This window comes from Pseudidiomarina halophila (assembly GCF_003987215.1).
Taxonomy (GTDB): Bacteria; Pseudomonadota; Gammaproteobacteria; order Enterobacterales; family Alteromonadaceae; genus Pseudidiomarina; species Pseudidiomarina halophila.
Map to the genome: position 1 here is coordinate 859515 of NZ_PIPW01000001.1, position 115343 is coordinate 974857.

The 115343-nt window shown below is 50.7% G+C and carries 117 protein-coding genes and 1 tRNA gene (2 of these 118 cut by a window edge); 53 read left to right on the forward strand and 65 right to left on the reverse strand.

Going from position 1 to position 115343, the window contains the following annotated elements; all coding sequences use genetic code 11:
- From CWI69_RS04085 to CWI69_RS04095, 3 genes are all read left to right on the forward strand, one after another.
- Positions 1-547, forward strand: the 3' portion of a protein-coding gene (locus CWI69_RS04085) for an LON peptidase substrate-binding domain-containing protein (RefSeq protein ID WP_126762120.1). The gene continues 59 nt to the left of window position 1, outside the view; only the last 547 of its 606 coding nucleotides appear in the window; its start codon lies off the left edge, out of view; its stop codon occupies positions 545-547.
- 102 nt (positions 548-649) lie between these two features.
- Positions 650-1231: a sigma-70 family RNA polymerase sigma factor gene (locus CWI69_RS04090; RefSeq protein WP_241971022.1), complete on the forward strand. Its 582-nt coding sequence runs from the start codon at positions 650-652 to the stop codon at positions 1229-1231.
- Positions 1224-1910: a ChrR family anti-sigma-E factor gene (locus CWI69_RS04095; protein WP_126762124.1), complete on the forward strand. Its 687-nt coding sequence runs from the start codon at positions 1224-1226 to the stop codon at positions 1908-1910. Before CWI69_RS04090 ends, CWI69_RS04095 begins: the two co-directional genes overlap by 8 nt.
- An 80-nt stretch (positions 1911-1990) precedes the next feature.
- Here the strand turns inward: CWI69_RS04095 and CWI69_RS04100 are convergent, their stop codons facing one another.
- From CWI69_RS04100 to thrS, 7 genes are all read right to left on the reverse strand, one after another.
- The gene (locus CWI69_RS04100) at positions 1991-2287 is read right to left on the reverse strand and encodes an integration host factor subunit alpha (RefSeq protein ID WP_126762126.1); all 297 of its coding nucleotides are present in this window, start codon (positions 2285-2287) and stop codon (positions 1991-1993) included.
- 3 nt (positions 2288-2290) lie between these two features.
- Positions 2291-4678, reverse strand: a complete 2388-nt coding sequence (gene pheT / locus CWI69_RS04105; protein ID WP_126762128.1) for a phenylalanine--tRNA ligase subunit beta — start codon at positions 4676-4678, stop codon at positions 2291-2293.
- 14 nt (positions 4679-4692) lie between these two features.
- Positions 4693-5673: a phenylalanine--tRNA ligase subunit alpha gene (gene pheS / locus CWI69_RS04110; protein ID WP_126762130.1), complete on the reverse strand. Its 981-nt coding sequence runs from the start codon at positions 5671-5673 to the stop codon at positions 4693-4695.
- A 127-nt stretch (positions 5674-5800) separates the two neighbouring features.
- Entirely contained in the window at positions 5801-6154 is a 354-nt protein-coding gene (gene rplT / locus CWI69_RS04115; RefSeq protein WP_126762132.1) for a 50S ribosomal protein L20, read from the reverse strand.
- A 15-nt stretch (positions 6155-6169) separates the two neighbouring features.
- On the reverse strand, positions 6170-6367 hold the full coding sequence (rpmI, locus tag CWI69_RS04120) for a 50S ribosomal protein L35 (RefSeq protein ID WP_126762134.1): 198 nt from the start codon (positions 6365-6367) through the stop codon (positions 6170-6172).
- Between the two features lie 78 nt (positions 6368-6445).
- The gene (gene infC, locus CWI69_RS04125; RefSeq protein WP_126762136.1) at positions 6446-6988 is read right to left on the reverse strand and encodes a translation initiation factor IF-3; all 543 of its coding nucleotides are present in this window, start codon (positions 6986-6988) and stop codon (positions 6446-6448) included.
- 19 nt (positions 6989-7007) lie between these two features.
- A complete protein-coding gene (thrS, locus tag CWI69_RS04130; RefSeq protein ID WP_126762138.1) occupies positions 7008-8924 on the reverse strand; it encodes a threonine--tRNA ligase in 1917 nt (638 codons plus the stop codon).
- A gap of 137 nt (positions 8925-9061) precedes the next feature.
- Here thrS and CWI69_RS04135 point away from each other — a divergent pair, with 137 nt between their 5' ends.
- The gene (locus CWI69_RS04135) at positions 9062-9952 is read left to right on the forward strand and encodes a DMT family transporter (RefSeq protein ID WP_126762140.1); all 891 of its coding nucleotides are present in this window, start codon (positions 9062-9064) and stop codon (positions 9950-9952) included.
- Positions 9953-10018: 66 nt separating this feature from the next.
- Positions 10019-10228, forward strand: a complete 210-nt coding sequence (locus tag CWI69_RS04140) for a CPXCG motif-containing cysteine-rich protein (protein ID WP_126762142.1) — start codon at positions 10019-10021, stop codon at positions 10226-10228.
- Positions 10229-10327: 99 nt separating this feature from the next.
- Here CWI69_RS04140 and CWI69_RS04145 read toward each other — a convergent pair whose 3' ends face one another.
- Positions 10328-10945, reverse strand: a complete 618-nt coding sequence (locus CWI69_RS04145; RefSeq protein WP_126762144.1) for a riboflavin synthase subunit alpha — start codon at positions 10943-10945, stop codon at positions 10328-10330.
- Here CWI69_RS04145 and CWI69_RS04150 point away from each other — a divergent pair, their 5' ends adjacent.
- From CWI69_RS04150 to CWI69_RS04165, 4 genes are all read left to right on the forward strand, one after another.
- Positions 10946-12034 (forward strand): DUF3080 family protein, encoded by a 1089-nt coding sequence (locus tag CWI69_RS04150; RefSeq protein ID WP_126762146.1) that lies wholly within the window; start codon positions 10946-10948, stop codon positions 12032-12034. It abuts the gene before it with no gap.
- Positions 12035-12143: 109 nt separating this feature from the next.
- Positions 12144-12533: a DUF6746 family protein gene (locus tag CWI69_RS04155; protein WP_126762148.1), complete on the forward strand. Its 390-nt coding sequence runs from the start codon at positions 12144-12146 to the stop codon at positions 12531-12533.
- Between the two features lie 9 nt (positions 12534-12542).
- Positions 12543-13379, forward strand: a complete 837-nt coding sequence (locus tag CWI69_RS04160) for an AAA family ATPase (protein ID WP_126762150.1) — start codon at positions 12543-12545, stop codon at positions 13377-13379.
- Complete coding sequence (locus tag CWI69_RS04165) at positions 13379-14578, forward strand: vWA domain-containing protein (RefSeq protein WP_126762151.1); 1200 nt, start codon at positions 13379-13381, stop codon at positions 14576-14578. Before CWI69_RS04160 ends, CWI69_RS04165 begins: the two co-directional genes overlap by 1 nt.
- On the opposite strand, the gene CWI69_RS04170 is transcribed toward CWI69_RS04165, so the two are convergent.
- Positions 14532-14975, reverse strand: a complete 444-nt coding sequence (locus CWI69_RS04170) for an RrF2 family transcriptional regulator (protein WP_126762153.1) — start codon at positions 14973-14975, stop codon at positions 14532-14534. The genes CWI69_RS04165 and CWI69_RS04170 overlap by 47 nt on opposite strands.
- Positions 14976-15058: 83 nt before the next feature.
- On the opposite strand from CWI69_RS04170, the gene CWI69_RS04175 reads away from it, so the two are divergent.
- From CWI69_RS04175 to CWI69_RS04195, 5 genes are all read left to right on the forward strand, one after another.
- Positions 15059-15280, forward strand: a complete 222-nt coding sequence (locus CWI69_RS04175) for a hypothetical protein (protein WP_126762155.1) — start codon at positions 15059-15061, stop codon at positions 15278-15280.
- 173 nt (positions 15281-15453) lie between these two features.
- Positions 15454-15530, forward strand: a tRNA-Val gene (locus tag CWI69_RS04180).
- Between the two features lie 218 nt (positions 15531-15748).
- Positions 15749-16060 (forward strand): BON domain-containing protein, encoded by a 312-nt coding sequence (locus CWI69_RS04185; protein ID WP_126762157.1) that lies wholly within the window; start codon positions 15749-15751, stop codon positions 16058-16060.
- Between the two features lie 359 nt (positions 16061-16419).
- A complete protein-coding gene (locus CWI69_RS04190) occupies positions 16420-18552 on the forward strand; it encodes a sensor domain-containing protein (RefSeq protein WP_198678879.1) in 2133 nt (710 codons plus the stop codon).
- A 216-nt stretch (positions 18553-18768) separates the two neighbouring features.
- Positions 18769-18978 carry a cold-shock protein gene (locus CWI69_RS04195; protein WP_126762161.1) on the forward strand — a complete coding sequence of 70 codons (210 nt, stop codon included), beginning with the start codon at positions 18769-18771 and terminating at the stop codon, positions 18976-18978.
- 70 nt (positions 18979-19048) lie between these two features.
- Here the strand turns inward: CWI69_RS04195 and CWI69_RS04200 are convergent, their stop codons facing one another.
- Positions 19049-20287, reverse strand: a complete 1239-nt coding sequence (locus tag CWI69_RS04200) for an APC family permease (RefSeq protein ID WP_126762163.1) — start codon at positions 20285-20287, stop codon at positions 19049-19051.
- 227 nt (positions 20288-20514) lie between these two features.
- Between CWI69_RS04200 and CWI69_RS04205 the strand changes: the two genes are divergently transcribed.
- Entirely contained in the window at positions 20515-20724 is a 210-nt protein-coding gene (locus CWI69_RS04205; protein ID WP_126762161.1) for a cold-shock protein, read from the forward strand.
- Between the two features lie 42 nt (positions 20725-20766).
- On the opposite strand, the gene CWI69_RS04210 is transcribed toward CWI69_RS04205, so the two are convergent.
- Genes CWI69_RS04210 through zwf form a run of 5 tightly spaced genes read right to left on the reverse strand, consistent with a single transcriptional unit; the run spans position 20767 to position 26429 of the window.
- Positions 20767-21402, reverse strand: a complete 636-nt coding sequence (locus CWI69_RS04210; protein ID WP_126762165.1) for a bifunctional 4-hydroxy-2-oxoglutarate aldolase/2-dehydro-3-deoxy-phosphogluconate aldolase — start codon at positions 21400-21402, stop codon at positions 20767-20769.
- The gene (glk, locus tag CWI69_RS04215; RefSeq protein ID WP_126762167.1) at positions 21399-22406 is read right to left on the reverse strand and encodes a glucokinase; all 1008 of its coding nucleotides are present in this window, start codon (positions 22404-22406) and stop codon (positions 21399-21401) included. Before glk ends, CWI69_RS04210 begins: the two co-directional genes overlap by 4 nt.
- A gap of 24 nt (positions 22407-22430) precedes the next feature.
- Complete coding sequence (edd, locus tag CWI69_RS04220) at positions 22431-24248, reverse strand: phosphogluconate dehydratase (RefSeq protein WP_126762169.1); 1818 nt, start codon at positions 24246-24248, stop codon at positions 22431-22433.
- A 19-nt stretch (positions 24249-24267) separates the two neighbouring features.
- Complete coding sequence (pgl, locus tag CWI69_RS04225; RefSeq protein ID WP_126762171.1) at positions 24268-24960, reverse strand: 6-phosphogluconolactonase; 693 nt, start codon at positions 24958-24960, stop codon at positions 24268-24270.
- Complete coding sequence (gene zwf, locus CWI69_RS04230; RefSeq protein WP_126762173.1) at positions 24957-26429, reverse strand: glucose-6-phosphate dehydrogenase; 1473 nt, start codon at positions 26427-26429, stop codon at positions 24957-24959. The genes pgl and zwf overlap by 4 nt, the downstream gene beginning before the upstream one ends.
- 115 nt (positions 26430-26544) lie before the next feature.
- On the opposite strand from zwf, the gene hexR reads away from it, so the two are divergent.
- The 4 genes from hexR to CWI69_RS04250 all read left to right on the forward strand — a co-directional run bounded on the left by hexR (position 26545) and on the right by CWI69_RS04250 (position 34381).
- On the forward strand, positions 26545-27396 hold the full coding sequence (gene hexR, locus CWI69_RS04235) for a transcriptional regulator HexR (protein WP_126762175.1): 852 nt from the start codon (positions 26545-26547) through the stop codon (positions 27394-27396).
- A 113-nt stretch (positions 27397-27509) separates the two neighbouring features.
- Positions 27510-28520, forward strand: coding sequence for a type I glyceraldehyde-3-phosphate dehydrogenase (gene gap / locus CWI69_RS04240; protein WP_126762177.1), 1011 nt, complete (start codon positions 27510-27512; stop codon positions 28518-28520).
- Positions 28521-28699: 179 nt separating this feature from the next.
- Positions 28700-31342 carry a glycoside hydrolase family 16 protein gene (locus CWI69_RS04245; protein ID WP_126762179.1) on the forward strand — a complete coding sequence of 881 codons (2643 nt, stop codon included), beginning with the start codon at positions 28700-28702 and terminating at the stop codon, positions 31340-31342.
- Between the two features lie 33 nt (positions 31343-31375).
- On the forward strand, positions 31376-34381 hold the full coding sequence (locus CWI69_RS04250) for a TonB-dependent receptor (RefSeq protein WP_126762180.1): 3006 nt from the start codon (positions 31376-31378) through the stop codon (positions 34379-34381).
- A gap of 122 nt (positions 34382-34503) precedes the next feature.
- On the opposite strand, the gene CWI69_RS04255 is transcribed toward CWI69_RS04250, so the two are convergent.
- Both CWI69_RS04255 and CWI69_RS04260 read right to left on the reverse strand, forming a co-directional pair.
- Positions 34504-37026 (reverse strand): glycoside hydrolase family 3 protein, encoded by a 2523-nt coding sequence (locus CWI69_RS04255; protein ID WP_126762182.1) that lies wholly within the window; start codon positions 37024-37026, stop codon positions 34504-34506.
- Positions 37013-38257, reverse strand: coding sequence for a sugar MFS transporter (locus CWI69_RS04260; protein ID WP_126762184.1), 1245 nt, complete (start codon positions 38255-38257; stop codon positions 37013-37015). Before CWI69_RS04260 ends, CWI69_RS04255 begins: the two co-directional genes overlap by 14 nt.
- Before the next feature lie 137 nt (positions 38258-38394).
- Here CWI69_RS04260 and CWI69_RS04265 point away from each other — a divergent pair, with 137 nt between their 5' ends.
- From CWI69_RS04265 to CWI69_RS04285, 5 genes are read left to right on the forward strand one after another with little or no spacing between them, the layout of a single operon-like run.
- Positions 38395-39756, forward strand: coding sequence for a GH1 family beta-glucosidase (locus CWI69_RS04265; protein WP_126762186.1), 1362 nt, complete (start codon positions 38395-38397; stop codon positions 39754-39756).
- Positions 39753-41078, forward strand: coding sequence for a glycoside-pentoside-hexuronide (GPH):cation symporter (locus tag CWI69_RS04270; RefSeq protein WP_126762188.1), 1326 nt, complete (start codon positions 39753-39755; stop codon positions 41076-41078). The genes CWI69_RS04265 and CWI69_RS04270 overlap by 4 nt, the downstream gene beginning before the upstream one ends.
- Before the next feature lie 33 nt (positions 41079-41111).
- On the forward strand, positions 41112-42110 hold the full coding sequence (locus CWI69_RS04275; RefSeq protein ID WP_126762190.1) for a LacI family DNA-binding transcriptional regulator: 999 nt from the start codon (positions 41112-41114) through the stop codon (positions 42108-42110).
- Between the two features lie 33 nt (positions 42111-42143).
- Entirely contained in the window at positions 42144-42662 is a 519-nt protein-coding gene (locus CWI69_RS04280; RefSeq protein WP_126762192.1) for a DUF2569 domain-containing protein, read from the forward strand.
- Positions 42663-42722: 60 nt separating this feature from the next.
- Positions 42723-42977 carry a YkoF family thiamine/hydroxymethylpyrimidine-binding protein gene (locus CWI69_RS04285; protein WP_126762194.1) on the forward strand — a complete coding sequence of 85 codons (255 nt, stop codon included), beginning with the start codon at positions 42723-42725 and terminating at the stop codon, positions 42975-42977.
- Positions 42978-42985: 8 nt separating this feature from the next.
- Here CWI69_RS04285 and CWI69_RS04290 read toward each other — a convergent pair whose 3' ends face one another.
- Together CWI69_RS04290 and CWI69_RS04295 are read right to left on the reverse strand one after the other, a co-directional pair.
- Positions 42986-43255 carry a hypothetical protein gene (locus CWI69_RS04290; RefSeq protein ID WP_126762196.1) on the reverse strand — a complete coding sequence of 90 codons (270 nt, stop codon included), beginning with the start codon at positions 43253-43255 and terminating at the stop codon, positions 42986-42988.
- Positions 43256-43311: 56 nt separating this feature from the next.
- The gene (locus CWI69_RS04295; protein WP_126762198.1) at positions 43312-44394 is read right to left on the reverse strand and encodes a calcium/sodium antiporter; all 1083 of its coding nucleotides are present in this window, start codon (positions 44392-44394) and stop codon (positions 43312-43314) included.
- Positions 44395-44579: 185 nt separating this feature from the next.
- On the opposite strand from CWI69_RS04295, the gene CWI69_RS04300 reads away from it, so the two are divergent.
- Positions 44580-45596: a tellurite resistance/C4-dicarboxylate transporter family protein gene (locus CWI69_RS04300; protein ID WP_126762200.1), complete on the forward strand. Its 1017-nt coding sequence runs from the start codon at positions 44580-44582 to the stop codon at positions 45594-45596.
- Positions 45597-45679: 83 nt separating this feature from the next.
- On the opposite strand, the gene CWI69_RS04305 is transcribed toward CWI69_RS04300, so the two are convergent.
- The 7 genes from CWI69_RS04305 to CWI69_RS04325 form a co-directional block, all read right to left on the reverse strand.
- On the reverse strand, positions 45680-45910 hold the full coding sequence (locus CWI69_RS04305) for a hypothetical protein (RefSeq protein WP_126762202.1): 231 nt from the start codon (positions 45908-45910) through the stop codon (positions 45680-45682).
- A 192-nt stretch (positions 45911-46102) separates the two neighbouring features.
- The gene (locus tag CWI69_RS12295; protein ID WP_241971023.1) at positions 46103-46345 is read right to left on the reverse strand and encodes a topoisomerase DNA-binding C4 zinc finger domain-containing protein; all 243 of its coding nucleotides are present in this window, start codon (positions 46343-46345) and stop codon (positions 46103-46105) included.
- A gap of 21 nt (positions 46346-46366) precedes the next feature.
- Positions 46367-46900 carry a nuclease-related domain-containing protein gene (locus tag CWI69_RS04310; RefSeq protein ID WP_241971024.1) on the reverse strand — a complete coding sequence of 178 codons (534 nt, stop codon included), beginning with the start codon at positions 46898-46900 and terminating at the stop codon, positions 46367-46369.
- A gap of 29 nt (positions 46901-46929) precedes the next feature.
- Entirely contained in the window at positions 46930-47658 is a 729-nt protein-coding gene (locus CWI69_RS04315; protein WP_126762204.1) for a GOLPH3/VPS74 family protein, read from the reverse strand.
- Positions 47622-47822, reverse strand: coding sequence for a hypothetical protein (locus CWI69_RS12270; RefSeq protein WP_198678880.1), 201 nt, complete (start codon positions 47820-47822; stop codon positions 47622-47624). The genes CWI69_RS04315 and CWI69_RS12270 overlap by 37 nt, the downstream gene beginning before the upstream one ends.
- A 468-nt stretch (positions 47823-48290) precedes the next feature.
- On the reverse strand, positions 48291-48830 hold the full coding sequence (locus CWI69_RS04320; RefSeq protein ID WP_126762205.1) for a DUF924 family protein: 540 nt from the start codon (positions 48828-48830) through the stop codon (positions 48291-48293).
- A 116-nt stretch (positions 48831-48946) separates the two neighbouring features.
- Complete coding sequence (locus tag CWI69_RS04325; RefSeq protein ID WP_157984237.1) at positions 48947-49291, reverse strand: BON domain-containing protein; 345 nt, start codon at positions 49289-49291, stop codon at positions 48947-48949.
- A 168-nt stretch (positions 49292-49459) separates the two neighbouring features.
- On the opposite strand from CWI69_RS04325, the gene CWI69_RS04330 reads away from it, so the two are divergent.
- On the forward strand, positions 49460-50002 hold the full coding sequence (locus CWI69_RS04330) for a hypothetical protein (RefSeq protein WP_126762209.1): 543 nt from the start codon (positions 49460-49462) through the stop codon (positions 50000-50002).
- 16 nt (positions 50003-50018) lie between these two features.
- Here the strand turns inward: CWI69_RS04330 and CWI69_RS04335 are convergent, their stop codons facing one another.
- Entirely contained in the window at positions 50019-51434 is a 1416-nt protein-coding gene (locus CWI69_RS04335; protein ID WP_126762211.1) for a M14 family zinc carboxypeptidase, read from the reverse strand.
- Positions 51435-51567: 133 nt separating this feature from the next.
- Here CWI69_RS04335 and CWI69_RS04340 point away from each other — a divergent pair, with 133 nt between their 5' ends.
- Positions 51568-52638 carry a S66 peptidase family protein gene (locus CWI69_RS04340; RefSeq protein ID WP_126762213.1) on the forward strand — a complete coding sequence of 357 codons (1071 nt, stop codon included), beginning with the start codon at positions 51568-51570 and terminating at the stop codon, positions 52636-52638.
- Here CWI69_RS04340 and CWI69_RS04345 read toward each other — a convergent pair.
- Genes CWI69_RS04345 through CWI69_RS04355 form a run of 3 tightly spaced genes read right to left on the reverse strand, consistent with a single transcriptional unit; the run spans position 52606 to position 57343 of the window.
- Positions 52606-53550: an L-threonylcarbamoyladenylate synthase gene (locus CWI69_RS04345; protein WP_126762214.1), complete on the reverse strand. Its 945-nt coding sequence runs from the start codon at positions 53548-53550 to the stop codon at positions 52606-52608. The two genes, CWI69_RS04340 and CWI69_RS04345, sit on opposite strands and share 33 nt — an antisense overlap.
- Complete coding sequence (locus tag CWI69_RS04350) at positions 53547-55892, reverse strand: putative inorganic carbon transporter subunit DabA (RefSeq protein ID WP_126762215.1); 2346 nt, start codon at positions 55890-55892, stop codon at positions 53547-53549. The genes CWI69_RS04345 and CWI69_RS04350 overlap by 4 nt, the downstream gene beginning before the upstream one ends.
- Positions 55889-57343 (reverse strand): NADH-quinone oxidoreductase subunit L, encoded by a 1455-nt coding sequence (locus CWI69_RS04355; RefSeq protein WP_126762216.1) that lies wholly within the window; start codon positions 57341-57343, stop codon positions 55889-55891. The genes CWI69_RS04350 and CWI69_RS04355 overlap by 4 nt, the downstream gene beginning before the upstream one ends.
- Before the next feature lie 121 nt (positions 57344-57464).
- Here CWI69_RS04355 and CWI69_RS04360 point away from each other — a divergent pair, with 121 nt between their 5' ends.
- Together CWI69_RS04360 and CWI69_RS04365 are read left to right on the forward strand one after the other, a co-directional pair.
- Positions 57465-58349, forward strand: a complete 885-nt coding sequence (locus CWI69_RS04360; RefSeq protein ID WP_198678881.1) for a LysR family transcriptional regulator — start codon at positions 57465-57467, stop codon at positions 58347-58349.
- A 94-nt stretch (positions 58350-58443) separates the two neighbouring features.
- Positions 58444-59904, forward strand: coding sequence for a protein adenylyltransferase SelO (locus CWI69_RS04365; protein ID WP_126762217.1), 1461 nt, complete (start codon positions 58444-58446; stop codon positions 59902-59904).
- 160 nt (positions 59905-60064) lie between these two features.
- Here CWI69_RS04365 and CWI69_RS04370 read toward each other — a convergent pair whose 3' ends face one another.
- Positions 60065-60553 carry a TspO/MBR family protein gene (locus CWI69_RS04370; protein ID WP_126762219.1) on the reverse strand — a complete coding sequence of 163 codons (489 nt, stop codon included), beginning with the start codon at positions 60551-60553 and terminating at the stop codon, positions 60065-60067.
- A gap of 109 nt (positions 60554-60662) precedes the next feature.
- On the opposite strand from CWI69_RS04370, the gene CWI69_RS04375 reads away from it, so the two are divergent.
- A complete protein-coding gene (locus tag CWI69_RS04375; protein WP_126762221.1) occupies positions 60663-62510 on the forward strand; it encodes a long-chain-acyl-CoA synthetase in 1848 nt (615 codons plus the stop codon).
- A gap of 79 nt (positions 62511-62589) precedes the next feature.
- Positions 62590-63840, forward strand: a complete 1251-nt coding sequence (locus CWI69_RS04380; RefSeq protein WP_126762223.1) for a DUF418 domain-containing protein — start codon at positions 62590-62592, stop codon at positions 63838-63840.
- On the opposite strand, the gene CWI69_RS04385 is transcribed toward CWI69_RS04380, so the two are convergent.
- The 7 genes from CWI69_RS04385 to CWI69_RS04415 all read right to left on the reverse strand — a co-directional run bounded on the left by CWI69_RS04385 (position 63813) and on the right by CWI69_RS04415 (position 71573).
- Positions 63813-64208: a YchJ family protein gene (locus CWI69_RS04385; RefSeq protein WP_126762225.1), complete on the reverse strand. Its 396-nt coding sequence runs from the start codon at positions 64206-64208 to the stop codon at positions 63813-63815. The two genes, CWI69_RS04380 and CWI69_RS04385, sit on opposite strands and share 28 nt — an antisense overlap.
- Positions 64208-65410, reverse strand: a complete 1203-nt coding sequence (gene prpF, locus CWI69_RS04390; protein WP_126762227.1) for a 2-methylaconitate cis-trans isomerase PrpF — start codon at positions 65408-65410, stop codon at positions 64208-64210. Before prpF ends, CWI69_RS04385 begins: the two co-directional genes overlap by 1 nt.
- 2 nt (positions 65411-65412) lie before the next feature.
- Positions 65413-68010 (reverse strand): Fe/S-dependent 2-methylisocitrate dehydratase AcnD, encoded by a 2598-nt coding sequence (acnD, locus tag CWI69_RS04395; RefSeq protein ID WP_126762229.1) that lies wholly within the window; start codon positions 68008-68010, stop codon positions 65413-65415.
- Between the two features lie 25 nt (positions 68011-68035).
- A complete protein-coding gene (gene prpC / locus CWI69_RS04400) occupies positions 68036-69160 on the reverse strand; it encodes a bifunctional 2-methylcitrate synthase/citrate synthase (protein WP_126762231.1) in 1125 nt (374 codons plus the stop codon).
- 139 nt (positions 69161-69299) lie between these two features.
- On the reverse strand, positions 69300-70178 hold the full coding sequence (prpB, locus tag CWI69_RS04405; protein WP_126762233.1) for a methylisocitrate lyase: 879 nt from the start codon (positions 70176-70178) through the stop codon (positions 69300-69302).
- 1 nt (position 70179) lies between these two features.
- Positions 70180-70863: a GntR family transcriptional regulator gene (locus tag CWI69_RS04410; protein ID WP_126762235.1), complete on the reverse strand. Its 684-nt coding sequence runs from the start codon at positions 70861-70863 to the stop codon at positions 70180-70182.
- Between the two features lie 200 nt (positions 70864-71063).
- A complete protein-coding gene (locus tag CWI69_RS04415) occupies positions 71064-71573 on the reverse strand; it encodes a fasciclin domain-containing protein (RefSeq protein WP_241971025.1) in 510 nt (169 codons plus the stop codon).
- Positions 71574-71782: 209 nt separating this feature from the next.
- On the opposite strand from CWI69_RS04415, the gene CWI69_RS04420 reads away from it, so the two are divergent.
- From CWI69_RS04420 to CWI69_RS04430, 3 genes are read left to right on the forward strand one after another with little or no spacing between them, the layout of a single operon-like run.
- Positions 71783-72379, forward strand: coding sequence for a YceI family protein (locus CWI69_RS04420; protein ID WP_126762237.1), 597 nt, complete (start codon positions 71783-71785; stop codon positions 72377-72379).
- Positions 72369-72842, forward strand: coding sequence for a GNAT family N-acetyltransferase (locus CWI69_RS04425; RefSeq protein ID WP_157984238.1), 474 nt, complete (start codon positions 72369-72371; stop codon positions 72840-72842). The genes CWI69_RS04420 and CWI69_RS04425 overlap by 11 nt, the downstream gene beginning before the upstream one ends.
- 46 nt (positions 72843-72888) lie before the next feature.
- The gene (locus tag CWI69_RS04430; protein ID WP_126762241.1) at positions 72889-76395 is read left to right on the forward strand and encodes a putative bifunctional diguanylate cyclase/phosphodiesterase; all 3507 of its coding nucleotides are present in this window, start codon (positions 72889-72891) and stop codon (positions 76393-76395) included.
- Here the strand turns inward: CWI69_RS04430 and CWI69_RS04435 are convergent.
- Positions 76376-78457: a BCCT family transporter gene (locus CWI69_RS04435; protein ID WP_126762243.1), complete on the reverse strand. Its 2082-nt coding sequence runs from the start codon at positions 78455-78457 to the stop codon at positions 76376-76378. The genes CWI69_RS04430 and CWI69_RS04435 overlap by 20 nt on opposite strands.
- Positions 78458-78569: 112 nt before the next feature.
- Between CWI69_RS04435 and CWI69_RS04440 the strand changes: the two genes are divergently transcribed.
- On the forward strand, positions 78570-79940 hold the full coding sequence (locus tag CWI69_RS04440) for an SLC13 family permease (RefSeq protein ID WP_126762244.1): 1371 nt from the start codon (positions 78570-78572) through the stop codon (positions 79938-79940).
- 2 nt (positions 79941-79942) lie between these two features.
- Here the strand turns inward: CWI69_RS04440 and CWI69_RS04445 are convergent, their stop codons facing one another.
- The 4 genes from CWI69_RS04445 to CWI69_RS04460 are packed head-to-tail and all read right to left on the reverse strand — an operon-like array spanning position 79943 to position 85009.
- Positions 79943-81298 carry an MBL fold metallo-hydrolase RNA specificity domain-containing protein gene (locus CWI69_RS04445; RefSeq protein WP_126762246.1) on the reverse strand — a complete coding sequence of 452 codons (1356 nt, stop codon included), beginning with the start codon at positions 81296-81298 and terminating at the stop codon, positions 79943-79945.
- A gap of 27 nt (positions 81299-81325) precedes the next feature.
- Positions 81326-82792, reverse strand: a complete 1467-nt coding sequence (locus tag CWI69_RS04450; protein WP_126762248.1) for a phospholipase D family protein — start codon at positions 82790-82792, stop codon at positions 81326-81328.
- Between the two features lie 32 nt (positions 82793-82824).
- The gene (gene hemH, locus CWI69_RS04455) at positions 82825-83925 is read right to left on the reverse strand and encodes a ferrochelatase (RefSeq protein WP_126762249.1); all 1101 of its coding nucleotides are present in this window, start codon (positions 83923-83925) and stop codon (positions 82825-82827) included.
- Positions 83926-83941: 16 nt separating this feature from the next.
- Positions 83942-85009: an alpha/beta hydrolase gene (locus CWI69_RS04460; protein ID WP_126762251.1), complete on the reverse strand. Its 1068-nt coding sequence runs from the start codon at positions 85007-85009 to the stop codon at positions 83942-83944.
- A 166-nt stretch (positions 85010-85175) separates the two neighbouring features.
- Between CWI69_RS04460 and xthA the strand changes: the two genes are divergently transcribed.
- The gene (gene xthA, locus CWI69_RS04465) at positions 85176-85985 is read left to right on the forward strand and encodes an exodeoxyribonuclease III (protein WP_126762253.1); all 810 of its coding nucleotides are present in this window, start codon (positions 85176-85178) and stop codon (positions 85983-85985) included.
- Between the two features lie 10 nt (positions 85986-85995).
- Here the strand turns inward: xthA and yfbV are convergent, their stop codons facing one another.
- The gene (gene yfbV, locus CWI69_RS04470) at positions 85996-86409 is read right to left on the reverse strand and encodes a terminus macrodomain insulation protein YfbV (protein WP_126762255.1); all 414 of its coding nucleotides are present in this window, start codon (positions 86407-86409) and stop codon (positions 85996-85998) included.
- Positions 86410-86619: 210 nt separating this feature from the next.
- Between yfbV and CWI69_RS04475 the strand changes: the two genes are divergently transcribed.
- Genes CWI69_RS04475 through CWI69_RS04490 form a run of 4 tightly spaced genes read left to right on the forward strand, consistent with a single transcriptional unit; the run spans position 86620 to position 88992 of the window.
- Positions 86620-86970, forward strand: coding sequence for an arsenate reductase (locus CWI69_RS04475; protein ID WP_126762257.1), 351 nt, complete (start codon positions 86620-86622; stop codon positions 86968-86970).
- Entirely contained in the window at positions 86967-88112 is a 1146-nt protein-coding gene (gene dapE, locus CWI69_RS04480; RefSeq protein ID WP_126762259.1) for a succinyl-diaminopimelate desuccinylase, read from the forward strand. The genes CWI69_RS04475 and dapE overlap by 4 nt, the downstream gene beginning before the upstream one ends.
- The gene (locus CWI69_RS04485; protein WP_126762261.1) at positions 88106-88828 is read left to right on the forward strand and encodes a M15 family metallopeptidase; all 723 of its coding nucleotides are present in this window, start codon (positions 88106-88108) and stop codon (positions 88826-88828) included. The genes dapE and CWI69_RS04485 overlap by 7 nt, the downstream gene beginning before the upstream one ends.
- Positions 88813-88992, forward strand: a complete 180-nt coding sequence (locus CWI69_RS04490) for a DUF2897 family protein (RefSeq protein WP_126762263.1) — start codon at positions 88813-88815, stop codon at positions 88990-88992. The genes CWI69_RS04485 and CWI69_RS04490 overlap by 16 nt, the downstream gene beginning before the upstream one ends.
- Here CWI69_RS04490 and purC read toward each other — a convergent pair.
- Genes purC through dapA form a run of 3 tightly spaced genes read right to left on the reverse strand, consistent with a single transcriptional unit; the run spans position 88989 to position 91684 of the window.
- Positions 88989-89702 carry a phosphoribosylaminoimidazolesuccinocarboxamide synthase gene (gene purC, locus CWI69_RS04495; RefSeq protein ID WP_126762265.1) on the reverse strand — a complete coding sequence of 238 codons (714 nt, stop codon included), beginning with the start codon at positions 89700-89702 and terminating at the stop codon, positions 88989-88991. The two genes, CWI69_RS04490 and purC, sit on opposite strands and share 4 nt — an antisense overlap.
- A 30-nt stretch (positions 89703-89732) precedes the next feature.
- Positions 89733-90797, reverse strand: a complete 1065-nt coding sequence (gene bamC, locus CWI69_RS04500) for an outer membrane protein assembly factor BamC (protein ID WP_126762267.1) — start codon at positions 90795-90797, stop codon at positions 89733-89735.
- Positions 90794-91684 (reverse strand): 4-hydroxy-tetrahydrodipicolinate synthase, encoded by an 891-nt coding sequence (dapA, locus tag CWI69_RS04505; RefSeq protein ID WP_126762269.1) that lies wholly within the window; start codon positions 91682-91684, stop codon positions 90794-90796. The genes bamC and dapA overlap by 4 nt, the downstream gene beginning before the upstream one ends.
- A 146-nt stretch (positions 91685-91830) precedes the next feature.
- Between dapA and bcp the strand changes: the two genes are divergently transcribed.
- Positions 91831-92301, forward strand: a complete 471-nt coding sequence (bcp, locus tag CWI69_RS04510; protein ID WP_126762271.1) for a thioredoxin-dependent thiol peroxidase — start codon at positions 91831-91833, stop codon at positions 92299-92301.
- Here bcp and CWI69_RS04515 read toward each other — a convergent pair.
- A complete protein-coding gene (locus CWI69_RS04515; protein WP_126762273.1) occupies positions 92298-93395 on the reverse strand; it encodes an AI-2E family transporter in 1098 nt (365 codons plus the stop codon). The genes bcp and CWI69_RS04515 overlap by 4 nt on opposite strands.
- 143 nt (positions 93396-93538) lie before the next feature.
- On the opposite strand from CWI69_RS04515, the gene bepA reads away from it, so the two are divergent.
- A complete protein-coding gene (gene bepA, locus CWI69_RS04520) occupies positions 93539-94993 on the forward strand; it encodes a beta-barrel assembly-enhancing protease (RefSeq protein WP_126762275.1) in 1455 nt (484 codons plus the stop codon).
- 8 nt (positions 94994-95001) lie between these two features.
- Here bepA and CWI69_RS04525 read toward each other — a convergent pair whose 3' ends face one another.
- The gene (locus CWI69_RS04525; protein WP_198678882.1) at positions 95002-95463 is read right to left on the reverse strand and encodes a TlpA family protein disulfide reductase; all 462 of its coding nucleotides are present in this window, start codon (positions 95461-95463) and stop codon (positions 95002-95004) included.
- Between the two features lie 49 nt (positions 95464-95512).
- On the opposite strand from CWI69_RS04525, the gene arsC reads away from it, so the two are divergent.
- From arsC to CWI69_RS04540, 3 genes are read left to right on the forward strand one after another with little or no spacing between them, the layout of a single operon-like run.
- Entirely contained in the window at positions 95513-95863 is a 351-nt protein-coding gene (arsC, locus tag CWI69_RS04530) for an arsenate reductase (glutaredoxin) (RefSeq protein ID WP_126762277.1), read from the forward strand.
- Positions 95864-96445, forward strand: coding sequence for an NAD(P)H:quinone oxidoreductase (gene wrbA, locus CWI69_RS04535; RefSeq protein WP_126762279.1), 582 nt, complete (start codon positions 95864-95866; stop codon positions 96443-96445). It abuts the gene before it with no gap.
- 7 nt (positions 96446-96452) lie between these two features.
- On the forward strand, positions 96453-96839 hold the full coding sequence (locus CWI69_RS04540; protein WP_126762281.1) for a DUF2069 domain-containing protein: 387 nt from the start codon (positions 96453-96455) through the stop codon (positions 96837-96839).
- Here CWI69_RS04540 and hda read toward each other — a convergent pair.
- Both hda and CWI69_RS04550 read right to left on the reverse strand, forming a co-directional pair.
- Entirely contained in the window at positions 96836-97531 is a 696-nt protein-coding gene (hda, locus tag CWI69_RS04545; protein WP_241971026.1) for a DnaA regulatory inactivator Hda, read from the reverse strand. The two genes, CWI69_RS04540 and hda, sit on opposite strands and share 4 nt — an antisense overlap.
- Positions 97513-98562 (reverse strand): DUF2066 domain-containing protein, encoded by a 1050-nt coding sequence (locus CWI69_RS04550; protein ID WP_126762283.1) that lies wholly within the window; start codon positions 98560-98562, stop codon positions 97513-97515. The genes hda and CWI69_RS04550 overlap by 19 nt, the downstream gene beginning before the upstream one ends.
- Before the next feature lie 169 nt (positions 98563-98731).
- Here CWI69_RS04550 and CWI69_RS04555 point away from each other — a divergent pair, with 169 nt between their 5' ends.
- A complete protein-coding gene (locus CWI69_RS04555; RefSeq protein WP_126762285.1) occupies positions 98732-100042 on the forward strand; it encodes an MFS transporter in 1311 nt (436 codons plus the stop codon).
- Here CWI69_RS04555 and pgm read toward each other — a convergent pair.
- Entirely contained in the window at positions 100039-101676 is a 1638-nt protein-coding gene (pgm, locus tag CWI69_RS04560; protein ID WP_126762287.1) for a phosphoglucomutase (alpha-D-glucose-1,6-bisphosphate-dependent), read from the reverse strand. The genes CWI69_RS04555 and pgm overlap by 4 nt on opposite strands.
- The gene (locus CWI69_RS04565) at positions 101676-102188 is read right to left on the reverse strand and encodes a replication initiation regulator SeqA (protein WP_126762289.1); all 513 of its coding nucleotides are present in this window, start codon (positions 102186-102188) and stop codon (positions 101676-101678) included. Before CWI69_RS04565 ends, pgm begins: the two co-directional genes overlap by 1 nt.
- 83 nt (positions 102189-102271) lie before the next feature.
- Here CWI69_RS04565 and CWI69_RS04570 point away from each other — a divergent pair, with 83 nt between their 5' ends.
- The 4 genes from CWI69_RS04570 (at position 102272) to fur (ending at position 104417) form a co-directional block, all read left to right on the forward strand.
- Positions 102272-103063 (forward strand): alpha/beta fold hydrolase, encoded by a 792-nt coding sequence (locus CWI69_RS04570; RefSeq protein ID WP_126762291.1) that lies wholly within the window; start codon positions 102272-102274, stop codon positions 103061-103063.
- Positions 103064-103117: 54 nt separating this feature from the next.
- On the forward strand, positions 103118-103333 hold the full coding sequence (locus tag CWI69_RS04575; RefSeq protein ID WP_126762293.1) for a DUF2788 domain-containing protein: 216 nt from the start codon (positions 103118-103120) through the stop codon (positions 103331-103333).
- Positions 103334-103373: 40 nt separating this feature from the next.
- Complete coding sequence (gene fldA / locus CWI69_RS04580; protein ID WP_126762295.1) at positions 103374-103898, forward strand: flavodoxin FldA; 525 nt, start codon at positions 103374-103376, stop codon at positions 103896-103898.
- Between the two features lie 72 nt (positions 103899-103970).
- Positions 103971-104417 (forward strand): ferric iron uptake transcriptional regulator, encoded by a 447-nt coding sequence (fur, locus tag CWI69_RS04585; protein WP_126762297.1) that lies wholly within the window; start codon positions 103971-103973, stop codon positions 104415-104417.
- Here the strand turns inward: fur and CWI69_RS04590 are convergent.
- Positions 104414-104650 (reverse strand): putative signal transducing protein, encoded by a 237-nt coding sequence (locus CWI69_RS04590; RefSeq protein ID WP_126762298.1) that lies wholly within the window; start codon positions 104648-104650, stop codon positions 104414-104416. The two genes, fur and CWI69_RS04590, sit on opposite strands and share 4 nt — an antisense overlap.
- 23 nt (positions 104651-104673) lie before the next feature.
- Entirely contained in the window at positions 104674-105348 is a 675-nt protein-coding gene (locus CWI69_RS04595; RefSeq protein ID WP_126762300.1) for a Fe2+-dependent dioxygenase, read from the reverse strand.
- A gap of 91 nt (positions 105349-105439) precedes the next feature.
- Here CWI69_RS04595 and CWI69_RS04600 point away from each other — a divergent pair, with 91 nt between their 5' ends.
- Positions 105440-106240, forward strand: a complete 801-nt coding sequence (locus CWI69_RS04600) for a hypothetical protein (protein ID WP_126762302.1) — start codon at positions 105440-105442, stop codon at positions 106238-106240.
- 30 nt (positions 106241-106270) lie between these two features.
- On the opposite strand, the gene glnS is transcribed toward CWI69_RS04600, so the two are convergent.
- The 7 genes from glnS to CWI69_RS04635 form a co-directional block, all read right to left on the reverse strand.
- Positions 106271-107932, reverse strand: a complete 1662-nt coding sequence (gene glnS / locus CWI69_RS04605) for a glutamine--tRNA ligase (RefSeq protein WP_126762304.1) — start codon at positions 107930-107932, stop codon at positions 106271-106273.
- 92 nt (positions 107933-108024) lie between these two features.
- Positions 108025-108966 (reverse strand): 5-oxoprolinase subunit C family protein, encoded by a 942-nt coding sequence (locus tag CWI69_RS04610; protein ID WP_126762306.1) that lies wholly within the window; start codon positions 108964-108966, stop codon positions 108025-108027.
- Positions 108959-109648, reverse strand: coding sequence for a 5-oxoprolinase subunit PxpB (gene pxpB, locus CWI69_RS04615; protein ID WP_157984239.1), 690 nt, complete (start codon positions 109646-109648; stop codon positions 108959-108961). The genes CWI69_RS04610 and pxpB overlap by 8 nt, the downstream gene beginning before the upstream one ends.
- Before the next feature lie 2 nt (positions 109649-109650).
- Complete coding sequence (locus CWI69_RS04620) at positions 109651-110388, reverse strand: 5-oxoprolinase subunit PxpA (RefSeq protein ID WP_126762309.1); 738 nt, start codon at positions 110386-110388, stop codon at positions 109651-109653.
- A gap of 2 nt (positions 110389-110390) precedes the next feature.
- Positions 110391-110801 (reverse strand): hypothetical protein, encoded by a 411-nt coding sequence (locus tag CWI69_RS04625; protein ID WP_126762311.1) that lies wholly within the window; start codon positions 110799-110801, stop codon positions 110391-110393.
- A 9-nt stretch (positions 110802-110810) separates the two neighbouring features.
- Complete coding sequence (locus CWI69_RS04630; RefSeq protein WP_126762313.1) at positions 110811-111101, reverse strand: hypothetical protein; 291 nt, start codon at positions 111099-111101, stop codon at positions 110811-110813.
- On the reverse strand, positions 111091-111270 hold the full coding sequence (locus tag CWI69_RS04635; protein ID WP_126762315.1) for a hypothetical protein: 180 nt from the start codon (positions 111268-111270) through the stop codon (positions 111091-111093). Before CWI69_RS04635 ends, CWI69_RS04630 begins: the two co-directional genes overlap by 11 nt.
- Before the next feature lie 129 nt (positions 111271-111399).
- Here CWI69_RS04635 and CWI69_RS04640 point away from each other — a divergent pair, with 129 nt between their 5' ends.
- Positions 111400-112359, forward strand: coding sequence for a pirin family protein (locus CWI69_RS04640; protein ID WP_126762317.1), 960 nt, complete (start codon positions 111400-111402; stop codon positions 112357-112359).
- 9 nt (positions 112360-112368) lie between these two features.
- The gene (locus CWI69_RS04645; RefSeq protein WP_126762319.1) at positions 112369-112863 is read left to right on the forward strand and encodes a hypothetical protein; all 495 of its coding nucleotides are present in this window, start codon (positions 112369-112371) and stop codon (positions 112861-112863) included.
- Here CWI69_RS04645 and CWI69_RS04650 read toward each other — a convergent pair.
- The 3 genes in view from CWI69_RS04650 to CWI69_RS04660 are tightly spaced (at most 1 nt apart) and all read right to left on the reverse strand, a layout consistent with a single transcriptional unit that may run on beyond the window.
- Entirely contained in the window at positions 112860-113624 is a 765-nt protein-coding gene (locus CWI69_RS04650) for an SDR family oxidoreductase (protein WP_126762321.1), read from the reverse strand. The genes CWI69_RS04645 and CWI69_RS04650 overlap by 4 nt on opposite strands.
- Positions 113621-114697 (reverse strand): phosphotransferase family protein, encoded by a 1077-nt coding sequence (locus CWI69_RS04655; RefSeq protein WP_126762323.1) that lies wholly within the window; start codon positions 114695-114697, stop codon positions 113621-113623. The genes CWI69_RS04650 and CWI69_RS04655 overlap by 4 nt, the downstream gene beginning before the upstream one ends.
- Before the next feature lies 1 nt (position 114698).
- A protein-coding gene (locus tag CWI69_RS04660) for an acyl-CoA dehydrogenase family protein (RefSeq protein WP_126762325.1) crosses the window boundary here: on the reverse strand, positions 114699-115343 show its 3' portion. It continues 582 nt past the right edge of the window; 645 of the gene's 1227 nt are visible here — the last part of the coding sequence; the start codon falls outside the window, past its right edge — the gene reads right to left on this strand; its stop codon occupies positions 114699-114701.

A 115343-nucleotide genomic window follows, 5' to 3' on the forward strand; every position in this document is an offset into this window, starting at 1 on the left:
TGGCACAATGCGCCTGCGTATTTTTGAACCGCGCTATTTAAGGATGGTGCGCGAAGTTTGCGCAAGAGGTGATGATGGCCGGATCGGCATGTGCATGTACAACGAACACGGTTCGGTTGAACAAAATACCCATATTCATCCGGTCGCAACCCTGGCACGAATTATCGATTTCGAACACTGTGATGACGGTCTCCTGGGCATAACCGTTGAGGGCGTCGAGGCCTGTGAAATTAAACAAATTAAAGTTGATGGCGATGGCTTACGCTGTGGCGAGGTAGAAATCATAAACCACTGGCAGGAAACACCACTGCAGCGGCAGCATCAGCATTTGGCGGACCGTTTGTGTCAGGTCTATGCAGAGTACCCGGAACTTGGGAAGTGCCCCAGTGACGAGCGATTGAGTTGTGCAGATTGGGTCTGCCGGCGCTGGCTGGAGTTACTGCCATTAAATGCCGAGGTTAAACAGGAACTTTTACGCGAGCCTTCATGCGAGCCCACGCTCGACTATTTAAATGGACTCATTGATGAAAGTGAAAAACAATTATGATCCACTTTTTCAGCAGTGGCGTAATTGCAAAGTAACTTGAGGAAATTTGCCACAGGTAATACTATGCAGACAGTGACTGAAACTAAAACAAAACGGAACATTATGTCCTCTGCGCAGCCTGATGACCCTGAGCATGCTGCGGCTTTACTCGCCCTTGTTGCGACCGAACAATCTCGCCAGGCATTCAGCGAGCTGTTCAGATATTTCGCACCACGCCTGAAAGCCTACGCGACTCGCCAGTTCGGCAATGAACAAACCGCCATGGATCTGGTGCAAGAGACGATGACCAACGTTTGGAACAAAGCACATCTGTTCAAGCCTGATCGCGGTTCAGCATCAACCTGGATTTTTACTATTGCACGAAATATACGCTTTGACTTTCTTCGTAAGAACAAGCATCGCCAACACGATCTTAGTGCTGACGAACTATGGCCAGTGCTTGCGGAGCAGAACGAAAGCCTCGACGATGATTATGCACTTGATGATGACCTTCTCATGCAGCAGCTCGCTGTCTATTGTGAAGCGTTGCCGAAAGCGCAACGAACCGTTATTGAACTGATCTATGTGGCAGGGAAGTCTCAACAGGAAGTTGCGGATGCGTTGGGCATCCCCCTGGGTACTGTGAAATCCCGTACTCGTTTAGCATTGCAAAAGTTAAGAGAGTTGATACAAAGCGATGATTAAGTTTCACCCTAGCGAAGAGCATTTATTTCACTACGTGACCGGCGATTTATCTCCGGCCATGTTAATGATGGTTGGCACCCATGTGGATATGTGTTCCCAGTGTCAACGCCATGTTCAACATATTGAAGAAGATTTGGCGCAGAAAGTATTTGGTCAGCGTCAGCTTCCTGCCGAGTTTGCAGCAGCGAATGACAGCTTTGCGGACGATGCCATGCTTGCCAGAATTATGGCGCAAGCTCCACAGCCAACCAGTATGGTAATGGATAAGAGTCCAACTGAACTGGTACTGGAAGGCAAACGTTTTCAGTTGCCAGCAACTCTGGCGCGCAACCATCATCGTATAGGCCACTGGCACAAGCTCATTGGCCAAATGTGGCGGGCTCCCGTGCAGATATCCGGCGAAGACGTCCTGACCTTTATATATATGGCGGAAAATACCCGGGTCCCCGAGCATACCCATAAAGGTAACGAAGCAACACTGGTGGTCAATGGTGTGTTTAATGACGAAACATCAGAATACCGCGATGGCGACTTCGTGTTTCTGGATGGCAGCGTGAAGCACACGCCGCAAACCCGTGATGAAGACTGTCTGACGCTTGCCGCGCTGGATGCACCCATGCACTTTACGTCGGGTCTCAGCCGCTTGTTGAATCCGTTCAGCAGCTTATTTTTTAAATAACAGGTTAGTGCAGACACAAAAAAGCCGCTCCTGATTTCAGGAGCGGCTTTTTTATGTCACTAAGACTGGAAATCTGACAATTATGTTTTCGGCTTGGCGTTGCTAACCCTTTGCTTAAGCTTCTGCCCAGGACGAAATGTCACAACCCGTCGTGCTGAAATAGGGATATCTTCACCGGTTTTCGGATTTCTTCCCGGGCGTTCATTCTTAGTCCGCAATTCAAAATTACCAAAACCGGAGAGTTTTACTTCCTCTCCCTGCTCCAAAGTACGACGTATCTCTTCAAAGAAGTTCTCGACCAAATCTTTAGCATCACGTTTATTGATGCCAAATTTTTCAAATAAATGTTCTGCCATTTCTGCTTTGGTCAGCGCCATAGCTTACTCCCTCAGGGTTGCCCCGAATTCGTTAGTCAGCATTTCAACCACTGCTTTGACTGCTGCATTGATTTCTTGATCTTCAAGAGTGCGTTCCGTGTGTTGCAGGATAAGTGATAACGCCAGACTGCGATAACCATCGGCGACTCCTGAACCTTCGTAAACGTCAAATAAGTTTAGGTCAACTAAATGATTTACGCCAACATTTTCAATAGCCTTGAGAATTTCTCCTGCAGCTAACTGGGTCGGCACCACGATAGCCAGATCACGTCGAATTGAAGGAAAACGTGAAATCGGCTGCGCCGCTGGCAGACGACGCTGTTGCACTGCGCTTAACTCTAACTCGAATACGAAGGTACGACCGTTAAGCCCCAATTTTTTCTCGAACTGTGGATGCACCGCGCCAAGGTAGCCAACGGTTTTGCCATTTTTGAAAATAGCTGCTGACTGACCCGGATGTAATGCCGGGTGTGAGTCGGCTACAAAGGTGTACTGCCCTGCTTCACCAGTCGCCGCCAATAGCGCCTCAACATCACCTTTGATGTCGAAGAAATCAACCGCTCGCTCACCCTCGTTCCAGTGTTCAGCGTTCGCTTTACCACCACGAATACCAGCGATCATCGCTTGCTGAGTAACACCGTTTTCAGCTTTATCATCAGGTAAGAAGCGTAATCCGGTTTCACAAAACGCCAGACTCTGTTGCTGACGCTTCTGATTATGCGCCACAGCTCCTATCAAACCTGGCCACAAGCTGACACGCATAGACGACATTTCTACACTGATTGGGAATGGCAGCGTTAAGGCAGCCGAATCATCAAACAACATCGCCTGATGCTTAGGATCAACAAAGCTATAAGTAATCGCTTCCTGATAACCCCGGTGAACCAGTAAATTCTTCAGTTTATTCGTTGTCAGTTGTGCTTCCTGACGCGGCACCATGCGTAGCTGCGCTGCCGGGGCTGTGGCCTCGATACGATGATAGCCGTAAATCCGCGCAACTTCTTCAATAAGGTCTTCTTCAATTGCGATGTCAAAGCGGAACGTCGGTACGCTGACCTGCCAGGCCTCAGCGTCTGCCTCTACAGTAAAGCCTAAGCGTTGCAGGATCTCCGTCACTTCATCGTCTGCGATGCGGATGCCCAGTACATTAGCCAAACGTTCTTTGCGTAACTTCACGCTCTGTGGTTGTGGCAGGTAGCGCTCGTCTTTGGCTTCAATAACCGGACCGGCCTCACCACCGCAGATATCAATAATCAGTTGCGTCGCACGCTCCATGGCGGTGCGCTGGAGTTCCGGATCAACTCCACGCTCATAGCGATGGGAAGCATCGGTATGCAAACCAAAACGGCGTGCACGCCCGGCGATAGCTTCTGGAGCAAAGAACGCACTTTCAAGGAAAATGGTGCTGCTTTCAGCGGTGACGCCACTCGCCTCGCCGCCAAAAATACCGGCCATAGCCAGAGCTTTATCAGCGTCAGCAATCACCAGTACGTCATCCTGCAAGGTCACTTCGTTGCCATCAAGCAGGGTCAGTTTTTCATTCGCTTTCGCCATGCGAATTTGCACCGCGCCGCTGAGTTTGTCGTTGTCGAATGCATGCATCGGATGACCGAGCTCAAGCAACACGTAGTTGGTCACGTCGACCACTGGGTCAATACTGCGAACACCACTACGGCGCAGGCGTTCGCGTAACCACAAGGGGGTTTCAGCCTGGATGTTAACATTGGTAACCACACGACCTAGATACCGTGGGCAAGCTTCTGCAGCGACCAGTTCAATCGACCGTGACTGGTCATGACTGGTTTTGACTTCGTTAATTTCCGGTTCAGTGACGGTCATACGGTTGAGGACGCCTACTTCCCGGGCAATTCCACGTAAACCGAGACAATCTGCGCGATTAGGCGTTAAATCGACATCGAAGGTAACATCATTGAGCTCAAGGTACTCGCGGTAGTCCATGCCGATCGGTGCGTCAGCGGGCAACTCCACGATACCATCGTGATCGTCGCTTAAACCAAGCTCAGCATTTGAGCACAGCATGCCCAGTGATGGCTGGCCGCGCAATTTCGCTTTTTTAATTTTAAAATCACCTGGCAACACTGCACCAACGGTCGCTACTGCAACTTTGATACCCTGCCGGCAATTAGGTGCACCACAGACAATGGTGGTTGGCTCATCGGTACCAATATTCACTTCGGTGACTTGCAGCTTATCGGCATCCGGATGTTGCCAGCACTTCACAACTTCGCCTACAACTACTGAATTAAAGGCTTCAGCCACCGGCGTGATGTCATCAACTTCCAGTCCCGCCATGCTTAATTGCTCAGCTAACTGGACTTGATCAAGAGTAGGGTTTACCCAACTACGTAGCCATTTTTCACTAAATTTCATCTCTGCACCCGGACTTAATTAAACTGTTTCAAGAAGCGCACGTCGTTTTCAAAAAACGCACGTAGATCGTTCACGCCATAACGCAACATGGTCAGACGTTCAACGCCCATACCGAAGGCAAAACCAGTGTATTTCTCACTGTCGATGCCGACTGCCTGCAATACTTTCGGGTGCACCATGCCGCAACCTAATACTTCCAGCCACTGGCCATCTTTACGGCGTACATCAACCTCTGCTGAGGGCTCGGTAAAGGGGAAATAGGAAGGACGGAAGCGGACTTCCAGTGACTCTTCAAAGAAGTTCACCAGAAAATCTTCCAGAATGCCTTTTAATTGGGTAAAGCTGACATCAGTGTCGACCATTAAACCTTCAACCTGATGGAACATTGGCGTGTGAGTTTGATCGTAGTCATTGCGGTACACACGGCCCGGCGAAATGATTCGCAACGGTGGCTGCTCGTGTTCCATCGTACGAATCTGTACGCCGGATGTCTGCGTCCGCAACATCGTCTTCGGGGTGAAATAAAAGGTGTCGTGATCCGCTCTGGCCGGATGATTGGCAGGAATATTTAACGCATCAAAATTATGGAAGTCATCTTCAACTTCAGGGCCTTCGACAACACGGAAGCCTAAATCACCAAAGAATTGCTCAATCCGTTGAATGGTTTGGGTTACCGGGTGCAAGCCGCCTACTGCAGCGCGACGACCTGGCAGCGTAACGTCGATACGTTCCGCAGCGAGCTTCTCGGCCAGTTGTGCTTGTTTTAGCTCTTCATTGCGCGCATTAATGGCTTGCTGAACCTGCTGTTTGGCCTGGTTGATTGCCTGACCTGCAGCTGGGCGCTCTTCCGCTGAGAGCTTACCTAAGCTCTTTAATTGTTCGGTAAGCAGACCTTTCTTGCCCATGTATTCAACGCGAACGGTATCCAGTTCTTGTGGTGTCGTTGCGGCTGCGACGGCGGTTTCGGCCTTCGCGACAATGTCATTTAACTCCATGACGTTCCTCGATGATGCGTGAATGCCGACCAGCGGCATGATTCAAACCCTGTAATTGCGCCTATCATAGCGAAAAACCATAAAAAAAGGGAGCAGTGATGCTCCCTTTTTCGACTTTCTTCTTGGCTTACAGAGAGCTTTTTGCTTTCTCTACCAACGCAGCAAAACCTTTCTGGTCGTGCACTGCGATGTCGGCCAGGATTTTACGATCGATTTCTACCGATGCTTTTTTCAAGCCGTTAATAAAGCGGCTGTATGACAAACCGTTTTGACGGGCCGCAGCATTGATACGCACAATCCACAATTGACGGAATTGACGTTTCTTGTTGCGACGGTCACGATAAGCATATTGACCTGCTTTGATAACCGCTTGCTTCGCTACGCGATAAACACGTGAACGAGCACCATAATAACCTTTCGCCTGCTTCAGGACTTTCTTGTGACGCGCGCGCGCTATCACACCACGTTTTACTCGTGCCATTTGCTGTCTCCTTCCTTATGCGTACGGTAACATACGGGCGACTAATTGAACGTCGGCTTCGTGCACCATGCTTTTCGCACGCAGGTGACGTTTCCGCTTAGAGCTCTTCTTAGTCAGGATGTGACGCAAGTGTGATTGCTTGCACTTGAAACCGCCTGAAGCGGTTTTTTTAAAGCGCTTTGACGCGCCTTTATTGGATTTCATTTTCGGCATGAAAATAACTCCGCATTGTTAACATAAAAGTGTAACAGGGTGAGCTCGGTCGAAACCTAACTACTTGTTAGACCACAGTTACTTCTTGGCAGGGGCCAGAACCATAATCATCTGGCGACCCTCAGCCCGTCTTGGGAACGACTCAAGAGTTGATATTTCTTGCAAATCGTCTTTAATACGATTCAACAATTCGATACCAATTTCCTGATGCGCCATTTCACGGCCACGGAAACGGATAGTGACTTTAGTTTTGTCACCTCCCTCTAAAAAGCGAGCCAGGTTGCGCAGTTTTACCTGGTAATCGCCTTCATCAGTACCAGGTCGGAACTTCACTTCCTTCACCTGAATTTGTTTCTGATTTTTCTTCTGCTCTTTCGCGTTCTTAGCTTTCTCGTAGAGGAACTTGCCATAATCCATCAGACGACACACTGGTGGCTCCGCATTTGGGCTAATTTCCACCAGATCAACACCGGCCGCTTCGGCCTTTTCAAGAGCTTCTTGAATACTTACGACACCAATCTGTTCACCTTCAACGCCGATCAAGCGCACTTCGTTAACGCGAATATCTTCGTTGATACGATTTTTGTCAGCAGGTTTCTGAGTTCTTTTTCCGCCTTTAATGGGTCATTCCTCCAATCAATTAACTAATTTTGCGACTACGTACTTCGTCGGTAAGCTCTGCAATAAATTGCTCCAGGCCTTTTACGCCTTGGTCTTCACCGCGACGCGTACGTACCGCAACCGCTTGGTTCTCGATCTCTTTATCGCCGACAACCAACATATAAGGAACACGTTTTAATGTGTGCTCGCGAATTTTAAAGCCTATTTTCTCATTTCTCAAGTCGGCTGTCGCCCTAAATCCGAGTTTATTCAACTCTTTTACGGTATTTTTGACGTAATCCGCCTGATTATCGGTAATATTCATCACCACAATCTGCGTTGGTGCCAACCAAAGTGGGAAATAACCGGCATATTCCTCAATTAAAATACCCATAAAGCGTTCAAGGGAACCCAGAATCGCCCGGTGAATCATCACTGGTGTGTGACGTTCGTTATCTTCACCGACGTAAGTCGCACCTAAACGACCTGGTAAGGCGAAATCGAGTTGCACGGTACCGCACTGCCAGGCACGACCTAAACAGTCATGCAGGGTAAATTCGATTTTCGGGCCGTAGAACGCGCCCTCGCCTGGCAAGTATTCAAATTTAATGCCGTTATTCTTCAACGCTTCTGCCAGGGCTTGCTCAGAATGATCCCAGGTTGCATCATCACCTAAACGCTTTTCCGGGCGGGTTGAGAGCTTGACGACGATGTCTTCGAAACCAAAGGTTTTATAGGTTTCATAGACCATCTTGATACAGCTGCTTACTTCATCCTGCACCTGTTTTGGCGTACAGAAAATGTGAGCGTCATCCTGGGTAAATCCACGCACCCGCATCAAACCGTGTAATGCACCTGATGGCTCATTACGGTGGCAACAACCAAACTCCGCCATCCGCAGCGGTAAGTCACGGTAGGATTTCAGGCCCTGATTAAAGATCTGCACGTGGCCCGGACAGTTCATTGGCTTAATTGCGTACTCGCGGTTTTCCGATGCGGTGGTGAACATCAGCTCTGAGAACTTCTCCCAGTGTCCGGATTTTTCCCACAACACCCGATCCATCATGAACGGACCTTTTACTTCCTGATAATCATATTCACGCAACTTTTCGCGCACATAGTTTTCAAGTTCCTGGAAGATGGTCCAGCCATTGTGGTGCCAAAACACCATGCCCGGCGCTTCTTCCTGCCAATGGAACAAATCCTGGGACTTGCCAATCTTCCGGTGGTCGCGTTTTTCCGCTTCTTCCAGTCGTTGCAGGTAAGCTTTGAGCTGTTTCTTATCCGCCCATGCGGTGCCATAGACCCGTTGCAGCATTTTATTGTCAGAGTTACCACGCCAATAAGCACCAGCAACTTTCATCACTTTAAAGTGCTGACAGAAACGCATATTCGGTACATGCGGGCCACGACACATGTCGACATACTCTTCATGATGATACAACGCGGGGCGTTCGTCCTGACCGATGTTTTCATCAAGAATTTCAATTTTGTAGGGTTCGTGACGTTCGACGAAAGTTTCCCGGGCTTGTTGCCAGCTGACGCGGTTTTTCACCACCTCATACTCGGTTTTTGCCAACTCTTTCATTCGCTTTTCCAGCGCATCAAGGTCATCTTGTGTCAGGGCTTTGTCGATGTCGATATCGTAGTAAAAGCCGTTATCAATCACTGGACCAATAGCCATCTTCGCTTTGGGGAACAACTGTTTTAACGCATGGCCAAGCAGGTGCGCGCACGAGTGGCGAATAATATGGACGCCTTCATCATCTTTCGGGGTGATAATATGCACCGTCGCATCGTCGGTGATCAGATCACAAGCATCCACCAGTTCGCCATCAATTTTGCCAGCGACGGTGGCTTTTGCCAGACCAGGACCGATATCTTGAGCTACTTCGAGGATTGAGACGGGTTTATCGAAAGCGCGTTGACTTCCATCAGGCAGCGTTACTACAGGCATTCTCTTGTTCCTTTAACAGTGGTGGCACCTACCAAGTGTCACTTGTGATTCAACGAAAAACGAACTATACCGCACCGTGACATTTGGCGCAACGCGCCTATTGGCCTGAGTTTCAAGTCCAGCTAAGATAGTTGCTTATGGAATGGATTATCGGCCCCCTGGCCGCACTCTTTGCTGCCTTATTCTGGGCCCTTGCCACCTTGCTTTACAGTCAGGCTGGTAGCTTTTTGTCTGCCAGCCAGCTCAATCTGGTAAAAGGCTTTGTCGCCGTTCCGCTGCTATTTTTAGTTGGTTTAATCAGCGGTCAGCTGGTGCAATTTGATGGCAGTGCAGCAGCGTGGTTGTTGCTGGCAAGTGGCGTCATCGGCATCACCCTCGGTGACACCCTCTACTTTACTGCACTACGCCGTATCGGTCCCTGGCATACTATGTTGTTCGAGTACCTGGCGCCGCCTTTTGCTGCGCTCATCGCCTGGCTCTGGTTGCGCGAAGCTATGAGTCTGGCAGAAGTAGTTGCTGCGCTGATTGTGCTTCTTGGTATTCTGGTTATCGTCACCGAACGTGGTCAGCAGCGTCAGTCAAAGCCACTTACCCGAGCTGGTATGCTTGCGGCCACTGGTGCAGCACTGTGTCAGGCGTTAGGACTCGTCATGGCGTTTGAGGCACTTGCCAGCTTTGCGGTTAACCCTCTCCAGGCCGCTTTTGTCCGACTGGCGGCCGGCACCGCAGCGCTCACCCTGGCTTTGTTGTTGCTCAAGCCCGCCATTATCGTACAAACCCGTAGTGCGCTGCGTCATACGTCACTGCCCTGGTTGTTCGTGGCAATTGTGATGGGCACATTTCTGGCAATTTGGTTACAGCAGACCGCCATTGCTTACCTGCACCCTGGTCTGGCGCAAACCTTGTTAGCGACGGCACCATTATGGCTGATACCCATCCAGTGGTTGCGCGGTGAGCCGCCATCATTGCGCAGTATTGTCGGCGCCTTTATCGCTGTAACCGGCATTGCACTGTTATTTTCGCGTTAAAGTTGGCACACACCGCAACTCATGATCCATACTCAGGTTAAGTCCAGCAACCATTGAGGTTATCGAATGAATGCGGAAAAGCTTCACGATGCGGGGATAGCTTGTCCCCACTGTGGTCATCATATTCATGTTGCTATTGATGCTTCACAGGGTGATCAGGATTATCAGGATGAATGCCCTGCCTGTGGTAATGATGTCCATATTGAGGTTACGCTTGATGATGTGCGCGATAAAATTATTGTAAAAATCCGCAGCGACGATGAAAATTACTATTAAAAACGTTATTCGTGCGCTGCGCTGTTCGTTGTTCGTACGCTGCGCTACTCGTTGTATTCTTTTACGAACAGCGAAGCGTACGAACAGCGCAGCGTACGATCAACGAGCAACGTTTTGCTCTTGCAGGATGCGCTCGACGGTTTCGACGATAGTAATGGTTTGTTGATCGAATTCGAGATTAACCCGGGTACCAGGTTCCGCCTTCGCCAGATTAGTTAGCCGCAGCGTTTCCGGTATTAAGTGCAGAGAAAAACGATTGTCATGCACCTGACCGATAGTCAGACTGGCACCGTTGACACTAATAAAGCCCTTGGCGAATACATAAGGTTTAAACGTCGCTGGGAAATCGATCCACATCGCCACATTGTCGTCGGTGGTCGTAATGGTCTCGATAGTGCCTACGGTGTGAATATGCCCGGAAACATGATGCCCACCGATTTCATCCCCTACTTTCAAAGAACGCTCGAGATTCACCAGTGAACCGATTTGCAAATCACCCAAATTGGTGAGGCGAAGGGTTTCGTCGATCACATCAAAACTTACTGTATCTGTGCTAAATTTAACTACCGTAAGACAACATCCGTTAATCGCGATACTCGCGCCAATGTCTAATTGGGTCAGAAATTTTGATGCAACACGCAGTTGCAGCTGGCGAAACTGCTCGCGCTGCTCGATAGCAATCACTTCTGCCTGCGTCTGAACAATACCGGTAAACATATGAAACAACATCCTCGACAATTCGTGAATGAAATTATTGTACGGTTTTACCAACGCGTTTGCTACGCGATTTGTGGTCTTGCTGCTATTGCGCTTTTGAGTGCGTGTAGCCCCTGGCCCGCTGCCCTCGATCCGCTGGTTGATTACCAGCAGCGCATTGCTAAAACCCTGGAACAGGAGCCCGTTGCCTACCAGAGCGTTGAAGTGCCACGAATACCCGAAGTACGGCAACTCACGGTGGCAATACCGCGTGTCAGTATTTCCTTAACGGACTCCTGGCGCATTGACCAGTGCGCTGCAGGCAACCTAATTGCAAGGCGCAACAGCGCGCTGGGCAAACTGGAGGAAGGTCTGAGTCGTCTGCACACCGATGTACTATTGGTCGAAGCCATGCAGGATTGTGTCAACGAGTTGCGCAGCAAAGATAGCAGCTTAGCCGATCGGATGGCGGAAGCATTGGCAAAGAAAAAAGCCAATCTGGCCGCTGAACAAGCGCATGCGCTGGCCACTGATGAAGCGCTTCGCCATGCCCTGCGGGTTGGCGCTGATACCTTAGCTGAAGCTGATCCGGATCGTTTCGCCAACGCTCTAAGTGCCCTGGGAACCGTCCTGCAGTTGCTTAAAAGCGACGTGCTCAACGGTAAAACGGACGCACCAGCGGTCCCCTCTCGCGACCAAATAGATGAAGCGATGGAAATCCTATACCAAAGCAATTACCTACCCTACCTCTGGCGTACCTTATTCGAACAGGAAGCTTATTTGCGCCGTTTACAACCGATGCTGGATAACTTAGTGGAGGCAAGCGGATGTAGCTCTGACTCGACGCCCGAGCGCGCCCACGTGCTGCATGACGTATTCAACACGGTCTTTATTGAACAGGTGCAGCCACAACTTGCCAGCTTCACCGAGCAAGGCTATGTCGCAAATGAATCATTAAGCGAGTTAAATGCCGAGATTAATTCGCCCAAATTGACCGCCTACCTTAAGGAGCTGACTGAAATTTCAGAGCAATTGAACCAGGCAACAAAAGCGCACGTGCAAAGCTGGCAAGATTTCTTTGCGGCCTGTAACTTTGCTGTAGGTGACTAGAGCTTAACCCGAAGGAGTAACCCGGTTGGTGTATCGACAAGGTTCAGGTATTATTGATAATGATTCGCATTAATAGTATTTCCAACTTAGCGAAGCCAAGGAGTTTACGATGAAACTTAAGATAATTACTGCTAACGCATTACTATGCGTTTCCTTTTTTACAACAACCACGGTGATGGCAGAGCAAGACGAGCGCTATGAGCACTATAAAGGTCAGCCAGCTAAGACGCTGGATCAAGCCTTGTTTAACCTGGCTAACTACAATGAAAAAATGGCTGAATTAATCAAGGACGGCGAACTTAGCGCAGAAGATATGGCCAACATCCACCAACTCAGCTACACCCTGGAAAACGCGTTACAAAAATTGGATAAAGAAGTGGACACCTTGCAGGAAGTGTTAGAAGAGGTGCACCTTGCGTCAGAAACAATGGATTATGAAACCGTTAAAAACCAAGGTAAGGTTTATCTGGATACTTCGGCGAAAATCGTCAAAAAATAAGGATTTTTCATGCAGTTTAGCAGTACCTCAAACTATATCGTTGCAGATGAGTTAGCCCTGGCGGTGCAAGCCGCGGTGATCCTGGAGAAACCACTTTTACTTAAAGGTGAGCCGGGTACCGGTAAAACCAAACTGGCGGAAGAGCTTGCCACGAGTCTTGGGGTACCCTTGTTGCGCTGGCAGATTAAATCTACCTCAAAAGCACAGCAAGGCCTGTACGAGTACGATGCCGTATCGCGTTTACGCGACAGTCAGCTCGGCAGCGACAAAGTGCATGACATTGCCAACTACATTAAACCGGGCAAGCTTTGGCAGGCGTTTACCGCTGCCGAGCGGCCGGTACTATTGATCGATGAGATTGATAAAGCAGATATTGAATTTCCCAATGATTTGCTACATGAGCTCGATCAGATGGAGTTTCATGTTTATGAGACTGGCGAGCAAGTCAGTGCGAAGCACCGCCCTATTGTGGTGATCACCTCAAATAATGAAAAAGAGCTGCCTGATGCGTTTTTGCGGCGTTGCTTCTTTCATTACATCAACTTCCCTGATAAAGAAACCTTAGCGAAAATCGTTCACGTCCATCATCCTGATATACAGCGCGATTTGCTGCAGACGGCGCTGGAAGTATTTTTCGACGTTCGCAAATTACCCAATCTGAAGAAAAAGCCATCCACCTCAGAACTTATTGACTGGCTCAAGCTGCTATTAGTAGAAGATATTGGAGCGCAGGAGCTGAAGGAGAGCAGTGGTCTCATGCCCATGTTTGGCGCTTTGCTTAAGAATGAGCAAGACGTGCAACTGGTCGAGAAGCTGGCCTTTATGTCACGCCGCCGGGAAAGCTGATGCTGATTGAGTTTTTCTTTTGTCTGCGCAAGCATGGTTTAAAAACCAGTATTACCGAACTGCTCGATTTGCTTGCTGCACTCAAACAGCAGATCGTCTTTGCCGATGTTGAAGCTTTTTATTATCTTGCACGGCTGACCTTAGTCAAAGATGAAAGTCAGTTCGATCGCTTTGATCGGGCCTTTGCCGAATACTTTGAAGGTGTCGAACAGGTCGACTTGTCGAGCGCCATTCCCGAGGAATGGTTACGCCGTTCGCTGCAACGCCAACTGACCGACGAAGATAAAGCTAAACTGCAAGCCATGGGCGGACTGGATGAATTGCTCAAGGCTTTTCAAGAGCGCATGAAAGAGCAGCAGGAACGTCATGCCGGCGGCAACAAGTGGATTGGCACCGGTGGTACTTCTCCATTTGGTGCTTACGGCTACAATCCGGAGGGCATTCGCATCGGTCAGGACGGTTCCAACGCGCGGCGTGCAGTTAAAGTCTGGGATAAGCGCGAGTTCCGTGATCTGGACACCGAAGGTGAGCTCAATAATCGCACCATGCAACTCGCGCTACGTAAATTGCGGAAATTTGCGCGTACCGGAAGTGCTGAAGAGCTGGATCTGGACGAAACCATCCGGGCAACCTCGAAAAAAGCCGGGTTACTTGATTTGCAATGGCGCCCCGAGCGTCATAACGCAGTCAAAGTACTGTTGTTGTTTGATGTTGGTGGCTCAATGGATGACTTTATCTATGAGTGCCAACAACTATTTGCCGCAGCACGCAGTGAATTTAAGCATCTTGAGTTTTACTACTTTCACAACTGCGTTTACGAAGAAGTCTGGCAGTCGAATGACCGTCGGTTTAGCGAAAAGACACCGACCCGCGAGCTGATAAACCGTTACGGGCGTGACTACAAATTGATTTTTGTCGGTGATGCCACCATGGGTCCATACGAAATCGCCTACCCCGGCGGTAGTGTTGAGCACTGGAATGAAGAGCCGGGTGAGGTTTGGATGCAACGTTTGTTACAGCATTTCGACAGCGCCGTGTGGCTGAATCCACAACCTCAGGAACACTGGCGCTGGCACCATTCCATCGACATGATGCATGAGTTGCTGGGAGGCCGCATGTACCCGTTAACCCTTGACGGGATCAGCAACGCAATTACGGCGTTGTTGAAAAAATCTGCCGCAACTGCCCCTGTTTCTTAAGCAGGTCATTCAGGGTGAACTGCGCTAAATACTCATAAAACAGCTCTTTACCGCGCGCCACGATGCCGTTTAACTCACACGCCGGTAATGCCACACAATAAGGGTTGTGGCATTCAATCCAGGGCTCATCGCCCTCCAACTGACGAATAACATAATCCAGCGTGATTTCGCCCGGCGCTTTCGCCAGAAAAAACCCACCGTTTTTGCCACGCCGCGTTTCAATTAGCTGCAACCGTCCCAAATGGTGAACCACTTTATTCACATGGTTCGCCGAGAGACCAAAGGTTTCGCAAATATCCCGTATTGTCGTCAATTTAGGCGCATCTGCATGGGTTTCATGAGCACCCAAGTACATCAAAATGCGCAGACCGTAGTCCGTATACTTCTTTAACTGCATGAGCAGGCCTTCCAGAAAACTTGATCTTCGTCAAAGATACATGAATAATGCACTTTATCAAACATGCATTAAGGATGTTGGTTATGACAGCAAACACTCTTTTACGTAGTGCCAATGCCGCTATGGTCATCTTTTTAGCTTTGTTTCTAATTGTTGCTTACATGGCATGGGGAATGGAAGCGCAATTTCCGTTAATGTTGATCGCAGTGTTACATTTTCTGCAGATTTTTCTGGCGGGTTTGTTTAAAGTTTCTTATGTCGTGAGGTTGATTGCGCAGAATCAGCTTGGCCAGGTGTTGCGCTAGTCACCTCAACTTGCGCAGCAGCCAGCAAACGAAACTTGAACAGCTTCAGTTGCTCGATTGTTAAGCAGTCAGCGCGATGCAGCGGTTTTTTTGATAAAAATGGCTTGCGTCACCGCAGCAGAATGAATAATATAGCGGCCGTTCACGCAACGTGAACAACGTATCCAAAGTGTACGACCGTAGCTCAGTTGGTTAGAGCGCTACCTTGACATGGTAGAGGTCGGTGGTTCGAATCCACTCGGTCGTACCAATTAATCCCCCATCCGGTTTTCGATTTGTCATACCACACCTTCTTTTTCTAAAACTCAGGCCGACGCGGGTCATTTGAGGGTTAAAGTCTGCGACTCAAGGACTGAATAGAATCCAATTTATCTTGCGGTATGTTAAATAGCGCACATTACTGCCCTGTGATGGGAGCTATAATCTGAGCTCAACCAATTCGGTTGATTGCTATAGGATTAACAGCTCATGAACACCCGTAACCTTTTTATGGTGCTTTTTCTTTGTTTAAGTGGATTAATACTAACCGGTTGTGGCGCATCGCCACAGCGAGAAAGCACCGGTGAATACTTTGATGATTCAGTTATAACTACTAAAGTTAAAGCCGCCATCTTCAATCATCCCGATTTGGCCGTCAGTGAAATTAACGTTGAAACTTTTAAAGGCGTAGTCCAACTCAGCGGTTTCGTTAGCTCAACCGCTGATATGAACACAGCTATAAGGCTAGCCCGTGACGTAACAGGTGTAACTTCAGTAAAAAATTCCATGCGACTGAAATAACCTAACTATCCTCGCCACTAGTCCTAAAAGGATTAGATGATGCCAGTAACATCTTTATGGACTGCCAGTCAGCCAAAAAAACTGGCTGGTTTCGTCCCATTCACCTACCCAAACTATTAGTCTAAAAGTCTATCCGCCGAAATCTCGGCGTTTGGCTCTGTCTATCCAGCTGACTTGCTAAATTTCGATAGCATGCCCTAGGATAAAATTGGCTTCAATTACTCTAATAGGTTTTATCTTCTGCAAATGATACTCTGCTTAAGCACGTGACTTACCACCGGGATTTTTCTGTCGCCTTTAATAACTGCTTTTTCACCACCTTGAAAAACTGAGTTCACCAAATGCCAAAAAACAACCAAATGACTGACTACAAAAAAGTATTCGACAATAGCCTGTCTCCTGTGGTTGTTTTTGATACGTCGTTTTCAGTGGTGACCTGTAATCAATCTTATGAAAAATTGGTGGGATTGAAAAAGACGAGCATGGTCGGTCGAACGCTTTTAGATGCGTTGAATAGTGGTAACGACGAACAAAATGAACAATTACTAGCGTCTTTTCGGCGGGTGATCGAGTCTAAACAACCCGACCGTATTCCGCTTCTTCGATACGACTGGCAAAGTCCAGGTGAATCCGGTAATTCCGCAGGTGAAAGTCGTTATTGGGCAGTGGTGAAAGCCCCGGTATTAGACGACCAGGGCAATGTTGAATATATTCTAAATCAACCTTCAGATATCACCGAACTCGTCAATTTGAAAGACAAAAACTACCCCTCTTCACTTGGCATTACGAACTCAAACGATCAGTTCGATCAGCATATTAGCTTCTTAGACCTGCTCTCTTCCGAGCGTGCCCGAATTCATGAGTTATTTAAACAACCGCCAGGTTTTATCTGCATACTTAGCGGTGATGATTATCGTTTTGAAATGGCAAACCAAGCCTACACCGAACTTGTGGCGCAGTACGATATTGTCGGTAAAACGCTGGTAGAGGCGATCCCTAAAGTTGAAGAACAAGGTCTCGTTGCGCTTGTTGATGAAGTGGTTCGCTCAGGGCAACCCTATTCAGCCCATGCTTTGGAGTTTTATGCGTATCCGGAGGGTGAAACTAAGCCGCGCAAAACTTTTGTCGATTTCATTTTTCAACCCATTACTGATACCAGCGGCAAGGTTACCGGTATTTTTGTGCAAGGACACGATGTAACCGAAGCGCATAATTTAACGCAAACGGTATCTTATCAAGCGACCCACGATCCGCTCACTGGACTATTTAATCGCCGGGAATTGCAAAAACGAAGCACTGAACTAGCAAATAAGAAAGGCTCTCAGGCGCTGATATATCTGGATTTAGATCATTTTAAAATAATCAATGACCGTTGCGGCCACAATGCCGGTGATGAATTATTAGTACAGGTCGCGGACGCCTTACAAAAAGAAACTCAGCGCGGTTTTTTGTCACGTGTGGGGGGTGATGAGTTCATTATGCTGCTACCTGATTACACCGCAGATCAGGCACTCGGGGTTGCAGAAGCTTTAAGTCAGTGCATAAATGATATTTGCTTTTTCTGGGATGGTCATCGATATAGCGTTACTGCAAGTATGGGCATTGCGGAATTTGGCAGCTCCATCGGCATCAGTTATACCGATGCACTGAGCTTGGCTGATTCGGCATGTTTCCTGGCAAAAGATAAAGGCCGTAACCGAATTCAGGTGAGTCATTCAAGTGACGCTGATATCTATCAACAACTAAAAGATATGGACTGGGTCAGTCGTCTGAAAGAAGCAATGCGCGAAGATCGTATTGTCCTTTATGCACAAGAGATTGTTGCCTTGAGTCATCCTGAGACTGCCTGTCATAAGGAGATTTTAAGTCGACTTATCGACGTCGATGGCACCCTGGTGCCCCCCGGCTCATTTATCACTGCGGCTGAACGATTTGGCCTTATTGAGCAGCTTGATCGACATATCATCCGTAAGGTATGCCAAACTATTGTAACAATGCAGGAATCCGGAACGGCTATCCCAAAGTTATTTATAAACACTTCGGGGATTACCCTGAGTAATCCAGATTTCAAAGATTATATTCAGCAATTACTTGTCGACTTCCCCAGTGTGAATCCTCAGAATTTGTGCCTGGAAGTAACTGAAACCGCAGCGGTAGCAAATTTATCGCGAACGGCGGTAATGATGCAGCAGATAGCTGAACTCGGAATAAACTTTGCGCTTGATGATTTCGGAAGTGGCGTTGCAACTTTTAATTATCTCGACAAATTGCCGATTAAATACATAAAAATAGATGGCGGTTTCATCACCAATATTCTTACCAACCAGATTGGTGAGATGATCGTCCAGTCCATTCAAAATATCGCGGGCGTAATGGATGTTGCCACTATAGCCGAGTGTATTGAAGACACCGCATTGATTCCACATTTGCAAAGTATTGGTATCGACTATGGACAAGGTTATGGAATTCACAAGCCAGCACCATTCCTTTAGCTGAACGATTTATTTTGAAATAAAGTTTGACTTAGCTAAGGATTAGCGTAGTCTTCGCTTCGTTGGATAAGAATTCGAAAGTTAAACCTCTCTACGTCGCATTATTAGCAGTAAATCTTCGTCCTGTAGTTTTAAATCTCCATTTTTTACCCGCATGATCCCGTCAACTGGCATCAGCCATGGCGGCTAATTTTATAAAATTTCAGGATAAATATTATGTCTAATACAGTAAATGGCGTTGTAAAGTGGTTTAACGAAGCGAAAGGTTTTGGTTTTATCGAGCAGCAAGGTGGCGCAGACGTGTTTGCACACTTTAGCGCAATCGCTAGCACCGGTTTCAAAACCTTAGCCGAAGGCCAAAACGTATCGTTCACGATTACGCAAGGTCCTAAAGGCCCGCAAGCAGAAAACATCGTCGCGCTTTAATTTAAAGCGAACGACCAAAAAGGGACCTCTAAGGTCCCTTTTTTTATGCCCGCGCGGCACGAGTTACCAGTTAAATTAATTGCAGAAGCTTAAACACCAGCGCCGCCGTTGATACAGCGGCGCCTACCAGTGGCAAAGTGCGCGGCAAATTAAAGTACCGGGATTGCTGTTTTCCGTCCTGCCCTTTCAGCCACCACAGCGCAAAATTGACCAGACTAAACACCGCCAGCAGTACCAGACTGGTTACGTTAGCCAGCGTGGTCATCTCTAACAATACTGCCAGCACAGCGATTACAACTGTCGCCAGTAGCGTTGCCAGCCACGGGGTCTTTGTGCGCTCGCTAACCCTGCCAAGTAGTTGCGGCGCGTAATTCCTATCGGCCATGCCGTAGGCCACGCGAGAAACCATTACAATTTGCACTAACGCACTGTTCACCGCCGACAAAATGCTTATCACGCCTATTGCGGCTACGGCCACGGAGCCATGGTGACGCACAGCTGCAGCAAGTGGCGTTTTGGCTTCGGCCAGAGTTTCTGGTGGAATAGCCAGTACTAACGCAGCACTGACAATGACATACAGTAATGCGGTAAGAATAAGACTAAGAACCAGCGCCCATGGCAGACTTTTTCTAACGTCACGCACCTCTTCCGCCATAGTGACCATGTCTTCAAAGCCGATGAACGCATAAAACGCCAGAAAAGCAGCGCTCAAAACGCCTAGCCAGGCTGTGCTCTCCAGTGGAGGCCAAAGCTCGGTCCAGCTCACGGCGGTCGATTCAGGCACCGTGGTGGAAGCAAAAATCACATACAGCAAGGTGGCTATTTGCAAAACTGAAATGCCGACCACCACCCCGACCGCCATGCGCACACCCCAGGCAGCGATTCCGCCAAGGATTAATGCGACCACAACGGTACTGATTTGCTCGGGCACGCTGATAAAATCCTGGATGAACCTTACCGTGGCCACCGTCAAGGTTGCTGAGGATACGATACCGGTGACAATGATCAGCCAGCCAATGACTGCGGATAACCACTTTTTGCCGAATGCTTCCTCGACATAACGTGCAGAGCCGCCAGCATGGGGAAGCCTGGATGACAGCTCGGCAAATGCCAGCGCACTAAATAAAGCGAGCAAGCCAGCTACCCCAAACGCGACCGGGGCAAATAACCCAGCGACTCCTGCCACCTTGCCTGCCAGCGCGTAGAAACCAGCACCTACCATGGTGCCCATACCGTACAGCACCAACAGAGGAAACCGGATGGTGCGCTGCAGCTTCTTCGAGTTATCTTGTTTTTTATTATTCGCCATGGAACAAGCGTCTCATAAAATTAAATGAATTAAAATTTGACTTAGCTACAAATAAGCGTATTGTGGGCGGCGTTGGATAAGAATTTGAAAGTTAAACCTCTCTACGTCGCATTATTAGCAGTAAATCTTCGTCCTGTAGTTTTAAATCTCCATTTTTTACCCGCATGATCCCGTCAACTGGCATCAGCCATGGCGGCTATTTTTATAAAAATTTCAGGATAAATATTATGTCTAATACAGTAAATGGCGTTGTAAAGTGGTTTAACGAAGCGAAAGGTTTTGGTTTTATCGAGCAGCAAGGTGGCGCAGACGTGTTTGCACACTTTAGCGCAATCGCTAGCACCGGTTTCAAAACCTTAGCCGAAGGCCAAAACGTATCGTTCACGATTACGCAAGGTCCTAAAGGCCCGCAAGCAGAAAACATCGTCGCGCTTTAATTTAAGCGAACGACCAAAAAGGGACCTCTAAGGTCCCTTTTTTTATGGCCGCGCGGCAGCACTTAAGCGCGTGATCTCTTGCCAGTTTTTTGCAGCTATTGCGGTTTTTGGCAGGATCCACGAACCACCGACACAGCGCACATTGGGTAACGCTAAATAGTCGCGGAAGTTATTTTGATGAATTCCACCCGTCGGGCAAAATTGTACGTCGGGAAACGGACCAGCAATAGATTTCAACATCGCTGTGCCCCCTGCTGCTTCGGCAGGAAAGAACTTAAGATAACGATACCCCAGGGCATGCGCCTGCATTAACTCAGAGATTGTCGCAACCCCCGGTAATAAGGGTATGGGTCCAGCTGCACCGGCCTTGAGTAACTCTATGGTAATTCCCGGACTAATAGCGAATTGCGCACCAGCTGCAGTGACCTCAGCTAATTGCTCTGGGGTGGTCACCGTCCCAGCGCCCACCACAGCTTCAGGCAACGCGTCACGTAATAACCGAATGGCTTCCAGCGCCACAGAGGTACGTAAAGTAACTTCTAATACGCGGATATCCGCAGCCAACAACGCTTCAGCCAGTGGTAACGCATCGGCTATGTCGTCGATGACCATCACTGGCACCACGGGACCCATGCTAAATAATTCTTCAGGACTTAATGCCCAGTTGGGGAAACTCATAGTTTGCTCTTTTTTGATTGCTGCAAGGTCTGCTTCAAATACTGACCAACGCCACGCAAACCGGCGTAATCAGCGGTGATGACGAAACAAGGGATGGCTTCGGCAACTTTGCAAAAGCGCCCTTTATGTTCGAACCGGGCACGAAAGTTTGACGTACTCATCAGTCCCATAAGCTTTGGCACCACGCCTCCGGCAACATAGACGCCGCCATAGGTATTCAGGGTAAGGGCCAGGTTTCCGGCAAAACTGCCGAGACTCGCAAAAAACTGATTTACAGTTTCAACCGCTAAGGTATCGATACCACTTAGTGCCCGTTGGCCAATTTTCGCAGCACTCAGCGGTACCACATTGCGCCCATGATAATCTGCCAGCGCCAGATAAAGGGTTTCTAAACCTGGACCAGATAACACCCGTTCAGCGGACACCCGGCCAAAACGATTGGCAATAAAGCGATGAATGGCCCACTCTTTCTCATTCGTTGGCGCCCAATCAACATGCCCACCTTCGCCAGGTAGAGGCATGACCGTGCCGTCAGGCATTTTAACCAAATGACCAACGCCCAATCCGGTGCCTGCGCCTAACACAGCTTTCGGAGCATTGGGGTCAACTTTACCACCACCGATCTGCTTTAACTCATGCGGTTCCAGCGTGACCAGGCTCATCGCTGCTGCCGCGAAGTCATTCAGTACAATAAAGGTTTTCAATCCCATAGACTTACGAACACCCCGAATTGAAAACTGCCAGTGATGGTTAGTCATATCAATCTGGTCAGAATCTACCGGACAGGCAATTGCGATAGCAACGTGTTCTAACGCAACCTCCTGCTCATCCCGGTAGGCTTCCATAACGTCATTCAGGGTTGGATAGTCAGCACAGGCAAACACCTGAATACGATCAAGCTCGAAAGTCGCCAGGTTAATACGACAAAAGCGCGCATTGGTGCCCCCGATATCGGCGACCACAGCATGACCTTCAATGTTAATATCCGTGGTATCAGTTACCATAGTTGTCACTTTTAAAAGTTAGTGTTAAGTATCGGCAAAAAGCACACAGGCGCCCTGCTCGGCACCACTGAACTGTGCCCGGAAGCCACCAAATAACTCACGCCCCATGCCCTCATGGCTGGCGCTCAAATCTAATGTAGCTTGCGGACGCTGTTCAAGTTCTTTGCTGTCAACTAATAACTCCAGCGCACCGCTCCCGGCATCAACCCGAACCAGATCGCCATCCTGAATTTTGCCGATCAGACCACCATCCACCGCTTCCGGCGTTACGTGAATAGCTGCGGGCACTTTGCCTGATGCACCTGACATACGACCGTCAGTCACCAGTGCGACCCGGTAACCGCGTTGTTGTAACACAGCTAAAGGCGGTGTCAGCTTGTGCAGTTCGGGCATGCCAATCGCTTTGGGCCCCTGAAAACGCACCACCACGACACAGTCGCGGTCAAGCTCACCTGCTTTGAATGCAGCATCCAAATGGTGCTGACTCGACATCACTACGGCAGGTGCGGTAATACTAGTGCGATCTTCCGGTAAGGCCGAGGTCTTAAGAATCGCGCGGCCTAAATTGCCCTGCAATACCGATAAGCCACCGTGATCGCTAAAAGGTGTGGCACTGCTACGCAGCACATCAGTATCCAGTGATTCCGTAGGTCCATCGACCCATTGCACTTTACCGTCAACCAGTTCAGGACGTTTGGTGTAGCGCCGCAATCCGGGGCCGGCAACCGTTTGCACGTCTTCATGCAGCAAGCCAGCATCAAGCAGTGTGCGCACCAGAAAAGCCATACCACCTGCGCGTTGAAAGTGGTTAATATCAGCTTCACCATTTGGATAAATACGGGTAACAGACGGCGTGACGCTGGAAAGCTCAGCAAAGTCATCCCAGTCGATGATGTAACCCGCGGCCCGGGCAATGGCGACTAAATGCATGGTGTGGTTGGTGGATCCGCCAGTAGCCAGTAAACCAACGATACCGTTAACCAGACTCTTCGCAGTTACAATGGAGCTTATGGGTTGGTAATCCGTGCCTAAATCGGTAATCCGGGTGACCTGCTGTGCGGCCACGCGCGTCAGCTCGTCGCGCAAGCCTGAGCCGGGGTTGACGAATGATGACCCAGGCAATTGCAAGCCCATGATTTCAATAATCAACTGATTTGAATTCGCGGTACCATAAAAGGTACAGGTACCGGGGCTATGGTACGAAGCCGCTTCAGCTTCCAGTAAATCATCTTTACTGACCTTGCCTTCAGCGTAAAGCTCTCGCACGCGTGCCTTTTGCTTATTGGTAATACCTGAAGGCATAGGTCCGGCCGGGACAAAGACAAAAGGTAAGTGACCAAAACTTAAGGCTGCGAGCAAAAGCCCAGGCACGATCTTGTCACAAATACCCAGTAGCAAACCACCGTCAAACATATTGTGTGACAGACTTACCGCCGTTGACATGGCAATGACGTCACGGCTGATAAGACTGAGCTCCATACCCGGCTGCCCTTGCGTAACCCCGTCACACATGGCGGGCACACCACCGGCAACTTGCGCCACACTACCCACGTCACGGATAGCGTTTTTCAACTTTTCCGGGTAATCATGGTAAGGCTGATGCGCCGACAGCATGTCATTGTAGGCGGTAACAATCGCGATATTTGCTTTGGTCAGGCTGCGCAGCCCACCTTTATCTTCTTTACCACAAGCGGCAAAGCCATGGGCCAGGTTGCCACAGGATAAGGCCCCGCGATGAGGACCCTTTTCCCGGGCGCGCGCAACTTTGTCTAAATAGCGTTGCCGCTCAGCCTCACTGCGGGCTTCGATGCGTTGGGTAACACGTTCAATAACCGGATGCATACTAAAACTCCTTGAACTCTTAAGCTGATGCTAACAACACCTCAACGGGAACCTGCTGCTGGTGCAGAAAAGCCCGCACCGGCATCGACGCAACGTCTTGCTCAGCCAGAGCCTCGTCAAGCACCGCAGCTTTCGCTCCGCCGCTTAAATGAAAATAGATTTGACGACTGTCCAATAGCCGCTTTTTACTCATTGACATACGCGCTAAAGGTGCGTCTTTTGGTGTAACCGCCAGGGCTGCGGCATCGGTAGTTAAACCGCACTGCAGTTCTTCTGCGCCGGGAAAGAGTGATGCAGTGTGTCCATCTTCGCCCATGCCTAAAATCACCGCATCAAAGGTGGGCAACTGCGCCAGGCGCTCGCTGATTTCTTCTTCAGCTTCATAAGGATCCTCCTCCGCACTCAACAAACTGACGAATTTAGCTGCCGCAGCTTGTTCCTGCAGCAAATGTTCACGAACCAGTTTTTCATTGCTGGCGGCATCACTTGGCGGAACCCAGCGCTCGTCAGCGAGGACGATAGTAACCTGCGGCCACGCCAGTTGCTGTTTCGCCAGTGTTTTAAATAACGGAATCGGGGTACGTCCGCCCGACACCACTAAATAAGCGTGTCCGCGCTCGGCGATGGCCTGTTCAAGCTGTAAACGGAGCTTGCGGTTAAAATAAGCAACCAGATCTTTGTCGTTAGCAAAGCGTTGTATACTTACTGTCATGATTCGTCATCCCATTCACGACCATCCTGCGCCAGCAGCGCGACTGAAGCGACGGGACCCCAGGTTCCTGCCGGATAGGACTTAGGCGCTTCATCAACTTCTGACCATGCTGAACGAATTCCATCAATCCAGCGCCAGGCATGTTCCACTTCTTCCCGATGCACAAACAGGTATTGATTGCCTTCAATGGCTTCCAGCAACAACCGTTCATAAGCATCCGCAATACGCTTACTTTCAAAGGTTTCATAAAAGCTTAGGTCGAGCGTAGTGGGCTTCAGTTGCATGCGTTTACCAAGCCCCGGGATCTTATTCATCATCTGAATTTCGACGCCTTCGTCGGGCTGCAAACGAATGATCAAGCGGTTAGGTGGTAACTGACTTAAGGTTTCATGAAAAATATTATGCGGCTGAGCCTTGAAGGTGATCACGACCTCGGTACGTTTTTGCGGCATACGTTTACCAGTGCGCAGGTAAAAAGGTACGCCAGACCAGCGCCAGTTGTCGATATGAGCTTTCAGGCCAACAAAGGTTTCGGTCTTGCTCTTACCACTGGCACCCTCTTCTTCCATGTAGCCAGGTACTTTTCGGTCGCCAACAAAGCCAGCAGCGTACTGACCACGCACGGTATCTTCGCGGACATTGTTCTGGGTGATGGGCCGCAACGATTTGAGTACTTTTAGTTTTTCTTCGCGGATGCTGTCTGCATCAAGCCGGGTCGGCGGCTCCATGGCAATCAGTGACATTACCTGTAATAAGTGGTTCTGCACCATATCGCGCAGCTGCCCGGCGTCATCATAATAGCCCCAGCGTCCTTCAACACCTACCTGCTCTGCGGCGGTGATCTGAATGTGGTCGATGGTGTTGTAATTCCAGTGATCGGAAAAAATCGAGTTGGCGAATCGCAAGGCTAATAAATTGAGAACGGTTTCTTTACCCAGGTAATGATCAATCCGATAGACCTGCGACTCGTCAAAATAACACGCCACGTGCTGATTGATCTTACGTGATGAGGCTAAATCATGGCCCAGAGGCTTCTCCAGAACGACCCGTGCTGGAGCCTGATTCAGCTCGATGCTGGCCAGACCGTCACAAATCACTGGGAATAAACTGGGTGGTGTTGCAAAATAACAGATTGGCGTGCGCTGCTTGGGTGTCGCGAGCTCAGCTAACTCAGTGTAGGCGTCCAGGTCAGCCAGGTCGATGGCACAATAATGCAGCTTACTGGCAAAGCGTTGCCATACATCCTCGTCGATTTGTTCTTTAGTTACGAATTCTTTTAGACTCTGCTTTACGCGTTCACGGAAATCATCCGCCGATAGTGCTTCGCGCGCTACTCCGATGACACGGGAGTCTTCGTGCAAAAGTTCTGCCTTTTCAAGCTGATAAAGCGCTGGCAGTAACTTGCGCCGGGCCAGATCGCCGAGCGAACCAAATAGAATGAGATCGCAACATTCAGCAGCTGTTGTCATTATTTGCCTCTTGGTTATGTAATTTTGCAACAAATCAGCTAGGATGCTAACAGTGAATTCTCGATAAATCCAATAAATGTAATAAAATTACAAAAGATAATCTGGAACATCAAACATGAACTTGCTTGAGAAACTGCACAGTGAAGTCGCCTCTTTAAGTAAATCGGAGCGTAAAGTCGCGGATGTCATCCTGGCTGACCCACAGGGTGCAATTCATAAAAGTATAGCCACGCTGGCTCAGCTTGCCGAAGTAAGTGAGCCGACGGTAAACCGGTTTTGCCGCACCTTAGGTACGAAAGGTTATCCAGATTTCAAACTCTTACTTGCCCAAAGCTTGGTCAAAGGAACTCCTTTTGTAAACCGTCACGTAGAACAAGATGACAGCACCGAGGATTTTACCGGTAAGATCTTCGAATCCACTATGGCGGCGCTCAACGTAACCCGCAAGCATATCGACATCGACCGTTTAGAGCAGGCAATTGAGGCCTTGAGTAACGCTACCAAGATTTCATTTTTCGGACTTGGTGCGTCGGCCTCAGTTGCCCATGACGCGCAGAATAAGTTTCTGCGTTTTGATACGCCAGTGCTGTTTTCCGACGATGTCATGATGCAACGTATGGCAGCCATCAACTCAGGTCCCACCGATGTGCTGGTGTTTATCAGCCATACCGGCCGCACCAAAGCTCTGTGTGAAATTGCCGCCATCGCGCGTCAGACGCAAGCTACAGTGTTAGGGATTACCGCAGATCCAAGTCCGCTCGCCGACGAATGCTCGATCGTACTTTCCAGCCAGGTACCTGAAGACACCGATGTCTACATGCCAATGGCATCACGGATTGCACAACTGGTGTTGATTGATGTCTTAATCACCGGCTATACCCTGCGCCGTGGACCAGATTTTCGTGACAAGTTGCGGCTGATAAAGGAAAGCTTACGCGATTCAAGGTTCGACAAACATAAAGGCTAGGATGTAATTATTTTACATTTTCGCACTCACCCACTTGATCGTTTGCGGTTTCAGTGTAATTTTATTACATAATTTTATCTGTGAACCAGCAAAACTGATCAAGTGAGGACTTTATGACCATTCGAGTCGCAATCAACGGCTTTGGCCGTATTGGTAAAAACATTCTGCGGGCATGGTGCGAGCGTAAACTGCACGACGACATCGAAATTGTGGCTATCAATGACCTCGGCGAACCCGCTATCCACGCCCACCTGCTTAAATTTGATTCGGTACACGGTATTTTTCCGGGGAATATTCAACAAAGTTCGAATACACTCACCATCAATGACAAGACCATCAAGCTTTTCAGTCAACGCGATCCGGCGCAACTTCCCTGGGGTGAGCTAAATATTGATATCATATACGAATGTACTGGTTTGTTTACCGACCGTGAAGGTGCCTCAGCGCATCTGCAGGCAGGCGCACAGAAAGTTCTGATTTCAGCGCCTGCTAAAAATGCTGACGCCACTATAGTGTATGGCGTTAACCATCAACAACTTAGCCAGAATATGACGATTGTCTCCAATGCCTCCTGTACGACCAACTGTCTGGCTCCCATCGCCCAACCACTGCATCAGCAGCTCTGCATAGAATCAGGTGTGATGACCACCATTCATGCCTATACCAATGATCAAAACCTGCTAGACGCCTATCACAGCGACCCGCAACGTGCGCGTGCTGCTGCGACTTCAATGATCCCATCAAAAACTGGCGCAGCAGCTGCAGTAGGACTCGTTATCCCCGAACTCCAGGGTCGCTTCGAAGGATTAGCTGTACGGGTCCCGACTCAAAATGTCTCACTGGTGGACTTATCTTTCATTGCCGGACGGCAAACCAATGTGGCTGAAGTAAATGACATTATTAGTAACGCGGCAAAACAGCAGCCGTTAGCTGATGTACTCAGCATTAACTCCCTGCCGCTGGTATCCATTGATTTTAATCACAACCCAAGCTCATCCGTGTTCGATACCAGCCAAACCCGCGTCAACGGCCGTCTGGTAAAGGTCATGGCCTGGTACGATAATGAGTGGGGCTTCAGCCAGCGCATGCTTGATACCACACTGGCCTGGTATAAACGCAACTAATCTGAGTTAAATCATTATCTTGACGATCTGATGCATAGTTTTTAAGCAGAGACGATTGACGCTCAGAAGTTCTTGTTCTATGGTATGAAAGCGCTTACATTATAGCAAATCGTAAGCTTCGGCGTGACGATTACAGAACAACAACAGAACAACGCGAGTAAACAATCAGGAACTCAGTTATGCACAACACAATAATAAAAAAGAGTCACATTGCGGCTCTCTTTGTAACGCTTGGCCTTGCCGGATGTGGTGGTGGTAGCGATGTAAAGACCAATTCGGACTTTGACGCAATCGATACCACTGCACCGGTAAGTGACTGGCAGTTGGTTTGGAGTGACGAATTTTCCGGCAGCTCTGTCAACACGAATAAATGGAATTTCGAGGTCAACTGTCAGGGTGGCGGGAACCAGGAGCAGCAGTGCTATACGGACAGTTCTGCCAATGCGTTTGTTTCTAACGACACGCTCAAGATCGTCGCTCTGCCCGCAGACGAAGGAGCTGAAAAACCTTACACATCAGCACGCCTGAATAGTAAATACAAAGGCGACTTTACCTACGGCCGCATTGAAGTACGTGCGAAAATGCCGTATGGACAAGGTTCATGGCCGGCAGTCTGGATGTTTCCAACAGACGAAGTTTACGGCGGTTGGCCAAACTCAGGTGAAATCGATATCGTCGAAGCAGTCAACCTGAAAACCGAAGACGACGAAGGTAACCTTGAGTCAAAGGTTTACGGTACCTTGCATTACGGTCGTGACGCGCCAAACAACTCGTCATCAGGTAAAGCCTACACCCTGCCCGGCGGTGAGAATCCGGCTGACGATTTCCACACCTACACTATTGAATGGCAGGAAGGTGAAATTCGCTGGTACGTTGACGGCTATTTGTATCAAACCCAAATGCAGTCGCTTGTTCGCTACAACAGTAAAGGCGAAGCTGTTGGCCTGCGTCATCGCGGCTGGTTTGCCGAGTTCTTTAATCAAGCCACGGGCGAACTGGAAACCGTGTATGACGCGGCACCCTTTGATCAGCGGTTTCATTTAATCATGAACTTAGCGGTCGGTGGCACCTGGCCCGAGAACGTGAATAACTTAGGCGTCGATCCGGAAGCTTTTGCTAATGGCCAGACCTTCGAAATTGATTACGTTCGGGTTTACGAATGTGCGCAAAATCCGCAAACGGGTCGTGGTTGCGAAACTATTCGCGCTGGCTATAAAGACGAAGAAACTCTGGTTGAGGGTGAAGCTCCAATCCCCTCACCCCCTTCGGACGGTATCGCCCGTAACTTAACTATTTTTGACGGTACGCCTAATCCAAACTGGCCGGCATGGGACTGCTGTGGCGGTTCAACTCCAGAGATTGTTGAGGATCCAGAAGCCGGTAACGCCTATCGCTTTACCGTGGGTTCCGCGCCGACAGTTAACGGTTTTATCAGCCGTGCTGCGTTTATCACCGATCCCAACGGCACGCCATCACCATTTGATGCTTCACCGATCCTGGAAACCGGTTCAGTAAGCTTTGATATGAAAGTGGTGTCACAACCTGCCAACCCGGATTCTACCTGGCTGTTCAAGGTAGAGAGCAATGAAGGCTCAACTTTCGCTGAACTTCCGATCTCAGCAAGCAGCGAAGGCGTCTCACCGGTTGCTGGTGAATGGCAAACCTATACGTTCCCACTGCAAATGCTTTCCGATGCAGGTCTTGATGTCTCAGCCATAGATGTAGTTATGGTCTTCCCTGCCTGGGGTACCGGAGAAGGTGCGGAATATCTACTCACTAATGTCGAGATTGCGGCGCCTGAAGGCCCTTCACCCGAATTAGTGTTATTCGGCGACACAGAAAACCCTGAGTGGCCACTGTGGGACTGCTGTGGCGGAACCACGCCAAGCGTTGTCGATGATCAGGAGCGCGGCTCAGTAGCAGAATTTTCAATCGGCGCAACGCCAACGGTCATGGGCTTTAAACCACCGGATGGCAGTGGTATTCAGTTCGATGCATCAGCTATTCAAATTGAAGGTGTGGTGCAATTCGATATGAAAGTTGTCAGTCCGCCAGCAGGACCTGATGCAGTCTGGAAGTTTAAGATCGAATCCGATGGCGCCTCAACTGCAGTTGAAGTTGATTTGGCAACAGGTAACGCCGGCACTGCGCCTGTTATCGGTGAGTGGACCACTTATACCTTCCCATTACAGACATTAAGCGACTTGGGTCTAGATGTGTCAGCAATCGATGTCGTCATGATCTTCCCTGCCTGGGGCACTGGCGAGGGCGCTGTCTATCGTGTCGATGAAGCGCGTATTTATAACCCTAGCGCTGGCAATGACGGTCTGACCGTATTCGAAAATAACATCGCTTCTGGCTGGTCATTGTGGGACTGCTGTGCCGGCACCACGCCACAAGTCGTTGACGCTGGTGCGCCTTATGGCTCAGTCGCGCAGTTTGAAATTCCCGGCTGGCCTGAAACAGTGCTTGGTTTCCTGGCCGAAGAAGGAGTCTCTTATGATGCTTCTCCGCTGGTGGCAAACGGCGCAGTGAGTTTTGACATGCGCATTGTTACTGCGCCAAGTGGCGGTGAAACCGACTGGTTCTTTAAACTTGAATCGACCGGTGCAGCAACAGCTGTTGAATTACCCTTAGCTGCAGGTAACTACGACCAGGCTCCAGTAGTCGGTGAATGGGCGCGTTATAACTTCCCGCTGCAAGATTTATTCGATGCGGGTCTCGATATCAGTGATATCAACGTCATTATGGTCTTCCCCGCCTGGGGTACCGGCCAGGGCGTGGTCTATCAGATTGATAACGTTGAAATTGCAAACTTTTAACGCGTACGACAACAGAAACGGAATAAAACAATTATGAAAACCATTACGTTTATGAAAAGTCCGGTCGCTGCAGCAATCTCCCTGGTACTTACAGCAGGTCTAATTGCGCCCGTATATGCACAGGACAATGCTCAAAATAACGAGCAAGAGCAAGAACAGACCCAGCAACAGCAATCGGCTCAACAAACCGGTCAGGAAGAAGCGGTAGAAGTCATTAAAGTACGGGGTATCCGTGGTAGTCTGGCTCGCTCCGTCGATTTCAAACGCAATAGTAGTGGCGTTGTTGACGCCATTAGTGCGGAAGAAATGGGAAAATTCCCTGACACCAACCTGGCTGAATCGTTACAACGCATTACCGGTGTATCGGTCAGCCGGGTCAATGGTGAAGGTAGTCAGATCACGGTGAGGGGCTTCGGTCCTGACTTCAACCTGATTACCTTGAACGGACGGCAAATGCCGGGTACCGGTAACACCCGTTCGTACAATCTGGAAAACCTGTCGTCAGAGGGTGTAAGTGCGCTTGAGGTGTACAAAACCGCAAGAGCAGCACTGCCTAGTGGCGGTCTGGGTGCGACTGTTAATATCGTCACCACTCGCCCTCTCGAGCGCCCCGGCGAAGCCTTTTCCATTATGGCCAAAGGCATGCATGATACTTCGGTGGAGAAAGGTGACGACATCACTCCCGAAATAGCAGCTGTTTATAGTAACAGTTTTGCAGATGACACCTTTGGTGTCGCCTTCTCTTTCTCCAACTACCGTCGCGACTTCCAGGTACAACGGGCGAATATTCAGGGTTGGCAGGCCAACGTCGGTTTACCCGACCTGGCTGAAGGCGAATTTATTGACCCACGTCCGGTCGATGAGGAAGGCAACCGCATCGGTAATCATTTCTTCCCGAAAGATATGAACTACGGAATTGAAGATCTCAGCCAGGAACGGACAAACGGTCAACTGACCTTACAGTTTGCGCCAATTCGCGATCTGATGATCACCGCTGACTACACGGCGAGCCGCTCGCTCACTGGCCGCACCGCTTTCGGCTGGGGGATCTGGAATGAGTTTGGTGGCAATATCAACTCCTACGAACTGGATGAGAATGGGACAGCACTGTACGCCGATATCTCCGGTAATGACGGTTCTTTTACTGCAGAGAAAGGCACCACTGAAGTTAAGGCTGAGTCTGTTGGCCTGAATATTACCTATGACGTCAACAATGACTTAAAACTTTGGTTCGACGCTCATGATTCAAGTAATGAAACCGATGACGGCGTCGACCCGGGCAGCAACTTTTTTGGTCAGGTGATTTTGGGTTCAGATCAACTGAACTCAAAAATCTACGACTACCGTACCGGTGAAATACCACAAGTCCTGATTAACTGGGCCAACGGCACCAACGAGCTGATGCCAAGTGAAATTGACTCAAACTTTAGTCAGTTTTTCCGGCGTCCGGGCGAGTCGACGGTGAAACAGTACCAGTTCAAATCGGAGTGGTTTAACAACGGAACTTTTGATCTACCCTTGGTTAAAGTGACTGCTGGCCTGTCACGTACCGACCAGACCTTTGGCGGTTATACAGCCTGGAGCGGCTTAGAAGGTGGTCCGGGATTCAATCCGTCATTTGCCTTTATCTTCCCGGATGGGATGTTTACCCGTAATGACACCGGTGATTTTCTCGATCAGTTTGCCGGTGGCGGTAGCGATTTGTTAACCAACTACTATTACACCTACGACTTTGATGAAGCAGTTGCCCGCCAGCGTGCCTACCTGACCGAAGCGCTTATGGGCAGCGACGCTTATTTAGCAGACCCATTTAGCAACGGGATCGACAGTCAGTCTGGCGTCAATGAAGTTACCGATGCAATCTTTATTCAGTCCGATTGGGACTTTGAGATCGCTGGCTACTATTCGCAACTGAATGTTGGCGTTCGCTACGAACAAACCGATGTCAGCAGTACCACCAAACAACGGGTTGAGCGTCAGGTCAACTGGGTCAGTGCATCAGAATGGATCATGCAATACGAACCGGAAGATCAAGCGAGCTTCTTAACCCTGAATGGTGAACATGACGTATTCTTACCAATGTTTGACCTGAAGGTTGAGTTAGCACCAGACCTTATCGGCCGTTTCTCTTACGGTAAATCCATCACCCGCGCACCTTTAGGTGCATTAGCCGGTGGCCGCTCCTTAAGCGGTAGTCCAAAACCTGGCTCACGTGTGGGTGGTCAGGGTAATACCAACCTACTGCCCTATGAGTCTACCAACTTCGACGTTGCGCTTGAGTACTACTACGGGCCGGCAAGTTATGCTTCGATTGGTTACTTCCGTAAAGACGTGGATAACTTCATTCAGAACACCATCACCGAAATCACTATTGATGGCCTGCATGACATTTTCCAGGGACCTCGTTATCAGGAGGCAATTGCCTCACTTGAAGCCCGTAACGAACAGGCCACAAGCACAGCGATTTTTGAAGAAATGTTGGCGCTTGGATATGGCAACGGCGAAGGCGTGATTGAGCCAAACTCCGATGATCCTCTGATTGTCTGGAACATTACCCAGCCGAGCAATACCGATAGCAAAATGGTTGAAGGCGTTGAAATGGCCGTACAACACGTGTTTGGCGAAAGTGGCTTTGGTTTAGGCGCCAACGCAACCGTCGTCGACGGCGATGTTGAGTTTGATACGGATAGCCTGACCCAACAAGCACCACTGACGGGATTAAGTAACTCAGCAAACTTCCAGGCTTTCTATGAAAAGCATGGCTTTTCAGTCAAAGTTACTTATGCCTGGCGCGACAGTTACCTGATTGGTGTGGGTCAGGCACAAGGTTCCGCTGATGCTCCTCCACAGTATGCCCGTGAATACGGCCAGTGGGACATGAGTGTGAATTATGACATCACCGATCGCTTTACAGTCTTCTTCGAAGGTATCAACCTGAACAATGAGACTGAGCAAGGATACGGACGGTATGAAGAACAGTTCCTCTTCGCCCGTCAGTATGGTCCGCGGTACTCGTTGGGAGCTAGATATAGCTTCTGATGAGTGTCAGGACACAGGTTTGAGCAAACCTGAAACGAAGAAAGAAACGACCCTGGAACTGAAGAAAAGCCTGCGTAAGCAGGCTTTTTTTTGGAAGGAAGAAAGCTAAAGTTAATATGCAATTATAAACAGATACTGCTGTTGTCAGCCTCAGGTTCCAATCGCACATCGTTAAAACTAACACTCCATTGCTCACTTGAAGCAAGACCGAAGATGCCACTTACTTTGGCCATATCCAGACCTAAATCCTGTAAGCACGCAACATCGAACGCCAGCGTCTGCCATTCGCCTGCGGTTAAGGCGCGCAAATGCTCGCCAACGGGGACTGCAATACCGCAATTTTCGCCACAGTAAAGCGTTAGCTTCGCATCATCCGGCACATCCGATTCCAGCCGCAGGGTAACGACCAGCGCACCGTCTTTCTCTGCATAGGCACGTAAATCACGTGGGAACGGACTGACAAAGTTAAAAGCCGCTGCGTCAGTACCGGCAAATTGCATGGTACGCGCATCTTCCTGCACTTGATCGTCGAAAGTTTCAGTGGTGATAGCGCCCAGAGACTGGATACTGCTTTCGACAATGCTGCGTTCAGCACCGCTGCGCAACTCGATCAGCCAGGGCGACTGCGGCGCACGATCAAACACCGGCAGTGTCGCTGTAGTGCTGGCGTCACCGAATTGCACCGGTAGCTCAGTGGCGAGCTCATCGCTTTCGCCGTAGCTTAAGCCAAAACCGACTGGCAACAACGGTGGATTTTCCGGGTTTAACGAACGGCGATCGGCCTGAGCAGGAGTGGCTGGCCAGGAAAATGGTAAACGTCCCTGTACCGGATACTGAATCTCGCCCGCAGCGTTACGCAAAATAACATCTGCAATACCTGCGCCTTCGCTGCCAGGCAACCACACGGCGACAAAGGCATCGGACGCGTTCAGCTCAGGATTCACCCACAACGGGCGGCCACTGATAAACAAACTTACCACCGGAATGCCCTGTTCTTGCAACTGTTGCAGTAACGCCAGATCTGTGGCGTTGCCACGCTGATAGTCGAGGTTGGCGATATCGCCATTGCCTTCGGCATACGGCTCTTCGCCAAAGACGACAATGGCAACGTCAGGGCGTTCTTCAAATCGGCCGTCAGTTGCCAGCACCGCTTTTCCGCCAGCGGCACTCACTTGCTCGGCAATACCAGTATAAATCGAGGTACCGCCCGGGAAGTCGTCATTCGTGTTACCGGTGCCCTGCCAACTGATGGTCCAGCCGCCGGATTGCTGACCGATGTTATCAGCCCCTGACCCTGCCACCAGAATATGCTGGCCCGGATCAAGCGGTAACAGTTGGTTCTGGTTCTTCAGCAGCACCAGCGACTGGCGCACTGCGGCGCGCGCAACGCTGCGGTGTTCACTGCTACCAATCAACTCGGTTTTCCCCGCCAACGGCCGCTCTGCCGGGCTCGGCTTATTAAACAGCCCAGCGCGCATTTTCACCCGCAGGATGCGGCGCACCGCGTCATCAACCCTACTCTGCGGGATAACACCGTCACGCACCTGTTGTACCAGATTTTCATACAAAGGCTTCCAGGCTCCGGTCGGCACCATGTAAACGTCTAAGCCGGCATTGGCAGCCTGCGGACAATCGTGATTACTGCAGCCCGGAATTTGCCCATGACCGTTCCAGTCACCGACCACAAAGCCATCAAAGCCCATCTTCTGCTTCAGCACATCCGTCAATAAATACTCACTGCCATGAATCTTTTCACCATTCCAGCTATTGAAACTCGCCATTACCGTTTGTGCGCCAGCTTCCAGACCACCGACATAACCTTGGGCGTGAATACGATACAAAGTTTTTTCATCAACTTCGGTATTGCCCTGATCGATACCGTCAGTGGTACCGCCGTCACCAACGAAGTGTTTGACGGTACTGATGACATGCTGCTCGCTGAGGAAATTCTCACCCGGTTTGCCTTGTAACCCACGCACAATAGCGGCGGCATAATCGCGCACGATAGCCGGGTTTTCCGAATAGCTCTCGTAGGTACGACCCCAGCGCAGGTTCTGCGCAACCGCAACCGTAGGCGCAAACACCCAGTCAATACCGGTGACCATGACCTCACGCGCTGTCACCGCAGCAATCTGTTCAATCAGATCGGGGTTATTTGCTGCACCCAGGCCAATGTTATGGGGAAAAATCGTCGCACCAATCACGTTGTTGTGACCATGTACAGCATCGGTGCCCCACATGGTCGGGATACTGCTGCCGTCCTGGGTATCGTCCACAGACGCCTGATACATGGCTTCCGCAAGCGCGATCCAGTCCTGTGGGGTGGCGTATTTATCATTGTTTGGAAACGCGCCACCGCCGTTCAGATAAGAACCAAAACCATAGCGGCGCATGTCGTCCACGGTAATATCGCGGATTTCCGGCTGGATCATCTGGGCGACTTTTTGCTCCAGAGTCATCTCGGCCAGCATCTCCGTGATTTTTTGCTCGAGGGCTGGATCCAGCGCAACAGGTGATGCAATTGCGGGCCAGATCGGTGTATTTGCAGGTTCTGACTGTTTCTCAGTTGCGACCTCTGTACACCCCATCAAAGCTAATGCGATGCACGTCGCTAAAACCTTCTTTGGTAATTTACTCTGCTGCATTAGCTGCCTCCTGCACCACTTGTGATTGCCGCGGTTTATACCCGCTCATGCCATAATATGCAATGTAGACATAGCATACCAACGGCACTATAAAGGCCATCTGAATGCCAACACGGTCAGCGAGGAAGCCTTGGATCAACGGTACAATTGCGCCGCCGACAATCGCCAGACATAAAATGCCCGACCCCTGACCACGACATTGTTTGAGATCCTGCAATGCCAGACTGAAAATGGTCGGGAACATAATCGAATTACATAAGCCGACAAACAACAGGGACCACATCGCCAGAGCACCTGAGCTCAGCATGGTGGTGGCCACTAAAATGACCGCAGCCAGTGCATTGAATGCCAACACCCGGTTACCACTGATCCGCTGCATGATTGCCGCACCGAGGAAACGTCCGACCATCGCACCACCGAAATACCAGGAAATATAATGGGACGCTTTTGACATGCTCATGTCGCCGATAGCCGGGTCGGCGATATACATCGCCAGAAAACTGCCTATTCCTACTTCGGCGCCGACATAAACAAAGATACCCACGGCACCCAACATCAGATGCTTCTGTTTCCAGGCTTTGGCGTCACTTGGAATATATTCGGTTGGATCAACCTTGCCCATATTCGGCAACTTCAGACGCATGAAAATAAACGCCATCAGTACCAGGGTACCGGCCAGAATAAAATACGGCAGGCTGACGGTATCTTTAGAGACGCCGGTAACTTCCGGATCCGCCACGCCACCAAAAATCAGCCAGGCACCAAAGAACGGTGCCACGGTGGTGCCCAGCGAGTTGAATGCTTGCGTCATGGTCAGACGACTGGACGCTGTGCGCGGGTCGCCTAGCACCGTCACATAAGGATTAGCCGCAACCTGTAAAATAGTAATCCCCGATGCCAGCACGAATAGTGCCAACAGGAATAATCCGTAGACTTCTGCCTGGGCGGCTGGATAAAACAATATACAGCCCGCGCCGGAAATCATCAGACCGGTGACGATACCTGACTTGTAGCCAATCTTACCAATCAGATGACCGGCCGGCACCGACACGATGAAATAGGCACCAAAGAAACAGAACTGAATCAACATCGACTGGGCATAATTAAGATCAAACAGCAGCCGCAGGTAAGGGATCAGAATGTCATTCATGCAGGTGATAAAGCCCCACATGAAGAATAACGAGGTTAACGCCGTAAGCGCGAACCGATAATTTGTTGTCTGTTGGGTCATAACGGCCTCAATCTTTATTATTTTTTGACGATAGGTTGTTTAATAGCCTATGATGAAAGCGCTTTCATTTATAGCATAATTGAGTTTAATCGCAATCCTTTGGCGGAAACTCTTCGGCAACTGAGAACACGACTTTTATGACAAAAATAAGCTTACCGAAGCATTCCAGACTGTTATCCAGCGACTTCCTGTTCGGTGTTGCTACCTCTTCCTTCCAGATTGAAGGTGGTGCGGCACAACGCGAACCTTGTATTTGGGATACCTTTTGCGCCGAACCCGGACGTATTAAAGACGGCTCCGATGGCCTGGTGGCCTGTGAGCATATTAAGCACTGGCGCGAAGACCTGCAGATTATCCGCGACCTCGGCGTCGACGCTTATCGTTTTTCCATTGCCTGGGGACGGGTTATCAACGCCGACGGCTCAGTGAATCGCCAGGGCCTGCAATTTTATATCGATTTGGTTAACGCGCTGCGTGCTGATGGGATCCAGGCCCATGTGACTTTGTACCATTGGGACCTGCCCCAGTACCTTGAAGATCAGGGGGGCTGGCTCAATCGTGAAACCGCGTACCGTTTTGCTGAATACGCCGAGGTGATTGGCCAGGCGCTGGGCAATAAAGTTGCCAGTTACGCCACTATCAATGAACCCTTTTGCAGTGCTTATTTAAGTTACGAGGCAGGCATTCACGCACCAGGCCATAAAAACCGCCGCGAAGGCCGTCAGGCGGCACATCACCTGCTGCTCGCCCACGGTCTGGCAATGCCTGTGCTACGCAAGCACGCGCCGCAGGCACAACATGGCATCGTGCTGAATTTTAGTCCCTGCCATCCAGCTTCCGACAGTAAAGCCGACCGTCAGGCCGCCTGGCAGGCACATCAATACCATAATCTCTGGTATTTACAGCCGCTGTTAAGCGCAAGTTACCCGGATTTACTGCAGCAACTGCAGGAGGAAGATCAACCCTCAGTTGCCGCCGGAGACATGGAGATTATTTCCCAACCCCTGGATTTTCTCGGGGTTAACTATTACACCCGTACGGTATTTCGTGCAAAGAACAACTGGTTCTCAGATGTGCCACCGACAATACCGCCACTAACAGAAATGGGATGGGAAATTTATCCACAGGGATTGACGGAGATACTGACCGACCTGAACCGCAGCTTCACAAACCTGCCACCGATTTATATCACTGAAAATGGCGCAGCGTTTCCCGATCAGGTAATTAACAATAGCGTGCGTGACGATGCCCGTATTGTTTACTATCAGCAGCATTTGATGGCAGTACACGATTGCATTGAGGCCGGAGTGACAATCAACGGCTATTTTGCCTGGAGCTTGCTCGATAACTTCGAATGGGCGGAAGGCTACAGTAAACGCTTTGGTATCGTCTATGTAGACTTTGACACCCAACAACGTATATTAAAGTCCAGTGCACGGGCCTTACAGGCCTTCTGGCTTCAACGGAAATCACAGTTACCAGCTGTGGAGGCGTTATGATTTCTCGCCGCGAAAAAGTTGCGTACGGTTTAGGCGATACAGCCAGCAATCTTATTTTCCAGACCGTAATGCTGTTTTTAGCGTTTTTCTACACCGATATTTTTGGCATCTCAGCGGCGACGGTCGGCACCATGTTTTTGGTGGTACGGCTGATTGATGCGGTCACCGATCCCATGATGGGCTTACTGGCGGATAAAACCCGGACGCGCTTTGGCCAGTTCCGTCCTTATTTATTGTGGCTGGTGATTCCTTTTGCAGTCTGCAGTATTCTCGCCTTCACCACACCTGATTTAAACAACACCGGCAAAGTTATCTATGCCTATGTCACCTATACCTTGCTGATGCTGGCTTACACCGCCATTAACATCCCTTACTCGGCGCTGGGTGGCGTGCTGACCAAGGATCCTGAAGAACGGGTCTCGGTGCAATCCTACCGCTTCGTGTTCGGCATGCTTGGTGGTCTCATTGTCACCCTGCTCACCCTGCCCCTGGTCGACTTTTTCGGTCAGGGCGATCGTGCGCTTGGCTATCAACTGACTATCGGCGCCATGAGTGTATTTGGTGTAATGTTGTTTTTACTGTGTTTCGCCGGCACCAAAGAACGGGTTCATCCCCCTGCTACACAACACCTGACACTGGGCTCTGGATTGCGCAACCTCTGGCAGAACGATGCCTTGCGCACCCTGGCTATTGTCGCTGTGGTGCTGCTGATCGGTATCGCCATTAAAAATACCCTGGCGATTTATTACGTAAAATATTATTTGCTGCGTGAAGATTTGATCACCGCATTCATCTCTCTGGGCATGGTTGGCAATATTCTCGGTTGCGCGGTGGCCAATCCACTGACCCGCAGAGTCGATAAAGTTATCGCCTACAAAGCCCTGCAAATTATTGCCGCGGTAATGTCCGTAGCGGCGTTCTGGGTAGATCCGGATCAGCTTGTACTGGCTTTTATTCTGTACTTTCTCTGGAGCTTCTTCCTGCAGATGGCAACGCCCATGCTGTGGGCGAAAATTGCCGATGTGGTCGATTTCGGGCAACGGCAATCGGGCATTCGCGCCACCGGCCTGGTGTATTCCTCGGTGGTGTTCTTCATTAAGATTGGCATTGCCTTAGGTGGTGCCATTGCTGGCTGGTGGCTGGCGTTTTATAACTATCAGGCCGATCAAATACAGACCGAACACACCCAGTTTGGCATTTTAGTGGCCTTTACCGTGTTGCCCGCCATCGCCTCACTACTTGTTGCCTGGATAATGCGCAGGTACACTCTTGATCAGGCGCGGGTAATAAAAATTGCTCAAGAGCTAACAAACGAATCCTAAGAAAAACAGAAGCTAACAAGAGTCCTGCACGAGATGGCAACAATTTACGAAGTGTCCAGGTTGGCCGGCGTATCACTGGCGACAGTATCGCGTGTTATCAATAACACCGCGCCGGTACGCGAAGCGACCCGGGTAAAAGTCGAAGCCGCCATGAATGAGCTCGGCTACCGGCCTAATTCAGTTGCGCAATCTCTCGCCAGCAATCGCTCGAACAGTATCGGCATTCTGGTATCAGAGCTGAGCGGTCCGTTTTACGGCGAGCTCTTGAGTCGTATCGAAGCTGAATTCCGCGCCGTCGGTAAACACGTCATTATTGCCGCTGGTCATAGCGACGCCGAAATGGAACGCGAGAGTATCGAATTCCTGCGCAGCCGTAATTGCGATGCACTAATTCTGCACGTTGAATCTGTCAGCGACAATTATCTGCGCGGTCTGGCCGACGGCGGCTGTGCCTTTGTTTTGATCAACCGCTACGTGCGCGCCATTGCCGAGCGCTGTATCACCCTGGATAACCGCCATGGTGGCTATCTTGCCACCCGCCACATGCTGCAACTTGGCCATCGTGAAATCGCTTATGTATCCGGTCCAATGTGGAAAAATGACGCCAAAGAACGCTACGCCGGGCATCTGGAAGCACTGGCTGAATTTGGCGTTAGTGAAAACAAAGCGTTGTTCTTCGAAGGTGACTTCCAGGAAACCGGCGGTGTGCGTGCCCTACAACATTTTTTGGCTGCCGATGCCAGCTTTAGCGCATTGGTTTGCGCCAACGATGAAATGGCTTCAGGTGCCATTACCGCAGCTCACGATATTCCACTGGAACTGCCTGACCAACTCTCAGTCATTGGCTTCGATAACGTTAATTTCTCCCATTACACCTACCCGAAGCTTACGACCATTGATTACCCAATTGCTGAAATCGGCCAGATGGCAGCACGCTGGGTGCTCAAGAATGTCTATTCACAAACAACAACAGAACTGAAAGCGATCTTTGAACCGCGGGTGATAGAGCGCGACTCAACACAAAAAATTTAACCAAGAATAATAACTACTAAAAGGAACTTAGCCGTGAGCGACGCTGCGCAATTACAACTACAAGAGCAAGAGCAGGAACAACAACCACAGCAACAAAAACAATTAAAAGGTATCGGCGGATGGCTCTATCTGGTCGCCTTTGGCGTGATTATGAGCCCTTTGTTTTTGAGCGTTGAGTACATTCCTATGTTCGTTGACTATGTTAACGGTGCCTATGAACTCACATCCAACCCAAACTCAAAATTCTACGTTCCTTACCTGGAACTATTACTGAATGTGGAGATGCTGGCTAACGCATTCATGCTGCTTGTTTCGCTTTGGCTGGTGTATCTGTTTTTCAGTAAACACCGCTGGTTTCCAAGGGTATTTATTTTCTTATGCGCGTTTTCACCTTTGTTGTTAATTGCTGACGCCTGGATCGTTCTTAAGCTAATGCCTGATCTCGTTACCATTGATCAAGCCACAGTTGTCGATATAATCCGCGCAATTATCTATGCTCTGATATGGATTCCCTACATGCTGATCTCAAAACGAGTGAAGAATACCTTCTGAAATCTTCTGAGACCTTCACAGGATTTGATTTCGTTCGCTTATAAAAGGAGTAAAGTCGTAATGAAACTGACAATCGACATCAGTAAATACCCCCTCGCTGACAATTATATTGAGCCCATCAAAGGTTTTATTGATGAGCTCAATAAGTTCGAGGAGTTGCACATCATCACCAATAGCCTGAGCACTCAGGTATTTGGTGATTACGATGAAGTTATGGCTGCGTTACAGGCATGCATTAAGTGGTCGTTTGAACGTTACGGCAAAGTCGTCTTTGTCGTTAAGTTCCTGCATGGTGACCTGCGCCCAGAGAGTTAATTCGACGGCTAGTTTTTCATTACGCTGGCAGTGAAAACCTGGTCGACCTTGTCCTCAGTGACCAGATCATCAAAGCTGTCGACCAGGGCTTTTTCAATGGCGTCGCGTTCCGAGGCGCCTTTAACCATATAGTTCACCGCGGTCGCAGCGATGCGCTCGTATTCATCGTAATTGTCATTTTCCTGACAGCAGGTGTTCATTGGGTCAGTTTCAAATAACGCCTTGTTGAAACGTTCCAGTAGTTGCTCAAGTTCAGGGTCGGTATAAGCCGTTTTCATTCCATGTACTCCTTTGCTTAAGATGAACGAGTTGTAGGCCTAAGTGTAGTTTATTTTTATGACAATTTGCGCCGTCTCGCCACGTCTCTGATGACTGACGTTACCACTACCACCACTGTGACCGGCAGGATCACATACCAGGTCAGTGACATCAGCGAACTGACCCAGGCCTCACCTTTCGCCGCACCGACCAACAATGCGGTGTACAGAACGTAGAGGCCGAAAAACAGCGCGCCTTCGCTGCGACTTAAGGTGGAACCTGTTATCACCAACGGCAAGGTCAGGATAGCAACACCCAACATGATGGGTAAATCCTGCTGCACCAGCTGTGTATTTGCTGTCAAACCATCAAAACTTACTACACCTGAAATACCAAGCACAGCCAGCAGGTTAAAGGTATTACTACCGACCACGTTACCTACCGCGATGTCGCGCTGACCTTTAATACTGGCAACAATTGAGGTGACAACTTCAGGTAACGAAGTACCGATCGCCAGAATAGTCAAACCTATCACCGCCTCGCTCACGCCGAAGGTACGCGCGATGTTCACCGCGCTGTTGACCAGCAAACTCGCACCGGCAATAAGCAGCGCAAGGCCAACCACCAACCACAACAAACTCTGCCAGGCCGGGTGATTGCCCTGCGTCAGTTCTGCTAATTCATCACCACCCGGAGCATCCGATTTGGCGTTTTCAGACTTTCTCCCCTGGACAAATAGGAAAGCGGTGTAAATTACCAAGAGCGCTACCAACAAGGCACATTCGAAGAAGCTAAGCACGCCATCGGAGGCCAGATAGAATACCAGTGCACTGACCAGCACCATGATGGGCACATCCTGACGGATCAGCTGCCGTGATATGACCAAAGGCGTGATAACAGCCGCCAGACCCAGAATAAACAGCACGTTAAAAATGTTACTGCCAACCACATTCGCCATGGCCAGCTCGCTTTTCCCAGCTATCGCCGAGTTAATACTTACCGCCAGCTCGGGGGCGCTGGTACCAAATGCGACAACAGTCAAACCAATGACAATGGTCGGAATGCCAATGCTTGCCGCCAAGCGCGCAGCACCGCGAACCAGACCGTCAGCGCCGGAAATCAATAAGACCAGGCCTAATGCCAAAAGAACGTAATCCATGTTTACCTCAAGTCTTTATTGCCAATTGTAATAACAGCTAGTGTATTACATTGAAATTAGGCTTCCCATAAGCGCGCAGAATATTTTTCTGGCAACGGCTGTCCGGTAAATGATGATGGTTATCAACTTTTGAACTGGTTAAAGTAGGTAACCTGAAGGTATCGAAAAGGAGAGTGCTATTGTTAATGGATAAAACTGAGCAGTTGTCGCCTGCCTATTTTGGTTTTGTGATGGCGACCGGAATCATTGCCATCGCGGCGCACCAGCAGCAGTATCCCTGGATAGCCTATACACTGTTCGCTATCTCCTGCCTTGGCTGGGTCACGCTTAGTTTCCTTTACAGTTACCGCGCCGCGCGATTTACCCATGTTTTTGTCGATGACTTGACTAGTCATAGCCGCGGGCCAGGTTTTTTCACCAGTGTCGCAGGCACCGCACTGGTTGGTAGTCAGGCTTTCATTCTGTTCGACGCTTATTGGGTGGCGTTTGTAAGCTGGATCATCGCATTACTGCTGTGGATTGTACTTACCTACACAATTTTTACAGCGCTGACTATTCGCCGCGACAAACCCACGCTTGATAAAGGTATCAGTGGAGCATGGCTGCTGGCGGTCGTCGCTACGCAATCGGTAGCAGTTTTAAGTGCCATTTTAGCCACTAACACCGCCCAGCCCTGGAAACTCGAGCTTAACTTCTTAGCGCTATCGATGTGGCTATGGAGTGGGATGCTCTACATCTGGATGATGTCGCTGATTTTTTACCGCTATACGTTTTTCCAGTTCGTACCAAGCGACCTGGCGCCGCCCTACTGGATCAATATGGGCGCTATGGCGATCTCAACGCTGGCCGGATCATTGCTGGTCATTAACTCGACGGAGGCGCCCTTTCTCTTAACCTTAACGCCCTTTATCAAAGGCTTTACCATCTTCTACTGGGCCACCGGAACCTGGTGGATTCCGATGCTGCTGATTTTAGGGATATGGCGCCACGTCGTGCGCAAGTTTCCGTTTGCCTATGACCCACTCTACTGGGGCGCAGTGTTCCCGCTTGGCATGTACAGCGCCTGTACCTACGTGATGCTGCAAGCCATGGAATTTAACTTCCTGCACGGACTACCCACGGCCTTTTTCTATATCGCGTTGCTAGTCTGGGGCGTAACGTTCTGGGGATTGTGTAAAGCCGTTGCAGCTCGCGTGGCGTGAGTCTGATCATACAGTGGCGTGAGCCTGACCATACAAACGAGGGCGCGTCGCGGGGTACGTACGCGCCCGTGTCTATGTTTACCCTATTCGTCGTCGCCGTTGAGCTTTTTCTTGGCCTCAAGAATATCCGCTAAATAATCCTGTTCCGGACCAGGCATATTCTCTTCCGTAGCGACCTGGAGCTCCAGAGCGTCATACTCCCATTGATCCAGAACTTGCTTTTTCTGATCATGAGTCAGATTGCTGTCGTTCAATACGTCCTCGGGGTTCTCATACGCTTTAGACGGATCTTGTAAGATGGCTTCCAGCTTCATAACGCCTCCTGTATCCAGTAGCAATTCAAAAGTGGGATCATTTATAATCCCTACCTCCTTTAAGACTAGACGACATCTGTGAAATCGCCACCGTTGCGAGTGACTGAATGCGAGGAATTTTTAGGAAAGCGCAGACATTGCACGTTTGGATTATTCGGTGCAATCTACACTGCTCGAGCGGCGCACAATGTTTTAGAATTGCACGATGCCGCGGCATTTCGGGTAAGCGCCGCAGCCCCAGAATTGCTGCCCGGCGGTTTCCCCACGCTTACTTTCCCGCAACACCATCGCACCGCCGCATTTCGGGCAAGTGATATTGCCTGTAGCGCTGGCTTTGGCATTCAGCGTTTCGCGCACGTGACGCACGTGGTCACGGTTCGTCTTGAACGAACGCTCCAAGCGTCCTTGCTCGATTTGTTGCTTCAGCTGAAACACCTGATCGCTGCTCAGCACCGGTTAGGTTTTACTCTTGATGTAGGAGATATAAGCACCACCGTAGGCCACATTAGCAGGCATAGCAGTCTTAAACACACTATCCCCGATAAACACTACGACAGAATGAATCTGCTCATCACTCAGGTCCAACAGCGACTGCAGCGTTTTAACGTGCTTGTAGTTCTGATGCAGAGGATTCTGAAACTTGGTCGTATGCCGATAAATTTTCTGGGTCCAGGTCTTCTGGTTCTCTGCGCCGAAAATCCACCCCTTCATATACTTGGTTTCCACCACGAAAACGCCATAGACCGAAACAATAATATGATCGATCTGCGTGGTTCCGGTGTCCGTCAAAAGGGTCACATCTTTAATCAGGTGATAGGTATCATGGTCCAGACGGAAATACGCCGCCATGTTAACCAGAAATTCACCCAACTTTCCCTTAAACCAAGCCGAGGTGAAAAAGGCAGCCAGTACCGCGAACGCGACAACATAGCCACCATAAGTCAGCAGCAAGCCAGTCGCCTGCTCAATCAATACCGCCGTCACATCCATTTATTTATTCTCCATCAAAACTTGAACTGTTAGCAGCTGGTCGAGGCGCTGGTGGCTGCGCTGGTGCTGGCTGCCATAATCGCCGGCATTATCGCGGCCATCATGACGGCTACCTCAACCGCGGCGATGACATCTTTCGCAGTTTTACCCAATAGCTCGCCGTTTACCACTTGTTCAATACGTTCCTTATTTGCCTTCAACTCTTCTTTACTGAAGACCTGCGGCAATAACCGAGCGCCTTTGGCTAAGGAAACAATGACCGCAATTCGTGGATCAATTTCCAGTGGCCGATCAAGAATCAACCGACGCATTTCACTGCGCAGATGTTGTTCCGGCGCCGGATTCACTTCCGGATACACCCGCTTGGTAAACAGCCAGAGCACCTTCTTCTCTTCCAACTCGACGATACCGTCCGCCACCAATGCCTGCGCAACTTTATGCTTCAACTTAGGGATTGCCCCTACGCGCATCACCCAGTCTTTCAGTTTGCCACGACGTTTCGCAGTGGCCATCTTCTGGAGAGCTTCGTCAAACACCTGATCACCCGTTGGCGTGTCATCCAGCACTCGTACTTTGTCTTTATTTTCCGCGTCAACTTCAATACGCTTCATCAAAAGCAGTTCGGCCAGAATCGCAGCCGCCACACCATAATTGATATAAGCCGCATTCATGGTGCCCTTCTCTTCGCAAAGCGCCAGCAACATCAATGCTTCATAAAGCTTCAGCTGCGATTCAGTAGTCGGGGTTCCAGTAGGCATAGAAATCTTCCCATTTTTGTTGTCTTAGACGATTGCGTGGCAAGCTCCGTTTGATCTAATCCATAGCCCGCACGTTCATGTTGCAACAAGTAGCCAAGTTGCCGCGCGAACTCGCGCACCACCTTAGTCGTTTGTTCCATTTCGCCTTGCTGCTCCAAATTCATAGTAACCTCCATGTTATCTCCCATAAATTCAGTCTACCCTATACCCGTAGCTTCTGAGCATGACAAAAACGTAACATTCTGTGAGCAATCCTAGCTTCCGGAGTCTCCATAAAACCACAATCTCATCAACCGTAGCGGCGATCGGAGCCTGGAATTAAGCACTGAACTAAGAGTAGAACAGAGCACAAAACTCAAACGGGAACTAGAACTAAATCGAGAGCTAATCCTATACCGAGAGCTAACCCTATATACACATCGTCGAATGAAATGAGATATCTAATACTCATTTCAAATCAACAGCTTAAATCATAGGGTTGTTATCCCCACAGGTATGCAGCTGCTATAAGGCATTATTTTCGGCTTTTTAAACAAGGCTACGCACACATTCATCGCTATTTAAACTGCCTGCAGCGGAGACGCTCGGCCGGCAGCACAGGCGCTAAGCGGTGGCGGAATTATGGATAGAGGCTAAAAGCTGGAGCCTGGTTGCTGCATGAAGGCGTGTTCTTCGGCGGTGGTGGTTCGGCCTAGAATTGCGTTTCTGTGGGGATATCGGCCGAACCGCAAAAGAATATCGCGGTGCTTTACTTCAAAGTCATAGTTGTTCTCGAGGCCCGGCTGGTTAAAGAGTTGCATGGCTTGCTCATGAATCACCAAAGATTCGCTATGCATGTAGGGCATGTACAGAAACGCTTTTTCGGTTGCATCAAGCTTTTGATCAACGCCTAATCGCACGGCCTCCTGGGCGAGCGCTAATGACATAGGATCCTGGGCAAATGCCCGCGGGGAGTCGCGATAGACATTGCGTGAAAATTGATCGAGTACGATGATCTCAGCCAACCGTCCGTGTGCAGATTCGCGCCACTGCCAGCACTCTCCTGCTGCCGCAGCTTCCAGCACGGCACCGAAGCGCTCGGTGATAGTCGCATCCAGCTGATCATTTTTGCTGAACCAATCGTCAGGTGTCAGCTCGTCGAACCAAAACTCTAAAACGTCGTTTGCATTCATTACGCTCTCTCCCAAAGTTGACTTAGCATAGCCCAACCGGCGCTAATAATAAAAAGCCCCATGCAACAGCTGTTGCACAGGGCCTTGAGAAAAACCTAAAGCGTCAGAAAACGCTGTTATTCCTCTCTTACTTCCAACTGATTTTCCACTCCTACTACGCCTTCAGTATCACGAGCGATACGTCCAAACTCGATGTAGTCGTCATGGGTGGGAACTACGCCACTGAGGATGACAACCCCTCCTTTTGTTTCCACTGTGACTTGCGCGCCACTTGCGTGCGCCATCAGTGCGCTTTGAACTTTGGCTGTAATGGCTGCATCACTGACGTGGTCGCCGCCATCCTGGGTTGCAACCTCGGTGGCTTGACCTGCGGGAGTTACCTGCGTTGTCGCCATGGCAAAAGTACCAAAGGTTAACGCCATAATCGAAGCCAGTGTGGTAAATACATGTTTAATTTTCATGAGATTCCTCCTCATTTCACGTAGCAAAATTGCTTTGTCACTATCACTATAGCTATCTGAGTAAGAATATAAAGTTGCTTTGCACGGCTTTAGCTTTGCGAAGATTAGGTTAATTTCTGAACATCGACTAAACCTATAAGGTAATACTATGCCAATGGAGGCAATCAAATGAACCGCATTTTAGCTATTTTTACCAGCCTGACCTTGGCGCTAAGCTCGACCGCTGTTTTCGCGCAGGCGCAGGAGCAGGATTCCAGCAAAACTAAAGGTGCTGATCAGGCGGTCGATGCGAAGACGCAGGCCCGAGAGCTCGATAAAGCAACACCCAAGCTTGCCGAATCCCTTGTCCGTCCGGAAGTCGAACCCGATTTCATTGATGAGGATTCAGACGATGACGGCTTGGCCGAAACCACAGTAGACACGGCACCTACGCCGGTTCAGGCTACTGATGAGGCTGCACCTATTTACCAGCAAGATCCTGGCCGAATTAAGGTCGGTGAGGTGACCCTGGAAAAGCAGGAAGACATTGACGCGGATGCTTATGGTGACGGTGCTGACAGTGCAGAAAGCACAGAACGTAAGCGCCCGGGGCGCACTAAGTACAGTGACATTACGCTGAAAAAACAAAACACTTCAGGCGACGGCACTGAAGAAGATACCGAGCAAGCTGAAGAGAAGAAAACCGAGAAGAAAAAAGGCGGCAACCGATAGTTACCGCCTTAGGTCACTAATTAAACTGGATGACCACCCCCGCCAACACGGCGATAGCAACCTGATCCTGTTGTTGCAACAAGAAAGTAGCGTTTTGCCGTTGTTGGGGGCGTGATCCAGGGATCGAGCGCGGATTCACCAACACCGGTAGATGGGTGCTGATGCTCAGAATTCTGGCGTCACCATTAAAGTGGGTGAAGCCTTCTTTCATCAGGTTCAGGTACTCATGATGTGAAAGAGTCAGACCTTCATCTGGAATGGTATAGGCCTTGCCTGCTTTATAGGTGAGCTCTTTGGCATCATGACGCTCGAATGCGGGAAACACCGACAAGTCGCCAACTTCGCGGATATAGCCGTTCTGTCGTGCGTCTGAACTACGATTGATACCAATATCGATACGGTAGGTATGTTCGCCATCGACCACCTGTACTGCATCGAAGATCACGTCTTTAAAGCTATTCGAATTGTTCATCGGGATGCTGTGGTATGGCTCCAGCGATACGTCTGCATAGGCTTCGCTGGCGATACTGTCGAGCGCCCGCACCAACATCGCGACGTTCACTGCGCGGGCTTTCTGCCGGTTTGGATCCTGCGGATATGCGCCTGACTCAATCAGAATAGTGCTGATGCCCATCGCCGAGAAATTATCGCCAAACGCGCGTGGCGCAAAGGTGTCGTTATAGCGGCCGACATGACCGGGGATCATCGCATCCGTTACTGCACCCAGATCGCCGATTAGCTGCATGGCACGGCCACGGCTGCCATTGATATCCTTAGCATGGTTGTAAGCGGGCGCCAGCACCGAGATGGTTGCGGTTTTACCTGTGTTGCCGACTTCATAGTAACGACTTTGGTCATGCAGGTTAAAGCCAAAATCCGGCTGCAATACCCTGCCTTGTGCCATTAACATACGTCCTTCTGGCGTCTGTTGTGCCATAGCGTCACGGTTTACATCGATACCCTGCACGTTATAGCGTTGCGCAAGTTCTGCTCCGTCTGGGTTGACCATAGGAATCATGTGCAAGGTGATGTCATCGGCCCAGCTCGCCCGCCATTCGGGATCCGTTTCAATTTTTTGCATCAGATCGAATAACGCAGGTGTGGCAGTCGATTCATCACCATGCATCTGTGACCACATGAACACCACAGTATCGCCTTCACCGACACTGATGCGATAAATTGGCCGGCCCTGATAGGAGCTACCCACCTGCTCGATACGAAACAGGTCGTTTTGCTTTACCTGCTCAATTAATGGCTCGATGTCAGCGAAACGAATCTGCTGTTTATCTAATCCAGGCACCAGCTCCGGGTCATAATGATGATTATGTTGATGTTCATCATGAGTTTTCGGGTCATGGGCCAACGCGCTTGCAGGCATTACTGTAGCAGCGATAAAGGCACTAACGATAAGGGGGTACATAAGTTTTTTCATTATTTATTGCTTCTCAGGGTTCAATTACTAATAAATTATTACTAGGATTGAGAGTAGCCGTTGACGTCGAACTGCGTCAACCAGCAAAAGTTAAACAGGCCCAAATCTAAGACTAATAAAAGGTAACCTTGTTATGGATCGCAGATCGTTCATAAAAACTCTGGCCGCTGGTGCGGTCGCAACGCAGTTTATGTCTCCTGCTAAACTCGCTGCCTCGCCTTTCGCTGCGGGCTCTTCGGCGCTAGGTGCCGGCCGCTTGCCGAAGCGGCTGAAAGCAGGTGATACAGTGCGTATGGTTGCCCCTGCCAGTGCGGTACAGGACCGTCATCATGTGCTGATCGCCAAGGAAACCTTTGAACAGTTAGGCTTTAAGGTGCAACTCGGCGAGCATGTATTCGGTCGCTATGGCTACCTTTCCGGCACGGACCAGCAACGTGCCGAAGACGTCAATAAAGCTTTTGCGGACGACAAGGTCGATGCCGTCATCGCTGTGCGTGGCGGCTGGGGCTGTAATCGCATTCTGCCGTTGCTCGACTACGACATGATTAAACAGAACAACAAAGTCTTACTTGGTTACAGTGATATCACCTCGTTAATGAATGCGCTCTATGTAAAAACCGGCATGGTTTCGTTTCATGGTCCAAACGGCTACTCCTACTGGGCTGATTTTCAGGCGCAGCAGTTCAAAGATATGCTCATGGAAGGTAAAGCGACTACCATGCGCAACTACAAAGAAAAAGAAGAAACCCTGACCATGATGACCAATCGCACCACCACGGTAAATGGCGGCAAGGCGCAGGGCGTTATGGTAGGCGGTAACCTGACGGTATTGACCAGCTTATGCGGAACACCCTACTTCCCCGACTTGCGCGGCAAGATCCTGATGCTCGAAGACGTTGGCGAAAATATCTATCGCATTGACCGCTTCTTGTCCCAGTTACAACTTGCCGGCCACCTCGATGACGTTGCTGGTATTGTGTTCGGCCATTGCACCGAATGCGATCCAGGTGGTGGCTTTGGTAGTTTCACCCTGCATGAAATTTTCGAGCATTACTTTAAACCGCTCGGCGTGCCGACCTACACCGGCGCCCAGTTCGGCCACATCCGCGACAATCATATTTTGCCAGTGGGTCATGTGGTTGAACTCGACGCCGATGCTGCAACCGTTAGCTTACTCGGTAGCGCGGTCAAGACGGTTGCGTAAGGCTTGCCACTCTTCACCTTCCGGCAGGGGTTCCAGCCAGATGGTCGCCTGCTGCTGCTGATCCAGCTCATGCAAAGCGTAGTACAGCGCATGCGCGTACTGCGCTGGTGTGGCGCCCAGTTCCTGTTGCTCGCCGGCCCAGTCGTGGCGCCGGCTGCGCACTAGAAGTACACCCTCTTTAGCAGCCTCAGGGTCAGACAACCAGCGCAGTTTCGCCTTTGGCTGATAATGTCTGGCCATATTACCCGCTACGGCAACGTCGTGTTCCGGCGGCGTCTGCACCGACTGTCCGAGCAACTCACTGATTTGCTTAGCGGTAACAGGACCCGGTCGTAATATCTGTATACCGCTCTTGGGGTCCCGTAAATCGAGAATGGTGGATTCAATACCCACCTGACAGCGGCCACCATCAAGTACCGCATCGATTTTGCCCTCCAGTTGCTCCAGCACATGTGCACTTGTCGTTGGGCTCAACTGTTGGTGCATATTGGCCGACGGCGCAATCACGCCGAGCCGGTGTTGTTTAAGCAACTGTTGCAACTGTGGCTGTGCCGGAAGCCGGACTGCAATGCTATGGCTCCCGCCGGTAATCAGCGGTGATACCCGCGGATGGCGTTTTAACAACAGCGTCAGCGGACCCGGCCAGAAATGCTCGGCCAGTTGATAGGCGAAATCGGGTAGATCGCTGGCCCAGTCCGTTAACTGCTCGATGCTGCCGACGTGAACGATGGCAGGATGCCCTTGCGGCCGTTGTTTCGCTGCGTAAACTTTGCGAATCGCCTCCGCGTTCGTTGCATCGGCCGCCAGACCATAAACGGTTTCCGTGGGCACCGCGACAATGCCGCCAAGTGTCAGCAGGCGACCGGCATGCTGAAGATGTGTCTCGTTATCCGCCTGAAGTACTAGCGTCATGCTCTTGCCTCTTCTTTTGAATTCATTTCATGTTGCGTGTTTGCTACAGCTTGCCAGCCGTCGGCACTGCGTTGTTGCGGCTGCAGTTGCTGCCCGGGCTGCCACTGCCACAGGTACAGCCATTCATTCTCAATCAGCTGCCGTACCACGGGTTGTTCGGCGATAACCCGATCAATCGCCGCCTGGCTTGCGGCGATAACAACGGTGAGTCGCAACGGCTCGTGATACCAGTTTCTCCCATCATGCAGCGATTGCTTCGACAAGCCGATGCGAATATCGCCACCATTGCCCTCAAACACCCCTAGCCCATCTGCCACCACGTTATGCAGCAATTTATTACCGCTACCGAACTGTTGTGGCGCTACCGTCGATGCGTAGTACTGCATGTTGATCCAGTGGGCCACCACCATAGGCGCAGTCATCAGCTGGGTCAGAATCTTCTGCTCAGGATCCCGATCTGCGTGGTAATCATGCAGAAAAGCGCGCGCATCAAAATGACAGTTTCGGGTCGCCGTGCGCGGTGCAAAGATAATTGCAGCATTTCGTGCCAGGCCCCATTCGGGACGCACTTCTGCCCAGCTGCCGGCACGCTTCTGCAACTGCACCGCACAGGACTCCTGCTTACCCTTTTTTTGCCGTGCAGGCAGACGCTGAACCTGTTCCTGCTGGGCTTGTGTATTGGCGTTCTCCAGCCAGTCCCGCAGTTGTTCATCATCACTTGCGGTCAAGAGGTTGAGCCGCTGCTGGGTGGTGTCATGCAACGCCGGCAGAAACTCTGTCGCCTCAGGAATGGCTATCCCATGCTGCTCCTTAAGTACCGCCCGTACCTCGTGTTGATTCAGGATCTGGGCCAGCACTTGTGCGTTCGCTGAGCCCGATTGTCCGCCACAGGCGCCACATTCGAGGCTCGCGGCATGCGGATTATTACGCGTCGAAGCGCTATGCCCGACCAGTAAAATACGCGCTGCAAATTGCTCCGTAAGACCCATGCCATTCAGGGCATTCGCGGCAAGTTGCGCCAATTCAGAAGCTTGGGCAGGTTGACCATCACGGGTGATTTGCCATCTTTGTTGATTCATGGCTGAGTTGGCCACCCGCCGCTGCGGCTTGTAGGTAAGGCTGCGTTTTAATAATTTCCAGGCCTTGGTCAGGCCACTCATTTCAACCCAGCCATAGGCGCCGGCGGGGCTCTCGTGCGCCCGGTGCCAACTGGCGGAGCGCCAGGTTTCAATCTGTTTGCGCTGGCTGTCAGCGTCTTCCGCCTGGCACACTTGCCACTGCGGTGCCAGTAAGCCTGGCAACTGTGGCTTGCTGTAGCCCGGGCTAATCTGATACTCGACGGGCAGACCGAAGAAACCAGCAAAACCCAGCGTCTGAATACTGTCCGCTTGCGCTTCCAGAGCTCGCCGCATCGGCTCTGAACGCACGTCGATGCAGAGTACCGCCTGCAGCTCTGGCTGCGCCGAACCGGTTGCAGGGGCGCGTTGCAATTGCGCGGCCAACTGTTGCTGATAACGCAGCTCAGACTGCTGCTGTCGCTGCCACATCGGCGCCTGCAGCTGTTTCACCTCAGCTTTAACCTGTTCGTAACTGGCCCACTGGCGCTCAAATTGTTGCCGGGTTTCAGCGCTGACACTGTGCCAGCAGACCAGATCCCAGGCCAACCGGATGGTCAGTAACTGCGACAGCTCATCATTGAAGTGTGGCTGCTGTTGCAACTCACGTTGCCAGCGGCGCTGAGCAAATACACTGGCCCAGCCATAAATATCATGCAGCAGTACCTGCAGGTAAACGGACCATTGCGCTTCGTTTAATGGCAACTCCAGCGCTTGCTGATAGAGCTCCTGATAATCCGTCGACAATGCATGCAACTGACGTTTCACATTAGAGTTGTTTAGCAGCAACTGAATCCCGCGATCCTGCCGGGTGATACTCAACCACTGCTTGTACATCCGCTCGCTGATGTTCTGATCCTGGCCAACTTGCTCCGGGTAGCTCACCCATAGCGCACAGAACTGGCTCATCTGCTGTTTGATCTCAGTTAGCCAGGGCAAGGCGCGGGCGCCGTTTTGGCGCAGGTTAACATCCTGCACGGCGGCCACAGAGCCAGCCCAGTCCGGGTAATCTTCTCTTGCCGGCGTCGCTGGCATCAGCATCGAGATGCCAAACCATGCCTGTTGTTCTGCGGCGACGTCCTCAACGGAACGGTCACGCTGTTGCCACCACGGATTGACTGCAATGCTGCGATCCAATGGCCAGGTCGGCGCCACCTCAGCGGTCGCCGCTGCCACTAACGCGACAAGATCAGGTTGTTGTAAACGCGCAGCTGTCATCCCCGTCATGATGAGACTCCTTGTGATTTCGTTGTACGTAATGGCCAGATGGAGAGCGTTAGCCGGGTGGCCCACTCATCGAGATAAAGTCCCGCATTAAGGGCCACGAACAACCGACTGCTATGCGCCGACTGCGGGCGGTACAACAGCCACAAATAAACCCCTGTGATACCGAGCAAAACCATGCAGATCCAGACATCCAGTTGCCATAAATACGGCGTCGCGGCGAAGTTTAGCTGTTGACTGAGGGCCCAGACTGCGACCAGATAAACACCGAACCACACCGCTGCTGCACAGATTGCCCGCACTAACTCGCTCAACCTGAAGCGCTCAAACATGGTCGACAACCACAGCCCCAGGGCCAGACTCACCGCTAGCCAGGGGGCAACATAGTCAAATTGTGTGGTGCTCATCACAAAACCTGTTACCAGGCCGACCACCGCTAGCACACCGCCAATGACTGCGGCAAACGGCGGCAGGCCAAGTTGCACGAAGCGCTGCCGTTCGCGCTGTTCAACCGCCGAGCCTGAGGTCAGGAAGGCGTAAGCTTTGTAGCAGGAGTGCGCGAGTAAATGCAGCGCCGCCAGGGTGTAATAACCAAGGCTGATTTCCACCAGCATTAACGCCATTTGCGCAACCGTTGACCAGGCGAGCCGCACTTTCACACTGATGCGGGTCATGGTTACGGTGGCCGCGACCAGCATACTGATGCCGGCGACCACCGCCAGCAGCCAGCGCGCCACCGGAGCATCGGTAAGTAATGGCGAAAACTGCAGGAGTAAAAAGCCGCCCAGATTAATAATGCCAGCATGCAACAAGGCCGAAACCGCAGTAGGCGCCTCGACCACTTGCAGCAGCCAGCCATGCATCGGCAGTTGCGCACATTTTAATAACGCCACAATGACCAGCAGTATGGCAATCCATTCGCTACCTGAGGCGCTACCTAAGAGGCTAGCTGAGACACTGTCAGCCAGTGGCGTAGCACTTAACTCGGAAATATGCAGGATGTCGAACTGCCACCACAAGCCAAAAAGGGCAGCCCCTAAGGAGGTTTCTGCAAGCCGGGCAAAAATAAACTTTTTGTGCGCCGCAAGTTGTGCGCGTGGCCGCTCAGGATAAAACAGCAGCAGCCGGTGGAGGCTCAGGCTCACACTGACCCAGCCCAGCCAGAACAGCAGAAAATGGTCACTCACCGCAGTGAACAAAATGGCAGCCAGAACTGCCGTCAGCCAGCAATGGAAACGCTTGCCCTCATGTTCATCGCGCATTTGCACGGCAGCAAATCGCACCACAACAAAGCCGATGAAGCTGATCATTGCTGCAAAGCCTGCGCTTAGCGGGGTTAATCCGAATCCCCAGGCATAAAATGGCGCTGCACCACCAATCCCTGTTACCAGACTTACACTGAGAAAACCCAGCGACAACACTGCCAAAATGCTTGCGGTAATGCGCCAGCGCATAATGCCTCCACTGCCTTATTTTGATATGCCGGCATTGTGCGCTATTGCGATCTATTTAAAAAATACATATATTTTATTTATACGTTCTATTTTAGAGAACGTTTTGACAAGGGAGCTGACAGTGTCGCGTTTAAATTATCACCATCTGTATTATTTCTGGCGTGTTGCCAAGCATGGCAATTTAACCGCTACCGCGCAGCAGCTAGCGGTTTCTCAGTCGGCATTATCTGCGCAGATCAATCAGCTCGAACACAGCATAGGCCAGCCATTATTCGCACGTGAAGGCCGCACGCTGGTGCTGACCGAACTGGGACAGACGGTGCTCAACTACGCAGAAGATATTTTCCAGCGTGGCGAAGAACTTCAGCAGTTATTGAAACAAGGCACCCTTGCCCTGCCGAGCCTGAGAATCGGTGTGCTATCGAGCATGTCACGTAATTTTATCGATACCTTTATCCAACCCCTGATGCAACAGAACGATGTGCACTTTCAACTGATTGCCCGCCCGCAACCTGAATTGCAGGAGCTGTTAGCCCAGCATCAGCTGGATGTAATCCTGACCAACCATGAGTTACCAAGTAACGATGAAATTGCCTGGCAGTCACAGTTACTGGCCCGCCAACCGCTAAGCGTTATCGCCCCGCAGGCGTTGGCTCAGTTGCCCACCCAGGTGGATGAAAGTTATCGTGGACAACGCTGGGTGGTACCCTCGTATGCTTCGCCATTGCGCGCGGCTTTTGAATCTTTTTGCACCCAGCACGAGCTGGCTCCTGATATTGTCGCCGAAGCCGACGACATGGCCATGCTGCGCCTGCTCGCCCGGGACAGTGGCGCATTAGCTGTTATGCCGGCGGTCGTGGTGCGGGATGAACTCGTATCCGGGCTGCTCAGTAAGCGCTTCGAGCTACCCAACTCATTTGAAAACTTTTATGCGGTCACCCTGTCCCGGAAATATCAGCATCCATTGCTTTCCCCTTTGCTACAGGCGACACAGCATCTATCCTGAGTATCAGGGTCAACGTTCACCAGCAAAGAATGTTAGGATAACTAACAACGCTCAGTTGATACTTTCGGGCTGTCCGTTTTAGCAAGGAGATGTAATGAAAACCGAGCAAAGCTATCCGCGTTTAGACCCGCGTCTGGCCGCTGCTGTCGAGCCTACACCCGTTATGGATCCGCAATGGATCGCATTTAATGACGACCTCGCTCAGCAGCTCGAAATTCCGTCAGCCCACCGTGCCACGGACGATGGACTGCAAATCTTTTCGGGCAACCGCACACCGGACTGGGCCCAACCCCACGCGCTTGCTTACGCTGGCCATCAGTTTGCTAACTATGTGCCACAACTAGGCGACGGCCGCGCCGTATTGCTCACTGAAGTTATCGGCACTGACGGCGTGCGCTACGATATTCAGCTCAAAGGTTCGGGGCGTACCCCTTATTCACGCGGTGGTGATGGCCGCTCGCCGCTTGGCCCGGTGCTGCGTGAATACCTGGTGAGTGAAGCTATGCACCAGTTGGGGGTACCAACCACCCGCGCACTGGCGGCAGTCGCCACGGGCGAAATGGTACAACGCGAAGAGGCGCTGCCCGGTGCGATTCTGACCCGCGTTGCGGCAAGTCATCTGCGGGTCGGCACTGCACAATACGTGCTGGCGTTTAAAGAACGGGAGTTACTGCAAAAGTTCGCCGATTACGTGATTGAACGGCACTATCCCCAGTGCGCCGAAACTGATGCGCCCTATTTAGCTTTACTCGCTGCGGTGGTCGACAAACAGGCTGCGCTTATTGCCCAATGGATGAGTCTGGGCTTTATTCATGGGGTGATGAATACCGATAACATGACCTTGTCCGGTGAAACCATCGATTACGGTCCCTGCGCTTTTATGGAGGCTTATGATCCGGCGACTGTGTTTAGCTTTATTGACCGCCGTGGCCGTTATGCTTATCAGAACCAGCCTGCAATCGGCACCTGGAATCTGGCCCGCTTCGCTGAAACTCTGTTGCCACTAATTGCCAGTGATCGCGATGATGCGGAGAGCGCTATCGCCAAAGCCACTGCTGCCGTCGAGAATTTCCAGCAGGTCTATGAGGGGTATTACTGGCAACGTATGACAGCAAAACTTGGTCTGACACCCGAAGCCGCTGACGCGAAATCACTCACTCAGGATTATCTTGACCTGATGCAGCAGCATCAGGTCGACTTCACCCTGGCTTTTCGCTTTCTTGCTGATACTGACAGCAATCGGCTCGCCGAATTATTTGAAAATACCCAAGCGTGGCAGGACTGGCATCAGCGCTGGACGCGGGCGGTAAAGGCTGAGCACAGTTCGATGACTGATGCGCAAAACCAACTCAAACAAACCAACCCAGCTTATATTCCGCGTAATCATCTGGTAGAAGCGGCAATTCAGCAAGCTATGGAAGACGGTTCCCTGAAGTTGTTCAATCAACTTAACCGGGTGTTGCAAACGCCGTTTGTCGAACAGGACGATGCGGAAGAGTTTCTGCAACCGGCGACGCCCGAGCAAGCCGTTCCCCGTACGTTCTGTGGTACCTGATGTCCACAAACCCTGCAGACATAAAAAACCCCGAACAGATCCTTCTGTACGGGGTATCCTCGCGGGAGAGTTCGAACTTCTCTGCATAGTGCAGAAGTTCAACTTCACTATAACGAGGAGGGATTGACCCTGCTGCTGCTTTACGAGCTTTTTGCAGTTTTTACAAAACGTAAGGATTGAGCTGCCAGATGCTGTAATTCAGAAACATCGCGAAACTCACCCATACCAGGTACGGCAACATTAAAATCGCAGCTGCCCTGTTGAGCCGCCAGTAAAGAACAATCGTTGCGACAATGGCGCACCACAGCAGAATGATTTCAACAAAGCTGACGGCGCCCAGATACCAGGCAAAGAACAGCCAACTCCACAGCATATTGAGGCCCAGCTGCACCAAATTCACCTGCAATGCCCGCTTCGCCAGTCCGCTAAAGCCATACTCACGCCATACCAGCCAGGCAGCAATGGCCATCATGGTGTAAAGCGTGGTCCACACCGGACCAAATAACCACGCCGGCGGCGCCCACTCGGGCAGCATCAGTTCACGATAAAACACCGGCGCATTGGCTGAGCCCCAGCCACCAATAGCGGCAACAATGAATGACAACGCCAACCAACCGAGTAAACCACCTATCTGCTTCATTAACGACATAAAACATCCTCTGTAGTATCACTATTTATTAACATACCATTTCTATCTTAGTGAAATTCGTACAGAATACGAATTATTGCCCGATTTGGATGGCTTGCAAGTGGCCCAAATGAAAACAAATCATTCCAAAAACACTTTTTCATTGCTTGATGTTGGTCATGCTCTGGTGCGTTTCACACCGCGTCTGCCACGTCTCGTTATGACCTTACTGCAATTGGCCCGCACCGATAAAAACCAACGTGGCTCAACCGGCTATTACCTGCAACAAGCGGCCGCCCGCCATCCAGACCGTATTCTGCTGAAATTTGCCGACAGACAGTACAGCTATGCCGATTTTAATCACTGGGTGAATCAACTCGCGCATACCTTAAAAGATTACGGTATCAAGCGCGGAGACTGTGTCGGCCTGCTGTTTCGCAACAGCCCTGAACAAGTTGCCTGGGCCTTCGCGATTAACAAGCTTGGCGCAACCGCTGGCATGCTGAATCCGAAGCAACGCAATGGACAGCTGGCCCATAGCATTCGGGTGATTCAGCCCTGTTTAGTGATTGCGACGAATGAGTTCGCGGAAAACCTGAACGAGGTGACAGGCGAACTATCGGCCTCGTGCCGTATTTTCCTGAGCGGGCCCGATAGCAAAGCTGCGCCATTAGATACCGGGCAAGAAAAATTTGTGGATCTGCAACCTTATCTGGCGCCTTACCGGGACCTCAGGCACTGTAGTAACCCACCCGAAACCGCAGACATTCGTCTTGGTGAAAACAGTTTTTACGTGCTTACATCCGGCACCACAGGCCTCCCTAAGGCGGCAGCCATGACTCATCTGCGCTGGTACAAAGCCGGTATTGGCTTTGGCCGTATGGCTATCGGCCTGAAGCCAGAAGACACGGTGTACAACACCCTGCCGCTCTACCACAACACAGCCTTATCCATCGCTCTCAGTTCGGTGATCATGACCGGCTGCACCTTAGCTTTAGCTGAAAAGTTCAGCGCCACCCAGTTCTGGTCTGAAGTCAGACGTTTCAATGCGACCTGTTTTGTTTATGTGGGCGAGCTTTGCCGCTACCTGCTGCAGCAACCGAAGGACGTCATGGACGCTAGCAATCCGGTGCATGCGATACTTGGCAACGGTCTGCGACCGGAGCTCTGGGACCAGTTTCAAAAGCGCTTCGCCATTCCCCGGATCTGCGAACTCTATGGCGCCAGTGAGGGCAACGTAGCCTTTGTTAATGCCTTCAATCTAAAGCGTACCGTTGGCTTTTCGCCGATGACCTACGCCATTGTGCAGTTTGACTTTGAGCATGAAACGCCTCGGCGTGACGCTACCGGTCGACTGCAAAAGGTTGCCAAAGGTGAGGTTGGCCTGCTGCTTACCGAAGTCTCTGCCAAGGCACCTTTTGATGGCTACACCCATAACCCTGAAGCCAACCAGGCCAAGTTATTCCACGATGTGTTTAAGCCCGGCGACTGCTGGTTTAATACGGGCGATTTGGTGCGCCGGCAGGGCTATCGGCATATCGCCTTCGTTGATCGGGTTGGCGATACTTTTCGCTGGAAGTCAGAGAACGTTGCCACCACAGAAGTTGAAGCGCAAGTTACGACGTTTAGTGATGTCGTAGAAGCCGTTGCTTATGGTGTCAAAGTTCCCTTTACCGAAGGTCGGGCGGGAATGGTTTCGGTGGTGTTACAACAGGGCCGCGAGTTTAATCCACACGCCTTCTATCAGCACTTATCCGCAAAGCTACCCGATTACGCCCTGCCCCGGTTTGTACGCCTGCGCGACGCACACGAGCTCACCACCACCTTTAAAGTGAAGAAATCCCAGTTAAAACGCGAAAGTTTTAGTCTGACCGACATTACCGACAAACTTTTTGTTCTGCTGGATACGCAGCAGGGCTACCAACCTCTGGACGAACCGACTTACCGGGCCATTAACTCAGGCAAGGTGCGCTTCTGAGAGGACACAATTAAAGTTGTTTTTTAAATTTTAATGACTAGGATTAAACGTCAAAATAACAACTAAAAAGAGTTTAATCATGACCACCCTCACCCGCCCTGTTAGTGCCAACGAGCGCATCCACATGCTTGATGTCATTCGTGGTTTTGCGCTGCTTGGTATTCTGCTAATGAACATCGAGTTTTTCCAACGGCCGTTGACCGCGATGATGTTTGGCTTTGATAATAGCCTTACAGGTATCGACCGCAGCGTTGGCTGGATCGTATTTACCTTTGTTCAGGGTAAGTTCTACACCATGTTTTCGTTACTGTTTGGCATTGGTTTCGTAATTTTTTATGATCGTGCTAAACAGCATCATGACAGCCCGCGCTGGTTGTTTTTTCGCCGCCTGTTAATCCTTGGCCTGTTTGGCTTCGTCCATATCGCCTACATCTGGGGAGGTGATATATTGCTGACCTACGCCATAGTTGGCCTGCTGTTGTTGTTTTTTATCAATAGCAGTGCGGCACGGCTGTGGAAATGGGGGGTGGCGTTTTTCCTGCTTCCGGTCCTGATGTTCTGGTTAGGTGCTGTCAGCCTGCATTTTGCCATGCAGTCACCGGAGTTTGCGCAAGGCGTGATGGCCGACCAGGAGCAAATGCAGCAAACGGCAAACGCAGTAATTGCCAGTGCCGAACAGGCTTATGCTACGGGATCCTATGCTGATGTACTGCAAGCCCGTCAGGCTGAATTAATGATGATTTATGGCGGCGGTGGTGCGATCTTCTTCCTGCCCACCATACTAGGGATTTTCCTGATTGGCGCATCATTTGCCCGTAACGGCATTTTTACCTCGTTTGATAAACGTCCTACTGCGTATAAACAATTACTGCGCTGGGGGCTTATTCTGGGCTTACCTTCGGCGCTTTATGTCGGCTTTTACGGCACCGACGTTGAGATGATGATACCAACACTTGAATCAGCGCTTGGCTACACCATCATGCAAATCGCAAACTTTGGTCTGTGTTTTGCGTACATGGCGATAATTGCCCTTGCCATGCGTGGTGCCTATCGGGCCAAACGTGAACATTGGCTGCAGAACTTAGCACCAGCCGGACGTATGGCCTTAACTAACTACCTTACCCACTCCATTGTCTTCACCACATTGTTTTATGGTTATGGATTAAGTCTGTACGGTGAGTATGGCCGGGCGACAGCAACGGCAATGGCGATTGTGCTGTGGTTGCTGCAGATCCCATTCAGCAAATGGTGGCTCAGCCGCTTCAAGTACGGTCCGTGTGAATGGCTGTGGCGCTGCGCAACTTACGGTAAGTTTTTTGCTTTTAAATAGAACCAGCGACCGTCCTCTTTGACAAATTCAGAGAGTTCTTCGTGCATGCCAATATCAGAGCCGACCTGAAAATAGGCGCGAAAGTGGACCTGGCCCTGCGCGCCTTTTTGACTGCTATTCACAATCTGTAACTGCACCCATTTGGGATTGTCTGTAAGATCAAGGGTGTGGGGACGCGTCGATGGATGCCAGGTATTTAACAGATAATCACGTAACCCCAATGCAAAGGCACTGTAGCGTGATCGCATTAACTGCTCTGGCGAGGAAGGTAAAGCCGCTTCACCCGCATTTTGCAGGTGAAAACGGCCACAACATTTGCGGTACAAACCACCACCACAGGGGCATTTCTTCGGAGCCTTAACCGGCATTAGAAGCAATCACCCGGTACCCGTACCCAACCTTCCATCAATACCCGCGCACTGCGGCTCATGATAGCTTTGGTCACGGTCCATTCGCCGTTGGTTTGTTTAGCTTCAGCACCCACCTGCAAGGTACCAGACGGGTGCCCGAAACGAATCGAGGTGCGATCGCCACCACCGGCAGCAAGATTCACCAAGGTACCGGGTACCGCGGCTGCGGCGGCAATAGCAACTGCTGCGGTGCCCATCATTGCATGATGCAATTTACCCATGGACATCGCACGCACCAGCACATCAATATCGGTCAGATGGATCTGTTTGCCACTGGAGGCCATGTAGTCCTGCGGCGGCGCAACAAAGGCAATTTTCGGCGTGTGCTGACGGTTACCCGCCTCGGCTACATCATCGATTAAGCCCATTTTCACTGCACCATGGGCGCGCAGGCTCTCAAACATCTGCAAGGCCTGGGGATCTTCATTGATTGCCCCTTGCAGCTCCGTACCCGTATAACCGATAGCTTCGGCATTGACGAAAATCGTCGGGATACCGGCGTTGATAAAGGTGGCCTGCAACTCTCCTAAGCCGGGAACTTCGAAGCTATCCACCACGTTGCCGGTTGGGAACATGGCGCCACTACCTTCACCGTCATCGGCCGCCGGGTCCATAAACTCAACCTGCACTTCCGCGGCCGGAAAGGTTACACCGTCAAGCTCGAAATCACCGGTTTCCTGTACTTCGCCATTGCACATAGGCACCCGGGCGACGATCGTCTTCTCGATATTGGCCTGCCAGATCCGCACCGTGCAAATACCATTTTCAGGGATCTGATCCGCTTCGACCAGGCCATTACTGATGGCAAAGGATCCCACCGCTGCGGTTAAGTTGCCGCAGTTACCGCTCCAGTCGATAAAAGGCTTATCAATTGACACCTGACCAAACAAATAGTCGACATCATGATCGGCTTTGTTGCTGCGCGATAAGATCACCGTTTTACTCGTGCTCGAGGTCGCGCCACCCATGCCATCGGTATGCTTGCCATAAGGATCGGGACTGCCGATCACCCGCAACAATAACTTATCGCGCGCGGCACCTGGTTGCTGTGCCACTTCTGGCAAATCGTCGAGGCGGAAGAATACCCCTTTTGACGTCCCGCCACGCATATAGGTGGCGGGAATTTTGATTTGCGGAGCAAAGGTCGTTGTATCTGCCATAACTAGCTTGCCTCGGCTTCTAAGAAGTCCTGAGCGAAGCGCTGCAGCACACCACCGGCGGAGTAAATCGATAACTCTTCAGCAGTATCCAGACGACATTTCACCGGCACTTCGACAGTTTCAGTTGCATTGCGATGGATAACCAGTGTCATGGTTGCACCAGGGGCAATATCACCTTTCACGTCGTAGGTTTCGGTACCGTTAAGCTCCAGGGTTTTGCGTGTGGTTCCCGCTTCGAACTCCAGCGGCAGCACGCCCATACCGATCAGGTTGGTACGGTGAATACGCTCGAAACCTTCGGCGACGATACATTCCACGCCAGCTAAGCGTACGCCTTTGGCCGCCCAGTCACGTGACGAGCCCTGACCGTAGTCAGCACCAGCCACGATAATCAATGGCTGCTTACGTTCCATGTAGGTTTCAATCGCTTCCCACATGCGCAGCACTTCGCCTTCCGGTTCAACCCGGGCCCATGAGCCCTGAATCACCGCACCCTTCTCATCACGAACCATCTCATTGAAGAGTTTCGGGTTAGCAAAAGTTGCACGTTGCGCCGTCAGGTGATCACCCCTATGGGTTGCATAGGAGTTAAAGTCTTCTTCCGGTACGCCCATTTTGGTCAGGTACTCACCGGCAGCACTGTCGGCCATGATCGCATTTGAAGGCGATAAATGATCCGTGGTGATGTTGTCACCTAAAATTGCCAGTGGCCGCATCCCTTTCAGCTGATTTTCCGAAGCGAACGAACCTTCCCAGTACGGCGGACGGCGGATATAAGTACTCATCTTGCGCCAGTCGTACAATGGATTGGTTTGATCCCCATAATCCACCGACAAGCTGAACATAGGGTCGTATACTTTACGGAACTGTTCCGGTTTCACCGACGATTTTACAATGGCGTCGATTTCTTCATCGCTAGGCCAGATATCTTTCAGCGTAATCGGCTTACCTTGCTGGTCAAAACCCAGTGGGTCTTTCTCGATATCAAAGCGGATGGTACCGGCAATGGCATAGGCCACAACTAATGGCGGTGAGGCCAAAAACGCTTGCTTTGCGTAGGGATGAATACGGCCGTCAAAGTTACGGTTACCCGACAACACCGCAGTGGAATACAAGTCACGGTCAATGATCTCCTGCTGGATTTTCGGGTCCAGCGAGCCACTCATGCCGTTACAGGTGGTACAGGCAAAGGCAACGACGCCGAAACCAAGTTCTTCCAGCTCAGGTAGCAACTCAGCTTCTTCCAGGTACATTTTTACCGTTTTCGAGCCTGGCGCCAGTGAGGACTTCACCCATGGCTTGCGGGTTAAGCCAAGCTTATTTGCATTACGAGCGATCAAACCTGCCGCGATCATGTTGCGCGGGTTGCTGGTATTGGTACAACTGGTAATTGCCGCGATGATGCAGGCTCCATCCGGCATTAGGCCTTCTTCGTTCTCGACTTTGCCGGAGATCCCGCGTTTCGCCAAATCAGATGCTGGCAGCAAGGCATGCGGATTCGAGGGTCCGGCCAGGTTGCGTTGCACTTTGTTTAAGTCGAAGGTCAGAACGCGTTCGTATTCGGCAGTTTTCAGGCTATCAGCCCATAAGCCGGTTTCTTTAGCGAACTGCTCGACCAACTGCACCTGCTCATCTTCGCGTCCGGTCAGCTTCAGGTAGTCGATGGTTTGTCCGTCGATGTAAAACATCGCGGCGGTAGCGCCGTATTCTGGCGTCATATTCGAAATGGTAGCGCGATCACCCACGGTCAGCGCATCAGCACCTTCACCGTAAAACTCGAGATAAGCGCCCACTACTCGTTCTTTACGCAAAAATTCGGTCAGCGCAAGCACCAGATCGGTACTGGTAATTCCAGGCTGCATTTTGCCGGTCAGTTCAACGCCGATAATATCCGGCAAGCGCATGTACGAAGCACGGCCAAGCATTACGCTTTCTGCTTCCAGACCACCGACGCCAACTGAAATCACACCCAATGCGTCAACCATAGGGGTATGACTGTCGGTACCTACGCAGGTATCAGGAAACGCCACGCCATCTCGCACTTGCACCACTGGCGACATTTTCTCCAGATTAATTTGATGCATGATGCCATTGCCCGGCGGGATCACATCAACATTTTTAAATGCGGTTTTGGTCCAGTTGATAAAGTGGAAACGGTCATCGTTGCGGCGGTCTTCGATCACCCGGTTTTTTTCAAACGCATCTTTTTCGAAGCCTGCGTGTTCCACCGCCAATGAGTGATCGACGATCAACTGCGTTGGCACAACGGGATTAACTTTTGCCGGATCGCCACCCTTGGCGGCAATGGCATCACGTAACCCGGCTAAATCAACTAATGCCGTCTGCCCGAGAATATCGTGGCAAACCACACGTGCTGGATACCAGGGAAAATCGCGATCATTTTTGCGGTAAATAAACTGGCTTAAGGCCTCAGTCAACTGCGCCGGTTCACACCGGCGCACGAGGTTCTCAGCCAAAATTCGTGAGGTATACGGCAGTTTATCGTAGGCACCTGGCTCGATGTCTTCGATCGCTTGACGCGTGTCGTAGTACATCAATGAGGTACCCGGTAACTGCTTCCGATACGCTTCATTATACATCAACAAACTCCTTGGCTACGGCGTCTTAGCGCTCGTTCAGTGCGGGTACCGGACGTGGCTCTGGACCAACATAGTCAGCACTTGGACGAATAATACGGTTATTTTCACGCTGCTCTTTCACGTGTGCAGTCCAACCGGTCACCCGCGACATGACGAAAATCGGCGTGAACAACTTGGTTGGGATGCCCATGAAGTGATAAGCCGAGGCATGGAAGAAGTCAGCGTTAGGAAACAGTTTCTTCTCGCGCCACATCACCTCTTCGCAACGTACCGACACATCATATAAGCGAGTATCGCCGTTTTCTTTGGCTAATTTCTCAGACCAGGCTTTGATGATGTCATTGCGCGGATCAAATTCGCGGTAAACCGCGTGGCCAAAGCCCATGATCTTTTCTTTACGCTCGAGCATGCCCATCAGGGTTTTCTCGGCATCATCGGGATCTTTCATATCTTCGATCAATTCCATGGCCGCTTCGTTAGCACCGCCATGCAATGGACCGCGCAGTGAACCTATAGCACCTGTGACACAAGAGAAAATGTCCGACAACGTCGAAGCACAAACCCGCGCGGTAAAGGTTGACGCGTTAAATTCATGCTCTGCGTACAGAATCAACGAAGTGTTCATCACATCAGTGTGCAACTGTGATGGCTTCTCACCGTGCAACAACTCGAGGAAGTGAGCACCAATTGAATCGGCATCAGTATCTGTCTCGATCCGCTTGTTGTTGTGGCTGAAGTGGTACCAGTACAGCAACATGCTTGGGAATGCCGCCAACAGACGCTCGATTTTATCGTCCGCCTGATCAAAATCTTCTTCAGGTTCAATATTGCCCAGGAACGAACAGCCCGTACGCATCACATCCATCGGATGGGCATCAGCAGGAATACGCTCAAGCACATCTTTCAGTGACTGTGGCAAACCACGAAGTTTTGCTAAACGACCTTTATAAGCCGCCAGCGCATCAGCTTTTGGCAATTCGCCATGGGCCAACAAATACGCGACTTCTTCAAAGCTTACTTTTTCCGCTAATTCTTTAATGTCGTAACCTGCATAGGTCAGGCCTGAACCGCTTTTCCCCACGGTGCATAATTTGGTTTCACCAGCTACTTGTCCGCGCAATCCAGCGCCACTCAATTTTTTATCAACCATCTTTAGCTCCTTATCCTAAAATCAAAATCGTTACTCGTGCGCTTCGCTGTTCGTTGTTCGTACGCTGCGCTGTTCGTGGTTGCGAACAGTGAGCGCAGCGAACGCTCGAGTAACGAATAACGAATAACGCTCTTGTTTTTTACTTGTTGAACAGTGAGTCGAGTTTTTCTTCGAACGCGTGATAATTCAAAAAGTCATACAATTCAGCGCGCGTTTGCATGCTGTCGACCACAGCTTTCTGATCGCCGTTAGCCAGAATACTCTCATATACATTTAACGCTGCTTTATTCATCGCCCGGAAGGCGCTAAGTGGATACAACACCATTTCCACGCCGACATCCGCAAGTTCCTGTTTATTGAACAACGGCGTTGCCCCGAATTCCGTAATGTTAGCAAGAACTGGCACATTTAGCGCCTTTGTGAAGGCCTGGTATTGGTCCAGGGTATGTACAGCTTCAGCGAAAATTGCATCGGCGCCGGCATCAACACAGGCCTGGGCGCGCTCAATCGCAGCTTCAAGACCTTCCTGTTGCAGGGCATCAGTACGCGCCATAATCAAAAACTGGTCGTCGGTACGCGCATCGACTGCGGCTTTTACCCGGTCGACCATTTCCCCCTGGCTGACGATTTCTTTATTCGGGCGGTGTCCGCAACGTTTTTGTGCAACCTGATCTTCAATGTGGAAACCTGCAGCACCGGCACGGGTCATTTCTTTGACGGTACGCGCGATGTTAAATGCACCGCCCCATCCTGTATCAGCATCAACCAGCAAAGGCACATCAGTGGCACCAGTGATCCGGCGAATATCTTCGCAAACATCATTTAATGAGGTCATACCCAGATCCGGTAAACCAAAAGAGGCGTTTGCTACCCCAGCGCCAGAGAGGTAAAGCGCTTTGTGGCCTACCTTCTCTGCCATCATTGCGGTATAGGCGTTGATGGTGCCGACAATTTGTAATGGGTTTTCGTCCTGGATGGCCTGGCGTAATTTTGCGCCAGCACTTGTAAGATGAGTCATATTAGGTCCTTTGTGCTTGCAGTTGTTGTTCGATATTGCGGCGTGATGCGCTGATATGGCGGCGCATCAGCAAATCCGCAAGTTCGCCATCGCGATTGGCGATGGCATTTAGGATCGCTTTGTGTTCATCAAAAGCACGCGAAACGCGCGGTCCATTCATGCCCATTTGTACCCGGTACATGCGCACTAAATAGTAGAGTTCATCACAAAGCATATTGATTAAATAAGGGTTTTTGCTGCCGAGAATGACACGATAATGAAAGTCCAGGTCACCGGCTTCCTGATAGTAACTCTCGCCCTCACGTACACGTTGTGTCGACAGGTGTTGATCGAGTAACGCAGCTAATTCTTCAATTTCTTGCGCCGGCATTTGCTCAGCGGCCAGTCGACACGCTAAGCCTTCCAGCTCTTCCCGGATTTGGTAAAGCGAGATAAGTCCTTCAGGTGTGAGGGTAACTACGCGGGCACCGGCGTTCGGAGTACGTTCGATGAGGTGACAGCGTTCAAGCCGCGCCAGTGCTTCGCGCAGCGGTGCGCGACTTACATCAAAACGGCGGGCAAATTCAGGCTCGCTGATTTTACTACCGGCCGCGATGGTTCCTTCGACAATGGCGCGTTGAATTTCGTACAACACGCGATCGGAGGCGGTAATGGCCTGTCGTAATAAACTGGGGTGCTCGGTCACTTTTTCGCCTTTGCTTCAAATGGATTAGCTGCGCGTCTGACGTATCGAAACCTCACCGGATAGTGTCGACACTTTTTCAACACGCCAAGCATTTTAATGCTTCAAAGCGCCTTTTTCAATATTTTGAGCATCCAATTGTCGACAAAAAAGCAAAAACCCCGCAAAAGCGGGGTTCTATAGAAAAAGTTGGAAGACAACCGTTATTGCATTGAAGGCGGTAGAAGAACCTGATCGATGGTATGAATGACACCGTTCGATGCCTTTAGATCAGTGGCGATAACCTCAGCAGCGCCCACTTTTACTCCTTCCATACCGTTCACTGATAACTCTTCGCCCTGAACTGTTACGTGCGCCGATGCGCTACCATTAATATCGGAGCTCATAACTTTGCCGCTCAATACATGGTACGCAAGGACTGCCTGTAACCTAGCCTTATTCTCTGACTCTAAGAGAGAGTCCAGCATGCCTTCAGGCAACGCGTCAAAGGCTCTGTTTGTTGGTGCGAAAACGGTATAAGGCCCCTCTCCTCGAAGAGTTTCAACCATGTCTGCTGCTTCTAAAGCTGCAACAAAAGTTGAAAATCTCGAGTCACTGACCGCGACGTCAACGATATCCCGCTCTTCATGTGCATAGGTGTTGGCTGAAACTAAGAATGCGCCTATTACTAGCGCGCCTGCTAACCACTTATTCATTGCCGGTACGTTTAACATGGTGATCTCCTTATTGAAGTTTCACATTTTAGTTCTGCTCTGCTTATCTATGGTAGTAGTGTACGGGGGTGACTGCAAAAAGGTTTAATTTGAGCACTGATCACAACCCATGCTGTTGCTGTTCCGGCTATCTGCGTGATCAATCAAAGAGATATGCTAGTATTAGTGGTAACAGACTTTACAATTCACGAGCAAAACGAGGTGTATATATGTTGAAATCTCTATTCGGTGCGTCACTTATGGCGCTCGCCTTAAATGTTGCCACCAGTAGCTCAGTGCTGGCCGATGAGTGGCAGTTAGATACAGATCATTCGAGCTTGCACTTCGTATCAGTGAAAAATGATCACATTGCAGAGCGGCACCGCTTTACGCAACTTGAAGGTCAGCTGATCGATGGAGCACTAAAAATCAGTATTCCGGTAAGCAGCATTGATACAGAAATTCCGATCCGCAATGAACGCATGCTTGAGCATCTGTTTGAAGCCAGTGAGTTCCCGGTGGTGACTGCTACTGCGCAGGTGCCCACCGAGGTTTACGAGCACGAAACTCCTACAGGCACCTTGCCTGCTGTAATTCCGTTAACAGTGTTTATTGCCGGCGAAGCGGTTGATCTTGAAGCTATGGTGCAGGTCACTAAATTAAGTGCTGACCGCATGGTGGCGACCACATCACAGCCGATACTCATCAGAACCAAAGAGTTCGGTCTGGTCGAAGGTGTTAATAAACTACGGGAAATTGCCGGATTAGAGCGAATCGATTATGTAGTGCCTGTGACCTTTAGTGTGCAATTCGATCGTGAACGTTAATGATCAACAACTCAGCTTCCGTGCTGCAAGCGTTGCCGATGTGGCAGCGCTGACAGCACTGGAGGCCAGTTATTACCCTACCGATGGCTACCCAGCCCCTCTGTTCTTCCAGGCTCATCATCAATGGTCCGAATTATTGCAGCTGGCTTGCTGCGGCGAACAGGTCGTCGGTTATTGTATGGGCGCACCTGGTCTGCAACCACAATCACTGTGGCTGATGTCGATGCTGATTAGCGCCGAACATCGTGGCCAGGGGATTGGAGCAAAGCTACTGCGTCACTGGTTGGCAAAAGTAGATCAGCTCGGCTATCAGACCACTCAGTTGAGCGTAGCTCCGGACAACACCAATGCCATCAGGTTATATCAACAGCTGGGTTTTCGTAGCGGTGCACAAAAGCACGACTATCTGGGCCCGGGCGAGCATCGTTTACTAATGCAGCGCCAGGCATTGACCTCAGATTAAGTTTGGCACATAGTGAATCGGTGCTTCTAAAACTATAACAATAAATATGATCTATCGTCGTAGTCTCGCCCTATCGCTGGTTAACGTCACGCTTTACGTGACTATTAGCGCCACCTTTTTGTTTGGCTTGCTGGGGCTTGCTTTAAATATCTATTCACAGCCAGCCAGCGCCTTTGAACGGGTTATTTCCACCACCTCGGCAGTGGTTGCGATTGCTGTTGCCTTTGCACTTTTTGGCCTCGCGGCAAAACGTCGTTTAATCCAGATCTTCTCAGCAGCAGTGGTTATTCTCGCTGCCTTACACAGCCTGATAATCAATCTCTCCATCGCTTCGATTTTTTATCTGGACTTTTTAAAAGCCATTGATGCTTATTTCTATCCGCCCGTAGCGCTCACTTTCGTGCTCCTTGGCATTACCTTGATGCTGAATCCCCGAGAACCCATTCAGCGCCGTTGGATGCGTGTTTTTGCAAGTTTTCTGGTGCTGCTGTCGCTGGCGGCGATGGCACTGCATTTTGTCGAAAATGGCTTTGCCTATTTAGGTCCGCATCCACCTGTTACCTCGCTCGCATCCCTGACGTTGTTGCTGATCGGGATCTCATTACTGTTAAGCAGTTCGAATCGGGTGCTATTATTCCGGCTCAATAATAATCCTGCCGCCTGGGTCACCTTTGTCTTCATCAGCATCATTTGCTGCGCCTGGTTTATTCTTAGTCTGAATCAGATCAAAGAGATCCGTGCCGAAGCTATCACCACAATTGAAAAAGTCGCCCAAGTTCGGCAACAAACCATTCAGGTCAATATCCAGGTGTTGAATCGCTTGCGGGAGCGCTGGCAAGAACTCGGGATTGCGCCAACGGCGCCTTTTGCCCAATTTGACGTCGCTACTTATTTGCGTGACATCCCCCACTACCTGGGCATCCACCTGCTCGATAGCCGCGGCCGTCCGCAGTGGCAGCAGCACCGCAATGATAACGATGACTACCGTGAACACCTCAATCACCCGGAGGTACAAACCTGGCTGACCTCAGCACCACCAGATATTTCAATGCTGATCCCTCAGGAAGAGTTCCGCGCTGAAAAACGCCCGGTAGGCTTAATGTTGATGCCAGTCGGCTACGAAGCGGATCGGCGTTATTATTTATTGGTGGTCTTTGATCTTTTGCAGCTTATCAGTCCGGAAACGCGCATGTTACCGGAGAATTTAAAGGTCTATGCGGCGATGGATGACGACCGTGTGATCAGCTTCGATCAAAGCAAACCTTCACATTTAAACGAACTGTCGATCGCTAAAGCAGAGTTGAAGATTCCCTACAGCCAACCATTACAACTTTCTGTCACACTCTATTCATTCGAAGAATTGTCCAATGCATCAAATCTACGCATGCTTATTGCAACTTTGGGCTTCCTTTTCTGTATTGCATTTTTGGCTCTGACGCAGCAAAACACCATGCTAACCAAGCACAGCAGACGTTTGAATAATGTGCGCTCGCAACTGCAGGACCAACAGAGCCAGTTAAAATTTAATGAACAACAATACAGCTCGTTGTTCTTGTTTCATCCCGACGCTGTATTCTCCCTTGATCTTGAGGGTATGGTCACCAGCGCCAACCACGCTGTGCTCAACATTCTCAATGCCGATGAAGATAAAATTATCGGCAGCCATTTTAGTGCTTTTGTATTGCCCGCTGATCGACGCTACGCCGAAGAGTGTTTTCAACGCTCACTTCAGGGTGAAACCTGCCGTTATGATATCAGGGTCTTTGCCAGCCAGGGCCAGCTGCTGCATGTTCACGTCACAAACTTGCCTATTGTCATTAACGGTGAAATTACCGGTGTATTTGGGATAGCGAAAGACATCTCGCTACAAAAAGAACAAGATGAACAACTTAACGTATTAATGCGAAGTGTTAATGTCAGCACCAACGGCATTGTCATATCTGACGGCACGGATCCAAGCAGCCCAATCATATACAGCAATGATGCCTTTACCCGCATGACCGGTTACGCCGCGAAAGATATTGTCGGCAAACCCTGTGATTTTCTGATCGGAGAGAAAACCGACCCGGATGTGGTAGCGACAGTGCGCAAGGCTTTATCTGAACGCACGGCGTGTAAAGTTGAAGTGATCCATTACCGCAAGGATGGCAGCTATTTTTGGGATGACTTGCAGTTGGCTCCGGTGGCTGACGCAGGTGGCGTAATTACCCATTTCGTTGGTGTTCACCAGGATATTACCGACCGCATTGATAACGAGAAGTTACTCGCTTTTCAAGCGGAACATGATGCATTGACAGAGTTGTTCAACCGTTATGCCTTTGAACGCCGTTTGGCCGAAGCCATCGAATACGAGAAGCATGACTTCCAGCACGGACCACAATGGGGCGTATTGTTTATCGATTTGGATGGTTTTAAACCCATTAATGAGGCCATGGGTCTGGAAGCTGGCGACCAGGTACTTCAGCAGGTCGCTGCTCGTTTGTCCGAAAATCTAAAAGCAACCGCCTTTGCCGCTCGCTTTGCCGGGGACGAGTTTGTGGTGGCGGTGCAAACCGAAGACCTTACCGCTCTGGAGGCTCTGGGGCAAAAGTTACTCGCAGCGATTGCTGACCCCTACCCGATCCGACAACAGAAGGTTTACCTTACGGCCAGTATCGGCATAGCCTCACACTGCAATGCCTCGCAACAGGCTGTTGATTTAATCCAGCAAGCTGATATTGCCATGAGTATGGCCAAACGTCAGGGCCGTAATCACTTGTTTTTCTATAAGCCGCAAATAGCACAAAATCAGCGGCTGGACGTTAATTTACGCAATCAATTTCAGCAAGCCATCGACCAGGAACGACTGCAGTTGTTTTATCAGCCCATTGTTGATTTGAAAACCGGCAAGGTGATCGCCGCGGAAGCGCTTATGCGCTGGCAAATTCACGAAGGTAATTATGTTCCCCCGGCGAAGTTTATTCCGATGGCTGAGACCACTGGCCAAATTATTCCTGCGAGCCAATGGGCTTTCGCTCAGGCGTGTGACGATCTGCGGGTCATGCTGCAACAGCAAAGTGACTTGCAGGTTTGCGTCAATTTGTCGGCAGTACAATTTAGTCGCGCAAACTTCTTTGAACAAATAGTTGCCACCATAGAAGAACATCAACTTACCAATCAACAGGTTGAACTGGAGCTGACTGAAAGCATCCTCATGGACGACAGCGAACATGCCATTGCCTTGATTAATCGCTTCCGGGAAGCGGGACTGTCAATGACAATTGATGATTTCGGCACCGGTTTCTCGAGTTTGAGCTATCTGAAAAAGTTACCCGTTAACAAACTGAAAATCGATCGGGCCTTTATTCAGGACATCATTAAAAAGCCCAGTGACGAAGCTATCGTGCGCGGGATATTGGCAATGGCACGCCAGCTCAATATTGCAGTAGTGGCCGAAGGCATCGAAACCAAAGAACAAGCGGTCCGGCTGGCTGAATTAGGTTGCGACTATGGGCAAGGCTATTACTTCGCCAAGCCCATGCCGCTGGCTGAGTTTATGGAGTTTCTGGCTTAAGATCGTCATCGTGCTGTTGCAGATCCCAGGGCAGACTTCCCGGGGAAATATGCATGAACTGCAGGTAGTTCTCGAACTGGTTGATAACATCGTTAATGATGTCGCCCGGTTCATAGCCATACACATCATACGCCTGGCCGCCCTGACGCAGGAACACTTCAGCGCGATAATAGGTGGTATCTTCCTTGTCATCACCAATGATGGCGAATCCAGGGCGTTGATACGCACGCAGCCGCACTTCATAGTTAAACTCAATTTCTCCTTCTTTACGCACGGTCAGAATCGAGCGCACGTTCTCAGCATCGAACTCGGTCCGGGTTTCCCATTCATGACCATTGAGTTCTTTACTGACGTCGTTCAGGCAATCAATCACCGTATGCTCAATAAACTCCCGGACTTCACGTTGCTGAGGGAAATTAACCACCCCGGCAAGACGTTTTTTCCAGTAGCCCGGTCCTGCATGAACACCCCGTCGATGAGTACGCATTGCACTTTTCAGACTGGCATACTGATGCCCTTCAATGACCAGAGCTCGCCACATTCCAAAAGCAGCAATGAGAATAATAAAGGCGAAAGGTAAGGCACTGGCAATGGATGCGGTTTGTAACGCCCCCAAGCCACCAGCAAGCAACAATACACCGGCAACCAGACCTTCGGCGCTGGCCCAGAATATACGTGACCAGACTGGGGTGTCGGTACGGCCGCCTGAAGCCAGCGAGTCAATCACCAGCGAGCCGGAATCCGACGAGGTTACAAAGAAGGTTATGATTAAAATCACTGTCGCGAAGGACAAAATACTCGTCCAGGGCAGGTTTTCATAAAGCTTAAACAGTGCGATAGCTTCATTATTCTGTACTTCAGTGATGAGTGTGGTGTACCCCTCGTTCATGATCATGTTCAGGGCGGTGTCACCAAACACGCTAAACCAGAAAAAGGTAAACATGGTAGGCACAAACATCACCCCAAATACAAACTGCCGGATGGTACGGCCACGGCTTATCTTGGCAATAAACAAGCCCACAAAGGGTGCCCAGGCAATGGTCCAGCCAAAAATAAACAGGGTCCAGTTTCCGATCCAGTCACTACGGGAATAGGCCTGTAAGTTAAAGGTCCGCTCGATGATATTATTCAGGTACGCACCGGTATTTTGCAGGTAGGTTTCCAGGATGTGGACCGTCGGCCCAGCAAAGAACACAAAGAGCAAAATAAAGAGCACCAATATCATGTTGACGAACGACAGCCGTTTGATCCCTTTATCAAGCCCGGCAACCACCGACATGATGGCGAACAAAGTGATCACGGCAATAGCAATCATTTGCACGGTAGTGCCGACCGGGATCTGCGGCCACAGGTAATTCAGACCGGCATTGATCTGAATCACCGACAAGCCCAGAGTCGTGGCGATACCAAACATAGTGCCTAAAATTGCAAAGGTATCGACCGTATGTCCCGCCACGCCATGAATTTTTTCTCCAATCAAAGGGTACAGCGTTGAACGCATGGACAGCGGTAAGCCATGGCGAAAGGAGAAGTAGGCCAACACCAGGCCAACCAGACCGTAAATCGCCCAGATGTGAAAGCCCCAATGGAAATAGGCAATTTGCATGGCTTGTTTTGCAGAATCAACGGTTTCGGCAGCGCCTACAGGTGGGCTGGAATAATGTAAAACCGGTTCAGCAACACCGAAAAACAACAACGCAATACCGTAGCCAGCGGAAAACAACATGGCAAACCAGGCGACGAAACTGTATTCAGGCTCCGCATGGTCAGGGCCTAATTTAATGCGTCCCCATTTGGAAATAGCCACACTGACGATAAACACCAGGAATATAGCTACGGCCAGCATGTAAAACCAGCCAAAATCAGCAGTTATCCAGGCCAGCACGTCGCTGAACACTTCGCCGGCGAGCTCGGGATTGCTAAGTGTGCCAACGACCAGTAACGCAATAACAGCGACCGCGGGGAAAAACACCGGAGCGAGGATTGCCGAATTCCACTTTCTGGGTTCTGGCGGTTGCTCCGGGTTAGATTCCGAATCAGGTTCGGACACTGAATCTGACATGACCTACTCCTTTGCTTCGAATGTTCATTTACCCTATGTCCTTTGGTCTGAAATTTCAAATAAGACAACTATTTGCTAATCTACATTGAGTTTCAATTTAACGGGTCAGCACATGCAAAAATGGCATTTGATTTTGGCGCCGGTTGCGGCAACTGTAGTTTATTTCTTAGTTCAGGCCTGGGCCGGCTTTGCCCACCCTGCAGCCTGGACACTTGCTGTTACTGTCTGGGTTGCCTGGTGGTGGATAAGTGAAGCCCTGCCCCTGCCCGTAACCTCACTGTTGCCTTTTGTATTGCTGCCGTTGGGCGCCATTACACCGCTGAATGAAGTCTCCGCTGCACTGGGTAACCCCATCATCTGGCTCTTTATGGCGGCTTTTATGCTGGCCAAGGCTGTCGAACTTAGCGGCGTGCACCGGCGTCTGGCACTGACATTGGTGCATTACGTCGGCAACGGTCATGGTAAACGTATGATCTTTGCCTTTATGCTCGCCACCGCATTGCTGTCGATGTGGATCTCAAACACGGCGGCAGTGCTTGCCCTGTTACCCGTTGCCCTGGCGCTGGCGGATGCTTGTGACGATCAGCCGTTCCAACGGGCGTTGTTGCTTGGCCTTGCCTACTCTGCCTCAGTCGGAGGCATAGCGACACTGGTCGGCACTCCCCCGAATTTAATTTTTGCATCCGTCTACGAAACTACCACCGGCACCCCATTTTCTTTTACTGATTGGTTCGCCATTGGCTTACCTTTTGTCATCGTCAGTATTCCGCTGATGGCATGGTGGCTGTCGCGCAACGTCCGCGGAGCCATTGAGTTGAAAATCCCTACCCCGGGGGCAATGCAAAGCGCCGAAAAACGTGTACTTGTTATCTTTGGTCTGGTGGTGCTGCTATGGGTCACCCGCACCACGCCATTTGGCGGCTGGGCCGGATGGACTGGCCTTAACTACTTAGGTGATGCCAGTGTCGCTATCGCCGGCGTCATCGCGATGTTTTTAACTCACGACAAGCAGGGGCAGCCCCTGCTGACCTGGTCCGCAGCGGTAAGTATTCCATGGGGCATATTACTCTTGTTCGCCGGCGGTATTGCCCTGGCGCAAGGCTTTATCAGCAGTGGGTTAAGCGTGCGCATTGGTGACGCGCTGACGGGACTGGGCGGCTTACCGGTTTGGCTATTGGTGTTTTGTCTGACGCTGAGTGTATCCTTTCTCACCGAAGTTACCTCGAACACCGCTACGGCAACCTTGCTGATGCCTATCATGGCTGCCGCTGCAGTTGCCCTTGACCTGCCGCCGGCGTTACTGATGATTCCGGCCACAATTGCCTGTAGCACAGCCTTCTGTATGCCCGTGGCAACGCCACCGAACTCCATCGTGTTCTCGTCGGAACGCTTAACCGTCAAAACCATGGCGCGCGAGGGGGTAGTTCTGAACCTGATGTTAGCGGTCATCACCACCGCAGTGGTGATGCTTTTTGTCGCCTGAAACTAAAAGTGCAGCACTTGCCGGTAAGCGCCAATATGCACATCAAAGCTGGTGGTTTGCTTGAGATGATCAGACATTGCTTCCAGTGCATCAGGTTCACCATGCACCAGATAGATCTTAGTATCACTACGCAGGGCCGACTGCGCTAACCACTCCTGCAGTTCAACGTAATCGGCATGGCCAGAGAGTCCGTCAAGTTCACGGATCCGGGCTTTTACTGGCAACCACTGGCCGTGCAGTTTAATTCGTTCCACACCCTGTACCATTTTCGCACCACGGGTGCCGCCGGCCTGATGTCCAGTAAACAATACTGTACTACGATGATCACCCAACCAATGTTTGAAATGATGCAAGATACGGCCTCCGGTCGCCATACCGCTGCCAGCAATAATAATGTGCGGTGCCCCCTGCTCGGCAATGGCTTTGGATTCATCCACGCTGTGCGTGTAAACAATGTTTTGTTCAAGTGCTGCACACTGGCGGGCTGTCAAACGATGGTAATCGTGGTGTTCGCGATAGGTATCGGACACGCTTATCGCCATAGGACTATCTAAAAAGACTGGCAGTCGCGGAATTTTACCCTCAGCCATCATAGTGACCAGCATGTGCTGAATCAGCTGAGCACGGCCTACAGCAAAGCTTGGAATCATTAACACACCGCCAGCCGCTGCTGTTTCATTCACCACATCAGCAAACTGCTGCCAGGGATCATCGTCGCCATGGCGGCGATCACCATAGGTCGATTCCAGTAACAGGTAATCGACTTCCGGCAACGGTCGTGGCGGTTTCATAAGAATATCATTGGAGCGACCTACGTCACCACTGAAGCCAATCCGAATGCCCTGATGCTCAGCAATGACACTAGCGGCCCCCAGAATGTGTCCGCTGGGCTGCAAAGTGAAACTGATATCGCCCACCTGAAAGGTTTTATCGTACTCAATGCCGTGCATTAAACGTAACGCTGCGTCGGCGGTGGCTTCATCGTACAACGGCTGCGGCTGCGCATGGCGGCTCAGGTTATGCTTTTTATAAAATTTGGCGTCTTCTTCCTGAATGCGGCCACTATCGGGCCACAAAATCTGACATAGGCCGACGGTGCCGTAATGCGAGTAAACCCGCCCACGAAAATCATGTTTGTAGAGTACCGGCACAAAACCTGAATGATCCAGATGAGCATGGGTAAGAACGATGGCGTCGACTTCGTTAATGCCTAAGGGTAAAGGCTGCCAATTACGTTCCCGCAGCCACTTATAGCCCTGAAACAAACCACAGTCGATAAGCACCCGGGTGGTATCGGTTTCTAATAAGTACTTTGAACCGGTTACGGTTTCACTGCCGCCAAGAAAGGTTAATCGCATAGTTGCACTCCTGCATTGAGCTAAGCCTCAAAGTAATCGTTCTATCGGCAAGCGTTCGAGAATTCTTACCGCCAGACGACGCCAAATCGATGCCCCCGGTTCCGAATGGTAATAGGTACGTTCGTCACCCAAACGCTCGACCCAAACTACTTTATTCTTGATCAAGCGTAGTTGATAGGCGTAATGCGGCAAAGTTTTCACGATGGCTTGTTCCAGCTGCGCGGCAAGTTCACGACTGTGCATCACAAAGCCAAGTTCGGTATTAATCGCCGCTGAGCGCGGGTCAAAGTTCAACGAACCCACAAACACGCGCGCCAGGTCGACCATTAACGTCTTGGCATGCAAGCTTGAAGCCGAGCTACCGAAGCGTTCCTTACCTTTCAAACGTTGCCGGCGCTCTTTTCGTTGTTGCTTGCGGGCCAGTGGCGAGATACGTTGCAGCTCGAATAGCTGAATGCCATTACGTAGCAGTCTGTGCCGCCATTTAGCATACCCCGCATGCACCACCGCAACATCGGTGGCCGCCAGCGAGTTGGTCAAAATAACAACTTGTACCCCACGCCTTGCCATGGCAATCAATTCGGTCACTCCAGCCTGAGTAGGAACAAAATAGGGTGAGACCAGAGTGACATGCGACTTAGGGTCGCCAATCGCCTGTTGCAACTGATGCGGGACCATTTGTTGTGGCTTCGCGCGGCCCATGGTTTTCTCAGGAGAATCACTTACCAGCTGAGTGCGCGACCAGTAGATATCCAGTTCCTGTCGTTGCAGTTGCTGCATGAAAGGCAGTTCTTCGATGGCTTTCATGTACGCTTGCGCCTGTGGGAGTTCCTTATAACGGGCGGCGGTTGCCCGTAGCATGGATAAATCCTGTGGTTTAGTGAGGGTAAAAAGTTTCTGCAAAGGTACCGCTGACTCGCATTGCCAATAACGTTCAAAATCTTTTTCCACATCATCGACAATAGGACCAATTAGCAAAGCATCAAGATCCGCAAACAATAGCTCGCTGGTCGCGCCAAAATACTCATCACCAATATTGCGGCCGCCGCTGATCACCACCTGACCATCAACCACAAAACATTTGTTGTGCATACGTCGATTGACCCGGCGAAAATCAAACAGGTAGTTCAGAAATCGTGGGCGTCTCAGCTTCAGCGGGTTAAACAAACGAACTTCGATGTTTTCGTGTTGGTGTAAGCCAATTAAAGTTGCATCTAGGCCGGCAGTGTTGTGGTCATCGAGTAACAGGCGGACCTTCACGCCGCGCTCAGCGGCTTCATGCAAGGCTTCGAAGAGTATGGTGCCGGTCATGTCATGACGCCAGATGTAGTACTGAATATCTAAGCTGTATTCAGCCTGACGGGCAAATAGCACGCGAGCGGCAAAAGCTTCTCGGGCATCAACCAGGGGAACAGCACCACTTTCCCCCTGATGTTCTGCCACCAATGGTTCAATCGCTTTTGCCAGTCGTCCTTGTGCATTTACATCTGTCACTTACAGGACAGCTCCTCTGTTCTATGTGGTTATCAATCTTGATTGGTGAGCTTACCGTAGTTTCGCTCACGTGCTGCAGCGCGTTGTTCCCGTTCTTCGTCACCAGCGCCTATGGCCCAGCCCTGCAATTCTCTTTTTACCAATGCGGTAAGTGCTGCAATGTGGGGTTCGCTGGCATTGAGTGCCGGAATATAGGCGTAATGCTCACCGCCGGCTTGCTCAAAATACTCGCGATTTTCCTCGCCAATTTCTTCAATGGTCTCCAGGCAGTCGGCACTGAAGCCCGGGCAGAATACCTGCACATTCTTAACGCCCAGATCCGGTAATGCTTTGAGGGTTTCATCGGTATAGGGCTGCAACCATTCCTCACGACCAAAGCGTGACTGAAAGGTTGTTAGATAATCATCTTTGCCTAACTCTAGCTGTTCTGCGATTAAACGCGATGTTTTGTGACATTCACAGTGATAAGGATCACCTTTTAACAGGTAGTTTTTTGGCACCCCATGATAAGAAAAAATCAGTTTTTGCGGACGTCCATGCTGCTGCCAAAACGCTTTAATCTGTTGCACACAGGCATCAATATACCCCGCGTCGTCATGATAATGACTGATAAAGCGCAAATCTGGTAACCAGCGGCGTTGCAGGAAGTCCCGCGCCAGTGCATCAAAGGTCGACCCTGAGGTAGCGCCGGAGTATTGCGGATACAGTGGTAGCAACACCAATTTACGCACACCGGAACTTAACATTTCATCAAGCACGCTGGCCATGCCAGGGGAGCCATAGCGCATCGCAAAGCGCACCACCACATCGTCGCCGTAGTCCTTTGCTAATGAAGCCTGCAACTCTTTGGCCTGGGCTTCCGTATGAAACATCAGCGGTGACCCCTGCTCGGTCCACACAGTTTTATAAGCAGCTGCAGAACGGCGTGGCCGAATTCGTAAAATAACGCCGTTGAGAATTAACCACCATAGCACCCGCGGCACTTCAACCACTCTCGGATCCGACAGAAATTCCTTCAGATAGCGGCGTAGCGACGGGGTATCCGGTGCATCAGGTGTACCGAGATTGGTAATGAGAACGCCCACTTTATCTTTCTGTGCGTGGGAGAATCCTGCGTAACCGCGATAATTCATGCCTTACCTCAAAATGTTAGGTCCAGAGTTCAACTTTGTCGCGGATCTTGTCCGTGGCAACCCACTCATGGAATTGGTCGGCCATCCATTTCCCTTGTTCAACCGCCTGGTGCCAGTACTTGATGCGAGCATCAGCATCGAGCTTAGCAAAGTCAGTGCGGTCCGGGATTTTACCGAATGGTAGTGCATCAATGAATTCTTGGGTTGGGGTTAAAAGGATCACATTTGGCCATTGGCTGCCGGTCGTTCGACGTTTTTTTATACGCTTATCGAACCAGCCCGGAATAACTTCATGGTGGAAGTGCGGGTAAAGCACCAAGCCATCGACGCCACTAAAGTCGAGATCAAAGTGGTAATCGGTGACCCCGCCGTCGCGATAAATACCGGCCGGAGCGCCCGGGATATCGCGCACTCCTTCCAATACCAAAGGAATAGAGCCGGTTGCCAGCAGTGCTTGCTTAAAGTTTGCGGTGGATAATTGCGCGTAGCGCGTCGGTATATCGTTCCAATGCTCGGTAAATGTCGCAGGCGATGCCGGATGGTGAAAAATCACCCGTTCATAAAACTTACCTAACCACTTACGTTTAACGGAGTTCGCTGCCGCCGAGGTGAGCAGACCTAAAATCTGGCGCTTGCCTTCGATTGCTGTCATGCCGCGACAGCGGGCGACGATCCAGTGATGGCGAAAACGATCCTGACTCAGGATTTCATCTACCGCCCGGTCCGGTATATACTCGGCCAAAAGCTTCCTGGCTTCATCGGTGATTTCCAGTACATCAGGTTTGGCACTGTACGTCTGAGTGCTGTACAGACGGCAAAACAGTTCACTGGCGGCAACGGGATCCTGTTGGCCTAAAGCAGCGAAACGCCAGGCGCCGGCTGAGGTACCGAGTAAGTCCAGATGCCCCTGCCGCGCGGCAAAAAACTCACCGAACAAATAACGATCCAGCCCTTGTAGCACAAACCATTTCGGCCCGCCTGAAGCGCCGACCAGCAGTTGCACTGCATCTTCAGTTAAACCCTGTTCCTTAATCTGCAACCACGCACTTTTGCCGGCACGTAACTGCAACCAATCGGTTGCCATCGCCACTTGTCTCCATTGGATTATTATTCTTTGTTGTTATGCGAGCTTTAGTATACCCAAAAATACAGCTTCACTACACCCTGACTGTCGCACCTGTTCAGGGCTTCTGGTATGCTTTATGCACGCCCAGATTCACTAGCCTAACGACCACGGGAAACACCTTTTTATGAAAGTTATTTCGTTTAATATCAATGGCATTCGCGCCCGACTACATCAACTACAAGCGCTCATTGAAAAGCACCAACCCGACGTCATCGGCTTGCAGGAAACTAAAGTCCATGATGACCAGTTTCCTCTGGCGGATGTCGAGGCGCTCGGTTATCACGTCATCTATCATGGCCAGAAAGGCCATTATGGTGTGGCACTGCTGAGCAAGCAGCCATTGGAGAATCCGCAGTTTGGCTTTCCAACTGATGAAGATGACGCGCAGCGGCGTATGATCATGGGTGATTTTGTTACCGCCGACGGTAAACGGGTCAGAATTCTTAATGGCTACTTCCCGCAAGGCGAGAGCCGCGATCACCCGCTGAAATTCCCGGCAAAAGAGAAGTTTTATGCCGATCTGATGCACTATTTGGAAAGTGAACTGGATCCCGGGCAGCCCGTGGTGGTCATGGGTGACGTCAACATCTCCCATCAGGATTGTGATATCGGTATCGGTGCAGATAACGCCAAGCGCTGGTTACGTACCGGCAAATGCAGCTTCCTGCCAGAAGAGCGCGATTGGCTGAACACGCTGCTTAACTGGGGGCTGGTGGATACCTATCGCCTTAAACATCCCGAAATAACCGACCAGTTTAGCTGGTTTGATTACCGTTCACGCGGCTTTGACGACAATCGAGGTCTGCGTATTGACCTGATTCTGGCAACGGAAACGCTCGCGGCTCATTTGACTGACTCTGGTATCGATTATGCGCTGCGAGGCATCGAAAAACCGTCGGATCATGCACCAATCTGGAGTGAGTTTAAGCTCTGATGTTGCTAAATTAGTGCTCGTCAGGGGGAAGCTCTTTTAATGCCTTGCGCAACAGCCGTGCCAGGTCCATACGTGTGGGCTTGCTGCGCGGCTGCACACTCAATTTCTGCGCCAGTTCCAGGTACCAGTGCTTTAACCTTGCATCGAGCGGGCTCAGAGCACGCCGTCCCAACCAGAACCAACCCTGAATAGGCAATGACAGCAAAAACAACGAGCTGACCACTGCCTGCGGCATAAGAGTTTCTCCCAGCCACTGCCATTGCACCAGAAAATTCACCACCGCCGCCCCCGGCATCCACTGTGCGGCAAATTTTACAGCCGGCACCACCCGCGTTTCAGTCATAGCAGCAACCACCGCATGGTGAGGCCAGATTGCCGCGTATTTTTGACCACTTTGCAATACTTGCCAGATCGAGTGGGACATGAAAATTCCTTTGAATTTAACTTGACAGATCAGCTTTCAACCAACTTGGTTAACTTTCAAACAAGCCGTTATTTCCATATATTTCAGAAGCTTAACGAGTTCAGACCAGCTAACCCACAGAGTTATCCACACAAACTGTGGAGAATCCACAGTGCTTTTGTCACAATGCTACGATGCTTGTTTCTTTCCTGATAATAGACAGAGAACACTATGACCGTAACTGTTTTTGGTATTCCAAATTGCGATACTGTGCGCAAAGCCCGTCGCTTTCTTGATGACAACGCTATTGATTATGACTTCCACGATGTGCGCGAGCAACCATTGCCGCTGGAAACCCTGCAAACCTGGCTCAAACAGGTTGACCGAAATACTCTGATCAACAAGCGCAGCACCAGCTGGCGCGAGCTTTCTGACGCTGAAAAAGAATTGCTGGACGATGCGATTGCGATCCAGCTGTTGCAACGTTTCCCTACCTTAATGAAGCGACCCGTTTTGCTGCAACAGGACAAGTTGCTGGTCGGCTTCAAGTCCGCTGAATGGCAACAGGCGTTCGGTTTATGAGCTATGACGCAGCGGCAGAAGATATTCTGAAACTTGCTGAACAACTTATCGCCCGTCCCTCGGTAACACCTGAGGATGCCGGCTGCCAAACCCTGCTTGGTGAGCGCCTGGCGACGCTGGGCTTCGCATTAGAGCCGATGGTGTTTGCCGATACCACCAACCTTTGGGCACGAAGGGGGCATTCAGGTCCGCTCTTTTGCTTCGCCGGGCATACTGATGTTGTCCCTGCTGGCGCTGAACATGCGTGGCGTTTTCCGCCGTTTACTCCAACCCGGGATAACGGCTATCTATTTGGCCGCGGCGCCGCTGATATGAAAGGCAGCCTGGCAGCGATGCTGGTTGCCACCGAGCGCTTCGTTAAACGTAATCCGCAGCACAATGGCAGTATTGCTTTTCTCATTACCAGCGATGAAGAAGGTCCATTTATCAACGGTACGCCAAAGGTCATCGAAACGCTCGAGGCGCGCAACGAGAAAATAGACTGGTGTCTGGTCGGGGAACCATCGAGTACTACCCGGGTCGGTGATGTCGTAAAAAACGGCCGCCGCGGTTCCTTATCTGGCGAATTGACAGTATTCGGAATCCAGGGCCATGTGGCCTACCCTCATCTGGCCGAAAATCCGGTTCACAATGCCGCACCCGCGCTCGCCGTGCTGGCGACTACAGAATGGGACTCCGGCAATGCTGCGTTTCCCCCGACCAGTTTCCAGATCTCTAACGTCCACGCCGGGACAGGCGCCGGCAACGTCATCCCGGGCGAATTCAAAGTCAGTTTCAATTTCCGCTATAGCACCGAAAGTACGGCTGAACATCTGAAAGAGCGAGTTATCGCTATTTTGGATGCGCACCAGCTCGATTATGCACTAGACTGGAAACTTAACGGTGAGCCCTTTCTTACCGCCGAGGGTGACCTGGTCACTGCTACCGCCACGGCCATCAAACAGGTAACGGGCACAGCGCCCCAACTCTCCACTGCCGGTGGCACCTCAGATGGTCGTTTCATTGCCCCAACGGGGGCGCAAGTGATCGAGCTGGGGCCAGTAAATGCTACCATTCATAAAGTAAACGAATGTGTTGCCATGGACGACTTAGTACAACTTACCGATATGTATGAGGCTATTTTGGAGCAATTACTATGCTAACGGTGCAACAGCTGACCGGACAGACCGACAGTCACGTTGTCTGCAATGAAATTTGTCGTCCTTCTGTGCGCCTGCAGGCGCCTGTATTTGCGGCCTACTCGGCTATGCACAGCGCCGCAGCTGAGGCCGGCCTGGCCTTAGGTATAGCTTCAGGATTTCGCGATTTTGATCGGCAACTGGCCATCTGGAATCGTAAGTTTAGTGGTGCTGCGCCGCTGTACACCATTGACGGCGCACAACTGGATTACAGTAGTTTAGCGGTGGGAGAAATTGTTGAAGCGATCATGACCTGGTCAGCGCTGCCCGGCGCCAGTCGCCATCACTGGGGTACAGACCTCGACGTATACGATCCCCGGCCTTTTGCTGCTGGTGAGCAAACTCTGCAACTGGTTCCAGAAGAATACGACGAAGGCGGCCCCTGCCATGAACTCGCACTCTGGCTGCAACGTCATGCTCAGGACTTTGGCTTCTTTTTCCCCTATCGACAGTATCGTGGCGGTGTCGCCGCTGAACCCTGGCATTTGAGCTACCGTAATCTTGCGGCTCTGGCACAGGAACAGCTGAGCCTTGAGGTATTACAACAGGCCCTGAGCGATGCCGACCTTGCCGGCAAAGAATACGTACTGGCGTGTTTACAGGAGTTAAAAGAGCGTTATGTCGATACTATCTGCGGTGCAAATGCTGAAGAGGAGGATAACGGATGGGTTTTTGGTTAATTCTGGCGTTAGTTTTCGGGGTGGTGATTGGCAACCTGATGCTGCTTAAGCATACGGCGAAAATGAAAATGCCGTCGCTTAAGCAACGGCATTCGGAGGATTCCACTAAAGCGGATACCGATAAAAAAGATAGCGATAAAAAAGATACCGACAAAGAAGATTAAAGCGCAACACCTAAGCGCTGTGCGACTTCTTCATAGGCCTCTACGACGCCGCCTAACCCTTGGCGGAAGCGATCTTTATCAAGCTTCTTGCGGGTTTCTTTGTCCCACAAGCGACAGCCATCCGGGCTGAATTCATCGCCCAGTACAATGTTGCCATCCGCATCGACACCAAATTCGAGTTTAAAGTCGACCAGTAACATACCTGCGTCGTCGAAGAGCTTCTTCAATACATCGTTCACTTTAAAGGTTAGCGTCTTCATTTGCGCCAATTGCTCGGCACTTGCCCAACCAAAGGCTACCGCGTGGGTTTCATTGATCATCGGATCGTGCAAGGCATCGTTCTTCAGAAACAGCTCAAAGGTTGCAGGGCTAAGCTCTAGCCCTTCCTCGACGCCTAAGCGTCGTACCAGACTGCCGGCGGCATAATTACGTACCACACACTCAACTGGAATCATCTGCAAGCGCTTAACCAGCGTTTCCGTTTCACTCAACACCTGGTCAATCTGTGTTGCCACCCCGGCAGCTTCAAGCTTCTCCATAATAAAATTATTGAATTTATTATTGATCATGCCTTTACGTTCCAGCTGCTCAACTTTCTCACCATCAAAAGCTGAGGTGTCATTACGGAAATGCAAAATCAAACGCTCCGGGTCATCTGTTGTGTAAACCGTTTTGGCCTTACCACGATAGAGTTCAGTACGTTTTTCCATGAGCAGCAGATTCTCCAGCTTGATCAGAAGTTACAGCGCGCTACGCCGACGAATTTCAGCAGCAATTGGACCATACAGGCGGTCTATATCTGCTGCGGTTAAAGGTTGTCCATCATCATTCAGGATCGTAATTGTGGTCGCGTCATCATCACCTTTGACATTAACCTGGTAGTCACCGTCTGGCAGATCAAGCTGACCTTTATTACGCGAATTCCAGAACGCCAGGCTAAACCCGGAGTCATTCAGATAAGTGGTGTAGTACATACCAGCACTTTGATTCAAATCGTTAATTTCAAAACCAAGATTCTCTAATACTTCAGCCATTAGTGGCCACGCGGCATCAAAACCTATATCCATTGTGTAAGCTGGGAAACCTTCATCGTTAAAGGTCGGCTCAACGGTCACCACCGAGGCTTCTTCTGCGGCTTTAAAGATGTCTTGCTGACGCACAGCGATTTCATTAATCATGCTGTTTAACAGTTGCGCTTCAGCATTGGTATCCGGCACACCTGATGGCAGCACCCCACGGCCCGGGCCTGACTCCTGTTTATCAATCATATTGACTGCAAGGGTCACCAGACGTCGATGATCGGGAACATCAAGTAACACTTCGTAGCGGCGTTCAACCAGAACTTCCAGCTCATCTTCGCCAACTTCAAGTCGTTCACCCACCCAATCCGTGGTTAAACGTTGCTGTTCAACTTCTTCAACAATATTAATATCTTTACGCGCCAGCGTGTCTTTCACTTCTTCCCAGGTAAAGGCTGGTAAATCATCCATACCTTCAAGTTCAGAAAAATCCACCGCTGTCACGCCCACGCGATCACTCGGACGACTGCCGGCCGCCGTGGCACGTACTAGCACCGGAGAAATTACATTAATGCGCTTACCCACCGCACCGTCCACCTGAACGTCCGGCACCACAAATCTATTGGTCGGTTGCGGTACCTGTTTACCAGGCGCCGCAGTAATAGGCTCAACTAACTCTTTGTTGGTGTAATCAAAGCTGCCTTCCGCTTGTTCGCGAGGAGTGAAGCTACATGCCGAGATTGCCAGTGAGGTAAAACATAAGATTGCAATATGAGAAAATTTCATTCGTGCTCCGCGCTTATTAATCCAGCTTGTTTTAATGTTTGTTCGATGTGTTGTTGTTGCGGAAGTTCCGGAGCCGTCATCGGCAACCGGTAATTCGGTGCAAGTTTGCCCATACAGCCTAATGCCCATTTCACCGGGATCGGGTTGGCCTGCACAAACATTGCTGCGTGGACTGACTGCATCTGTGCATCGATTTCTCGCGCCCGCTCAGCATTACCAGCGCAAGCTGCGGTAACCATTTCTTTCATCTGTGCTGGCATCACGTTGGCGGTGACACTAATCACGCCATTGCCGCCAGCTAACATAAACTCACAACCCGTAGGGTCGTCACCACTTAATAAAATAAAGTTACTGCCGCAGCGGGTGCGCAATTCGGCCACTCTATCCACATCACCCGTCGCTTCTTTAATACCGACGATATTTGGAATTTCAGCCAATTCAGCAACCTGTTCAGGCTTTAGATCAGCGCCAGTGCGGCCAGGTACGTTATAAAGCAATTGCGGCAAGTCGCTGGCACTGCAACAGGCACGATAGTGCTCAAGCAGGCCACGCATCGATGGTTTGTTGTAATAAGGGTTAACGTTCAGGTAGCCAGCGAGTGGCAGATGCGCCATACGCTCGGTAAGGTAGACAGCTTCTGCGGTGGCGTTAGAACCATTGCCCGCAATCACCCGAATCCGTCCCGCCGCAAGTTCACAGACAGCGCTAACCACCATAATGTGTTCATCATGGCTCATGGTTGGTGATTCGCCGGTGGTTCCCATCGCTACAATGGCATCCGTACCCTGCTCAACATGCCAGTTGACGAGCTCTTCCAAAGCACCGTAATCAACGTTGCCCTGCTCCGTAAAAGGCGTCACCAACGCAACAATACTACCTGTTAACATTACTGCTCCTGATCTTTTTTAAGGCGACAATGGTACTTTTGTACGGCTACAAAGACAAGGGGTGAGCCCTTTGCGTTGCGCAATTTGTTTGCTTAAGATAAGCGCCATGACTCACCTCTTCTACCTGCAACCTTACAAGGATAATTATGAATACGTTAAAAGTTGGAGATAAAGCACCCCAGTTTACGCTAAGTGATGCCAATGAACAGCAGGTCGCGCTGAATGAATTATTAAAACAAGGCAAAGTTCTGGTTTATTTCTACCCTAAAGCCATGACGCCGGGCTGCACTGTGCAAGCCCAGCAATTACGGGACCATCAGGCCGAGCTGGCCGAACATAATGTCATCACTGTAGGAATTAGCCCTGACGCTCCTAAGCGATTAGCCAAGTTTACTGAGCGTGATGAACTCAACTTCACCCTGCTTAGTGATGAAGATCATGCGGTAGCTGAAGCTTTCGGGGTTTGGGGTCTGAAAAAGTTCATGGGCCGTGAATACGATGGTATTCATCGCATTAGTTTTCTCATTAACCAGGACGGCACTATTGCTGAGGTCTTTGATAAATTTAAGACCAAAGACCACCATCAGGTGGTCCTTGATACCTTAAGCGACAGTTAATCTGCCGCGGATGACGCCGGTTTCTTCTCGATCTGAGGGGAAATCGGCTCATTACTCGACAAGGCTGTAATCACTGCTTTCACCAGACTCGCCAGCGGGATGGCGAAAAACACGCCCCAGAAGCCCCAAAACCCGCCAAAAATTAACACCGCTGCGATAATGTACACTGGGTTGAGACTGACAGCCTCGGAGAACAACAGCGGCACCAACACATTGCCATCTAACGCCTGAATAACTAAGTACGTGATCAGCACGTAGGCCAACATTGGGCTCCAGCCAAACTGGAACAACGCGACCAATGCTACTGGCAAGGTCACCACCGCAGCACCAATATACGGAATCAATACCGACAAGCCGACCAATACCGCCAGCAACGCTGCATAGCGCAAATCGAAAAGTGCAAAAGCGATGTAGGTAACGCCACCGACAATAACAACTTCAATAGCCTTGCCGCGGATGTAATTCATGATTTGCAGGTTCATTTCATCGCTGACCTGCGAAATTAAACGCCGATTCGCGGGTAATGAACGGCTTAAATGGCCGAGCAGTTCACGCTTATCTTTTAGCATAAAAAACACCAATAACGGCACCACAATCAGGTAAATAAGCAACGCCATAATACCGATGATACGGCTCAGCGACTGGCTGATAAGGGTTTCGCCAAACGCCATCACCCGTTGATTCAGATTATCCATAACCTGGTGGATATTCATTTCACTGATATATCCGGGGAACAGCTCAGGTAAACGGTTCAGCAGCTTGCGAACTTCGCTGAACATTTCCGGCAATTCGGCTATCAGGGTAATACTTTGCTGCCAGATGACAGGCACCAAAAATAGTATGAGCAACACATTAAGGGCAATAAACAGGGTAAATACCACCACCACCGAGATCAGGTGACTCAGCCCCATACTTTGCAAGCGTTGTACCGGCCAGTCCAGCAGATAAGCAAGGGCGACGGCGACCAGAATAGGCGCCAGTAGGTTTCCAAAAAAGACAATAAGCAAAAAGAGTACTGCGATTAACAGGAATAACGTAATCGCGTCTGGGTCAGAGAACTTGCGTTTGTACCAGACCTTCAAATAGTCCCACATTCCGCGGTCATCTCCATACTTAAGGGTTGCTGAACGACATGATAGCCGTGTTACTGCAGATTATACAATTTAAACTATTCAAATGTGGGAACCTTTTACCTATAGTGAACTCTATCAAGATGCCGTAGCTGCTAGGTAAATTTATGTTGTATTCGTTGTTGTCGCGTATTGCGGCCCTGTCCATCGGTTTGCTGTTCGCATTTTCAGCCGCAACTGCCGCTGCTCAACAAACCCGTTTGCCCGATATCGGTACTGCCGGTGGCAGTGTCATGTCGATTGATCGCGAACTTGCCGTTGGCGATATGTACATGCGGCAAATCCGCGCCTCCGCGCCTATCGTTGGCGATCCCGTCCTGAATGCTTACTTGCATGATATCGGCACGCGACTGGTGCGTAACACCAATGACGTCAAATTCCCGTTTAAATTTTTCTGGGTCAATCAGGACCAAATCAATGCGTTTGCGTTTTTTGGTGGTCATGTAGGCGTCAATACCGGGCTGATCGCTGAAACCCGTAATGAGTCAGAGCTGGCTTCGGTACTGGCGCACGAAATCGCCCACGTCTCCCAGCGCCACATTGTGCGGAATATGGATGCTATGGAGCGCAGCGGCCCTACCGCAATCGCCACCATGTTGGGCTCGATCCTGCTTGGCATCGTCAATCCTGAACTCGGTATGGCGGCAATTTCCGCAAGTATGGCCGGCATGCAGCAGCGCAGTATCAATTACACCCGGTTATTTGAACAGGAAGCCGATCGTATCGGTATAACCATTCTTGCTGAAACCGGATTCGACCCTATGGGCGCACCGGATTTTTTCGGGCGGCTGGCTGAGAAATACCGTTATGCCAGTAAGCTCCCGGAAATGTTGCTGACCCACCCGTTAAGTGAGTCACGCATTGCGGACACGCGGGTTCGCGCCGAACGCTTGCGGCAGAATATGCAGTTGCAACGCGACGAGCTTTCCTTCTGGTTGGCAAAATACCGGGTGCTGGTGCGCCATATTGGCCGCTACAACGCAACTGCTGCGCGCAACGATATGAATGATCCGAATCCAACAATTGCCACCGCTGCACGCTATGGGCTTGCCATTGCCCTACTCGATTCCAATCAGCCGCAAGCTGCGGCCGAAGCCCTTGCTCCGCTGCTTGAAAAGGATCCTTACAACACCTTTTATGTCGACGTGCAAACAGATATTTTTCTGGCACAAAAGCGTTTTGATGAAGCACTTGAGATGCTGCAACAAGCCTACCAGCGGATGCCCAACGAGCGCACCATTACCATCAACTTTGCCAATGCTGCAATGCAGGCTGGCAAGCTTGATTTAGCCATAGATTTATTGCGTGATTATCTGATTCGCGAAGACAAAAATGTGGTCGCCATGTCACTGCTCGTCGACGCTTACCGTCAACGTGGCGATACCAGTGCGATGCATGAAGCGCGGGCCGAATTGCTGGCCCTACATGGCCAGTTTGATCAGGCGATTGATAGTCTGCACCGCGCCCATCGTGATAGCTCAAGTACCCTTGAACAACGCCGGTTACAGGCGCGGATTGAACAGCTTATGGCGGCAAAACGCCAACTCGAAAACCTCGGTTAAACCGGGTTTTAGTGCTGGATACCGATAGCGCGTAACAGACTAGCCTCGGTTTGCTCACCTAACAACGGACCTTTTACGTCACCGCTGGGTGTCACCACATAGGTTGCTGGCAACATGCCAGGTGTGGGAAAAGGTAAATTTGCCGGTGGTTGATTAAGGATCAACGGGAATTCAATCGCATACTCATCGCGCAGCGCTGCCAGTTGCTCATTGTTCAAACCATCAAAACTAACACCGAACAACTTGGCCGAGGCACCATGCTCCGCGTAAAACTCATTTAACTCGGGTAGTTCGCGCAAACAAGGCGCACACCATTCGGCGAAGTAATTTACGATGACGTAATCGCCCTCTAACTCCTGCCAGCGATACTGCTCGCCCTGATTGGTATGAAAGTCTGCAGCAGGGGCACATGCACTTACCAAAGTTGCCATAAGCAACACGCGAAACACGGACAAAAATCGACAACACATACTGATTCCCTTATGCTATCTGTCTATTGAGACTCTGAAGGAACTTAGCATGTCTGAAGTTAGCATTTATCACAACCCTCGTTGCTCGAAAAGCCGCCAAACGCTGGCTTTACTGGAAGAACAAGGCATTCAGCCAAGAGTCATTGAATACCTGAAAGAATCCCTTACTGCCGATGATATTAAGGACCTGCTAAGTAAACTCGGTTTTATGTCAGCCCGCGAACTTATCCGTTCCAAAGAAGAAGCCTATAACGAATTACAGCTAAAGGACGAACACGACGAAGATCGACTGATCGATGCTATGCTGCAGCACCGGAAACTCATCGAACGTCCGATCGTAGTGAAAGGGTCACAAGCGCGACTGGGCCGGCCACCTGAAGCAGTGTTGGAGATCCTCTAAGTGAGTGTCAGCTGTAACATCATCATTTTGTACTACAGCCGTAATGGCAGTACGCAACAGCTTGCTGATGCTATCGCCAATGGTGTGCGAAAAGCCGGTGCTGAACCCATACTGCGAACGGTTAGCAGCGACGATGCCGCGGCCAGTGCCCGCGATCTGGTACTCACCAGCGATGAACTGGCGCAATGTGATGGTTTAGTGCTTGGTAGTCCGACCCGGTTTGGCCACATGTACAGTGGCTTGCAGCAGTTCTGGGAACAAACTTCGAAAGAATGGTTACGCGGCGCGCTGGTGGATAAACCTGCAGCGGCCTTTACCTCCAGCAGCTCAATGCACGGCGGGCAGGAAAGCACCTTACTATCGATGATCGTGCCCTTATTACATCACGGCATGATGGTACTGGGTCTGCCCTACACCGAGCCGGAATTGCAACAAACCACTGCGGGCGGAACTCCCTATGGGGCGTCTCATGTTGAGCACGCCGCCGGCTCCCGCTTAAGCAAGCATGAGCTTGCTCTGGCCGAACAACTCGGCAAGCGCGTTGCTAAAACCGCTTTACGTCTATCTGAACACGAGGAATAAATCAACTATGAGCGCAGCGATTGCCCGTTACCGTTGGCTGGCACTGGTTAGCTATTTTGCCCTGTTTATCTGTGTGGTGATCTGGCAATTCGGCACTGCATACAGTGAGCAGTCGGCACTATTCCGTGGCCTGTTCTATGTTCTACCCTTGCTCTTCCCCATGTATGGTATTGCCCGGGGTAAACCGTACACCCATGCCTGGGCTAACTTTATTCTGATGTGGTATTTCCTGCACAGCCTGACCATGCTTTACATTGCCCCTGAACAACGGCTGTGGGCGGTAACGGAACTCGTGCTGACAACTCTGGCATTCGCCGGTTGCACCTTGTACGCACGCCATCAGGGCCGCGCGCTTGGGCTGGGCCTGAAAAAGTTAAAAGACGAAAAAAATTAAATCGCCAGAACCGCTTTAACAAATGGGATGGTCAGTTTACGTTGCGCCGCGATTGAAGCTTTATCAAGGCGCTGCAGACAGTCAATTAAGCTGACCAGATCACGTCCCAATCGCTGCACCATGAAAAGTGCGGTGTCTGACCGTAACTCAAGTCCCATAGCCCGCGCACGAACCTGCAAAGCACGGACCTTGTCCGCATCATCGAGTGCGTGAACCTGCACCACCACCCCCCAGCTTAACCGTGACTGCACGTCCGGATATGCGGCGGTCAGCTGCGCCGGTGAACAGCTGGCGGTGACCAACACGCGGCCCGCCTGCGCATCTCGCACCCGATTTAGTAAGGCAAAAAGCTCAAAACACCAGGTTTCATCGTCAACCACAGCATCGATATCATCCAGGCAAAGCCAGGGGTAAAGCTCCAATCCGCGCAGTACTTGCGCGGAAACCGTATCACGCAACTCGGCCAGCGGCAGGTACATCACTTGTTGTTGCGCAGCGGCGCAAGTGGCATGCAGTAAATGACTCTTGCCAACGCCCCGGCGCCCCCATAAGTAGACCAGCGGCTGCGAGCCTGTACGCGCCAGATTCACGGCTTCGTCATTAGGTCCAGTGACCAGGGTTGCGAAAGTTTCATTTGCCGGAAGCTGCACATTTAGCGGTAACTGCTGCAACGTCATTGCGTCGTCACCCACCTGAACTCAGCACCGTTATCGGTATCCAGCGGTTGCAGTCGCTTACTCAAATCAATGGCCTGACGAATGCGTGCCGGATCGGCCTGCATGGTCAGCTCAAAACGTGCGGAGTGGTTACCGTAGCCAATCAGTTGCACATCGATAATCGCTGGAAAATTCGACAGTAATTGTTCGGCGGCAATAGTGCTTTCCAGACTGATTAAGTTATGAATGGTGAGTTCCCAGCGCTTGATAACATCGGATTGGCTGCCGATACGATAGCGTTGCGCCAGCTCTTCCGTGACCGCGCTGATAACTTTGGCGCCCAGCTCACTTTTGTCCATCGCTGTGACTTCGCCACTCCAGCGCAATTCGCCGAAATTGAGCGTCCAGTCGGCCATCCACTTATCGCTCACATCTGCACCAGGTTCGGTCTGGTATACCCGGGCGACAATAACCCCATCAGGCGTATAGCGGGCGCTGGCGAACGTTATGGTATCCATGAATCGTGCCCAGACATCAATCACTGAAACTGTCATGGTGTCATTTAAATCAAGTAATGGCAGTTGTATCGGTAAACCACGGCGGCGTGCTGCATTGCGTAACTGCTGAACGATAATGGCTTCGCTGTCTGCGGCCATAAGTTTACGCGTGAGATCCTGCTCTTCGACCACCAGCCAGACCAATAACTTGGGTCGCATGGTACTCCAGATCCCAGAGTCAGCCTGTTGGATCAAACGATCCACCTGGGGTTGGTCAAACTGCGCCCATAACCACAATTGCTCGTCTTGCTGATAACCATACTGCACAACCAGATCACGCACGTCTCGCAAGGCTGCAGTGACCGCAGGATGTTGCAACACAGAACTATCACCAGTCAGTTTCAGTAAAGTGGCCTGCAAAGCATCCTGCAACGCACTATCACGTTCACTGGCGGCCTGACTGTTTACCTGCACCCGGTGTTGATAAAGTTCAGTCACTTCTTCCGCTGCCTGAGCAGGCAGCAAACAGGCCGAAATGGCTAACCAAAAGATTATAATAAGTCGCTGCATAACTGCCTCAATTCCTCATTCTTTGCACATCATAAACAGCCCCGGAGATACGAGCAAGTAACAAGCTGTGGATAACCTTCCGGCGTTTCCGAAAACTATCATCCGTGCTACAATTTTGCCGAATTTCAAGCTGCCACGCTTTAACCCAACGAACCAAGGACATGACGTCATGCTAAAACAACAGCTACGCGCCATTAGCTCACTTCTTAGCAGTATCACGCTGATCGGTATCTGTGTAGGCATGACCAGTACGCTTCTTAGTCTGCGCGCCACCATCGAAGACTTTGGAACCCTGACGACCGGTATTATCATGTCGGCGTATTTCATTGGTTTCCTGTTTGGTACCACGCGGGCTTCCAAAGATATTCGCAGGGTCGGTTATATTCGTGCTTTTGGTGGCCTTGCTGCATTAGCCGCAGCGTCAATTCTGATTCAGGCCATCTGGATTGATCCTGTTGTCTGGTTCGTCATGCGCTTTATCACCGGTTTTGCTATCTCGGCCATTTTTGTCATTGTTGAGAGTTGGTTAAATACCATGGCCGACAATAAAAACCGAGGCACTTTACTCTCCGTTTACTTAGTACTCATATACGCCGGTCTGGTGGTTGGCCAACTGCTACTCGGCGTGGCTGACCCTGCTGGTTTCATGGCCTTTGCTCTGGTCGCACTGCTAATCAACCTGGCCCTGATCCCGATTTTGATCAGTGTAACGGTCGAGCCGACCACGCATGAGCCAAAGAAAGTGCCGATTCGCAGCCTGTTTAAACTGGTACCGTTGGGCATAGTTAACGCCTTTATTATGCAGGCCTGTTACTCCATGTTTTACGGTATCGGGCCTATGTACGCACTCTATATAGGCTTGAGTATCGCCGAAGTCTCACTGTTTATGGCTTCGTTCATTCTCGGTGGTATGCTGGCACAGGCGCCTATAGGCTTACTTTCAGATCGCTTCGACCGCCGTATTATCATGGCTGCCTGCGCGGGCCTGGGCGCTGTTATGGCGCTGATCCTATCGCAGCTTGGCGCTTCGCTGGTTTGGCTGATTTATCTTTGCGTCGCCCTATTTGGCGCTTGTGTCATGCCACTCTACTCGCTTGGCATGGCACATACCAACGATTATCTTGAGAAGGATCAGATGATTGGCGCGACCAGTGCCATTATCAAAGTCGGCGGTATAGGCTCGATTATCGGTGCACCGGCGGTCGCTGCGCTGATGCAATTTGGTGCCGTTGACTATTTCTTCCTGTTGATTATGGTACTGACCATTATTGTCTGTCTGTATTCCTTGTACCGTGTCACTCGCCGCGCTCGAGCCGAAGACCAGCTTACCAGTAGCTATGCCATGCTGGGGCCATCACAGACATCAGATGAGTTGTTGACGACCCTGGTTGACGAGCATGAATATCAGGTTGAACAAGCAGCTACGGAAGCCACCGAAGAAACTGACAGTGAAGAGCCAAAAAGTAGCTCGCCGGGTTAGGCGAGCCACTCATGTACCAGTGCTTGTGCTTCTTCAGCAAGCTGGGTTAAATGCTCCTCGCTGACAAAACTCTCACAGTACACCTTATAGATCGGTTCGGTACCTGACGGGCGAGCGGCGAACCAGCCGTTCGCAGTAGTGACTTTAATGCCGCCAATGATGGCATCGTTACCTGGGGCTTTGGTCACCATATCCACGACTGCGTCGCCAGCAAGCTCGGTAAGTTTCAGCTTATAAGCGCGAAGGCCGGCAAACCCTTTGTTCATGTCAGCACTGGAGGCAACGTCCAGCCGCCGGTAATAACTGGTACCGTGCTCCGCGCAGAGCTGCTGATAATAATCAGCCAAATCTTTACCTGTTACCGCAACAATCTCCGCCGCCAGTAATGCCAGAATGATACCGTCTTTATCGGTACTCCAGGGCTGCCCCTGTCGATCCAGAAAAGTTGCACCAGCACTTTCTTCCCCGGCAAAAGCAATAGTTCCATCCGCCAAACCAGGCGCGAACCATTTAAAGCCGACGGGCATCTCTAACAACTTGCGCCCATGTTTGGCAACTACGCGATCAATAAGTGCACTGGAGACCAGCGTTTTGCCAATCGCCAGATGCTCGCTCCACTTGCGCGTACCACACAGATAATCAATAGCAATGGCCAGATAATGGTTAGGATTCAGCAAACCTTGTTTCGGACTGACAATCCCATGACGGTCGTAATCAGGATCATTGCCCACGGCAACGGCATAGTTGTCTTTCATTTGCAGCAGGCTCGCCATCGCCTGGGGTGATGAGCAATCCATCCGGATCTTGCCGTCTTTATCAAGACTCATAAAACGAAAACTTGCGTCAACCTCATCATTGTAGACATCAATGTCGAGATCATAGCGCTGCGCAATCAGCTGCCAGTAACTCGCCCCGGCGCCACCCATTGCGTCAACACCAATGCGCAATCCGGCTTTGCTGATCGCTTCAAGGTCTATGACTTGCTCCAGCTCATCGATGTACTGGCGACGCCAATCCACTTGCTTGAGCAGCTCACTGTGGCGCGCTTCGGCGTAACTTACTGCATTGACGCCCATCAGCTGTGAGGAGAGCAACGCATTGGCATACTTTTCAATAACCCGCGTGGCATCACTGCCTGCCGGGCCGCCGTGCGGCGGATTGTATTTGAAGCCGCCGTCCGTCGGCGGATTATGTGATGGGGTAATGACTACACCATCAGCAAGACCACTGGTGCGTCCCTGGTTGTAACGCAAAATACCATGGCTAATGACGGGTGTTGGCGTGTAACCATCATCACTTTGAATATGCACTTCAATGCCGTTGCCAATAAAAACTTCCAGCGCGGTCATGTACGCGGCTTCAGACAATGCATGCGTGTCACGGCCTAACAATAACGGGCCGGTGATCCCCTGCTCTTCACGATAAGCAACCAATGCTTGGCTGATAGCCAATATATGGGCTTCGTTAAAGGAATGATCGAGGGAACAGCCTCGATGACCTGAGGTGCCAAATTTCACTTTTTGCGCCGGCTGCCGCGGATCAACTTCATTTACAAAGTAGGCGCTGACCAGTTGTGCAATATTGGTTAAGTCTTGCGCTAACGCCGGTTGTCCGGCACGAGGGTGTAATGCCATTAAAGGAAGTCCCTTATTTTTTCGGCTTCTGCCTGGTTATACCCTAGTTCGAGCGCCACCTGGTTAAGCATCGATTTTTTGCGGGTGGTGTTGTTATTGGTGACCACGTAAAAATCAGAATCAGGAATTTGTTTCGGATTAGTGCTGGTACCACTGGCTTCCAATTCTGCCGCGCTACGGGAAAAATACTGGCGATCACGACCACTTATCTGCAGTACTTTCGGGAACATTTGCCGATGGCATTTATGCAGCATCGCTAAAATGTACAAAAATCGGGCGACCACACTACGTTGACCGGCGAGGTCAGCACTGGTCATACTGTCAAAAATTGTACGCCCGTGCGCTTTTTCTGCTACTGGAGGTTCAACCACTGGCGCACCGTCTGCCCGCTTATCACTTTGATCTAAGCCGAGCAGGCGGCGTAAGATAGATGAAGCACTTTCGCCAATATGCTGAGTGTGGCTGGCGATATGACGATAGATGTCGTCATCAATTTCAATCCGTTTAGTCATGCGCTGTTCACTTCTTTTGGGTTTATAGCTGACGTTATGCACGCTATTATACTCAACCGACCACAAGGGTACAGGAATTCAATATGGCAGATGCAGAACAGAACTTGGTAAATTACGAAATCATGGGTAAAAAAGGCCCGGCGGTACTCTTGATTCACGGCTTATTCGGCGATCTGGATAACCTCAAACGTCTGGCCCGGGATCTTGAGAGCGATCACCGGGTGATTCTCATGGACTGTCGTAACCACGGTGACTCATTTCATAGCACGACCATGACCTATGCAGCGATGGCGGAAGACGTCAAACGCCTGCTCGATAAACTTGAAATCAAATCTGTCAGTCTGGTCGGTCACTCCATGGGCGGAAAACTTGCCATGGAATTCACCTTAACTTATCCGGATTACGTGCAGTCACTAATCGTTGCTGATGTTGCCCCGGTTGCTTACGATGCCCGTCACCGTCATATTCTCGATGCCCTTGAAGCGCTGGATCTGAGCAGTATCAACAACCGTAAAGATGCTGATGCTGAGCTGGCTAAGAATATTGATGAGCGTGGCGTACGTCAGTTTCTGTTGAAAAACTTACAGCCAGAAGACGACGGCTATCACTGGCGGCTGAATTTACCGGTGATTGACCGTTGCTACGAGGAAATTTCCGCAGGCGTTCGTGAAGGTCACTACGATGGTCCTGTGCTGTTCATTAAAGGCGGCGATTCTAATTACCTGACCGAGGAACATCGTGACGCCGTGACCTCGCGCTTCAGCGATGTGGAGATCAAAATTATTGAAGGCACTGGCCACTGGTTACATGCGGAAAAGCCGCGAATATTTAACCGTTTGGCGCGTGGCTTTCTGGAGCAACATTCTCGCACCTGATGCCTGTGCGTGTTATAATCGCCCTCTCATTTTGGCTGAACGGATGGCGCTGTTATGTTGTCAGAGCATTATGAAACCATTGAGATTCTGGGTACCAATATTGCCATTGGCATACTTTTTTTGCTCATAGGTCTCGCCATACAGGACGTACTCACTAAGAGTAATGTGCCTAAGTTTGGCCGTTGGTTCGTGTGGTTGGTGTTGTTTCTTGGCTGCGCCGGCTTTATCGCCAAAGGTATTATTCAGGTAATCTGGGAAGCTGGCATTTAACCAGTACTCCGTTCATTTCAATTAAGGTAGTAGCACAACTATGGCTAGTGTTGGAATTTTCTTCGGTAGCGATACAGGTAACACCGAAGCAGTTGCTCAAATGATTCAGAAAGATTTAGGTAAAAGCCTCATCGATGTCTTTGATATTGCGAAATCGAGCAAAGAAGATATCGCTGGCTACGACTTGCTGATGTTTGGTATCCCAACGTGGTATTACGGTGAGGCTCAATGTGACTGGGATGACTTTTTCCCGGAACTTGAAGAAATCGATTTTAATAACAAACTCATTGCCATTTTTGGTTGTGGCGACCAGGAAGACTACGCTGAGTACTTTCTTGATGCGATGGGTACGGTACGTGATATCGTCGAAGCGCGCGGCGGCATAATCATTGGCCATTGGCCAACCGCTGGATACGAATTTGAAGCTTCCCGGGCGTTGGTCGATGACGAGCATTTTGTCGGCTTAGGTATCGATGAAGATCGCCAGCCCGAACTAACCAAAGAGCGCGTAAAACAGTGGTGTGCGCAACTGCGTGATGAGATGGGCCTCGACCAATTGGCTTAATTGGTCGTTCCCTTTCTGTCGGAACTTTGCCTATAATGGCGACAAGTACAACTAACGAGAAAGTGGATTCTAATGAGCAGCAACGGCGAACAACAACTTAAAAAAGCAGGGCTGAAAGTCACCTCTCCACGCGTTAAAATTCTTGAAATTTTAAAGAATCCGGATAACCAGCACATCAGTGCGGAAGACGTGTATAAAATACTGCTCGAGAAAAATGAAGAGATTGGCCTGGCCACGGTTTATCGGGTGTTAAACCAGTTTGATGACGCCGGAATTGTAACCCGTCATCATTTTGAAGGTGGACGTTCTGTATTTGAACTGAGTGCCAAAGATCACCACGACCATCTGGTCTGCTTAACCTGTGGCCACGTATTTGAATTTGAAGATGATATTATTGAAGATCGGCAGCTAAAAGTAGCCAAAGAGAAAAACATCAAGCTTACCAACCATAGCCTTTATCTTTACGGCGAATGCAAAACCCCGGACACTTGCGAACATAACCAGGCCGACGCTGATTAATCAGCGTCGTCACTAAGCGCAAACTCACCACTGTCATAGCGTTCGACAAGCGCAAGAGCTTTCGCACTATCTTCATCTGCAACCCAGAGTTTGGCAAAACCTGACGCTGCCAGATCACCTACAGCGCCCTGCAAATAAAACCCACCGCTATGGCAATCAATGCCCTCTGACTCGAGCAAGCCTTTTACCAACTCGGCCTCAACCACGTTTTCAGCTTGAAATACGCATTGCATAGGGTTTCCTTAGATTTATGATCTTAGCGTTTGACCCAGCGTCGCAAAAGATTGTTGTAGGTTTTACTCAATACGTCAAACTGCGCGGACTTTCCCTGGGTTTTGAATTCGTGTTGCAAGGCTTGGAATAACTCAAAACAGATTTCCCGCTGCTGCGCTTCGGGCAATAAACTCTCGATCCATCCAACCATTGCCACACGTGCTCCTGCAGTAACTGGATTCACACGATGTAAGAAATGGCTGGGATAGAGTAGTAAATCTCCGGCATCTAACCGCCAGGCGCGTTCACCGGAGCTGTCCTCAATAACTAATTCCCCACCTTCATAATCTGATAGTCCAGTCAGTCCAAGAGTGAATGAAATATCGGTCCGCACATAGCTCTCACCCCTTTCATCGCGTTTTATCATGAGTGCGTCATCCATGTGAGAACCATAACTCTGTCCTCTCTCGTATCGATTTATCATGGTATTAACGAACTGCGCTGGACGCGCCGCTTGCTGCACCAACTCGTGCTTCTTAAGTCGGGCTAACGCCAACTCAATTAACGGGTGTGGTGCCCGCAATTGCTGATTTTTCTTAACCTCTTTGGCCGCCCAACCGGCACTTTCACGCCCGTCAGCAAAGGTCTCTGCGGTTAACTTGTCAAGAATGACTGACAAGGTTGCAGGATCGATAACATTTTGAATATGTAAGATCATAATAACCGGTATTGAGAATGACTCTCATTTGTGGAATTATGTGCAGTATAACCAATCTCGCACAAGTTAAGCAATTAGGATGGTCACGAGTATGAATGAAAAGCGTAAAATATGGCTGGCAGTAGGTGCTGCTGTGCTTGGCAGTACTACGGTGCAAGCCAACGAAGTTGAACCTATTTCACAGCATCAGCACACTACGAGCATCATCGCACCATTTGAAGGTGGTGGCGGTGAAGGTGAAGGCGAAGGTTCCGGCGCAGTGGATTTGCGCGTCAATGACAGTGCTTATCTCGCCCAGTTAGGGCTTATCCGCGGGCATCTTTACGTCGGAAAGAAGCTTTATGACCAAGGTCATATAGCAATGGCAAAGACGCACATGAAACACCCTGAAGATGAACTTTATGCAGCTTTAGTACCAGCCTTTACTGCACGTAAACAAAGCGGATTTAGCGCTGAACTCAGCGCCCTGGCAAATGCGGTTAACGATGAGCAAGGTGACGCTGCGGTCGATGCAGCATATCAAAAACTGGTGGCCGCAATTACCGAAGCTGAACAAGTGACGCAAAAATCCGTTAGAGACGTGTTAATGAGCTTAAGCACAATGCTACTTACTGCCGGTGAAGAATACGACATTGGCGTTAAACAAGGTGCTGTGGTTAACGTTCATGAATTTCAGGACGCCTACGGTTTTACCCAAATCGCCAAAGCTCGTATTGAAGAGTTGAGTCAAAGCCAGCGTGACGCCAACGCTGCAGCTATTTCTGAAGTTGAAATGGTTTTGACTGAGTTACCTGAATTGTGGCCGACGATCACTCCGGAAGGAGAGGTACAAGGTGATTCGGGAGCTTTGTATGGCGCTGCCGCGCGAATTGAATTGGCGACCTTAAACTAAGAGGTTAAGGTCACCAATAACCGGCGAGGTCTAGGCCTCGTCGGTCCACGTATCGCGCAAGCCGACGGTCTGATTGAACACCAGATGCTCGCTTGAGCTGTCCTGACTGTCCGCACAGAAGTAACCGATACGCTCAAACTGAAACGGTTGTTCAGCTGTCGCGCTAGCCATACCTGGCTCGACAAAGCCTTGTTTGATCACCAGACTGGCTGGATTCAGGGTGCTGAAAAAGTCTTCCTCTGCGGCTGGGTTCGGTACCTGGAACAAGCGATCGTACAAACGGAATTCCGCTGGCTTTGCATGTTCCGCAGCAACCCAGTGAATTACGCCTTTCACCTTACGGCCATCGGCTGGGTCCGTACCCAGAGTCTCAGGATCGTAAGTGCAGTAAATGGTGGTAATGTTGCCATCTGCGTCTTTGTCGACGCGTTCAGCCTTAATCACATAGGCATTACGTAAACGTACTTCTTTGTCGAGTACCAGCCGCTTATATTTCTTATTTGCCGACTCACGGAAGTCGTCACGTTCAATGTAGATTTCCCGGGCAAAAGGCAGTTCACGGGTTCCCATGCTGTCATCGTTCGGATGATTCGGTGCCTGCAGTTGCTCAACTTCACCTTCCGGATAGTTCTCAATGACCAGACGCACCGGATCAAGTACCGCCATGGCGCGCGGTGCGCCATGATTAAGTTCATCACGGATGCAGGCTTCGAGCATGCTCATTTCAACCTGGTTATCCATTTTCGTCACCCCAATGCGATGACAGAACTCACGCACTGAGCTTGGTGTATAGCCACGACGCCGCATACCGGCAATGGTTGGCATGCGTGGGTCATCCCACCCACTCACTTTACCCTCTTCCACCAACAGGTGTAATTTGCGCTTGCTCATCACCGTGTACTGCAGATTCAGGCGCGAAAACTCGATTTGTTGTGGATGACAATCAATGCTGATGTTCTCCAGCACCCAATCGTATAACCGCCGATTATCCTGAAACTCAAGGGTACACAATGAGTGGGTGATCCCTTCTATCGCATCGGAAATACAGTGGGTGAAATCGTACATTGGGTAAACACACCATTTATCACCCGTCTGGTGATGGTGGGCAAAGCGTACGCGGTAGATCACCGGATCACGTAGCACCATAAAAGGCGAGCTCATATCGATTTTGGCGCGCAACGCAGCCTTGCCTTCTTCATGTTTGCCCGCAGTCATATCGGCAAAATGCTTCAGGTTTTCTTCGATCGAGGTGTCGCGATACGGGCTATTTACACCAGGTTCTTTCAGCGTGCCGCGCATTTCGCGCATCGCTTCCTGAGTGGAAAAGTCGACGTAGGCCAGGCCTTTTTCAATGAGTTCAACGGCGTAACCGTGTAACTTGTCAAAATAGTTTGAAGAGTAACGTGGTTTGCCTTCCCACTCATAGCCTAACCAACGCACGTCTTGCTGAATTGAGTTGACGAAATCGACCTTTTCTTTCAGCGGATTGGTATCGTCAAAACGCAGATTGCAGGTACCCTGGTAATCTTCTGCAATACCGAAGTTCAACACGATGGATTTCGCGTGGCCAATGTGTAAAAAGCCGTTAGGTTCAGGCGGAAATCGCGTGTGGACCTGAGTGTGCTTACCACTGGCAAGGTCTTTATCGATAATCTGACGTATAAAGTTACTGCGAGGCGCGTCGGCTGCCATGGAATTTACTTCTCCGAACATCAAAAAATGAGCGTTATGATCGCAGTTTATGAGGCGGCTGGCAAGGCTTGCGCCAGAGTGTGCAGCGACAATTAACGCTGGATATTGAAAAAACGCCAAACCTGGCGCAGTTCCCGTTGCGCTTCGGCAAGTTCAAGCCAGCGAAACTGGAATTTACGGCCGGCAGGAAGCTGAGCCAGAATACTACGAGCGGTCCAGCTCAGCACGCCGATTTTGGGATAGCCACCTAATGTCTGGTGGTCATTCATCATTACAATCGGCTGCCCATCCGCTGGCACTTGCACGCTGCCAATAGGCAGTGGCTCAGAAATCATACTGGCAGGTACATCGGGTAAAGGTTGCTGACCCTGCAACCGCACTCCCATTCGATCCTGCTTCTCAGTGACCCGGTAGGTCTGTTTGACCAACAGTTCCCGTGCAGCTTTACTGAATAATTGCACTTGTGCGGCGGGGATCAATGGCAGTACCGGGCGAGCCGGCACTGCTGTGACAACCGAACTACTGGGTCGTCGACTTTCCAGCGTCTGCCCGCCACCATTGCCCGCGTTCAGCACATCACCACTACGCAGGGGCTGCCCCTGCTGATGCAAGCCACCAAGTTCATCACGGACGACGGTGGCGACACTGCCAAACACCGGTTTCGCTGCAAAGCCACCGGATACTGCCAGATAGCAGCGTAAACCCGATTCGTTGGTCCCAATAGCGAGCGTATCGCCCGCCTGGGCCTGAGTGACGCGCCAGCTTTTGATGCCTTTGCCGTTAAGCATTAGCGGAAATTCTGCGCCGGTTACGACAAATAATGTCGCGCGGGTAAAAGTTGCTTTGAATTGACCTAAAGTAATTTCAATTTGTGCCGCATTGTATGAGTTTCCCAGCAGTCGATTGCCCCATAAAAATGCGCGCTCGTCCATAGGCCCGCCTTCAGTTATACCTTGAGCCTGATAACCAAAACGCCCAAGATCCTGTAAGGTTGCCAACAAGCCGGGTTGTTGAATCTTTAGCAATTCAGACATCTTGTGTTCCCTCGGCCTCACACAATTGCTCGTACTGCTCACGACTAATGGCTTTGAATGTCACGGTATCACCAGGGTGCAATTGCGGCCATTGCACGGCGCGGCCAATCACTTGCCAGCCACCGGGAGAGGTTCGCGGATAAATTGCGGTTTGCTGCTCGGCGATAGCGACGCTGCCGCGCGGCACCTTTTGTCGCGGTGTCGCGTGACGCGCCATACGCAGGCGCTCATCGACATCGCCCATATAGGCGAATCCAGGGGCAAAACCAAGGGTATAGACATGATAGGTTGGTGCGCTATGCAACTTAGCTACGGCTTCGACGGAGTCCTGCAAGTGCTCAGCAACAGCGGCTAAATCCGCCGCCAGTTCAGTAGCGTAACAAACTTCGATTTCATGATGCTGAGATTCGATGGCAGTATCATCTGCACCGCTCACGACCTCATCAATCACTGGTTTTAACGCTCGCCGTACCTGCGCTTCACTGCATTCCAGTACGTTGTAATAAAGCAACAGGCTTCGATAACTAGGCACGACCTCGCGCAGCCAGTCCGTGTCTTCCTTTTGCATAGTTTGCAGGCGCCTGGCCAGTTGCTGAACTTTAGCATTAATCTGCAGGTCAATCCGCGCATCGAATTGCACCATAAGCGCATCAGCTGCAGCAGTTTGAAAGGTCCAGTTCATGGTCATAGTCGTGCACGAATAGCTTTTACCGCGGCCAGCGCCTGGGGATTATCGCCATGCACACATAGTGTATCGGCGGCCAACAGCAGCTCACTGCCATCGTGTGCCTGAACGGCACGTCCTCCCGCAAACGCCAGTGCCTGTTCGACAATTGCCGTCTCTTCACTTAGCACAGCACCTTCAAATGTCCGGGCGCGCAGTTCGCCGTTAGCTTCGTAGCAGCGATCGGCAAAGGCTTCGAACAACAAAGGAACCTGATAGCGTGCCGCCAGATTCGCTTCGGTTTCGCGATGGAGTTTGGCCAGGGTCATTAATGCCAGTGGCTCTGCCCGACCACGATTTAACTCACTCAAGGTGCGCACAATGACCTCAAACAACTGGCTATCCACCTGCATCGCATTATACATAGCACCATGGGGCTTCACATAGCTGAGCGGAACCTGCTCGGCGTGACAGACAGCCTCCAGCGCACCAATCTGATACAGCAATATCGCCCGCAATTCATCGGCACTGAAGCGCATGGCTCTGCGACCAAAGCCATGGCGATCGGGATAGCTCGGATGCGCGCCAATCAACACTTTGTGTTGTTTAGCCAGACGCACGGTATTTTGCATAATGCTGTAATCACCAGCGTGAAAGCCACAGGCAATATTTGCCCTATCAATAAACGGCATGACCGCAGCATCATCGCCCATGCGCCAGACGCCGTAGCCTTCACCTAAGTCGCAATTAAGATCCATGCTCAAGATTCTTTCTTTTCTTTGGCCGAGTTGTCGTCACGCTTATGCGCAGCAAAGCGCGCATAGCTGTAAACAAACAGATAAATTCCAAGACCGACCGCAGTGATCGATAAGGGCGGCAATATCAAACTACCTTGCTGATGCGCTGCGTATACTGCCGCCGCACCGGTAAGCCCCAAAGTAATAAGCGACGCAGCTATGAAGGTCAGCGGTTCCAGCCATTTCTGCAGTTGCTGCAGGGCAACCAGATTTACCAGTGCTCCAAGGATCAGTCCCCAGGCCAAGGGAACGCCTAACTTATACCAGTTCAACTGATAGTCGACGATGGTGGCCCATAATTGTTCGACACTGGCGTTATAGAACATTAAGCCGATCAAACCAGCTAAGATAATTAAACGCTTAGTAAGCGACATGGCTTACTCCTAAACCAGCAGCGATAGAATAGCGACCACGGCTACGATCACAGGTACCCATAAAATGGGCGACTGGTACCAACGTAGTGGTGGACTTTCTGCACGTTGCTCAGCTTCGGCAGTGCGTTGTTCATCGGTGGTTTTCTGGCCCAGCAAAAAGTACACCCCAAGCACAATCAAAAACAGTCCGAACCAGCGCCAACTGGCGGTATTACCACCTGCGGGAGCCAATACAGCCGCTAACAAACCGGCGACAATAACGGCGAGCGAGCCAATACGTTTTGTGATACTACTTTTCATTTTTTTTCATGTTTCCTTGTTTTTTAGCAGCGTGCCACTTAAAAAAGAAGCTGACCAAACCGACAACTTCCAGCAGCGCACCGAGAATTATGGTCGCTAAATTTTGCTCCCATATACCACTGAAGAACACGGCGATGCCGATAACGATAATGATAATGGCATAAATCATAAAGGCTCCTTGTACTTGGTCTAACCTTAACTAATCTTAGCCTAAGAAGGAAGTCAGCGGATAGTCGCATATCGACCCTTGGTTATTCTAATGGCATACTGCGGCTAACAGCAGCTATGGAGCACCGCCATGACGCGAACAAAAAACGATGCCGAAGCGCAACCGACCACCTGTGAATCCGAGCATTTGCGCCGCGAGGCCAGCGTGCTGCCGGCACTTCCGCGCCAACTCACGCCACAGCTGCGGGTCTTCAGAAGTCTGCCTCAGCGTCAGTTGCGTATGATTGGCCCCTGGTGTTTTCTCGATCATTTTGGCCCAGTAGCACCGGCCGATTATCAGCAATTTGATGTGCCCCCACATCCGCATATAGGGTTACAGACCATTACCTGGCTGGTGTCCGGTCAATTGCTCCATCAAGACAGCCTCGGCTATGAACAACCCTTGCTCGCCAATGAATTAAACTTAATGACCTCGGGCCGCGGCATTTCCCATGCCGAAGTTGCAGCGCAGCAGGTTCGTGACCCGTTACAGGGCTTGCAATTATGGGCGGCACTACCGGAAGCTGATGAAGAAACCACGCCCCGCTTTGATCACTACAAGGCGTTGCCGCAATTTGCTATCGGCGATGCTCAGGCCACCTTGATCGTCGGTGACTACCAAGGCCGTGAACGTAGTTATCATTCACCTGCACTGCAGTTTCATCCGGGCTTTGCGCTACAGCTCCAGACCCCTCGGGTAGCGGTAAGTGAACTGATGCTCAACGACGAGTTTGAGTACGGTATATACGTGGTTTCCGGTCGCGTGGATTGTTTAGGCAAGAAGGTGACCACACATGAGCTGCTGTTCCTTGGTAGCGATCGTGAACGACTGACACTGGAACTCGCCGCAGATACGCTGATCGTGATCCTCGGCGGTGAGGCTTTTGCGAAACCTGTCCACATGTGGTGGAATTTTGTCAGTGGGCAACCACAGCGTATTAAGCAAGCGCAGCAGGAATGGAACGCGGCGCATGAACGCTTCGGTCAGGTCGCGCACTACGCGGGTGAACGCTTATTAGCACCGGAACTTGAGACAAAAAGCAAGGAATAGGGGCAGTTTATGGGACTCATACGTAGCCTTAGTGATTTCACCAAACGGGTTGGACTCTGGTTTTTAGCAGCCGGTATCACCTTGACGGTCTTTTTTATTTCGGTACTTATATACCAGCTTTCGGTCTACGAACCGGATCCCCCGACCACCTCCGACTGCCAGCCCCTGCAGACCCAGACGACCGTTGATGCCGAAGCCCAGCTTTCGTTGTACCAGTGTCAGCGCGGCAATGATCTGGGTTGGGAAGGTTACGAGGTATGGGCTTACAAGGTGGTTACTGAGGAATGGCAACGGTTGGCGACAGCTCCACTTGCCAGCGGTTGTTTGCAAATTAAAGTGGATGAGCGTCAGCTGACAATCATGCATGACAATTCGCGCGGCGAACTGAATATTCCGGCTGCTTCATTTATCTATGAATTGAAAGCGGGTGGCGCACGTACGCTCAGTATTGCTACCGAGCGCGTTGATCAATGCTCTCTGACCGCCACAGATAACCTCGACTAGCCGAGTTTCATCACCATCTTCAGAGGTAAGCGCTTCATCAGAAAGCCGATAACCGCCCACGGCCAGGTCGGTACATACGACTGTACCGGCTCTTTCTCAATCGCCTTGACTAATAACCGGCAACCGGTCGCGTTGTCGATCATAAACGGCGTATTTTTCACCTTTTCGTTAATTTCCGAACGAATGTAGCCCGGCAAAATACAGCTCACTTTGATCGGTGAATGCGATTTAATCAGGTCCGCACGAATCCCCTCAGTCAGTGATAACAAGCCCGCTTTGGTCGCAGCATAAACCGTCATGGCCCGCGGCATACCCCGCAATGCACTGATTGAACTGATGGTCACCAGATGGCCACTGTTTTGCTCACGAAAGATTTCCAGCGCTGCCTCGCACTGCGCCAAAGCGCCTACAAAGTTAGTTTGAGCGGTTTGCACATTGGCGTAAAAATAACCTGTACCTAAGGACGCGCCCTTGCCCATCCCGGCGTTAACGATAACGCGGTCGAGTTCACCAAACTCTGCCTTAAATTCTTCAAACACCCGGAACACCGCGTCATGATCGTTAACATCGAGCGCTTTCACACTGACTTTGCTATTCGGATAATCCTTTGCCAACTCAGTCTGCAACTGCTCCAGGCGGTCAGTGCGCCGGGCGCAGAGTGCCAGGTTGCGTCCGCGTTTGGCGAATTCGCGCGCCATACCCTCGCCTAAGCCAGAGCTTGCACCTGTGATTAAAATGGTTTTGCGTACTGCGTGGCTCATGCTTTCCCCTGCTGTTTGATCAATCGGCGACACCGCCAGTGTAAATAATGCACCAGGAACCAGAAGTTCTTAAACGCCGGGTTGCGGGTTTGTTTATGGTGATAACGATAATAAATTTGCTGCGCAATAACACTTAAACGAAACAGTCCAAAGACTTCATAAAACGTGAAATCAGCAACGTCAACATCCATCCGCTGGCAGTAATAGTCGATCACTTCTTTGCGGGTCATCATCCCCGGCAGATGGGTCGGCTGGCGGCGGGTCGAACGCGCAATCGCATCATCGTCGGCCTGAATCCAATAAGCCAGGCTATTACCGAGATCCATTAACGGGTTACCCAGGGTCGCAAGCTCCCAGTCCAGCACGCCAATAATCCGGGTGGGATCAGTACTATCCAATACCAGATTATCAAAGCGAAAATCATTATGCGTCATGCACAAGCGTTCGTTTTCCGGGCGGTTACGCTCCAGCCACGCCATTATCTTTTTACTTTTCGGCACGTTCCAGGTCTTTGCCTGACGATAACGCTTATTCCAGCCAAGTACCTGACGCTCGGTGTAGCCTTCCCCTTTGGCAAGACTATCAAGGCCATGCTGGTGAATGTCTATTTGGTGCAGCTCAATCAGACAATCAAGGGCATTCTGGCAGAGTTGCCGGGTCTGCGCTTCGCTCAGCTTTAACTCGCGTGGCATATTTTTCCGCGGGATAATTCCGGCTACCCGTTCCATAATATAAAACTCGGCGCCGATGATGCTCTCATCATCCGTGTAATGCAGCATTTTCGGAACGTAGGGATACACCGGCTGTAATGCGCTTTGCAGTCGGTACTCGCGCCCCATATCGTGCGCTGAAGCCGCCTTAGTGCCGGCCGGAGGGCGCCGCAAAATCCAGTCGGCATTGGCAAATTGCAGACGATAGGTCCAGTTCGAGGCGCCGCCAGCGTATTGGGTTACGGTTAAATCACCCTCAAGGTCCGGAAAGTGCTCACGCAAGTAGGCTGCCAGCTTGGCGATCGGCAGCTCCTCACCTTCGCGCACTTCACCGGCTTTGTCTTCCAGACGCCGTTCGCTCATGCTAGCGCTCCCGGTACTTGTTCAATTCAACTTTGGCAATGGTCGCCCGATGCACCGCATCTGGCCCATCGGCGATTCGCAACGCGCGGGCCACCGCAAATAATTGGGTGAGCGGCGTGTCGTGGCTCATACCAGCACCGCCATAGAGCTGAATGGTCTCATCCACTACCTGTTGCAATACGTTGGGTGCAGCTACTTTTATGGCAGATATTTCCGCCAGCGCTTTCATGGCTCCCACCTGATCAATTTTCCAGGCGGCGAAAAAGGTCAGCAAACGCGCCTGATCAATAGCGATCCGCATGTCAGCGACACGCTCCATGTTTCCGCCCAGCTGTAACAGTGGCCGGCCAAAGGCAATGCGCTCCTGACCCCGTTGCATGAATAGCTGTAACGCTTTCTCCGCAGCACCAAGTGCGCGCATGCAATGGTGGATGCGCCCCGGACCCAGCCGTCCCTGAGCTATTTTAAAGCCCTGACCCAAACCGGCAATCAGATTGTCTTTCGGCACCCGGACATTATCAAAGCGCACCTCGCCGTGACCATAAGGTGCATCATATTCACCAAAGGCCGGCAACATCCGTTCGATATTCACACCTGGGGCGTCCAAGGGTACGATGACCATCGAGTGGCGCTCGTGCTTGGCCGC

Coding starts and splice junctions, on each gene's coding strand:
- rpmI (WP_126762134.1), bottom strand. CDS start 6,367: ATGCCGAAAATGAAATCCAATAAAGGCGCGTCAAAGCGCTTTAAAAAA.
- edd (WP_126762169.1), bottom strand. CDS start 24,248: ATGCATCCGGTTATTGAACGTGTTACCCAACGCATCGAAGCCCGCAGT.
- CWI69_RS04575 (WP_126762293.1), top strand. CDS start 103,118: ATGTTGTCAGAGCATTATGAAACCATTGAGATTCTGGGTACCAATATT.
- CWI69_RS04445 (WP_126762246.1), bottom strand. CDS start 81,298: ATGCGATTAACCTTTCTTGGCGGCAGTGAAACCGTAACCGGTTCAAAG.
- CWI69_RS04305 (WP_126762202.1), bottom strand. CDS start 45,910: ATGAAGCTGGAAGCCATCTTACAAGATCCGTCTAAAGCGTATGAGAAC.
- CWI69_RS04380 (WP_126762223.1), top strand. CDS start 62,590: ATGACCACCCTCACCCGCCCTGTTAGTGCCAACGAGCGCATCCACATG.
- CWI69_RS04365 (WP_126762217.1), top strand. CDS start 58,444: ATGAAAACCGAGCAAAGCTATCCGCGTTTAGACCCGCGTCTGGCCGCT.
- CWI69_RS04655 (WP_126762323.1), bottom strand. CDS start 114,697: ATGAGCGAACGGCGTCTGGAAGACAAAGCCGGTGAAGTGCGCGAAGGT.
- glk (WP_126762167.1), bottom strand. CDS start 22,406: ATGGTAACTGATACCACGGATATTAACATTGAAGGTCATGCTGTGGTC.
- CWI69_RS04375 (WP_126762221.1), top strand. CDS start 60,663: ATGAAAACAAATCATTCCAAAAACACTTTTTCATTGCTTGATGTTGGT.
- prpF (WP_126762227.1), bottom strand. CDS start 65,410: ATGGCAGATACAACGACCTTTGCTCCGCAAATCAAAATTCCCGCCACC.
- CWI69_RS04185 (WP_126762157.1), top strand. CDS start 15,749: ATGAACACCCGTAACCTTTTTATGGTGCTTTTTCTTTGTTTAAGTGGA.
- CWI69_RS04090 (WP_241971022.1), top strand. CDS start 650: ATGTCCTCTGCGCAGCCTGATGACCCTGAGCATGCTGCGGCTTTACTC.
- CWI69_RS04095 (WP_126762124.1), top strand. CDS start 1,224: ATGATTAAGTTTCACCCTAGCGAAGAGCATTTATTTCACTACGTGACC.
- CWI69_RS04265 (WP_126762186.1), top strand. CDS start 38,395: ATGACAAAAATAAGCTTACCGAAGCATTCCAGACTGTTATCCAGCGAC.
- pxpB (WP_157984239.1), bottom strand. CDS start 109,648: ATGAACTGGACCTTTCAAACTGCTGCAGCTGATGCGCTTATGGTGCAA.
- CWI69_RS04285 (WP_126762194.1), top strand. CDS start 42,723: ATGAAACTGACAATCGACATCAGTAAATACCCCCTCGCTGACAATTAT.
- CWI69_RS04540 (WP_126762281.1), top strand. CDS start 96,453: ATGAGCGCAGCGATTGCCCGTTACCGTTGGCTGGCACTGGTTAGCTAT.
- CWI69_RS04415 (WP_241971025.1), bottom strand. CDS start 71,573: ATGTTAAACGTACCGGCAATGAATAAGTGGTTAGCAGGCGCGCTAGTA.
- CWI69_RS04100 (WP_126762126.1), bottom strand. CDS start 2,287: ATGGCGCTGACCAAAGCAGAAATGGCAGAACATTTATTTGAAAAATTT.
- bcp (WP_126762271.1), top strand. CDS start 91,831: ATGAATACGTTAAAAGTTGGAGATAAAGCACCCCAGTTTACGCTAAGT.
- CWI69_RS12270 (WP_198678880.1), bottom strand. CDS start 47,822: ATGAATTTGGAGCAGCAAGGCGAAATGGAACAAACGACTAAGGTGGTG.
- CWI69_RS04635 (WP_126762315.1), bottom strand. CDS start 111,270: ATGATTTATGCCATTATCATTATCGTTATCGGCATCGCCGTGTTCTTC.
- CWI69_RS04200 (WP_126762163.1), bottom strand. CDS start 20,287: ATGGCGAATAATAAAAAACAAGATAACTCGAAGAAGCTGCAGCGCACC.
- CWI69_RS04205 (WP_126762161.1), top strand. CDS start 20,515: ATGTCTAATACAGTAAATGGCGTTGTAAAGTGGTTTAACGAAGCGAAA.
- CWI69_RS04160 (WP_126762150.1), top strand. CDS start 12,543: ATGCAGTTTAGCAGTACCTCAAACTATATCGTTGCAGATGAGTTAGCC.
- pgl (WP_126762171.1), bottom strand. CDS start 24,960: ATGACAGTAAGTATACAACGCTTTGCTAACGACAAAGATCTGGTTGCT.
- CWI69_RS04355 (WP_126762216.1), bottom strand. CDS start 57,343: ATGCGCTGGCGCATTACCGCAAGCATTTTGGCAGTGTTGTCGCTGGGT.
- CWI69_RS04190 (WP_198678879.1), top strand. CDS start 16,420: ATGACTGACTACAAAAAAGTATTCGACAATAGCCTGTCTCCTGTGGTT.
- CWI69_RS04260 (WP_126762184.1), bottom strand. CDS start 38,257: ATGACCCAACAGACAACAAATTATCGGTTCGCGCTTACGGCGTTAACC.
- dapE (WP_126762259.1), top strand. CDS start 86,967: ATGAGCTATGACGCAGCGGCAGAAGATATTCTGAAACTTGCTGAACAA.
- prpC (WP_126762231.1), bottom strand. CDS start 69,160: ATGGTTGATAAAAAATTGAGTGGCGCTGGATTGCGCGGACAAGTAGCT.
- CWI69_RS04275 (WP_126762190.1), top strand. CDS start 41,112: ATGGCAACAATTTACGAAGTGTCCAGGTTGGCCGGCGTATCACTGGCG.
- hexR (WP_126762175.1), top strand. CDS start 26,545: ATGAACTTGCTTGAGAAACTGCACAGTGAAGTCGCCTCTTTAAGTAAA.
- CWI69_RS04195 (WP_126762161.1), top strand. CDS start 18,769: ATGTCTAATACAGTAAATGGCGTTGTAAAGTGGTTTAACGAAGCGAAA.
- CWI69_RS04295 (WP_126762198.1), bottom strand. CDS start 44,394: ATGGATTACGTTCTTTTGGCATTAGGCCTGGTCTTATTGATTTCCGGC.
- fur (WP_126762297.1), top strand. CDS start 103,971: ATGAGCAGCAACGGCGAACAACAACTTAAAAAAGCAGGGCTGAAAGTC.
- CWI69_RS04345 (WP_126762214.1), bottom strand. CDS start 53,550: ATGACGCTAGTACTTCAGGCGGATAACGAGACACATCTTCAGCATGCC.
- CWI69_RS04245 (WP_126762179.1), top strand. CDS start 28,700: ATGCACAACACAATAATAAAAAAGAGTCACATTGCGGCTCTCTTTGTA.
- CWI69_RS04255 (WP_126762182.1), bottom strand. CDS start 37,026: ATGCAGCAGAGTAAATTACCAAAGAAGGTTTTAGCGACGTGCATCGCA.
- CWI69_RS04315 (WP_126762204.1), bottom strand. CDS start 47,658: ATGCCTACTGGAACCCCGACTACTGAATCGCAGCTGAAGCTTTATGAA.
- CWI69_RS04610 (WP_126762306.1), bottom strand. CDS start 108,966: ATGTCTGAATTGCTAAAGATTCAACAACCCGGCTTGTTGGCAACCTTA.
- CWI69_RS04490 (WP_126762263.1), top strand. CDS start 88,813: ATGGGTTTTTGGTTAATTCTGGCGTTAGTTTTCGGGGTGGTGATTGGC.
- fldA (WP_126762295.1), top strand. CDS start 103,374: ATGGCTAGTGTTGGAATTTTCTTCGGTAGCGATACAGGTAACACCGAA.
- CWI69_RS04590 (WP_126762298.1), bottom strand. CDS start 104,650: ATGCAATGCGTATTTCAAGCTGAAAACGTGGTTGAGGCCGAGTTGGTA.
- CWI69_RS04435 (WP_126762243.1), bottom strand. CDS start 78,457: ATGTCAGATTCAGTGTCCGAACCTGATTCGGAATCTAACCCGGAGCAA.
- pheS (WP_126762130.1), bottom strand. CDS start 5,673: ATGGAGTTAAATGACATTGTCGCGAAGGCCGAAACCGCCGTCGCAGCC.
- rplT (WP_126762132.1), bottom strand. CDS start 6,154: ATGGCACGAGTAAAACGTGGTGTGATAGCGCGCGCGCGTCACAAGAAA.
- CWI69_RS04135 (WP_126762140.1), top strand. CDS start 9,062: ATGGAATGGATTATCGGCCCCCTGGCCGCACTCTTTGCTGCCTTATTC.
- CWI69_RS04555 (WP_126762285.1), top strand. CDS start 98,732: ATGCTAAAACAACAGCTACGCGCCATTAGCTCACTTCTTAGCAGTATC.
- CWI69_RS04485 (WP_126762261.1), top strand. CDS start 88,106: ATGCTAACGGTGCAACAGCTGACCGGACAGACCGACAGTCACGTTGTC.
- acnD (WP_126762229.1), bottom strand. CDS start 68,010: ATGTATAATGAAGCGTATCGGAAGCAGTTACCGGGTACCTCATTGATG.
- pgm (WP_126762287.1), bottom strand. CDS start 101,676: ATGGCATTACACCCTCGTGCCGGACAACCGGCGTTAGCGCAAGACTTA.
- CWI69_RS04460 (WP_126762251.1), bottom strand. CDS start 85,009: ATGGCAACCGATTGGTTGCAGTTACGTGCCGGCAAAAGTGCGTGGTTG.
- CWI69_RS04475 (WP_126762257.1), top strand. CDS start 86,620: ATGACCGTAACTGTTTTTGGTATTCCAAATTGCGATACTGTGCGCAAA.
- CWI69_RS04625 (WP_126762311.1), bottom strand. CDS start 110,801: ATGTCGCTTACTAAGCGTTTAATTATCTTAGCTGGTTTGATCGGCTTA.
- CWI69_RS04350 (WP_126762215.1), bottom strand. CDS start 55,892: ATGACGGGGATGACAGCTGCGCGTTTACAACAACCTGATCTTGTCGCG.
- CWI69_RS04325 (WP_157984237.1), bottom strand. CDS start 49,291: ATGAAAATTAAACATGTATTTACCACACTGGCTTCGATTATGGCGTTA.
- CWI69_RS04640 (WP_126762317.1), top strand. CDS start 111,400: ATGACGCGAACAAAAAACGATGCCGAAGCGCAACCGACCACCTGTGAA.
- CWI69_RS04440 (WP_126762244.1), top strand. CDS start 78,570: ATGCAAAAATGGCATTTGATTTTGGCGCCGGTTGCGGCAACTGTAGTT.
- bamC (WP_126762267.1), bottom strand. CDS start 90,797: ATGAAATTTTCTCATATTGCAATCTTATGTTTTACCTCACTGGCAATC.
- CWI69_RS04310 (WP_241971024.1), bottom strand. CDS start 46,900: ATGGATGTGACGGCGGTATTGATTGAGCAGGCGACTGGCTTGCTGCTG.
- CWI69_RS04570 (WP_126762291.1), top strand. CDS start 102,272: ATGGCAGATGCAGAACAGAACTTGGTAAATTACGAAATCATGGGTAAA.
- bepA (WP_126762275.1), top strand. CDS start 93,539: ATGTTGTATTCGTTGTTGTCGCGTATTGCGGCCCTGTCCATCGGTTTG.
- CWI69_RS04650 (WP_126762321.1), bottom strand. CDS start 113,624: ATGAGCCACGCAGTACGCAAAACCATTTTAATCACAGGTGCAAGCTCT.
- dapA (WP_126762269.1), bottom strand. CDS start 91,684: ATGTTAACAGGTAGTATTGTTGCGTTGGTGACGCCTTTTACGGAGCAG.
- arsC (WP_126762277.1), top strand. CDS start 95,513: ATGTCTGAAGTTAGCATTTATCACAACCCTCGTTGCTCGAAAAGCCGC.
- CWI69_RS04630 (WP_126762313.1), bottom strand. CDS start 111,101: ATGAAAAGTAGTATCACAAAACGTATTGGCTCGCTCGCCGTTATTGTC.
- CWI69_RS04565 (WP_126762289.1), bottom strand. CDS start 102,188: ATGACTAAACGGATTGAAATTGATGACGACATCTATCGTCATATCGCC.
- CWI69_RS04270 (WP_126762188.1), top strand. CDS start 39,753: ATGATTTCTCGCCGCGAAAAAGTTGCGTACGGTTTAGGCGATACAGCC.
- CWI69_RS04165 (WP_126762151.1), top strand. CDS start 13,379: ATGCTGATTGAGTTTTTCTTTTGTCTGCGCAAGCATGGTTTAAAAACC.
- CWI69_RS04335 (WP_126762211.1), bottom strand. CDS start 51,434: ATGAAAAAACTTATGTACCCCCTTATCGTTAGTGCCTTTATCGCTGCT.
- CWI69_RS04595 (WP_126762300.1), bottom strand. CDS start 105,348: ATGATCTTACATATTCAAAATGTTATCGATCCTGCAACCTTGTCAGTC.
- CWI69_RS04210 (WP_126762165.1), bottom strand. CDS start 21,402: ATGAGTTTCCCCAACTGGGCATTAAGTCCTGAAGAATTATTTAGCATG.
- glnS (WP_126762304.1), bottom strand. CDS start 107,932: ATGGCAGCCGACGCGCCTCGCAGTAACTTTATACGTCAGATTATCGAT.
- CWI69_RS04515 (WP_126762273.1), bottom strand. CDS start 93,395: ATGTGGGACTATTTGAAGGTCTGGTACAAACGCAAGTTCTCTGACCCA.
- CWI69_RS04170 (WP_126762153.1), bottom strand. CDS start 14,975: ATGCAGTTAAAGAAGTATACGGACTACGGTCTGCGCATTTTGATGTAC.
- CWI69_RS04385 (WP_126762225.1), bottom strand. CDS start 64,208: ATGCCGGTTAAGGCTCCGAAGAAATGCCCCTGTGGTGGTGGTTTGTAC.
- CWI69_RS04300 (WP_126762200.1), top strand. CDS start 44,580: ATGGATAAAACTGAGCAGTTGTCGCCTGCCTATTTTGGTTTTGTGATG.
- yfbV (WP_126762255.1), bottom strand. CDS start 86,409: ATGTCCCACTCGATCTGGCAAGTATTGCAAAGTGGTCAAAAATACGCG.
- purC (WP_126762265.1), bottom strand. CDS start 89,702: ATGGAAAAACGTACTGAACTCTATCGTGGTAAGGCCAAAACGGTTTAC.
- CWI69_RS04175 (WP_126762155.1), top strand. CDS start 15,059: ATGACAGCAAACACTCTTTTACGTAGTGCCAATGCCGCTATGGTCATC.
- CWI69_RS04340 (WP_126762213.1), top strand. CDS start 51,568: ATGGATCGCAGATCGTTCATAAAAACTCTGGCCGCTGGTGCGGTCGCA.
- CWI69_RS04140 (WP_126762142.1), top strand. CDS start 10,019: ATGAATGCGGAAAAGCTTCACGATGCGGGGATAGCTTGTCCCCACTGT.
- CWI69_RS04155 (WP_126762148.1), top strand. CDS start 12,144: ATGAAACTTAAGATAATTACTGCTAACGCATTACTATGCGTTTCCTTT.
- gap (WP_126762177.1), top strand. CDS start 27,510: ATGACCATTCGAGTCGCAATCAACGGCTTTGGCCGTATTGGTAAAAAC.
- CWI69_RS04290 (WP_126762196.1), bottom strand. CDS start 43,255: ATGAAAACGGCTTATACCGACCCTGAACTTGAGCAACTACTGGAACGT.
- CWI69_RS04250 (WP_126762180.1), top strand. CDS start 31,376: ATGAAAACCATTACGTTTATGAAAAGTCCGGTCGCTGCAGCAATCTCC.
- xthA (WP_126762253.1), top strand. CDS start 85,176: ATGAAAGTTATTTCGTTTAATATCAATGGCATTCGCGCCCGACTACAT.
- pheT (WP_126762128.1), bottom strand. CDS start 4,678: ATGAAATTTAGTGAAAAATGGCTACGTAGTTGGGTAAACCCTACTCTT.
- CWI69_RS04620 (WP_126762309.1), bottom strand. CDS start 110,388: ATGGATCTTAATTGCGACTTAGGTGAAGGCTACGGCGTCTGGCGCATG.
- prpB (WP_126762233.1), bottom strand. CDS start 70,178: ATGACTCATCTTACAAGTGCTGGCGCAAAATTACGCCAGGCCATCCAG.
- CWI69_RS04320 (WP_126762205.1), bottom strand. CDS start 48,830: ATGAATGCAAACGACGTTTTAGAGTTTTGGTTCGACGAGCTGACACCT.
- hemH (WP_126762249.1), bottom strand. CDS start 83,925: ATGAATTATCGCGGTTACGCAGGATTCTCCCACGCACAGAAAGATAAA.
- CWI69_RS04430 (WP_126762241.1), top strand. CDS start 72,889: ATGATCTATCGTCGTAGTCTCGCCCTATCGCTGGTTAACGTCACGCTT.
- CWI69_RS04550 (WP_126762283.1), bottom strand. CDS start 98,562: ATGCAGCGACTTATTATAATCTTTTGGTTAGCCATTTCGGCCTGTTTG.
- CWI69_RS04600 (WP_126762302.1), top strand. CDS start 105,440: ATGAATGAAAAGCGTAAAATATGGCTGGCAGTAGGTGCTGCTGTGCTT.
- CWI69_RS04370 (WP_126762219.1), bottom strand. CDS start 60,553: ATGTCGTTAATGAAGCAGATAGGTGGTTTACTCGGTTGGTTGGCGTTG.
- zwf (WP_126762173.1), bottom strand. CDS start 26,429: ATGACAACAGCTGCTGAATGTTGCGATCTCATTCTATTTGGTTCGCTC.
- CWI69_RS04145 (WP_126762144.1), bottom strand. CDS start 10,945: ATGTTTACCGGTATTGTTCAGACGCAGGCAGAAGTGATTGCTATCGAG.
- thrS (WP_126762138.1), bottom strand. CDS start 8,924: ATGCCTGTAGTAACGCTGCCTGATGGAAGTCAACGCGCTTTCGATAAA.
- CWI69_RS04420 (WP_126762237.1), top strand. CDS start 71,783: ATGTTGAAATCTCTATTCGGTGCGTCACTTATGGCGCTCGCCTTAAAT.
- CWI69_RS04330 (WP_126762209.1), top strand. CDS start 49,460: ATGAACCGCATTTTAGCTATTTTTACCAGCCTGACCTTGGCGCTAAGC.
- CWI69_RS04150 (WP_126762146.1), top strand. CDS start 10,946: ATGAAACAACATCCTCGACAATTCGTGAATGAAATTATTGTACGGTTT.
- CWI69_RS04525 (WP_198678882.1), bottom strand. CDS start 95,463: ATGTGTTGTCGATTTTTGTCCGTGTTTCGCGTGTTGCTTATGGCAACT.
- CWI69_RS04645 (WP_126762319.1), top strand. CDS start 112,369: ATGGGACTCATACGTAGCCTTAGTGATTTCACCAAACGGGTTGGACTC.